97 protein-coding genes (2 of these 97 cut by a window edge) are annotated in these 115343 nt (G+C 65.7%); 43 read left to right on the forward strand and 54 right to left on the reverse strand.

Going from position 1 to position 115343, the window contains the following annotated elements; all coding sequences use genetic code 11:
• The 3 genes from AAHF99_RS15600 to AAHF99_RS15610 form a co-directional block, all read left to right on the forward strand.
• On the forward strand, positions 1-183 hold the end of the coding sequence (locus AAHF99_RS15600) for a ThiF family adenylyltransferase (protein ID WP_342165366.1). Its footprint begins 1608 nt before the window's first position; only the last 183 of its 1791 coding nucleotides appear in the window; its start codon lies off the left edge, out of view; its stop codon occupies positions 181-183.
• 38 nt (positions 184-221) lie between these two features.
• Positions 222-653: a Mov34/MPN/PAD-1 family protein gene (locus AAHF99_RS15605; RefSeq protein ID WP_342165367.1), complete on the forward strand. Its 432-nt coding sequence runs from the start codon at positions 222-224 to the stop codon at positions 651-653.
• 518 nt (positions 654-1171) lie between these two features.
• Positions 1172-1336, forward strand: coding sequence for a hypothetical protein (locus AAHF99_RS15610; RefSeq protein ID WP_342165369.1), 165 nt, complete (start codon positions 1172-1174; stop codon positions 1334-1336).
• Between the two features lie 5 nt (positions 1337-1341).
• On the opposite strand, the gene AAHF99_RS15615 is transcribed toward AAHF99_RS15610, so the two are convergent.
• On the reverse strand, positions 1342-3597 hold the full coding sequence (locus AAHF99_RS15615; RefSeq protein WP_342165371.1) for a DEAD/DEAH box helicase: 2256 nt from the start codon (positions 3595-3597) through the stop codon (positions 1342-1344).
• Positions 3597-5216: a hypothetical protein gene (locus AAHF99_RS15620; RefSeq protein WP_342165372.1), complete on the reverse strand. Its 1620-nt coding sequence runs from the start codon at positions 5214-5216 to the stop codon at positions 3597-3599. Before AAHF99_RS15620 ends, AAHF99_RS15615 begins: the two co-directional genes overlap by 1 nt.
• 1571 nt (positions 5217-6787) lie before the next feature.
• On the opposite strand from AAHF99_RS15620, the gene AAHF99_RS15625 reads away from it, so the two are divergent.
• The 5 genes from AAHF99_RS15625 to AAHF99_RS15645 all read left to right on the forward strand — a co-directional run bounded on the left by AAHF99_RS15625 (position 6788) and on the right by AAHF99_RS15645 (position 15603).
• Positions 6788-10036 carry a MobA/MobL family protein gene (locus AAHF99_RS15625; RefSeq protein WP_342165374.1) on the forward strand — a complete coding sequence of 1083 codons (3249 nt, stop codon included), beginning with the start codon at positions 6788-6790 and terminating at the stop codon, positions 10034-10036.
• Positions 10037-10710: 674 nt separating this feature from the next.
• Positions 10711-11643 (forward strand): hypothetical protein, encoded by a 933-nt coding sequence (locus AAHF99_RS15630; RefSeq protein ID WP_342165376.1) that lies wholly within the window; start codon positions 10711-10713, stop codon positions 11641-11643.
• Between the two features lie 76 nt (positions 11644-11719).
• Positions 11720-13147 (forward strand): exodeoxyribonuclease VII large subunit, encoded by a 1428-nt coding sequence (locus AAHF99_RS15635; protein ID WP_342165377.1) that lies wholly within the window; start codon positions 11720-11722, stop codon positions 13145-13147.
• A 21-nt stretch (positions 13148-13168) separates the two neighbouring features.
• Entirely contained in the window at positions 13169-13360 is a 192-nt protein-coding gene (locus AAHF99_RS15640; protein ID WP_342165378.1) for a hypothetical protein, read from the forward strand.
• Positions 13361-14451: 1091 nt separating this feature from the next.
• Complete coding sequence (locus AAHF99_RS15645) at positions 14452-15603, forward strand: hypothetical protein (RefSeq protein WP_342165380.1); 1152 nt, start codon at positions 14452-14454, stop codon at positions 15601-15603.
• 496 nt (positions 15604-16099) lie between these two features.
• Here AAHF99_RS15645 and AAHF99_RS15650 read toward each other — a convergent pair whose 3' ends face one another.
• Positions 16100-17536 (reverse strand): YncE family protein, encoded by a 1437-nt coding sequence (locus tag AAHF99_RS15650; RefSeq protein WP_007557737.1) that lies wholly within the window; start codon positions 17534-17536, stop codon positions 16100-16102.
• Positions 17533-17985 carry a CopM family metallochaperone gene (gene copM / locus AAHF99_RS15655; protein WP_007557739.1) on the reverse strand — a complete coding sequence of 151 codons (453 nt, stop codon included), beginning with the start codon at positions 17983-17985 and terminating at the stop codon, positions 17533-17535. Before copM ends, AAHF99_RS15650 begins: the two co-directional genes overlap by 4 nt.
• Before the next feature lie 181 nt (positions 17986-18166).
• Between copM and AAHF99_RS15660 the strand changes: the two genes are divergently transcribed.
• From AAHF99_RS15660 to AAHF99_RS15680, 5 genes are read left to right on the forward strand one after another with little or no spacing between them, the layout of a single operon-like run.
• Positions 18167-18550: a COG4315 family predicted lipoprotein gene (locus AAHF99_RS15660; RefSeq protein WP_007557741.1), complete on the forward strand. Its 384-nt coding sequence runs from the start codon at positions 18167-18169 to the stop codon at positions 18548-18550.
• A gap of 43 nt (positions 18551-18593) precedes the next feature.
• Positions 18594-19103: an RNA polymerase sigma factor gene (locus AAHF99_RS15665; RefSeq protein ID WP_007557743.1), complete on the forward strand. Its 510-nt coding sequence runs from the start codon at positions 18594-18596 to the stop codon at positions 19101-19103.
• A complete protein-coding gene (locus AAHF99_RS15670) occupies positions 19100-19909 on the forward strand; it encodes an anti-sigma factor family protein (RefSeq protein WP_007557745.1) in 810 nt (269 codons plus the stop codon). Before AAHF99_RS15665 ends, AAHF99_RS15670 begins: the two co-directional genes overlap by 4 nt.
• Complete coding sequence (locus AAHF99_RS15675; protein WP_007557747.1) at positions 19906-20796, forward strand: LysR family transcriptional regulator; 891 nt, start codon at positions 19906-19908, stop codon at positions 20794-20796. The genes AAHF99_RS15670 and AAHF99_RS15675 overlap by 4 nt, the downstream gene beginning before the upstream one ends.
• Positions 20793-21164, forward strand: a complete 372-nt coding sequence (locus tag AAHF99_RS15680; protein ID WP_007557749.1) for a YidH family protein — start codon at positions 20793-20795, stop codon at positions 21162-21164. Before AAHF99_RS15675 ends, AAHF99_RS15680 begins: the two co-directional genes overlap by 4 nt.
• A 3-nt stretch (positions 21165-21167) precedes the next feature.
• On the opposite strand, the gene AAHF99_RS15685 is transcribed toward AAHF99_RS15680, so the two are convergent.
• The 11 genes from AAHF99_RS15685 to AAHF99_RS15730 all read right to left on the reverse strand — a co-directional run bounded on the left by AAHF99_RS15685 (position 21168) and on the right by AAHF99_RS15730 (position 31341).
• A complete protein-coding gene (locus tag AAHF99_RS15685; protein ID WP_007557751.1) occupies positions 21168-22253 on the reverse strand; it encodes a sulfite oxidase in 1086 nt (361 codons plus the stop codon).
• Between the two features lie 78 nt (positions 22254-22331).
• On the reverse strand, positions 22332-23315 hold the full coding sequence (locus AAHF99_RS15690) for a beta-propeller fold lactonase family protein (RefSeq protein WP_007557753.1): 984 nt from the start codon (positions 23313-23315) through the stop codon (positions 22332-22334).
• Positions 23316-23498: 183 nt separating this feature from the next.
• Positions 23499-23837: a c-type cytochrome gene (locus AAHF99_RS15695; RefSeq protein ID WP_007557755.1), complete on the reverse strand. Its 339-nt coding sequence runs from the start codon at positions 23835-23837 to the stop codon at positions 23499-23501.
• Between the two features lie 11 nt (positions 23838-23848).
• A complete protein-coding gene (locus tag AAHF99_RS15700) occupies positions 23849-25072 on the reverse strand; it encodes a molybdopterin-dependent oxidoreductase (RefSeq protein WP_007557757.1) in 1224 nt (407 codons plus the stop codon).
• Between the two features lie 196 nt (positions 25073-25268).
• Positions 25269-26465 carry an adenylate/guanylate cyclase domain-containing protein gene (locus AAHF99_RS15705; RefSeq protein ID WP_243925885.1) on the reverse strand — a complete coding sequence of 399 codons (1197 nt, stop codon included), beginning with the start codon at positions 26463-26465 and terminating at the stop codon, positions 25269-25271.
• 44 nt (positions 26466-26509) lie between these two features.
• The gene (locus tag AAHF99_RS15710; protein WP_047170696.1) at positions 26510-27571 is read right to left on the reverse strand and encodes a YeiH family protein; all 1062 of its coding nucleotides are present in this window, start codon (positions 27569-27571) and stop codon (positions 26510-26512) included.
• A 183-nt stretch (positions 27572-27754) separates the two neighbouring features.
• Complete coding sequence (locus AAHF99_RS15715) at positions 27755-28369, reverse strand: 2,3-bisphosphoglycerate-dependent phosphoglycerate mutase (protein ID WP_193375331.1); 615 nt, start codon at positions 28367-28369, stop codon at positions 27755-27757.
• Between the two features lie 304 nt (positions 28370-28673).
• The gene (locus AAHF99_RS27205; RefSeq protein ID WP_412759901.1) at positions 28674-28925 is read right to left on the reverse strand and encodes an FAD-linked oxidase C-terminal domain-containing protein; all 252 of its coding nucleotides are present in this window, start codon (positions 28923-28925) and stop codon (positions 28674-28676) included.
• Between the two features lie 76 nt (positions 28926-29001).
• A protein-coding gene (locus AAHF99_RS15720; RefSeq protein WP_342165381.1) for an IS3 family transposase occupies positions 29002-30104 on the reverse strand; the annotation gives its coding sequence in 2 pieces (ribosomal slippage) (positions 29002-29843 and positions 29843-30104; 1104 coding nt in all).
• A 234-nt stretch (positions 30105-30338) separates the two neighbouring features.
• On the reverse strand, positions 30339-30749 hold the full coding sequence (locus tag AAHF99_RS15725; protein ID WP_342165382.1) for a hypothetical protein: 411 nt from the start codon (positions 30747-30749) through the stop codon (positions 30339-30341).
• 319 nt (positions 30750-31068) lie between these two features.
• Entirely contained in the window at positions 31069-31341 is a 273-nt protein-coding gene (locus tag AAHF99_RS15730; protein ID WP_342165383.1) for a hypothetical protein, read from the reverse strand.
• Between the two features lie 425 nt (positions 31342-31766).
• Here AAHF99_RS15730 and AAHF99_RS15735 point away from each other — a divergent pair, with 425 nt between their 5' ends.
• The 4 genes from AAHF99_RS15735 to AAHF99_RS15750 all read left to right on the forward strand — a co-directional run bounded on the left by AAHF99_RS15735 (position 31767) and on the right by AAHF99_RS15750 (position 38578).
• Complete coding sequence (locus AAHF99_RS15735; protein WP_342165385.1) at positions 31767-34964, forward strand: efflux RND transporter permease subunit; 3198 nt, start codon at positions 31767-31769, stop codon at positions 34962-34964.
• Complete coding sequence (locus AAHF99_RS15740; protein ID WP_342165386.1) at positions 34964-36349, forward strand: efflux RND transporter periplasmic adaptor subunit; 1386 nt, start codon at positions 34964-34966, stop codon at positions 36347-36349. The genes AAHF99_RS15735 and AAHF99_RS15740 overlap by 1 nt, the downstream gene beginning before the upstream one ends.
• 176 nt (positions 36350-36525) lie before the next feature.
• Entirely contained in the window at positions 36526-37206 is a 681-nt protein-coding gene (locus AAHF99_RS15745) for a response regulator transcription factor (protein ID WP_342165554.1), read from the forward strand.
• Positions 37193-38578 carry a sensor histidine kinase gene (locus AAHF99_RS15750; RefSeq protein ID WP_342165388.1) on the forward strand — a complete coding sequence of 462 codons (1386 nt, stop codon included), beginning with the start codon at positions 37193-37195 and terminating at the stop codon, positions 38576-38578. Before AAHF99_RS15745 ends, AAHF99_RS15750 begins: the two co-directional genes overlap by 14 nt.
• 24 nt (positions 38579-38602) lie before the next feature.
• Here AAHF99_RS15750 and AAHF99_RS15755 read toward each other — a convergent pair whose 3' ends face one another.
• The 4 genes from AAHF99_RS15755 to AAHF99_RS15770 form a co-directional block, all read right to left on the reverse strand.
• Positions 38603-38902, reverse strand: coding sequence for a hypothetical protein (locus AAHF99_RS15755; protein WP_342165389.1), 300 nt, complete (start codon positions 38900-38902; stop codon positions 38603-38605).
• Positions 38903-39336: 434 nt separating this feature from the next.
• The gene (locus AAHF99_RS15760; protein WP_342165390.1) at positions 39337-40932 is read right to left on the reverse strand and encodes a porin; all 1596 of its coding nucleotides are present in this window, start codon (positions 40930-40932) and stop codon (positions 39337-39339) included.
• Between the two features lie 1123 nt (positions 40933-42055).
• Positions 42056-45982, reverse strand: a complete 3927-nt coding sequence (locus AAHF99_RS15765; RefSeq protein ID WP_342165391.1) for an ATP-binding protein — start codon at positions 45980-45982, stop codon at positions 42056-42058.
• A 178-nt stretch (positions 45983-46160) separates the two neighbouring features.
• Positions 46161-46676, reverse strand: coding sequence for a hypothetical protein (locus tag AAHF99_RS15770; protein ID WP_342165392.1), 516 nt, complete (start codon positions 46674-46676; stop codon positions 46161-46163).
• 182 nt (positions 46677-46858) lie between these two features.
• Between AAHF99_RS15770 and AAHF99_RS15775 the strand changes: the two genes are divergently transcribed.
• The 3 genes from AAHF99_RS15775 to AAHF99_RS15785 are packed head-to-tail and all read left to right on the forward strand — an operon-like array spanning position 46859 to position 49576.
• Entirely contained in the window at positions 46859-47983 is a 1125-nt protein-coding gene (locus AAHF99_RS15775; RefSeq protein ID WP_342165393.1) for a sensor histidine kinase, read from the forward strand.
• Complete coding sequence (locus tag AAHF99_RS15780) at positions 47967-48392, forward strand: response regulator (RefSeq protein WP_043759363.1); 426 nt, start codon at positions 47967-47969, stop codon at positions 48390-48392. Before AAHF99_RS15775 ends, AAHF99_RS15780 begins: the two co-directional genes overlap by 17 nt.
• 8 nt (positions 48393-48400) lie before the next feature.
• Positions 48401-49576: an ATP-binding response regulator gene (locus AAHF99_RS15785; RefSeq protein WP_342165394.1), complete on the forward strand. Its 1176-nt coding sequence runs from the start codon at positions 48401-48403 to the stop codon at positions 49574-49576.
• A 132-nt stretch (positions 49577-49708) separates the two neighbouring features.
• On the opposite strand, the gene AAHF99_RS15790 is transcribed toward AAHF99_RS15785, so the two are convergent.
• The 3 genes from AAHF99_RS15790 to AAHF99_RS15800 form a co-directional block, all read right to left on the reverse strand.
• Positions 49709-49918, reverse strand: a complete 210-nt coding sequence (locus AAHF99_RS15790) for a hypothetical protein (protein ID WP_342165395.1) — start codon at positions 49916-49918, stop codon at positions 49709-49711.
• A gap of 133 nt (positions 49919-50051) precedes the next feature.
• Positions 50052-51080: an HWE histidine kinase domain-containing protein gene (locus AAHF99_RS15795; RefSeq protein WP_342165396.1), complete on the reverse strand. Its 1029-nt coding sequence runs from the start codon at positions 51078-51080 to the stop codon at positions 50052-50054.
• A 332-nt stretch (positions 51081-51412) separates the two neighbouring features.
• Positions 51413-51589 (reverse strand): hypothetical protein, encoded by a 177-nt coding sequence (locus tag AAHF99_RS15800; RefSeq protein WP_342165398.1) that lies wholly within the window; start codon positions 51587-51589, stop codon positions 51413-51415.
• A gap of 633 nt (positions 51590-52222) precedes the next feature.
• Here AAHF99_RS15800 and AAHF99_RS15805 point away from each other — a divergent pair.
• From AAHF99_RS15805 to AAHF99_RS15820, 4 genes are all read left to right on the forward strand, one after another.
• Positions 52223-52534 carry a hypothetical protein gene (locus AAHF99_RS15805; protein WP_342165400.1) on the forward strand — a complete coding sequence of 104 codons (312 nt, stop codon included), beginning with the start codon at positions 52223-52225 and terminating at the stop codon, positions 52532-52534.
• Between the two features lie 367 nt (positions 52535-52901).
• The gene (locus tag AAHF99_RS15810; protein WP_342165401.1) at positions 52902-53135 is read left to right on the forward strand and encodes a hypothetical protein; all 234 of its coding nucleotides are present in this window, start codon (positions 52902-52904) and stop codon (positions 53133-53135) included.
• 61 nt (positions 53136-53196) lie between these two features.
• Positions 53197-54081 (forward strand): cytochrome b/b6 domain-containing protein, encoded by an 885-nt coding sequence (locus AAHF99_RS15815; RefSeq protein WP_412759895.1) that lies wholly within the window; start codon positions 53197-53199, stop codon positions 54079-54081.
• A complete protein-coding gene (locus tag AAHF99_RS15820) occupies positions 54078-54998 on the forward strand; it encodes a molybdopterin-dependent oxidoreductase (RefSeq protein ID WP_342165402.1) in 921 nt (306 codons plus the stop codon). The genes AAHF99_RS15815 and AAHF99_RS15820 overlap by 4 nt, the downstream gene beginning before the upstream one ends.
• 609 nt (positions 54999-55607) lie before the next feature.
• Here the strand turns inward: AAHF99_RS15820 and AAHF99_RS15825 are convergent.
• The 5 genes from AAHF99_RS15825 to AAHF99_RS15845 form a co-directional block, all read right to left on the reverse strand.
• The gene (locus AAHF99_RS15825; protein ID WP_342165403.1) at positions 55608-56354 is read right to left on the reverse strand and encodes a glutaredoxin family protein; all 747 of its coding nucleotides are present in this window, start codon (positions 56352-56354) and stop codon (positions 55608-55610) included.
• Positions 56355-56716: 362 nt separating this feature from the next.
• The gene (locus tag AAHF99_RS15830; RefSeq protein WP_342165404.1) at positions 56717-58015 is read right to left on the reverse strand and encodes a DUF2254 domain-containing protein; all 1299 of its coding nucleotides are present in this window, start codon (positions 58013-58015) and stop codon (positions 56717-56719) included.
• On the reverse strand, positions 58012-58977 hold the full coding sequence (locus AAHF99_RS15835) for a mechanosensitive ion channel family protein (RefSeq protein WP_342165405.1): 966 nt from the start codon (positions 58975-58977) through the stop codon (positions 58012-58014). Before AAHF99_RS15835 ends, AAHF99_RS15830 begins: the two co-directional genes overlap by 4 nt.
• A gap of 106 nt (positions 58978-59083) precedes the next feature.
• Positions 59084-59254 carry a hypothetical protein gene (locus AAHF99_RS15840; RefSeq protein ID WP_342165407.1) on the reverse strand — a complete coding sequence of 57 codons (171 nt, stop codon included), beginning with the start codon at positions 59252-59254 and terminating at the stop codon, positions 59084-59086.
• A gap of 106 nt (positions 59255-59360) precedes the next feature.
• Positions 59361-59819: a PRC-barrel domain-containing protein gene (locus AAHF99_RS15845; RefSeq protein WP_412759896.1), complete on the reverse strand. Its 459-nt coding sequence runs from the start codon at positions 59817-59819 to the stop codon at positions 59361-59363.
• Positions 59820-60186: 367 nt separating this feature from the next.
• Between AAHF99_RS15845 and AAHF99_RS15850 the strand changes: the two genes are divergently transcribed.
• The 5 genes from AAHF99_RS15850 to AAHF99_RS15870 all read left to right on the forward strand — a co-directional run bounded on the left by AAHF99_RS15850 (position 60187) and on the right by AAHF99_RS15870 (position 64467).
• Positions 60187-60741 (forward strand): fasciclin domain-containing protein, encoded by a 555-nt coding sequence (locus tag AAHF99_RS15850; RefSeq protein WP_412759897.1) that lies wholly within the window; start codon positions 60187-60189, stop codon positions 60739-60741.
• Between the two features lie 98 nt (positions 60742-60839).
• On the forward strand, positions 60840-61067 hold the full coding sequence (locus tag AAHF99_RS15855) for a hypothetical protein (protein WP_342165408.1): 228 nt from the start codon (positions 60840-60842) through the stop codon (positions 61065-61067).
• 777 nt (positions 61068-61844) lie between these two features.
• Positions 61845-63995, forward strand: coding sequence for an ATP-binding protein (locus tag AAHF99_RS15860; RefSeq protein WP_412759898.1), 2151 nt, complete (start codon positions 61845-61847; stop codon positions 63993-63995).
• Positions 63992-64246: a VOC family protein gene (locus AAHF99_RS15865; RefSeq protein WP_342165410.1), complete on the forward strand. Its 255-nt coding sequence runs from the start codon at positions 63992-63994 to the stop codon at positions 64244-64246. Before AAHF99_RS15860 ends, AAHF99_RS15865 begins: the two co-directional genes overlap by 4 nt.
• Positions 64246-64467 carry a hypothetical protein gene (locus tag AAHF99_RS15870; RefSeq protein WP_342165411.1) on the forward strand — a complete coding sequence of 74 codons (222 nt, stop codon included), beginning with the start codon at positions 64246-64248 and terminating at the stop codon, positions 64465-64467. Before AAHF99_RS15865 ends, AAHF99_RS15870 begins: the two co-directional genes overlap by 1 nt.
• Positions 64468-64755: 288 nt before the next feature.
• Here the strand turns inward: AAHF99_RS15870 and AAHF99_RS15875 are convergent, their stop codons facing one another.
• From AAHF99_RS15875 to AAHF99_RS15905, 7 genes are all read right to left on the reverse strand, one after another.
• The gene (locus AAHF99_RS15875) at positions 64756-66453 is read right to left on the reverse strand and encodes a GMC family oxidoreductase (protein WP_342165412.1); all 1698 of its coding nucleotides are present in this window, start codon (positions 66451-66453) and stop codon (positions 64756-64758) included.
• A 13-nt stretch (positions 66454-66466) separates the two neighbouring features.
• On the reverse strand, positions 66467-67126 hold the full coding sequence (locus AAHF99_RS15880) for a gluconate 2-dehydrogenase subunit 3 family protein (RefSeq protein WP_342165414.1): 660 nt from the start codon (positions 67124-67126) through the stop codon (positions 66467-66469).
• A gap of 14 nt (positions 67127-67140) precedes the next feature.
• Positions 67141-68175, reverse strand: coding sequence for a hypothetical protein (locus AAHF99_RS15885; RefSeq protein ID WP_342165415.1), 1035 nt, complete (start codon positions 68173-68175; stop codon positions 67141-67143).
• Positions 68165-69259 (reverse strand): enolase C-terminal domain-like protein, encoded by a 1095-nt coding sequence (locus tag AAHF99_RS15890; protein ID WP_342165416.1) that lies wholly within the window; start codon positions 69257-69259, stop codon positions 68165-68167. Before AAHF99_RS15890 ends, AAHF99_RS15885 begins: the two co-directional genes overlap by 11 nt.
• Positions 69260-69274: 15 nt before the next feature.
• Positions 69275-71062: a thiamine pyrophosphate-requiring protein gene (locus AAHF99_RS15895; RefSeq protein WP_342165417.1), complete on the reverse strand. Its 1788-nt coding sequence runs from the start codon at positions 71060-71062 to the stop codon at positions 69275-69277.
• A gap of 180 nt (positions 71063-71242) precedes the next feature.
• Positions 71243-72187 carry an SMP-30/gluconolactonase/LRE family protein gene (locus tag AAHF99_RS15900; RefSeq protein ID WP_342165418.1) on the reverse strand — a complete coding sequence of 315 codons (945 nt, stop codon included), beginning with the start codon at positions 72185-72187 and terminating at the stop codon, positions 71243-71245.
• Positions 72188-72663: 476 nt separating this feature from the next.
• Entirely contained in the window at positions 72664-74979 is a 2316-nt protein-coding gene (locus tag AAHF99_RS15905) for a tyrosine-type recombinase/integrase (RefSeq protein ID WP_342165419.1), read from the reverse strand.
• An 875-nt stretch (positions 74980-75854) separates the two neighbouring features.
• On the opposite strand from AAHF99_RS15905, the gene AAHF99_RS15910 reads away from it, so the two are divergent.
• Together AAHF99_RS15910 and AAHF99_RS15915 are read left to right on the forward strand one after the other, a co-directional pair.
• Positions 75855-76556: a hypothetical protein gene (locus tag AAHF99_RS15910; protein WP_342165420.1), complete on the forward strand. Its 702-nt coding sequence runs from the start codon at positions 75855-75857 to the stop codon at positions 76554-76556.
• Between the two features lie 255 nt (positions 76557-76811).
• The gene (locus AAHF99_RS15915) at positions 76812-78326 is read left to right on the forward strand and encodes a type IV secretory system conjugative DNA transfer family protein (protein WP_342165422.1); all 1515 of its coding nucleotides are present in this window, start codon (positions 76812-76814) and stop codon (positions 78324-78326) included.
• Positions 78327-78329: 3 nt separating this feature from the next.
• Here AAHF99_RS15915 and AAHF99_RS15920 read toward each other — a convergent pair whose 3' ends face one another.
• From AAHF99_RS15920 to AAHF99_RS15930, 3 genes are read right to left on the reverse strand one after another with little or no spacing between them, the layout of a single operon-like run.
• Positions 78330-78923, reverse strand: a complete 594-nt coding sequence (locus tag AAHF99_RS15920) for a hypothetical protein (RefSeq protein ID WP_342165424.1) — start codon at positions 78921-78923, stop codon at positions 78330-78332.
• Complete coding sequence (locus tag AAHF99_RS15925; protein WP_342165425.1) at positions 78920-79639, reverse strand: P-loop NTPase family protein; 720 nt, start codon at positions 79637-79639, stop codon at positions 78920-78922. Before AAHF99_RS15925 ends, AAHF99_RS15920 begins: the two co-directional genes overlap by 4 nt.
• Positions 79640-79643: 4 nt before the next feature.
• Entirely contained in the window at positions 79644-80045 is a 402-nt protein-coding gene (locus AAHF99_RS15930) for a hypothetical protein (protein WP_342165427.1), read from the reverse strand.
• A gap of 389 nt (positions 80046-80434) precedes the next feature.
• Here AAHF99_RS15930 and AAHF99_RS15935 point away from each other — a divergent pair, with 389 nt between their 5' ends.
• The 3 genes from AAHF99_RS15935 to AAHF99_RS15945 all read left to right on the forward strand — a co-directional run bounded on the left by AAHF99_RS15935 (position 80435) and on the right by AAHF99_RS15945 (position 84121).
• Positions 80435-80743 (forward strand): hypothetical protein, encoded by a 309-nt coding sequence (locus AAHF99_RS15935; RefSeq protein WP_342165429.1) that lies wholly within the window; start codon positions 80435-80437, stop codon positions 80741-80743.
• Entirely contained in the window at positions 80740-83676 is a 2937-nt protein-coding gene (mobF, locus tag AAHF99_RS15940) for a MobF family relaxase (RefSeq protein WP_342165430.1), read from the forward strand. The genes AAHF99_RS15935 and mobF overlap by 4 nt, the downstream gene beginning before the upstream one ends.
• A 229-nt stretch (positions 83677-83905) precedes the next feature.
• On the forward strand, positions 83906-84121 hold the full coding sequence (locus tag AAHF99_RS15945; RefSeq protein ID WP_342165431.1) for a hypothetical protein: 216 nt from the start codon (positions 83906-83908) through the stop codon (positions 84119-84121).
• On the opposite strand, the gene AAHF99_RS15950 is transcribed toward AAHF99_RS15945, so the two are convergent.
• The 5 genes from AAHF99_RS15950 to AAHF99_RS15970 form a co-directional block, all read right to left on the reverse strand.
• Positions 84118-85200, reverse strand: a complete 1083-nt coding sequence (locus AAHF99_RS15950; protein WP_342165432.1) for a YeiH family protein — start codon at positions 85198-85200, stop codon at positions 84118-84120. The genes AAHF99_RS15945 and AAHF99_RS15950 overlap by 4 nt on opposite strands.
• 23 nt (positions 85201-85223) lie before the next feature.
• Entirely contained in the window at positions 85224-85547 is a 324-nt protein-coding gene (gene sorB / locus AAHF99_RS15955) for a SorB family sulfite dehydrogenase c-type cytochrome subunit (RefSeq protein WP_342165434.1), read from the reverse strand.
• A gap of 11 nt (positions 85548-85558) precedes the next feature.
• Positions 85559-86740, reverse strand: coding sequence for a SorA family sulfite dehydrogenase catalytic subunit (sorA, locus tag AAHF99_RS15960; RefSeq protein ID WP_412759899.1), 1182 nt, complete (start codon positions 86738-86740; stop codon positions 85559-85561).
• A gap of 138 nt (positions 86741-86878) precedes the next feature.
• Complete coding sequence (locus tag AAHF99_RS15965; protein ID WP_342165437.1) at positions 86879-87742, reverse strand: amidohydrolase family protein; 864 nt, start codon at positions 87740-87742, stop codon at positions 86879-86881.
• Positions 87743-87809: 67 nt separating this feature from the next.
• Entirely contained in the window at positions 87810-89228 is a 1419-nt protein-coding gene (locus tag AAHF99_RS15970) for an MFS transporter (RefSeq protein ID WP_342165439.1), read from the reverse strand.
• A gap of 220 nt (positions 89229-89448) precedes the next feature.
• Here AAHF99_RS15970 and AAHF99_RS15975 point away from each other — a divergent pair, with 220 nt between their 5' ends.
• Positions 89449-90333, forward strand: coding sequence for a LysR substrate-binding domain-containing protein (locus AAHF99_RS15975; protein ID WP_342165440.1), 885 nt, complete (start codon positions 89449-89451; stop codon positions 90331-90333).
• A 50-nt stretch (positions 90334-90383) separates the two neighbouring features.
• On the opposite strand, the gene AAHF99_RS15980 is transcribed toward AAHF99_RS15975, so the two are convergent.
• Positions 90384-91118: a sulfite exporter TauE/SafE family protein gene (locus tag AAHF99_RS15980; protein ID WP_342165441.1), complete on the reverse strand. Its 735-nt coding sequence runs from the start codon at positions 91116-91118 to the stop codon at positions 90384-90386.
• Between the two features lie 275 nt (positions 91119-91393).
• Between AAHF99_RS15980 and AAHF99_RS15985 the strand changes: the two genes are divergently transcribed.
• Positions 91394-92167: a GntR family transcriptional regulator gene (locus tag AAHF99_RS15985; RefSeq protein WP_342165443.1), complete on the forward strand. Its 774-nt coding sequence runs from the start codon at positions 91394-91396 to the stop codon at positions 92165-92167.
• 61 nt (positions 92168-92228) lie between these two features.
• Here the strand turns inward: AAHF99_RS15985 and AAHF99_RS15990 are convergent, their stop codons facing one another.
• Genes AAHF99_RS15990 through AAHF99_RS16000 form a run of 3 tightly spaced genes read right to left on the reverse strand, consistent with a single transcriptional unit; the run spans position 92229 to position 95189 of the window.
• Positions 92229-92648: an aconitase X swivel domain-containing protein gene (locus tag AAHF99_RS15990; RefSeq protein WP_342165445.1), complete on the reverse strand. Its 420-nt coding sequence runs from the start codon at positions 92646-92648 to the stop codon at positions 92229-92231.
• Positions 92645-93883, reverse strand: coding sequence for an aconitase X catalytic domain-containing protein (locus AAHF99_RS15995; RefSeq protein ID WP_342165447.1), 1239 nt, complete (start codon positions 93881-93883; stop codon positions 92645-92647). Before AAHF99_RS15995 ends, AAHF99_RS15990 begins: the two co-directional genes overlap by 4 nt.
• 10 nt (positions 93884-93893) lie before the next feature.
• A complete protein-coding gene (locus AAHF99_RS16000; protein ID WP_342165449.1) occupies positions 93894-95189 on the reverse strand; it encodes an MFS transporter in 1296 nt (431 codons plus the stop codon).
• A gap of 368 nt (positions 95190-95557) precedes the next feature.
• Between AAHF99_RS16000 and AAHF99_RS16005 the strand changes: the two genes are divergently transcribed.
• Positions 95558-97270, forward strand: coding sequence for a chloride channel protein (locus AAHF99_RS16005; protein ID WP_342165451.1), 1713 nt, complete (start codon positions 95558-95560; stop codon positions 97268-97270).
• Between the two features lie 747 nt (positions 97271-98017).
• Here AAHF99_RS16005 and AAHF99_RS16010 read toward each other — a convergent pair.
• Both AAHF99_RS16010 and AAHF99_RS16015 read right to left on the reverse strand, forming a co-directional pair.
• Positions 98018-100471 (reverse strand): hybrid sensor histidine kinase/response regulator, encoded by a 2454-nt coding sequence (locus AAHF99_RS16010; RefSeq protein WP_342165453.1) that lies wholly within the window; start codon positions 100469-100471, stop codon positions 98018-98020.
• Complete coding sequence (locus tag AAHF99_RS16015; RefSeq protein WP_234742485.1) at positions 100468-100668, reverse strand: type II toxin-antitoxin system ParD family antitoxin; 201 nt, start codon at positions 100666-100668, stop codon at positions 100468-100470. Before AAHF99_RS16015 ends, AAHF99_RS16010 begins: the two co-directional genes overlap by 4 nt.
• Before the next feature lie 378 nt (positions 100669-101046).
• Here AAHF99_RS16015 and AAHF99_RS16020 point away from each other — a divergent pair, with 378 nt between their 5' ends.
• The 3 genes from AAHF99_RS16020 to AAHF99_RS16030 all read left to right on the forward strand — a co-directional run bounded on the left by AAHF99_RS16020 (position 101047) and on the right by AAHF99_RS16030 (position 104379).
• On the forward strand, positions 101047-102018 hold the full coding sequence (locus AAHF99_RS16020) for an AraC family transcriptional regulator (protein WP_342165456.1): 972 nt from the start codon (positions 101047-101049) through the stop codon (positions 102016-102018).
• A gap of 183 nt (positions 102019-102201) precedes the next feature.
• Positions 102202-103305 (forward strand): catalase family protein, encoded by a 1104-nt coding sequence (locus AAHF99_RS16025; protein WP_342165457.1) that lies wholly within the window; start codon positions 102202-102204, stop codon positions 103303-103305.
• Positions 103306-103590: 285 nt separating this feature from the next.
• Complete coding sequence (locus AAHF99_RS16030) at positions 103591-104379, forward strand: alpha/beta fold hydrolase (protein WP_342165459.1); 789 nt, start codon at positions 103591-103593, stop codon at positions 104377-104379.
• A 600-nt stretch (positions 104380-104979) separates the two neighbouring features.
• Here the strand turns inward: AAHF99_RS16030 and AAHF99_RS16035 are convergent.
• The 3 genes from AAHF99_RS16035 to AAHF99_RS16045 form a co-directional block, all read right to left on the reverse strand.
• Positions 104980-107145 (reverse strand): putative bifunctional diguanylate cyclase/phosphodiesterase, encoded by a 2166-nt coding sequence (locus AAHF99_RS16035; protein WP_342165460.1) that lies wholly within the window; start codon positions 107143-107145, stop codon positions 104980-104982.
• Between the two features lie 194 nt (positions 107146-107339).
• Positions 107340-107645 carry a hypothetical protein gene (locus tag AAHF99_RS16040; RefSeq protein ID WP_342165461.1) on the reverse strand — a complete coding sequence of 102 codons (306 nt, stop codon included), beginning with the start codon at positions 107643-107645 and terminating at the stop codon, positions 107340-107342.
• 7 nt (positions 107646-107652) lie between these two features.
• A complete protein-coding gene (locus AAHF99_RS16045) occupies positions 107653-109344 on the reverse strand; it encodes a methyl-accepting chemotaxis protein (RefSeq protein ID WP_342165462.1) in 1692 nt (563 codons plus the stop codon).
• Here AAHF99_RS16045 and AAHF99_RS16050 point away from each other — a divergent pair.
• The 3 genes from AAHF99_RS16050 to AAHF99_RS16060 all read left to right on the forward strand — a co-directional run bounded on the left by AAHF99_RS16050 (position 109231) and on the right by AAHF99_RS16060 (position 110552).
• Positions 109231-109512 carry a hypothetical protein gene (locus AAHF99_RS16050; RefSeq protein ID WP_342165567.1) on the forward strand — a complete coding sequence of 94 codons (282 nt, stop codon included), beginning with the start codon at positions 109231-109233 and terminating at the stop codon, positions 109510-109512. The genes AAHF99_RS16045 and AAHF99_RS16050 overlap by 114 nt on opposite strands.
• Positions 109513-109816: 304 nt before the next feature.
• Entirely contained in the window at positions 109817-110266 is a 450-nt protein-coding gene (locus AAHF99_RS16055) for a hypothetical protein (protein ID WP_342165463.1), read from the forward strand.
• 34 nt (positions 110267-110300) lie between these two features.
• The gene (locus AAHF99_RS16060; RefSeq protein WP_342165464.1) at positions 110301-110552 is read left to right on the forward strand and encodes a hypothetical protein; all 252 of its coding nucleotides are present in this window, start codon (positions 110301-110303) and stop codon (positions 110550-110552) included.
• A 210-nt stretch (positions 110553-110762) separates the two neighbouring features.
• Here AAHF99_RS16060 and AAHF99_RS16065 read toward each other — a convergent pair whose 3' ends face one another.
• The 3 genes from AAHF99_RS16065 to AAHF99_RS16075 all read right to left on the reverse strand — a co-directional run.
• The gene (locus AAHF99_RS16065; RefSeq protein WP_342165465.1) at positions 110763-111164 is read right to left on the reverse strand and encodes a response regulator; all 402 of its coding nucleotides are present in this window, start codon (positions 111162-111164) and stop codon (positions 110763-110765) included.
• A gap of 20 nt (positions 111165-111184) precedes the next feature.
• Positions 111185-114676 carry a CheR family methyltransferase gene (locus tag AAHF99_RS16070; protein ID WP_342165466.1) on the reverse strand — a complete coding sequence of 1164 codons (3492 nt, stop codon included), beginning with the start codon at positions 114674-114676 and terminating at the stop codon, positions 111185-111187.
• 121 nt (positions 114677-114797) lie between these two features.
• A protein-coding gene (locus AAHF99_RS16075; protein WP_342165467.1) for a chemotaxis protein CheB crosses the window boundary here: on the reverse strand, positions 114798-115343 show its 3' portion. Its footprint extends 477 nt past the window's final position; 546 of the gene's 1023 nt are visible here — the last part of the coding sequence; its start codon lies off the right edge, out of view; its stop codon occupies positions 114798-114800.

Raw genomic sequence — 115343 nt, forward strand, 5'->3', positions numbered from 1 at the left:
CCTCCGATTCGCCGCGCATGGCTGGCACCCCAGCCCACCCTTGCCCAAGGTGGCGGCTGCTGGCATCTACGTTGGATTGAGCACTATGGCGACCCCTTGCAAGGCGGGAAGCTCACCGCAACCCCTTGGCCGAAAGACGCCGCTTGTTCTTGTGCCCTTCTCCCGGTGACTTCCTTCTCTTAGCCCGCGGGTCAACTCCCCGTATCCTCATCCGCGCCGACGTGATCACGCATACCTCCCGCCATCGTCAGACCGTGTGGTGGAAGTGTGAGGCGGGTGGCCAGCTCTTCGCGCGCATCAACGGCGACGAGTGGCTCATTGAGGAAGCGACGGGTCCGCGGCGGGGCGACGTCCGGAGCCGGTTCGGTTTTCGCCCGAACCGACGCGCCGAGCAGCGTGAGATCGACGAGCGCTTCGCCTCGGGTTTACATTACGTCGGGGACTGGCACACACATCCCGAAGCAGTCCCGAAGCCTTCGCCGACCGACCTCTCGAGCATGCAAGCGATGGTCTCAACCTCAAATCATGAACTTACTGGTTTTCTGATGTTGATCTTCGGGACGGCGATGGAGGCTAACGGCTTGTGGGCCTCGATCCACCACGCCAACGGGCGCTGGCAGCAGCTTAACGTCACGATGACGTTGTCTCGATAAACAAACGTGCAGCGCTCCGAATGCGGGATCGTCACCCGGTCGCATGCTCCGGGTCTTATATTTGGTCACGAATCACGGTGCGGTTCGAATTGAGAGCGTCATGCGCAGCATCAGTAAATCGCAGAAAAGGTGGTTTTAGCAGCGGAATACGCCGAAATTTCTTAATCGTCTGCGGATTTTATTTGTGCTATGCAATACCGTCAGAGTTGTCACTTCCCACATTCTTGCGGACAGTCGACCTGAAAATGTTTGGTTGACCTATTCTGACCCAACCGAAAGCGGACGCGCCCAACTTCCGCTTAGGGTCATAACCGTCGGTCCCAGGGCGTCGCATGACGATAAGGCCTTCCTTCGTCCAGGCGGCATCCACTTCCTCCCGGATTTTGTAGCACAGCGACATCAACCTCCTTCGCGCAGCCCCCCGCCGGAATAGGGGAGGGGCCTATCGGCGCCCGTCATTAAGCAATAATTCCCCCTCAATGATGTGCGTCGTACCTCTGCAGCACTTCGGTGGGTGATTGCCGCTTCAGGTTAGGCTGCATTTCGGCAGCGCCTGCCAGGCGACCGAGCTACGGCGCATCCGCTGCCACGCGCTGGGCCTCGACCTCGTCACCGCCGACGCCGCGGGCAAGCCCGCCCCGCACAAGAGTGCCCCGTCGACCGGCTCGATCTTCGACTTCTGAGCCGCTTACGCGAACATCCTTGGCCGGCAGGCCACCCAGACCTGCTGCGCCAACTCCCCGCGCAGATCGAGATCGGCGACCGAGCGCTCCACGGCCTCGGCCGCCATCTCGATCACCAGCCACCCCGAATTCTCGAACTGGGCAATCTCGGAGCGCTCGATCAGCGGGTGCGTCAGCCCCGTGAGATAGATCGCCGCCACATACCGCTCGGTCCGGGTGTCGATTACCCCAACCGCGTTCCCGAACGCGGCCCCGCGAAAGCTGGAACGCTGCAAGATCGCCTCGAGGGGGCCCTCGTAGCGCATCGCCTCATCCCGATCCGGCCGAGCCAGACATTCAAGGTAGGCCCGTAGATTCTCGTGAGCGAGGCACAACCCGACGTTGATCGACTCACGGGGAAACGACGTCATCACCACGGTCCGCTCCCGCGCCCGGGTCATCATCACGTCGAGCCGCTTCTCACCGCCCGACAGAGATAGCGCCCCGTAGCTCGTCGGCCACGCCCCATCCTCCGCGGATGGGCCGAAGGTCAGCGACACGAACACCACGTCACGCTCCTCGCCCTGGACGCCGTTGTAATCGACCACCAGCAGGCTCTCCCGCTCCGCGATCCGCGCGCAATCGATCCCACGCTCGGCGATCCGCCGCCGGATGAGATCGCGCTGCTGCATGGTCAGCGCGATGATCGCGACCGACGCCTCGCTGCCGCTCTCGACATGCCGCGCCAGGGCATCGACCACCGCCTCGGCCTCGGCCGCGTTGATCATCGTCCCCCACGCAAACGTCCCGTCGACGCGCGCGGCCCGGAGCCCCAGTTCCCGATCCGGATCCGGACCCGGGCTCATCCGCAGACGACCGTCGTAAAAGATCCGGTTCGTGTAATGCATCAGCGTCGGATGCCGCGACCGGTAGTGGAAGTTCAGCCGCATCACCGGCAGGCCCGCCTCCAGCGCGACATCGTGCAGGGACCGCGTCGGACTATGCGGCACCTGCCGATCGAACAGGACGTGCAGCGGCGGATCGCGCTGCATCTGAAGGCTGTCGCCACAGATGACGAGCTGCCGGCAGGCCGCCACCGCCGGCAGCGCCTCGACCAACGGGATCAGCGAAGCCTCGTCGACCACCAGGAGATCGAAGCTCCACCCGCGCGGCATATGCGTCGCCAGGCTCGCCGGCGTCGCCATCACGATCGCCTGCTGCGATCCCGCCTTCGCCAGGGTCTCCTGAATGGTCTCCCCCGGCTGAACCCCGATCCGCTCCGCGAGCAACCGCGGCTCCCAGCCGGTGTCGCACAGATCCAGGATCGCGGTCGCCGTCATCTTCCCGCTCAGGCGTTCCTTGACCGCCCGGAACGCGCTCTGCCGACCGCTGAGAAACAGCACCGTCCGGCGATCGCGAAACGCGTTGCCGATGATGTGGACGATCGCCTGCGTCTTGCCCGAACCCGGTCCGCCTTCGACCACGACGTTCACCCCGCGGCGGCTCGCCAACAGGATCATCATCTGAGACCGATCCAGTAACGAGACCAACCTCTCGGAGCGCTTGCCGCGCCGCATCCGGCGGCGGACTAGCTTCTGCGGCCACGGCTCGCCCGTCGGCTCAGCCAAAAGCCGTCGCACGGCACCGGCCCCCGGCCCGGACCGCTCGACCCCGCTCGTCACCCATTGCCACAGGCGATAGCGCGCCAGATCGAACAGGCCGAGGACGGCCACCGGTGCGATCTCGATCACGCCATAAGCCGCGAGATCGGCTGCCCGCCACATCAGCGGATCCGCCGGTAACGACCCCGTCACGATCCCGAGGCGATCGACCAGCAGAGGATTGAGCACAGGAGCGCCGAACCGGCGCAGTGTCCACGCGCCCGGCTCGCCCTCCAGAATCACGGGGCAGTGCATCAGCGGAGCCGCGCGCACGCGCTCCCCGTCCCGCCACAGCACGATCCCCAGCGCCAGCGACAGGGGGCTCAGCCCCGTCTCCTCGGCGATCGACGCCTCCGTCTCATGAACGCGCGCGAGACGAAGCTGCAAAACCTCCGCCTCGATCAAGACCGGCGTCGGACTCGACCAATCGTCCCGAACCGCCAGGATCGGATCCTCAAAGGTGACAGCCGCTCCAGACGACAGCGCCTCCCACACGGCTCGGACCGGTCCGGAGAAGGTGAGATACCCACTCCGCCGGTCCGAGGGCATGCTGAGGAGCCGGTTCCACCGGCTCAGATCGCGAAGCGAAGCCGCCAGAGCCTTAAGACGAGGCTGTTCCATCAAGTCTCGTCCGCCTCGTCACCATCCGGCTCCGGCGCATTCGGATCATACGGAACCACCGGCATCAAGACGCTATCCCCGTCGAACACATCACCATGCTCGATCTCGACGTCATCGATGGACAGCGTCACGCCGTTCCCCAAGTCGAGCGTGCCATGGTCAATGTCGCGCCACAGCCGCTCCGGGAGAAGCCATTCCGGCGGACGGCCCATCAACGACATGTTCTGGATGTCCGTCGCGCTCATCCCCTGCCCGAACCGCTCCACGAGTTCGATCCGGGACAGACCCGCCGGCCACGGGAGCTTGTCCAGAATCCGAAGGTAATAGATCTCCAGATCCTGCCGCGACGGCAGGCCGACCCAGTCATGGTCCGGACCGCGGAACACCCGGTACCGGACGCTGCGCATCAGATCGGCCTTCGCGTCGGAGACCGGCTCGAACGTCATCTCGCCCACTGCCAACGCGTCCATGTAGTCCTTGATCGCGTCGCGCCGCGAGACCGCCAGCGGCCACATGCGAACCCGCGACCGCTCGATCTCCCGCATCGGATCGATGTAGAGGCGCTTGGCAGCGACAGCCTTCTGGAGCGTGCCACCCCCGCTCGCGATCTCGCGACGCCACACCGCCGGATCGAGCTCCGTCAGCTGCGAATAGATCGGCGGGGCCAGACGGCCCTGGAAATCCTTCGGATCGAAGTTGCGCGGCCGACGGAACACCGCCGAGCCGATCAGAACCCGCGCCTCCTCATCGGTCAGATCCCCCGGAGCCTTGTCGGTCGCCGCGCCGAAGCACGGGAATTCCGCCACCATCTCCGCGAGACGGTGATACGGATCCCGCTCCCAATGATCCGCCCAAGTCGGATCGTAGCCCGTCGGCCACCGCGAAAAGTCGCGACGGGCCGCCCGCTCGGTCAGCACCGCCGGAGAGAACACGTCGATCACCTTGTCGGTGGTCGTCAGCACCTCGATCATCTCATCGTCCTCCGGCGCATCGATGTCGCCCATGGCGAGGAACGCCGCCGCCTGCAGCGCCGGCGCGATCACCGGAGGCAGGACCTCCTGCACCGGCTCAGGCGTCTCGACAACCGCCGCCTCCGGGGCCGGCGTCACCGCCTCCAGGGGAATCAAAATGTCGCTCGGCGGCGCGAGCGGAGAGGGCACATCCGTCGTGCCGCTCTCAACGACCGGCTCCGCTTCAGCCTGCGACCCGTCCAGAACGGGTGCGACAGGGCGCAAACGCGGCTCGCGCCGAGGCTTATCCGTGCCCTTATTGGCAGCCCCGCGCGCCGAACGCACGCGGCGTTCACCACGAGCCGCACGCTCCTCGTCCGTCCAAGTGCGAGGCGGCAGACCGTCCTTGCGCGGCCGACCCCGGGGACGCTTCACGACCCCATCCCGGGACAGCGCTTCCAGGATCTCCGGGCGTTCCGCCATCAGAGCCTGAGCCTTGGCGGAATCATACCGCCCGGTCTCCGCCGTGATCGTCTCCATTGCGTCGAGGAGAATCTCAGCCGTCTTCGCAGACGCCTCCAGGGCGCGGAGAGCCTGATCAGCCGCACGAACGGCCGCGTCACGACGATCCAGGATCTTCTGACGCTCCAGCTCCTTCTGAGCGAGCACACCGCGGCACCGCGCCTTCATCGGGTTCGGCCGCTCGTGCCGCCCCCCGAGATACGTCTGGCGCGGACGGTAGCCCCGCTGTCTCACCGCCGGCATCACAACCCCCAGACCGGAACACACCCTATGGCCAAGATTGTACCGGGGTGCCCGTAGAGGGTCAATTTTTCGAAAAATTTAGCAGCCTAGAGCGACAGGCCCCAGCGGATAAAAAACACCGGGTTATCCCGCACAAATTGGCCGCCCCAGCGAAGCCCGGTTCGCGTCGTGCAGACCCGGTTACGGGAAATGGGTGGCTAAACCAGTCAAGATAGTACGCCACCCTCTCACAGCCTGCGCCCAGGAGGTAGGCTGCTAATTGCGCAGCCACACGTGGGCCACCCATGCTGAAAAACGCCATTTCCAAATCTCATATTGGCAGCCCATGCGTTAGGGCTGAAAGCCAATATAAAATAGCAAATTAGCAGCCACATTCGTATGCGCGTTGCGCTTATATCTCACTGCGCAAATTAGCAGCCGCACAGCCCGCCATAAGAGCAAAAATTTTCTGCGAATTTAGCCACCCTCTATATCATACTGATAACTCACGACTTTCGCGTGATCATAGAGCAGGGTAGCCCCCCTTTTTGAGCGGCCTCCCAAACCCCTAATAGAGGGGTCTCTGACTGATGCCAGAGCTCACCCGGAGAGGGTTGAGCAGGACCGTTCGAAACCGGATCCGTTGCGCCGGCCGAGGCACATCGAATGCGCCACTCGAGGCCGACCCAGATCGTGGTCTAAGAGGACCCCTGCGGAGCCTCATGACCCCGAATATTTGCGCCCTCAGGACCGCCCGAGGTGGCTTTAAGAGCCAGGAGAGGCCCGGATTTCACCGCCACCGCCGGCGATCACGGCCCACCGGGCTGGAATCGGTGCTCGAAGCCCCATCCCAGCCCGAAATGAAGCCCGATCGAGACCGACCGACGGGCATTCTCGGCCCCCAAACCAGGGTCTGGATGGGCCGAGAGCTTCCCAAGATGACGATCCCCAGAAGCCCCAGAAGAGAACCCAGGATCCGACGATCCTGGCTCGTAAACTCGATGGCTCAATTCCCCAGTTTTTGTGCACCCTGTGGGTACAGCAAAAACTGGCGGCTCCTTCGGGCCGATTTCGGTACCCATCCCGGCCTCCCTCGCCGATCAAACGGGCTTCCCCATTTCGGATCGTCCTGCCTCTCACCACGCCTCCGCATGCTGAGTCCGTGAGACCCGGCTCGGGTCTACTGGCATCGGGAGTGCTCGACCTGGCCTCCGCCCAGCCTCCCTGGCTGTGTCGCTGGATCAAACTGCCGTTTCGGATCCCGCTTGGGTACGTTGAAGGTTCATTTCAGGACGATGCCACCACGCATCCACGATGCATGGGGCCGTGCACCGACGCGCCGTCATCGCCCTATGAACTGTTCCTCCTATCACGGCTCAGGCGGATCGTAGCGAGGGCCGACTGATGCGTCCCACATAGGCGACCCCAGCGGATGAATCGCACAGTTCGTCTGCACGAACTGAAGCTGCTAAACTAAGGTCCTCTCGCGAGGACCGATGGCCGCGCTGTTCAACCCGAGCCCGCTCGTCTTAGGCACGCTGCAAAACCTGTCCCTCATTTTGGACCGGTCGGCGGCGATCTCGCGGGGCCCTGGCGTCGCCGGTCTCGCGGTCGGTCGAAGCGAGGCCCGCGCGCTCGGCGGCCTCGATATGGCAATCGACCGGCCCGGCCAGTCGATGCCCGCCAAAGTCCGCTACGGCGCAATCACAATCGCTCCACGCGCACAGGGCTCGGCCTACAGCAAGAGTCCCGGTGTCCATCCTGCGATCGACCGGGCCTACGACAATCCCGGCGTGCGGTTCGGTAACCGCGTGAAGGGTGGCGAGCGCCCTACCTCTTCGGCTGGAGAAACCAGTTGCCACTTCTCGCAGACGTCAGTGTCGAAAACATCGCCGATCCGCGAGATGATCAAGGCGGCCCGTAGTGGTCGCCGCCTGACCGGATCACACGCGGCCGCTCACGTGCTCTACGTGGAGCGTGAGGGCGCACTTGAGCAGATCAAGAAACGCGACGAGGAACGCCTCCGAGGCGAGGACTTCATCGCCGCGATCGAATGGCGCGGCAAAGATCGATCCGCCGTCGCACAGCAGGTATATATCGAGCGCGCCGGCGCGGCCGAAGGCATGGAGCGCAAGCCCGGTGGGCGAGTGACCGACGAGGAACTCGACGCCCTAAACGAAGCCTCGTTCGGGACAATCGGCAACACGGTCGAAGAGCGCACGCAGTTCTGGCTCGCCGTTGAAGAGGCCGAAGCCACGCCGAAGGGCGATCGCATCACGATCAAGCCCACCGAAAACTTAGAGTGGTGGGGCAAGGTCGCGGAGGCGGTGTACACGGCGCCCGCCGGCGCCCAGAAAGCAATCCGCGATGCGCTCGATCGCGGCGACGGCGAGCCGTTCGACCTTAAGCTGCCCACCGACAAGGCCTTCGCTCTGCATCAGTGGGCAGTTGGGCTCGACACCAATGCTCCGCTCGAGATTTCACCCGGGCGCGGCGGGCGCACGCAGACGCGCGTCATCGCCGAGTTGCCGCACGAACTCGATGGCCGCGAGCGGCTCCAGATCGTGCGCGATTTCACACAGAAGCTCGCCGATAAGGGCTTTCCGTACTGGGCCGTGATCCATGCGCCAGACGCGAACAACGATGCCCGCAACTTTCATGTCCACGTGGCCTACTACGACCGGCCTGCGGGGAAAATCGCGTCACCTGGTGGCAAAGGGGACGTGTGGGACTTTGAGATCCAAGAGGAGCGTCGGTACCCAAACCGGACGAAGTACCTTGTTCGGCCTTATCAGCAGAATCGCGATCGAACGACCCATGATCGGGAGTGGGTCCCCGAACTGCGCAAGCACTGGGAGACGGTGTCCAACCGGGTGCTCGAAGAGGCCGGCGTCTCGAAGCGCTACAATCTCGGCACTTATGAGAGCATGGGGATCGAGCTTGAGCCGCTCAAGCACATCAACTCGCGCACCTTCAACAAGGAGCGGAAGGGCGAGCTAACCGAGGAAGGGCCAATCCTGGCCCGGCGGCAGTGGGACAACGTCCACGACCGGCTCGTGAAGGATCACGAGACCAAAGCGCGGAAGCGAGAGAAGTCGATCGCGGGTCTGACCGAACATGCGAGACGTGTGGCGAAAACGGTGCCTGGCGCGGCGAAGAAGACCGACGAGATCGAGCGTCTAAAGGAGTTGGCTGTCAAGGCGAGTTTTCAGCTCGCACTCCTGGAGTTGCACCAAGATCTCACGCGGATGGTAGTCGACCGCATCGCATCGCGGCCGAAGCTGATGATGACGGCGGCTGATAGAGAGGAAGTCAACGCCCGGAAGAAACGGGGAATCGCAGAAGACCTGCCGCCCCGCGACGGGCCCGTCGCCGGTGCGTCGCTGTTCGGCCTGAGCCTGCGCAGCGAGGTCGTCACGTTCCTCACGAAGATCTACGACGGCGGCCTACGCCTCGATCGCGAGAATGGCATGCGCGCCGACATCGCGCGCAACAACGTGCGGATGATCGTGCGGGAACTGCGCGAACGGATCGCACACCCGTCCTATCCGGCTCGGCCCGGGGGAAGCCTCGCCAATGCCATGCTGTATGATCTCGACAGCGACGAGCGGCTGAAGATGCGTGCCGAACGGCAGGCCAGCCTTGGAGAGCAGATCCGTAACGCGTCAGAGCAGAGCGGAGAACAGGTCGTCGCGGCGATGATGTCCGTGCTGAAGACCGCCCCACCGATGCCGGATGAGCCAGAACGCAGATCCGCCCTTGCGCGTGCCTCGGGGACAGGCACCGCCGCGCCGAATGACACGAGTCCCGCCAAGACGCGCTATCGGCCTGGACGCCGTGACACAGACCTGTGCGCCGAGAGGAAGTCTCCGACCCGGACCGCGCCGCCGATCACCCTGCCAGATGGCTACGGGCCCCAGGGGCGGAGTAGCGGAGCGCCTGTCACGGCGGCCCGGCCGGTCGAAGCCTCACCGGTGCTGAGGTCAATCGAGCACACGTCAGACGAACGTTGTCCCGTCATACCCCAGGGCACGCCGGCCGGCGCCAAGCAGGAAGTGCTACGGGAGCGCCAGACCACCAAGGCGGATACGCCGAACCTAACGCCGACCTGTTTCGCGGATACCGTACAGGCAGAGGGCCAAATGCCACGCTCTTCGGCCCAGACCGAAGCCGCAGCAGCCACGCCACAGCCCGCAGCAGTGGCGACGGGCTACCCCGCGGGGGACGCCACGCCGTCCGCTCAAGCCGATCGTGCTGGTGTACCACCCGGCATGCCAACGAACGCGACGCCCGCCCAGCCTACAAAGCCACCTATCGAGGACGCAGCTACCGGGCCCGTTGCAACGCCCAGCACGACGCTAGCGCCTGCGGCGCAACCGCCGCCCCTTACGAAGCCGGGCATCTCTGTCCCGGCCACAGTCGCATACAGCGCCCAAGGGACGCCACTCACTCAAGGAGGAACGGCGAACCCTGCATCCGCGAAGGACGCTAAATCATTGCCGACGCGCTCATCGGCACGGAGCGCATGCCCTGTCGCGATTCCCGACCTTGCCGAGATCATGGACGCGCGGGATCGTGCCGAGCGCGTCCGCCCCTCCGTGACTAGGGTCGAGATCCAGAAGCCTGAGGGCGCGCTGTCGCAAACGGTCAGGCTTCCAGCCCCGAACACGCCCGAACTACGGATCAAGGGCGCCAAGCGACCCGAGAAGAAGCGGAAGGAGCGCGATCGCGGCCGCGAACGTTAGGCATCTCAAATAACTGATCGAGATAGTTCACGCCCTCCACGCGCCAGATCTCCTATGGAGAGAGGATCCGTCAGATTCCAACGCGGATACGCCAAAGAGGTAGCCAATAATCCTCGATCGATTCCGAGCTGAATACGAGATCTTCGATTAGGGTCCCACCGCGCCGGCCCTTCACTCAGCGCGCTGCCAACCTGTCAGCAATGCTACCAAAGTTTACGCGAGAAGAGCGCGATTAATTCTTAAAGCATTCTTCTTAATATTTATGAGTTATTGAAGATATTCAATTGTACCATGCCGCAAAATTTATGTGCGAGCCTGCGTCAGACATTGCGGTATCATTTGATGGCAGAAGCGTCGGCAGTGCCAATATCAACCTAATTCTGATTGATGACTACCAAGGTCACAAGACGATCACCCGCTTCATTACTCAGATCTAAGTGCTCAGAGGATCATTGAGCGGTGATCTCTAAGATTAAAAATTCGAACAGAACGTGCTGCCGGGCCTCTGCGGCCACGGCAGCGGAGGGATGAAGTCGAGCGGAACAGATCAGGCGAAGGCCCTTCGCCCCAAAAGCCCATGGAGGACGGGGACGGCAGAACGCGGCGCTCGGACAGCGCTCGCGGGACGGTCGTTGAGGTGCCTTCGCCCCTTCCCCTGATCATGGACACGAAAAATGACAGATCATGACGCGCCCACCGGCGCGAACGAGCCCGGTCGCCCGCACGAGCCGACAGGCTTGCAGGTTCGCGCACGGGTCGAGCGCCCGCGCAGGCGCACGGACGGCCTCGTCCTCGAACTTCAACCCGTCGATCCCGACCGTACCGGACGGCTTCACGCCTTCCTCTCGGGCGACCTCATCCGCCAGATCCAGGACGCGACTGGCATCCTGCTCGATCCCAGTGCCATCTTCGGCGAACATGAGTTGAATCTGACCGTCACGGTCGAGGCGCTGGGCAACCTCACCGCGGAGGTCGCCGGCTTCGTGCGCGACGCCTTCCTGACGGGATGGGCCGAGCAGGACGCTGCGGTCCGGGATGGCCTGGAAGCCGACTATCTCTGGGTTCGGCAGCACGACCTGCCGATCCCGCGCCGGCTCCGGCGGGTGTTCCTGATCGAGCCGGATGACGGCGCACCGCACCCGCTCGTCGATGCCCTCGCCCATTGGTGGGATCAGGGCGCCATCGAGCTGATCCGACATCCCATTGCTTTCGAGCAGCTGGGCTCCGTCGCCGCGCTCCGGCACGCGTTCGATTCCGCAATCGATCAGTACGAGTGGGGCTCCCTGGACGTGGTGGTCGTGGATCCTGGCTCCGGGTTCGCGTTCCGCGAGCTCTCGGAGGACGGGCTGATGCGTCAGGTCGCCGTCCTGCCGGTGCCCGTGATCACCCGCCGCGCCTCATCGCCGACGCTTCTCGACGGCTTGGCCCACCAGTGTTTCGATCAGCCGGATGAGATCCTGGCCTTCCTCGCCGGCATCCTCCGGCAGGAGCTGCGGCTGGCCGACCGGGCACGGCTCGATGCGATCGCCGAGCTGATCGAGGCGATCCCCAAGCCCAAGCGCAAGGCGAAGACGCCACGCTCCAAAAAGGGGCCGCTGTTCGACTGACCCAACTCCGTCGATCCGGCCGCCGGCACGCTGGTCGCCGGATCATCGCCCCGTCCCGAACCACGCGAATGACACCATGCGACACCACAAATTCTTTAATACCACCCAAGGGGCGCCCGCCCCCTCCGCTCACCCGGGCGATGCCCGTTCTCCCCCCATCCCGCCGGACGACGCAAGTGCGGCCAAGCCCACCGACGAGATCCGCGAGCTCCGCGACCTGCTCGGCTGGCTGCGCCAACGTCTGCGCGGCGAGCATACGGTGCGGGCCAGCGTACTGACCGTCGAACCCATCGGGTCCGACGGCCACCTGCTGCTGCTCGGCGAGGCCGATCCAAGCGGTAACCTCGAGCCGCCCCGGCTCAAGGTTCGGCTCGCCGCCGCCGACCTCGCCGCCTGCCGGGATGCGATCGGCGACGCCCTTGATCCAGCAGACCTGGTGAACAGGCGGATCGTGGTCAGGCTGCAGACGGGCCTGCGCCAGCGCTACGGGCGCGAGGCCGGAGTGCAGGCTCGGGTCACCGCCGTGATCTCAGTCGACGCGGTGTCGATCGACGGCGAGATCGAGCGCGAGCGGACGCTGCAGCGCCTACGGCAAGAGGGGCGCCGCTTCGGCCCCGGGACCTGGGAGGAGCCGGAGGAGCCACGCCATATCGCGCTGATCGCAGCCGAGTTCGGCGATGCCCGCCGCGACGTCGAGCACGTCCTGCGCCCGTTGGAGGAGAACGGCCTGATCCAGCTCCACCGGATCTATGCGTCGTTCGAGGGACTTTCGGCGGAGCGCTCGTTGGGCGAGGCGCTCGCCCGAGCGGGCGAGCTGCACCGCGAGCACGGCTTGTCGGCGACCTTGGTGTGCCGGGGCGGCGGTCCGGTCGAGGGGTTCCAGGCTCTCAACGTCTACGCGACGGTGCGCGCGGCCACCAGGGCTCCGAACGTCATCGCCGGGCTCGGCCATGCCGGGACGCCGCTTACCGCCCTCGATGCGGTCGCGGCGCGATCGGAACCGACCCCGACGGCCGCGGCGATGCTGGTGCGCCGGCTCATCGAGGCCACCGGCTTGCGGGCCGACCGCGCGCTCGCAGCGTTCGACGGCGCCCTCGCGGAGGATCTCGAGGCGGCCGGGCGCATCGCCTTAGCGGGGGCCTTGCAGGGCTTCGCCGCGAGCCTGGGCGATCTCGCGGAACTCGCCGATCGGCGGCTGCGACAGCTGAATCGCGGCGTCGAGCGCAGTCTGCTGACCAACCTCGCCGCAGCGGCGGGCGTAGCGACCGGCGCGACGGCCGAGATCGAACCGTACGCCCCTCCCGTCGAGGTGCTCGGCTTCGGCGACGGAGATGACGACGAGGACCCACCCTGGGAACCGGGGTGGGCGCTGGTGACAGCGGCCGACACCGGCCTCGTCATCGAGCGCTATCGCGAACTCAAGTCTAATATGCCTTTATTCCTACACTTTCACGACGGGACGATCTTCGTCCGGATCGTTCCGACCTTCGTCACCTACAACTGATCTACGACCAGGAGATTGACCATGACCAAGACCCGTTCACCCGAGACCCCGAGCTTCCTGACCGCGGTTCGGCGCATCGAGGCGCTGACCCAGGAGATTCAGAAGGACGGTTTGGCCGCCTTCGAGAAGGCCGAGGCCGCCTATGTCGAGGTGCAGGAGTTGCGCGCCGTTCTGAACGCCCGGATTGCAGACCTGCGCCGCCGGTCGGCATAGCCCGACGATCCGGGTCACCGCCGGTGCCATCGCGCCAGCGGTGACCACCGCGGGAAGGCATCCGCGATGCTCGTCGCGGAAACCGCCTCAGCAGAGGCCTGGGTACTGGTTCAAACCCCGGAAGTGCCAATCACCCACACCGTGGATACGCTTTGCGACGTCTTGGCGAACGTTGCGTCAGTACGGTCGCTCTGACTTTCGATCTGCGCGCACAATCAATCGCGATCGGAGAGGGCCGAAGGCCAGCCCGTAGGGCGCCTACTCTCCGGCCATTCCATCTATTGCTAAAGCGACCTGTGGCGCACCGCTGGATTTCCGGACTACGGTAGCATGCAAAGACGCGGCCTACCGCGCGAGTACGTAAGTTTTGTATGCTTAAGTATTTCCGAATCGCATCGCTATCACGATTCGACTAAATAAAGCGAATCGCATTCGAATCGCTTTTATTTGGTCAAATTTGATCGAATCGAGCGTGCGTGCCTAAGATTGACGATCATCACTCGTCATTGCTTGTAGGCCATCACTTCTCATGCCTGCTCCTATTGATACGCGCAGCTTCGTGCGCGGCACACCCGCGTCGTTGTGTCATGATCGTACGATCGTGAGGGCTCGGTGGCTCAGTGGCCAGCGAGGCGTCCGATTTGCCAACTGCGAAGATGGAAAACGCTGGGTCTCGCTCGACGGGGCGGTCGCTTGTAACTTCGCCTGGACCTCAATCTCCAAGATATCGCCGCTACAGGTTGACGAGGCGGACGGGATCCATTGCGGACGACACGTCGGTTCGCACGTGCGAAGTATCGCGTACCCACGTGCCTCGCACGCGAAAAACGGACACGCGCTGTCAGTCGAACGTGCGACAGCCGTTCAGCGCGAGATCGGCAACCTGTCGTCGCCGGTCTACTGGGACACCAGCTGAGAACGGCCGGGTCTAGATCCAAGGCCTCACGGCGCTTCAACGACAGAGTTCAGCGGCGCGCCGCACGCAGAAGCCGGACGAAGACTGTCCGTTCCCCCATGTCTCCGCACCCGATCCCTCACCGCCACGCCCCACGGGCTGGCCCAACTCCACATTGCCATCAAGGACCATGATCATGGATGAAATATACAACACTCCACACGCCGTCTCCGATCAAGAGCGGTCCTGCGATCCCACGGACCTCGCTTTGCTCTTCAATCACATGAGCTACGACCTTCAGCGCCAGCGATTTCGCCTGTGCCTCATGGGAGAATCTGCCCCAAGACTCCTCGACGGGACGGTGGATCCAGTTGACGCCGAGATTACCGACGCGGATCAGCCGAACCACGATCACACAACGGCAGTACACACCGAAGAGGAGCGCCGCCTCGCAGCTCGAGAGATCCTGAACGCCCGGATGCGCCCGATCCTGATCGCAATCGCGAAGAGTGTCGGCCTCAGCTTGGATGTCTGGATGGCGCGCATCGATGGTCCGATGCCGCTGACCGACCCCGAGCTCGTGCGAGCCTTGCCCGAGGTGTTTGCGTCGGATGTCTTCCGGGACGCGCGCCGAGCGTGCCGCAACCTAACCCTGCTGCCGCCGAAGCAGCGGCCGTTCGCGGAAGAGCCATTCGACTTGGGCTTTCGCGGGCGCCCGCCGGCGAACATCCTCGCCAGTTATCCGTGCTGGGACCTTCCGTTCGTACCGGAAGCGCATGCCCCCGAACGCTGGACCATACAGGATGCCGCCGCCTTCATGCTTGAATGGCCACCCGAACCCGGTGAGCTCAAGGCGCCCATGGATGCTTGGGACGCGCACATCGCCGATCTGTGGCTTCGCCAGCACAAAATCAGCAAATATCGGGCGGCGGAAAGGACGGACCCGGTGGTCGCTTACCGAAAAGGACGAACAAAGAAAGGTCCACTTAAGGTTCTGGCCGGGCTCGATGACGACGCTCTTCTGGTTATAACAGATGCGCTGCTATGCGAGCGCCTGCGCCGCGATGTGATGTCCAGAGTAATGCAGGAACGCGCCGACCTGATCCACGTCGGTCTTGAGATGGTGGCGTGCGGATACCTAAGCCTGAACGACGTACGCGCGACGCTTGCGGTCCATGATGAGGCCCAGGAGGATGCCTTCGCAGAGGCTTTCGCCGAGAATGATGACTGGATGGGTGAGTGGATCGTCGATTGGAGTTTTTGGCTGATCGACAAATATGATTGGCCGCTGGAAAGCGGCCCCCGTTTCCGCGGGCTAAACCGAGGAAAACCGAAGGCGGAACGCTAGCCCATGCCGAGTCCCTGTTGACCTGAGCGCTGCAAATGCGAAACGAGGGGCTACCGGATCGCTGGGATCCGGTAGCCGGAGAATGGGTGCGACGCCAAGCGGAAGGATTGGTTATAACATCGACATGCCAGGCGTCGGACATCAATTTATAACGAGAAACTTATGTAAATCAGACATTTATGCTGAAATTGGACATCACAAGCAGTGGAAGTGAAGGACTTGCCCAGTCACACGCCGCGCGGAAGGCGCCGCCCCTCAGACGGGTGATCAGGTACAACAAAAAGGCTGATCAATTGCCTAAATCGGCCTGATATGGCCGTAAGCGGATCGTCCGCTTCCGAGAAGGGCCGCCGTAAAAGCGGGCAGGCTCATACCGACCCAACTGCGCCGTAGAAGCAGTCCGACGTCGTTCTCGAAAGCAGACATCGAAACTGGGCTCGCGCCGCCAAGGTACTCTTATGAGTGTTCGCCTTCCGAACTAGCGCCCCCCACTCGATCAATCCACAGTCTGCATCTGGACGACACTGCCGAGTTCACCGGGCTTGCCCGAGACCACCACGAGGTAGCGCCGGCTAGCGCCGGCATCCGTGCGGGTGACCTGTCGGATCGGGCCGATCGCGTTGACGATGGCCGCGCCGGCCGGGTTGGTCATGAAGGCGGCGAGCGGCTCCAGGCCGGTCGCTCCCTTCGGATTGGCGGCGAGCGCCAGCACGAAGGGCATTTTCGCGGGCAGTCCTGTGACCGCGGCCTGTAGCGTTTGCAGCACGCCTTGGTCGAACAGGGTGACCTGCGTCGCCGGCTTGTCATCGGAACCGGTGAGCGTCAGCGCGCTGGTCTTGCCGGCAGCACCCAGCGGCTGGAGGTTCTGCTTTCCGTCGCCCTCCGGCACGGCGTTCGGGACGTAGGCGACGCCCTGCGGACCCTGCCCGATCGGCACCTCAGCGATCACCGTGTTCGACGCCGTGTCGATCACCGCCGCCATGTCGGCGTTCTCCAGGCCGACATAGACGCGGCTGCCGTCGCCCGAGGGCCAGAGCCCGTGCGGCAGGGCGCCGGTCGCGATGGTGGCGACCTGAGAGAAGTCGTCGGTGCGGAACACCTTGAGCTGGTTCAGGCCGCCGATCGTCACGTAGGCGAACTGGCCGGCCTTGGTCGAGACGATGTTGACGTGGTTGGTGATCGGCCCGGTCTCGATCGTCTTCAGCGGCGCGAAGGGCGGACGCGCCGAAAACACTTGGGTGCGGCCGACATCCTTAAGGGTGAACCACACCTGCTTGCCGTCCGGCGTCGCGGCGATGTCGGGGCAGAACGGGCTCTCTTGCTTCACGCGGCCGACGATGGTGTGGGTCTTGGTGTCGATGACGACGGTCTCGGGGCTGAAGCTGGAGCAGACGTAGCCGTAGGCGCCGTCCGGCGAGAAGATCGTCATGCCGGGCCCGTTCGGTACGGTGATCCGGCGGGTCTCCTTGGCGGTGGCGGCATCGAGCACCGCGATATGGTCCTCGCCGCGCACGCTCACCCAAACCTCTCGGCCGTCCGGCGTGAAGAAGGCTTCGTGCGGCGAGCGGCCGACATAGGCGGTGTGGCGGACCGCGTTGGTCGCCGTGTCTATGAAGCTCACGGAGTTCGAACCGATCGAGACCGCGAGCAGGGTCCTGTGGTCCGGCGAGAAGCCCATGCCGTGAACCAGAAGCTGCCCGCGATAGAGCGGGCTCAGGTTCATCGGCGTCGGGTCGCCGAGCCGGATCACCCCGAGCAGGGTGTTGGCGGCGGGATCGACCACCGAGACCGTGTTGGAGAACTGGTCGGAGGTGTAGAACCGATCCTTGCCGCTAACCGGCACGTCCGGGGCGGAAGCTGCGCCCGGGGCCTGCCCGGCGAGCGCCGGGCCGGAGAGCAGCGCGAGGGCGAGGATAGTCAGGGCGGTCTTCATCGGCGGGTCTCCGAGGGCATGGCGGCGGGGGCTGCACTGTGGTCGTGGGAATGGGCCGCACCAGTCGATGGCTGCGGCGCTTTAGGAAGACTGGCGAGCGCACGGCGCATCACATCGATCTCCTGGCCCTGCTCGACGACGATTCCCTGCGCGAGGCGACGCAGGACCGGATCCTTGCCGTAGAGCAGCTCCGCCTTGGCCATCGCGATCGCGCCCTCGTGGTGGGGGATCATCATCGCGGCGAAATCGCGGTCGGGATCGCCCGAGGGCGGGACCATCATGTCGGCGTGCATCCGCGTCATCGACTGCGCCATCATCGCGTCGAACGACGTTGACGACGCGGCCGGAGGCTCGCTGGCGGCCAGCGTCGGGCGCATCATCATCCGGCCGCCGACGAGGCCGCTCGCCATCAGCGCCGACGTCACGGCAAATCCCAGTGCTCCGCGCATGCGGCCTCCTCGCGATCCGGTATCAATGGAAGGGATGCCAGCGGACCGCCTTTATTCCGCGGCGGGGCCGAAAAAGCGTTCGCGCCGATGGGATCGCCTTTTTTCGTGTGTCAGCGGAATAAAGGCGCCCGTTTCGCATCCCTCCCGATGCGGTCATGCTCGACCGCGGGAGACTTCACCCATGCGCAATCTGCTGATCCGCACCGCCTTCGCGGCTATCGCCTTCTCCGCCGTGGCCGCCCAGGCCGCCGCGCCCGCCATGACGGCCGAGACCGCCAAGGGGCCGGCGCTCGTGGATGCCAAGAGCATGACCCTCTACACCTTTGACAAGGACATGGGCGGCAAGTCGATGTGCAACGGCCCCTGCGCCGCCAACTGGCCGGCCCTGACGGCTGCCTCCGGATCGGCGGCCTCCGGCGATTGGACGACGGTGACCCGGGACGACGGCACGATGCAGTGGGCCTACAAGGGCAAGCCGCTCTACACCTTCGCCAAGGACACCAAGCCGGGCGACACCACCGGTGACGGCTTCCTCAACGGTGCGTGGCACATCGCAAAGCCCTGATCGGTGAATGCCCGGATCGGCTCCCTCTGATTGGGACACGTCGTTGGACGAGATCGCCCCCCTGATCGAACCGCAGATCCCGGCCCTGCGGCGCTACGCGGTCGCGCTTCTTCGGGATCGCGAAGCGGCGGACGACCTCGTCCAGGACACCCTGGAGCGGGCATTGTCCGCCTGGTCCGGGCGTCGCCGCGACGGCGACCTGCGGGCGTGGTTGTTCACGATCGAGCGCAACCTGTTCCTCGCCGCCGTCCGACGCCGGGGCCGGCGCGGCGCCGATCTCGGCGCGGAAGCGTTGGAGCAGGTGCCCGATCCGAGCGCCGACCCGGGGGCAGCTTTGGGAGCCCGTGACGTACTCGCAGGGCTCGACACCCTGCCCGAGGAGCAGCGCTCGGTGTTGCTCCTCGTGGCGGTGGAGGACCTGTCCTATGCCGAAGCGGCACAGGTGCTCGGGGTGCCGCTCGGCACGGTGATGTCACGATTGAGCCGGGCGCGCACGCGGATGCGCGGATTTGTGGAGACGGGCCGGACAGGCCTGCTGAGGAGGGTTAAATGAGCGGGGATCCGCGCCCGGTCGGCGAGGACGATCTGCACGGCCTGATCGACGGCCGCCTTGAACCGGAGCGGCAGGCGCTGGTCGAGGCGTGGCTCGTGGGGAACCCCGCGCGTGCGGCTGAAGTCTCGACGGACCGAGTTCTGCGCGAGCGCCTGCGCGCCCGCCTCGCGCCGATCGCCGAGGAGGCGATCCCGGCGCGACTGCGGGTGGCCAACATCCGCTCGCGACACCTGTACCCTGGCGCACGCTGGTTCCCCATGGCAGCTGCGGCCGTGCTCTGCCTCGCGCTCGGCAGTGCCGGCGGCTGGGTTGGCCATGCCCTGCACGGTGTGCCCGCGGCGGCGGCGGTGGCGGAGGCACCGGCGACGCAGGACGCGGTCGCAGCCTTCCGCACCTTCGTGGTCGAGGCGGTGCATCCGGTGGAGGTGCGCGCCGACGAGAAGCCCCACCTCGTGACGTGGCTCTCGAAGCGTCTCGGTCACGCGGTCGCGGCCCCCGACCTCTCGGCGCAGGGCTTCCGGCTGATGGGCGGGCGCCTGTTGCCGGCCGGCACCGAGCCCGCGGCGATGTTGATGTACGACGACGACCGCGGCACCCGGCTGACGCTCTACAGCCGCGTCGGTGACGGCGACGGCCGCACGCTCTTCCGCTTCGCCCGCGAGGGCGACATCGCTGCCTTCTCCTGGGTCGATGGTGGCATGTCATACGTCGTCACCGGCCGCACCGACGAGGCCCGGCTGCTCTCCGTCGCGCAGGCGGTCGATGCGCACGTCCGCGGCCTCGCGCCGGATCGTCGGCAGCCATGACCCTCGATCAGCTTCGCATCTTCGTGGCGGTGGCCGAGCGACAGCACGTGACGCGGGCCGCCGAGGCGCTGAACCTCGTCCAGTCGGCGGTCAGCACGGCGATCGCCAACATCGAGGGGCGGCACGCGACGAAGCTGTTTCACCGGGTTGGCCGCGGGATCGAGCTGACCGAAGCAGGGCGCGTGTTCCTCGTCGAGGCCCGCGCCGTGCTCGCCCGGGCCGAGGCCGCCGAACTTGTGCTCGCCGACCTCAGCGGCCTACGACGCGGGACGCTGGCGCTTTTTGCCAGCCAGACCATCGCCAGCGACTGGCTGCCTCGCCACCTCGTCGCCTTCCGCCGGGCCTACCCTGAGATCGCTATCCGGTTGGCGGTGGGCAACACCACCGACGCCGCCGACGCGGTGCGCGCGGGGCAGGCCGAACTCGGCTTCGTCGAGGGGGCGCTGGACGACCCGACGCTCGCAAGCACGACCATCGCCCAGGACAAACTCGTCCTCGTGGTCGCCCCAAACCATCCCTTCGCCGGGGCGGCTGCACTCGCACCCGAAGACCTCGCCGGGGCCGACTGGGTGCTGCGCGAAGCGGGATCGGGAACCCGCTCGGCCTTCGAGGCGACCCTGGGTGCGGCCGGCCTTGCCGCGGCCCAGCTCCGGGTCATGCTCGAACTGCCCTCGAACGAGGCAGTGCGCGCCGCCGTCGAGGCCGGGGGCGGGGCCGCCGTCCTGTCCGAGACCGTGGTCGCCGCAGCGCTTCGAACCGGGACCCTGGTGCGGGCGGCGTTCGACTTACCGAGCCGGCCGTTCCGGGTGCTGCGCCACAAGGAGCGCTACCGCAGCCGGGCCGCCGACGCGCTTCTCGACCTGATCGCGACGGCGAACATCAAATGAGCGAGCCCGCGAAACCAGTGCCCCCCGACGACCCGCGGGTGAGGCTCGCCGAGGACCGGACGGTGCTGGCAGCCGAGCGTACGTTCGTGGCGTGGCTTCGAACCGGGCTCGCCTTTCTGGGCGTCGGCTTGGCCGCGCAGCGCTTCCTGCGGGAGGTGCTGGCGGTCTGGCCGCTGAAGGTGCTGTCGCTCACGTTGATCGGCTGCGCGCTTGCCTCGTTCGCCGGCGCCGCATGGCGGGACCGGGCGATCCGGGCGCGTCTCGCCCATGCCGAGATCCCGATGATGCCGCGCATCCTCACCATCGGGATCGCGGCCTTGCTGATCGCGATCTCGGGCCTCGCGGCCACCGCCTTGCTCTGGGCGTGATGATCAGGCCACGGTGACCCGCACCCGGTGCCATGCGGCGCTAAGGTAGCCCTTGTAGTTCCAGGTGTCGTCGGGGGCGGCCGGCTGGGTCTGGCCGGCGGAGTCCCAGGCCCGCACCGCAAGTTCGTGCTCGCCGGCCGTCAGCTCGCGCTCGATCTCCCAGAATGTCCACGCGTAGGGCGCGTCGGCATCGCGGTCGATCCGGGCCTGCGCCCAGCTGCGGCCGCCATCCGTCGAGACGTCGACGCGGGCGACCGCGCGGTCGCTGGCGATGGCATAGCCGCGGATCGCGTGCCGGCCGGCCTTCAACGCCGCGCCGCGGGCGGGCTCGCAGATCGCGCTGTTGAGCGGCATCGCCTCGATGGTGATGCCGTGGGCGGGGTCCGCGGTCTCGGCCGTCACGTCGGGCGGAAACAGCTTGTAGTCGTCGGCCTGCATCGGGTTGTCGGAGGGCCGGTCCTGCACCGTGATCCGGGCGAGCCATTTCGGGCTGCGGATGCCGGCAAATCCCGGCACCACCACGCGCAACGGATGGCCGTGCTCGGGGGCGAGAGGCTCGCCGTTCATCGCGAAGGCAAGCAGCGTCTCGGGCGCCAGCGCCTTGGCGAGAGGGATCGAGGCGCCGAAGCGCGTGTCCGTGTCCGCGATCCGGTCGTGGCTCTCGAAGGCGACGTAGCGCTCTTCATCTGCATCGATGCCGGCCGCGCGCAGCACCTCGGCGAGCCGCACGCCGGTCCATTCCGCGTTGCCGATGGCACCGGGCGCCCACGGGTCACCGGAGACCGGCGCCACCGCCAGCATGTCGGCCCGTCTGTTGCCGGCGCATTGCATCACCGCCGTGACGGTGGCGTGCGCAAAGCGCGCCTTGAGTTCCGCGAGGGAGAGTTCGAGCGGCATGGTGACCATGCCATCTACCGTCAGGCGGTAGCTGTCGGCGTCGAGGTCCGGGATGTCGCCGTGGCTGCGGACGTAGAAGTCGGCCTGTTCGGTGAGGAACGCCGCCCGCAGGCGATCGAGCGGCGGCTCGGCGTTGTAGGGCGCCTTTCCGTGGACGATGAGGCGGTCCTTGCGCTGGAACAGGCGGAGCATGGGGTCTTTGTCCTGCGTACTTGACATGTCGACGACGAGAACGCGCCGGGGGCGATAAGGCCCCCGGCGCGCGTCGCCTCAGGGCTTCATTGTCGAGACCACCGCATTCTTCGCGCGATCGACCACGGCGACGCTGAGATCGCGGTTGAGGACGTAGGCGCGGGCGTTGTCGGCCGAGAACGCGATCGCCTGGCGCGGCTCGTTCAGGCCGGTCACCGTGGCGACAACCTTGAGGGTGCCGGTGTCGATCACTGAGAGTGAGTTGTCCTTGAGGTTGCCGGAATAGACGAAGCGACCGTCCGGTGTCAGTGCGGCTCCGTAGGGGTCCTTGCCCACCTCCACCTCGGAGGTGACTTTGCGGGCGGCGATATCGACCACGCCGATGGTATTGCGGCCGCTGTTGGCGGCAAACAGCGTCTTGCCGTCCTTGGTGATCGAGATGGCGCGCAGCTTGTCGAACCCAGCGATCTCGCCGGTGATCTTGTTGGTGGCGGTATCGACCAACGTGATTTTGTCGCCGAGGAAGTTCGTCACGAACACGGTCTTGCCGTCGGGCGACAGCTTCACGCCCTGGCGCGGCTGCGCGAAGCCGGGAATCACGGCATCTGCCAGCATAGTCTTGGTGTCGAACACGGTCAGCGTGCTCGCGGCCTCGTTGTTGACGTAGAGCTTGCCCCCGTCGGCCGAGAGCACGGTGCCGAAGACCCCGGGCCCGGCGGCGAGAACGCCGGCTTCCTTGCCGGTGGCGGTCTCGTAGACCGTGATCCGGCCGGTGCCGCTGTCGGAGACGTAGAAGCGGGCGCCGTCCGGCGCGAACACGATGTTGCGCGGCGTGACGAAGCCGTCGAGGCGGCGCAGCACCGTGCCCTTGGCGACGTCGTAGACGACGACGGCGCTCTCCTCGCTGTTCGATACAGCGGCGACGGTCCCGGCAGCGTTCAGCGCCAAGGCGTTGTTCTTGATCGCGCCGTCGAAACCAGCGGCGGACCCGGGCTGGCCCTGGGCGAGAAGCAAGGCAGCTCCGGCGAGGAAGGCGCGGAGACTGGTGCGGATATGGGTCATGAAGCGGGTCTCTTGGGCATGCGCGCTCGTTCGGCGGCCGGGGCCAGCCGTGCGGGCGGGTTCGAAATCGGATTGCGTCGTGCGGGACCGGTCCGGCCATGCATCGCCTTAAGGAGATGCCAGCGAGGGCGGTCTATTCCCCGAGGCCGGCGAAAAAACGCGGCGGCCTCGGGATTCGGGAGTTCAGGGGGTCGGCTTCAACGCCGTGAGGTAGTCGACGATGGTCTGCACGTCGGCCTGATCGACCGGAGCCTTGTAGATGTGGACCATCTTGTTCACGGTCTCGGTCCACTGCGCCTTCGTGAGCTTGGGCTGGGTCAACACCATCCCGGCCGAATGGCAGGCGAGGCAGTTGTTGTTGACCGCCTCGGCCCCGGGCCCGTCGGGGAAGATCCGGTCGGAGGTCGGCATCTCGATCGATTGCGAGGTGAAGCGCATCGGCTCGGGAGCCGGGGCGGCGAGCGCCACCAGGGGAGACAGTATGAGCGCGACGCTGAGGGCTGCAGAGCGGATCGGGGTCATGGCTGTTCTCCTCAAGCGGCCTGGAAGGACACGGTTTCTATACCGTTCTGCATGAAGCCGGCCCCGTTCCAGACCCGGTCCGTGGGCTGCGCGACGCCGTTGGTGTTGGTGCAGCGGACCTTCACCGTGTGGGTGCCGGCGGCCAACGCCGGCAGGCTGCCCTCGAAGCGGCGGAAGCTGTAGGGGCCCTCGTCCGCGCCGAGCTGTGCTGGAAACCACGTCGCGCCGCCGTCGCCGGAGAAGTCGACCGCCTTCACCCCGCAATCGCCGCCGAAAGCGATGCCGCGCAACGCCACCGGCGCGCCGGCCGTCACCTTGGCGCCATCCTGCAGGTTGGTGACGAACGAGCGCGGTACCATCTTGTTGATCGGCACCGTCTTGAAGCCGGTCTGGCCGGGCTTGATGTTGGCGCCCGGCACGTCCGGGATGCGGTAGGCGGTCTTCATCCAGTACTGGTCGTCGGGCTTGTCCAGCACCTCGATCTCCGACAACATCTTGACCCAGTAGGTCGAGTACCAGCCCGGCACCACGAGGCGAAGCGGGAAGCCGTTGAGAAGCGGCAATTGCTCGCCGTTCATCGCGTAGGCGATCATCACCTCACCGTCGTTGGCGTGGTCGAGATCGAGCGACTTCTTGAAGTCCGGCGCGTCGTCCACGACCGGCTCATCGAGGCCGCTGAAGCGCACCTGCACGGCACCGGCCTTCACCCCGGCCTTTTCGAGCACGTCCTTGAGGCGCACCCCGGTCCAGCGGGCGTTTCCCATCGAGCCGTTGGCCCATTGCGCGCCGGGAACCCGCGGCTCGAACAGCCCGCGGGAGTTGCCCGAGCACTGGTTGACCGCGGCGATCTCGAAGCGCGGCAGGCCGGCGATGGCATCGAGGGAGAGCGAGAGCTCCTTCTCGACATGACCGTGGACCTTGAGACGGAAGGTGCCGGCATCAACCTCGGTTGGGATCGAGGCCCAGTGCCAGCGCACGTAGAAGCGGTCGTTGGGGGTGAACACGCCCTCATCGAACACCGCAAACGGCGTCTCCAGCAGCGGCGGATGGGTACGCTGGAGGATCATCTCGCCCTTGCCGGGAAAGGCCGTCGTGAGATCCCGCACATCCGGGCCGCCGGGTAGCGGCAGCTTCACCGAGCCCGCGGCCCAGGCCGGCATCGCGGCGGCAAGGCTGCCGAGCCCGAGCCCGCCCAACAGGAGGCGGCGGTTCGTCGGTCTTTCCAATCCGTGCATCGTCTCTCCCTTCAAAGTTCGTCGGCGTCGATGCGTTCGAGGGCACCGGACCCGTGGCGATTCCTTGCGACTAGGGAGATGCTACGGGATGCGTTTAATTCCCACCAACGGTCTTTCGCGATGCGAACGATCTCCCAATGCGATGATTTGAGAATTTTGGATCTCCGCGCCGGTGGTGCCAGATATCGTCTCGACGTCAGACCGCCGGTGCTTCGACAGGCGCGGTCCTGCGACACCCGAACAAGGCGTGACGCTCGGCGAAACCGCGAAGGGCGACAATGCCGAGCGGTTCGAGGGCATGCGCCAGGCCGTGGAGGAAGGTGTCGGTGGCGATCAGCGGCGTGTCGTAGGTCTTGCACAGGCGCTCGACGCGAGCGAGCACGTTGAGATCGCGGCCGATCGCCGTGAAGTCGACCCGGTCGCCGCCGCCGATATTGCCGTAGGCGACCTCCCCAACATGAAGTGCGACGCCGACCTCAAAGGCAGCCCTGTCACCGTCGCGCAGGGTCGCAAGCGCATCGAGTGCGGCCTCGGCGGCACGCAAGGCGGCACGGCGCGCCTCGGCCTCGTCGCGATCGGCATCGAACACGGCCAGCAGCCCGTCACCAATATACTTTAGCACCTCGCCGCCTTCCGCCTCGACGGCCGGCACGATGGCATCGAACATCCGGTTGAGGGCGGCCACGACATGGTCGGGGCTTTGCCGGTCGGACAGTTCACCGAACCCACGCAGATCGGTCAGCATCATCGCGGCCCGCATGAGGCGTACGTCGCCGCGCCGCACTGTGCCGGCCAGGATTTGCCGCGCCGGGTCGCGCCCGACATAGGCGCTCAGGACCGCGCCAAGCATGTCGTCGAGCGCCTTGATTTCGAACAGCAGCGAGAACGGCTCGACCAGCGCTAGCAACGTCTCGATCTCGATCGGCGTGAAGCCGCCCGGTCTCGCCGTGGCCCAGGAGGCGGCACCCATGCGTCCACGCGCGGCATGCAGCGGCGCGATGAGGTAGTCGGTCAGACCCTCGTTGCGAAGCTCGCCAAGCACGGGAAACGGCAGCGGCCCATCCCCGTCGAGACGGCATTGGAGTGGGGTCCGCGTCTCGACCACGTGCTCGACGGTGTTGCCGTGGAAGGTCGGCGTGCCCTCGATGCCGTGGCGGCGACGCAGGGCTAGGCTCGACGTTCCTGGATGCCAGACGCGCATCACCCACCGGAACGACGGATGCAGGGTCGGCGCGTGGGTGGTGGCGCGGGCCAGCGGCAGGCCAAGCCCCGAGAGGCACGCACTGAACCCATCGAGAAGGGCTGCCGCGTCCACCGCTTCGCGACCCGGCCCCATCAACCATCCCGTCGCCTGCGCGACTGCCTCGGATGAAGATTGGGACGAACGTGTCACGGCAATTCTTCCATCAAGGGGTCGGATCGATGCCATAGCGTGGATCAGACGAGGCCGAGCACATGGATCAGGCCGAGGCTGACGGCGCCGAGGGCAAGGAGCGAGGCGACCACAGCGAGGGTCACCCGCGCCCCGGCCTTGGCGACGCTGCGCACGTCGACCCCGAGGCCGAGTGCCGCCATCGAGACTACGGTCAGCACGTTGGCGGTCTCCGACATCGGCGCGAGCGCGACTTGCGGGATCAGCCCGGCCGAGCGGAGTCCCGCGAGCGCCAGGAAGGCGAGGATGAACCACGGCACCAGGCGGTGGATCGCGAGGCCGCCGGGGGCCGGGCGGTCGCCGGTTGTGACGCCGGGGGCGGCCTCGTCGGTCTCCTCGCGCAGCCGGCTCGCGCCGAGGGAGAGCATCAGAACGACCGGCCCGAGCATCAGCACCCGGACGAGCTTCACCAGGGTTCCGACCTGGACGCTGAGCGCCGCGACCGGCGCGGTGGCGGCGAGGACCTGCGGCACGGCGTAGACGGTGAGGCCGGCGAGCACGCCGTACTGCATCGGCGACAGGCCGAGCAGCGGCACCAGCAGCGGCAGGCCGAGCACCACCAGCACGCCCAGCACCGCGGTGAAGGCGATGGAGGCGGCGACGTCCTCGCCGTCGGCGCCGATCACCGGGGCGGTGGCGGCGATCGCCGAGTTGCCGCAGATCGAGTTGCCGCAGGCGACGAGGATCGCCATGCGCGAATGCAGTCCGAGCGCCCGGCCGATGCCGTAGCTCGACAGGATCGCGACCACGACGACGCCCGCGATGCCGAAGAGCAGGCCCGGGCCGGCGGCGAGGATCGTCGCGAGGCTGAGCGACGCGCCTAGCATTACGACCGCGATCTCCAGCACGGTCTTGGCCCCGAAGGCGATGCCGGGAAAGAAACGCTGCGACGGGGTCCAGGCGGTGCGGATCGCGCTCCCGAGGAGGATCGCCAGCACCAGGGCTTCGAGCCAAGCGCGACCGAACAGGTGCGTCTCGACGGCTTCGAAGCCGACCGCTGCGGCGGTAACTGCCACGCAGAGGCCCAGTCCTGGAAGGATGGCTCTCGTGCCGGCCAGGGCACGCATCGATCGAGGGTGGGAGACAAGTCTGGGGGCGGACATGGGTGGCTCCGATGTGATGCCGGAGAATCCCACTTCCCTTTCATTCGCTCCAACGGAATGATTAGATAATTCCAATCACTTAATTAGATCAAATGGGGATCCCTTCGAAGCGTGAGGCGACCCATTCTTGGGGGCCTACAGGCGGATTCAACCGTCGATCCAGCGGGCCTCGATCGTCGTGTCCGCAGCAAACTCATAGATCCTGACGGAGCCCGTCGCGAGTTCGAGTTGCTCGACCTCCGCCGGGCTGAGGTCGTCGAGCGCCATAACGAGCGCCCGCAGGCAATTACCGTGGGCGACGACGAGCACGTCCCCGCCCATGACCGCCGGTAGGATGGATCGGAGGTAGCATGGCACGATGCGGGCGACGGTATCGCGCAGGCTCTCACCGTTCGGCGGCGCCTCGGCGTAGGAGCGCCGCCAGGTCTCGATCCGCTCCGCCCCCCAGCGCGCATCGGCGGCGGTCTTGTCGAGCCCGCTGAGGTCGCCGTAGTCTCGCTCGTCGAGCGCGGCGAAGCGTTGAGGGATTAATCCGGGTTGCCCGAGCGTATCGAGGATAAGCCGGCCGCTCACGACGGCCCGCGTCAGCGTCGAGGTGAAGGCATCGGAAAAGCGCCAGCTGCGCTCGGCCAAACGCCGCCCGGCTGCCACGGCTTCTATCCGACCCTGCTCGGTCAAGGGCGAGTCCAGCAATCCCGTGAACAGACCGGATCGGTTGGCTACGCTCTGGCCATGCCGGACCAGCACGAGACGTCGCGTGATTGGGGCTTTGCGATCGTGAATCACTCTGTCTCCCAAGGCAACGCACTTTCGCGTCGGTCGCATCGCCTCTGATGAAAACGGCATCCGGCTTTAACGAACTTCGACCCTGAGATGGGTTGGACCGTCCATCCGGAGACGGCGATTCATCCTAGGTCCGCTTTAGAACGTCTTGCGACCGAAAGCAGCCAAGCTGCTTCCCACCCAACCCAGTCATTCGAAGGCGTGAGCCATCACGGCGGGATCTGGCCGAAAGCGGAACGGCCGCTTCCAGTGCGTGAGGCCTTCAAGCAGACAGATAACGGCCTCAATCAACAGGGGCTGATATCCGTCCGATAGTCGTGATGTCTGACGCTCCCGAGCGCTGCTCGCTGGCTGACGCTGGAATGAGCTTGCCGGGGTTCATCAGACCATCCGGGTCGAGGACCCGGCGCAGGGCCCGCATGAGATCGAGCTCCACCGGATCTTTGAAACGGGCCATCTCAAGAAGCTTGGCGGCACCGATGCCGTACTCGGCTGAGAACGTGCCGCCGCATGCAACTGCCAGGGCATCGATGATCTGCCCTCACGAGGTGGTCCAAGATCAAAGTTAGTGCGCGGTAGGCCTTGAGTTGACCCCGTTTGTGGTCCACGGTCTACGCAAGTTCTCGGGCTGTGAGAGCTTGGTTGGCGAAGGCTCGGGGCGTCAAGCCGCCCAGGGCCGTATGAGGTCGGTCTTCGTTGTAGTGGCACCTCCAGTCCTCGATGCGCTCACGGGCATCGGTTAGCGACAGGAACCATGAGGCGTTCAGACATTCCGCCCGGAGACGGCCGTTAAACGACTCGATGTAGGCGTTGTCGGTCGGCCTGCCCGGTCGGGAGAAGTCGATCTCGACCCCGTTCAGGTAGGCCCACTGGTCGAGCATGCGACCGGCGAACTCCGGCCCATTATCGACCCGCAAGCTCTCGGGCCGTCCTCTGAGCTTGACCAAGGCGTCGAGCGCTTCGGTCACTTGGTAGGCGCGGAAGTTGGCTCTCGGCGTGAGTGAGAGCGCCTCTCGCGTGTGGCAATCGACGACGGTCAGGATCCGGAATGGACGCCCGTCGAAGATGCGGTCGGACATGAAGTCCATCGCCCAGACCTCGTTGGGTCCACCGATCGCAGGCCGTCCCTGGCGATATCGCCAAGCCCGCTTGCGCTTTGGTAGCTTGACCCGGATCGACAGCCCTTCGTCTCGGTAGATCCGGTAGGTGCGCCTGTGGTTCACCTTCCAGCCCTCCCGTCGCAGCAGGATATGTAGCCGTCGATAGCCGTAACGGACCCGTGCGGCGGCCAGCTCCTTCAACCTCATCCGCAGAGCGACTTGCGGGTCAGCTCGCTTCCTGTAACGCTGGGACGAACGGCCGAAGCCGGTGGCCTGACAGGCCCGACGCTCGCTGATGTCGTAGGCCACCTGCAAATGACCGGCGACTTCACGGCGAACGACGGGCCTCACCACTTTCGTTTGAGCACGTCCTGCAGCATTGAGCGGTCGAGCGTCAGGTCAGCGACCAGCCGCTTGAGCTTGCTGTTCTCGTCCTCCAGCTGCTTCAGCCGACGGATCTCCGGCACGCCCATACCGACGAACTGCTTCTTCCAGCGGTAATACGTCGGCTCGGACACGCCCATCTTCCGGCAGACCTCGTCCACCGTCGCGCCGTTCTCCGCCTGCCGTAGGGCAAAGGCGATCTGCTCGTTCGTGAAGCGTTTGCGAGGCATGGCATCCGCCCTCCTTCGGGGTTCAGGATGCCCGAAAAACTTGCGCTCGGCGTGGACCAGTTTGTTGGGTCAGGGTCACAGGCTCAAAAGCCATACTAAAGGGCGGACCACTTCAGTGGGGGGCGGATCAACCGCGCGAACCAACTCTCGAACAACGTTACAGCACTGAAAACATGGATGAAGTACCGTTGGATGCCAATTCCCAGGTTAGTGAATGGCCTGTTCGGCTTAGATTCAATTCAAGTTCGTGGTGGAGTGGCTCATGAGTAGCTTGCACCGCTCCCCATGCTCGCTGATAAGAATTTCCAGCTTTTGGCAATCTGTATTGATTTTTTCTGCCATCCCATTAAATTCAAATCTATATGACTCGATAGTATCTTTCAAATTAATGCCGACTTTATCAGCATATTCGGCAGCTCTGCGCATTGCCAAGACGGCCGCTCTCTGCATGTGTTCGCGGTCACTTGGGTCCTTGTCTCCAGCAAAGCATCTAGCACCTACGGCGTAAAATGCAGCGCATGTTACATACTCTTGCGCCATATTCTTGGATGCTTCCTGAGTGAGCAATTTTGTGTCTATATCCTGTGCATTCGCATTCGTGAATTGACTGCAAGCAACTACGGCAAGGACAATGCGACCGATCATACAAGTAACCTAGGGTCCGACGTTAGGCATCATTATAGTGCCATGCTGCATCAAAATCAGCTGCTCGACTAACATTTGAATTTGAAATTAATCAATTTCAGCCGGCCCCAGGCGCTGACTCTAAATTAAATTCATGCCCAAAAACGCTAAAACGCTTTGACTGCACCTTATCTGCTCCGGTGATCTCGTTGCAGCGAACTGTATGTCTGGGGCAAGCACGGGCGGGTGCTACGGGCCACCACTTGCTGCTTTGTACTGAAGCAGTAAGTAAGAAAGCAGACAAGGATTGAAAGGTGCGTCTCGCCCCATGATCCAAACCTTAAGGATAGGCGTGCCGCCGGTTCCGCTCGAACGCATGCTCGCAGGCCTGATCGAACAGGGGACAGGGGGGCTTTTCGTCGTAGGGCTCCGTTAGCATCGGCTGGCCGCCGATGTCGCCGAGGGAGTGGGCCTGCGAGTAGCGGGAGCGCGGATCGAAATACGGATTGCTCGTGTAGCTGCTCATGAAGGCTCCGCCCGCCGGCTGCTCGTTACGCGCCAGGGCGGGGGCGGTCGATGGCAACAGGATCGCCAAAATTGCGAAGGCGCGCATTCGCTTTCTCGACATCGGAAACTCCGAATACGCGAGCCGACCAAACGGCGGCGACGGAGAATGCTTGCCAAAGACCCGCCCACATGCAATCTAATAAATATTCACTCGCTAAACTCTAATTAATATTATTAAATATAATTTGAAAATCTAAGCTGCGGAATTCGCACTTCCGACCTGTCTCATGGTCTCAGGCGGGGTGTTCGACTGCCATATTTTAGAGACTACAACTCAATTTATCGTTCCAAAATATCTTTAAAAAATCAACCGCGAATTCATTCGCAAGACTTCTTGGGCGGTACTATCTAGCAGTCGACCTGCCTCGCTTCGTTCGAAAGAATTCTCCAATAGTGCCTCCCCTCTGTTCGACCGAGCGCGGATCAAGCGCCGGCCGCAGGGCGGGTTGTGCCGGGAAGCCCGATTGTTCGATGAATCTCGTTCGGTTCGCCTTGAAATTCCGCAAGAGCTTTTACGTTCTGGCGATCCTGATGGCCCTAGCCGGAATCGGTGCGATCACTGTGGCGCCGAAGGACGTGCTGCCCTCGGTCGACATCCCCGTCGTCGTCGTGGTGTGGACCTATAGCGGTCTCGATGCGACCGACATGGTCCAGCGCATCACGAATTACAGCGAGTTCTCGCTGTCGAGCAACGTGAACAACATCAAGCGGATCGAGTCGACGTCCATCCAGGGGACCGTGACGGAGCGGATCTACTTCGATTCCGCCGTGAGCATCGATCTCGCGATGACGCAGGTCGATTCGGCCATGAACGCGATTCGGTCGCGGATGCCGCCGGGGGTACAGCCGCCGGTCATCATGCGCTTCTCGGCCTCCTCGGTGCCGGTGATCCAACTTGCGCTGTCCTCGGGCACCCAGCCGCTGACCAAGGTGTTCGATTACGCCCAGTACCGCACTCGCCAGCGCCTCGCTCAGGTGCCGGGCTCGACCCTACCGTCGCCCTACGGCGGCGCCCCGCGCCAGGTGATGGTCGATCTCGACCTCGCCAAGCTCCGCGCCGTGGGCATGACGCCTCTGGATGTTACCGATGCCGTCCTCAAGCAAAACCTCGTCGTGCCCTCGGGTCTCGCGAAGATCGGTCGCCAGCAATACACGGTGCGGCTCAATTCGAGCCCCCTCCTCGTCGATCAGCTCAACCGCATCCCGGTCAAGGTCGTGAACGACCAGCCAGTGCTGCTGCGCGACGTCGCCCATGTCCGAGACGGTTCGCCGCCGCAGACCAACATCGTCCGCGCAGATGCCAAGCATTCCGTGCTGTTGCAGGTGCTCAAGAATGGCTCGGCATCGACGCTCGACGTGGTCAACGCTGTGAAGGCCGCCCTGCCGGACATCCGCGCGGCCTCCCCCAAGGGCATGACGATCACGCCGCTCTTCGACCAGTCGGTCTTTGTCTCTGACGCCATCGGTGACGTGGTGCGCGAGGCGGTGATCGCCGCGGGGCTCACGGGACTCGCCATCCTGTTGTTCCTGGGCTCGTGGCGGTCGACACTGGTCGTCCTCGTCTCGATTCCCCTCTGTATCCTCACCTCACTGTCGGTGCTGGTGGCCCTCGGCCAGACCATCAACGTGATGACGCTGGGCGGCCTCGCCCTGGCGGTGGGCATCCTCGTGGACGACGCCACGGTCGCCATCGAGAATACCTACCGGATGTTCGAGGAGGGCCACCCCTTCCGCCGCTCGGTGCTGGAGGGGGTGGCGGGCATCGCAAAGCCGGCGCTGATCTCGACGCTGGCAATCTGCTCGGCCTTCTCGGCGGTGTTCTTCCTCTCCGGCGCCCCCCGCTACCTGTTCGTGCCCCAGGCCGAGGCGGTCGTGTTCGCGATGCTCGCCTCGTATCTGCTGTCGCGCACCCTGGTGGCGATCCTCATCGACGTCCTCGTCGCGCCGGAATACGCCAAGCATTACGGGGGGGCGGCGCATGTGCCGGGGCGGCGCCCCCTCCTGCTGCGCCTGCCACTGGCCTTCCGCGATGCGTTCGAGCGCGGCTTCACCCGCTTTCATGCCGGCTATGTCGGGCTGCTTGGCGCGGTGATCCGGCATCCCGGCCGCGCCCTGGCCGGGGTGACCTGCGTCTTCGCCGTGACGGCGGGTCTCTTCCCCTTCGTCGGGCAGGATTACTTCCCACAGATCGAGGCGAGCCAGATGACCCTGCACATCCGCACCCGCCCCGGGATGCGGATCGAGGAGGCGGAGAAGACCTTCGCGCAGGTGGAGGACACCGTCCGGCAGGTCGTGCCGAAGGACGAGCTCGGGCTGATCCTCGACAATATCGGCCTGCCAGCATCGAACTACAATTATGCGTTCATGGATGCGTCCTTCGTCGCCTATAACGACGGACAGATGCTCATCAACCTCAAAGGCGAGCACAAGCCGATCTCGTTCTACGAGCGGAAACTACGAAAAATGCTGCGGCAAGCGTTTCCTGCGGACGTCTTCTACTTCCAGCCTGCTGACATCATCACGCAGATCTTGAACTTCGGCACCATGGCGCAGATCGACGTGCAGGTCTCCGGCCGTCATGACGCCAAGGACCTCGCAGTCGCCCGCGACCTCGTGCGCCGGATCTCCGCCGTGCGCGGCGCGGTGGATGTCCACCTCCATCAGATCGTCGATGCGCCGCAGATGTACGTGAACGTCGATCGCCGCCTCGCTTCCGAGATGGGGGTGAGCGAACAATCCATCGCCCAGAACCTCAACGTCTCGCTGTCGGGCTCCTTCCAGGTCAGCCCGAACTTCTGGGCCGATCCCAAATCCGGCACGCCCTACCAGCTCTGGGTGCAGACACCTGAATGGCGCAACGACGACATCGCCCGGTTGATGAACACGCCGGTCTCCGTCCACGGCACGCGTGACGGCGAACCGGGCATCCCGATTCTGCTGTCCAACATCGCCACGATGCAGCGGCAGCCGGAGCAGACGGTCATCAACCACGTCAACACGCAGCCGACCTTCGACATCCTCGCCAACGTGCAGGATGCCGACCTCGGCAGCGTGCGGAACGCGGTCGAACGGATCGTCGGCGAGGAGCAGGCGCGATTGCCTGCCCCCGACAAGATTCACGTGCGCGGCCAGATCGAGAGCATGGAGGGCGCCTTCGCCCGCATCGAGATCGGCCTCGGGATCGCGCTCGTGGCGGTCTACTTGCTGCTCGTCCTCAACTATCAGACCTGGGTCGATCCCTTCGTGGTCATCGCCGCCCTGCCGCTCGCCTTCTGCGGCATCGTGATGAGCCTGTTCCTCACCGGCACGGCCTTCTCCATCCCTGCCCTGTTCGGGGCGATCATGTCGGTAGGCGTGGCGAGCGCGAACTCGATCCTGCTCGTCACCTTCGCCAAGGAGCACCGGGAAGCTACGGGCTGCTCGGCCGTCGAGGCCGCCCTGATGGCCGGCAACACCCGTCTGCGGCCGGTGCTGATGACCGCCTCGGCCATGTTCCTCGGCCTGATGCCCATGGCGATCGGCTCGGGGGAGGGCTCCGAGCAGAACGCGGCCCTGGCCCGCGCCGTCATGGGCGGCATCGGCATGGGCACGCTCTCGACGCTGCTCGTCGTGCCGCTCCTCTACACCCTCCTGCGTCGCAAACCGATCAAGCCCCTCGAGGATTACTGATGAGCCCGTTCAACGATCCGAACGACATCGGGATCGACGCCGCCGCACGGGCCCATGCCCATGCGGTCGAGATCGATCCTTTGCGGCAGGACGTGGAGGGCGAGGCCCTCGCCCACGCCGCGCTGCCGCCGCCGCGCAAGCGCCCGTTCCTCATCGCCCTCCTGGCCCTGAGCAGCGCCCTCGGCCTCGGCGGCTGGCACCATTGGCAGACCTACCAGATCTCCCTGGAGACGCAGGAGGACGCGGTTAGCTTCGTGCCCACCGTCCGCACCGTCCCGGCGGAAGAGGACGACAAGCCGATGATCCTGACCCTGCCTGGCCAGACGGAGGCCTTCGACCACGCCGACATCTTCGCCCGCGCCACCGGCTACATCGCCGAGCGCCGGGTCGATATCGGCTCGCGGGTGAAGAAGGGCGATCTGCTGGTCCGCATCGCTGCCCCGGATCTCGATCAGCAGAAGCGCCAGGCCGAGGCCCAACTCGGCCAGCTCCGGGCGCAACTCGCCGTTGCCAAAGCGGATGTGGAACAGGCCAAGGCCAACGTGACGCTCGCCAACGCCACCGATGCCCGCACCTCGACGCTCGCGGGCCAGGGCTGGGCCTCGAAGCAGAACGCCGACCAGAGCCGGGCGCAGATGCTCACCGCCACCGCCTCCCTCACCGCCGCCACGGCGAAGGTGAAGGTGGCCGAGGCCAACATCACCGCCCAGCAGGCCACCGTCGACCGGCTGCGCACCCTCACCACCTTCGAGGACGTCACCGCCCCCTTCGACGGCATCGTGACCGCCCGCATGGTCGATGTCGGCGACCTCGTCCACGCCGATTCCGGCAGCGGCACGCCGCTCTTCTCCCTCGACAGCAGTGATGTGCTGCGTACCACCGTCCAAGTGCCGCAATCGGCGGCGGTGAACATCCATGACGGCGTGCGGGCCAAGGTGCAGGTGGCGCAGATGCCCGATCGCACCTTCGACGGCACGGTCTCGCGCAGTTCCGTGGCTCTGCGCTCGTCGGTGCGGACCCTCGACACGGAAGTCGATGTGGCGAACCCAGATGGGGCGCTGCGGTCGGGCCTTTACGTGAACGTGACCTTCGAAGTGCCCCGCGCTCATCCCGGCCTGCGGATCCCCTCCGAGGCACTGATCTTCGATGCGGCCGGAACTCAGGTCGCCGTGGTTCAGCCTGACGATACGGTGAAGCTTCAACCGATCACGATCGCGCGTGATCTTGGCACGGTTCTGGAACTTCGCTCTGGCCTGAAGGGTGGCGACACGGTCGTCCTCAACCCGCCCGCCGACCTGCGCGACGGCAGCCGCATCGTCCCGAAAAATAGTGCTTCGTCAGGGGAGCCTGTGGCCGAGCTTGCCGTGCAGGCCAGCGCGGAATGACGGAAATGGCCGACGACAGCCCCTATGCGATAAGCTTCGCCGCCGACATGACGCACGCCTCACGCCCTGATGGGGCACCATTTGACAACGGCCGCGAGGAGCATAACTCCGGCGGTCTAGCCGAAGCGCCAAGCCAGAAGCAGGATCAGCGTATCCATAATAAAAAGGATAAAAGGATGGCCAACGTTCTTGTGGTTGAGGATGATCGGCGTGTAGCGGCCGAAATTGGATCGGCACTGACGGAGTACGGATTTCAGGTCGATGAGGCCGCAAACGGATCGATCGGATTACGCAAGGCGTTGAATGGTGACTTCGATGTCATCGTCCTCGATCGGATGCTGCCAGAGATCGACGGCCTCGCCCTGCTCACCAAGCTGCGCGCCGCCAAGGTCTCGACCCCGGTCCTGATCCTCAGCGCCCTCTCGGCCGTGAACGAGCGGGTGGACGGGCTGCGCGCCGGGGGCGACGACTACCTCGCCAAGCCCTTCGAGTTCATCGAGCTGACCGCCCGCGTCGATGCCCTCGCGCGGCGCAAGATGGCAGCAGAGGCGGTGAACGAACTCGTCGTAGGCGACCTGCGCCTCGACCTGATCGAGCGGGTGCTCCATTGCGCCGGCCGTGAAATCGAGCTTCTGCCGAAGGAATTCGCGATCGTCGAGTTCCTCATGCAGAACGCCGGCGTGCTGGTGAGCCGCAAGATGATCTTCGAGTCGGTGTGGGGCTACAGTTTCAATCACCAATCGAGCGTCATCGACGTCCACATCGGCAAGATCCGGAAGAAGCTCGATCCCGACGGGCTGAACCCGCGCATCCACACTGTGCGCAACACGGGCTTCATCCTCCGTGCGTCTGCTTGAGGTCCGCCGGACCAGCGGGTTCCGGGTCGCGTGCCTGTTCTTCGCGACCTTCGGAACGGCCTCCCTCGCACTCTCGGGCTTCCTGTATCTCGATACCCGCAGCTACGGCCGCCGGGCGGCCTTCGAGTGGGTCGGGTGGGAGTCGAAGCATCTCCTGAGCCTTGCCCCACGCGCCTTACGCGAGCGCATCGACGCCTCGGAGGATTTCGCCGAAGGCGGGCGCCCACTGGTGCTGTTCGGCCCCGACCACGCCCACCGAGCCGGCGCGCCGATCCCGTTCCCCGACCAGGCCCCCGTCGGCCATCCCTTCATCTTGACGCAACAGACCGACCAGGGTCCGCGCACCCTATTCAGCGAGCTGACGCGACTGCCCGGCGGCGAGTACGTCCTCGTAAGCCGCTCGGCCAAGGATCTGGAGGCGCTGGAGAAGGCCCTAGTCGAGACTTTCGTTTGGGGCATGGCCGCGACTGTCGTGATCGGCCTCATCGGCGCGGTGATCTTCGGCGCCGGGTCGCTGCGTCAGAACGATGCCATCACCCGGGCGGTCGAACGCATCATGCGCGGCGACCTGAGCGAGCGCTTGCCGACGCGGGGCGTCTCAGCCGATCTCGCGCACCTCACCGGCGTCGTGAACGACATGCTCGGTCAGCTCGAGCGCCTGATGCTGGAGATCAAGGGCGTCAACGAGAATATCGCCCACGACCTGCGCACGCCCCTGACGCGGGTGGTGGGCACGCTGGAGCGCTCCCTGCGCAAGGCCAACAGCGTGGAGGCGTTCCGCGCCTGCAATGAAGACGCCTTGGCAGAGGTGAAGTCCATCGTCGTCCGTTTCTCCGCCCTGCTGCGCATCTCCGAGATGGAGGACCGCCTGCGCCGCTCCGGCTTCACGCAGGTCGATCTTGCCCGCCTGTTGGAGGATGCGGTGGAGTATTACGAGCCCCTGGCCCTGGAGCGGCAGATCCGTCTTCGGTGGGAGCGGCCTGAAGAGCCCTGCACCGTGGAGGGGGACCGCAGCCTGATCTTCGAAGCGGTGAGCAACCTGATCGACAACGCGCTGAAGTTCACCCCCGCCGGCGGCGAGGTGGAGGTGGCGCTGAGGCGCGACCCTCCAGGAATTCGCGTCACCGATACGGGCTGCGGCATCCCGGCCAACGAGCTGGGTGAGGTGCGCGAGCGGTATAGGCGGGGGGCACTGAAGACCGGTAAGAGCGGCTTCGGCATCGGTCTCAGCCTCGTCGATTCCATCGCCCGGCTGCACAGTGCCGCCTTCGACATCGCGAGCGACGCGGGCGGCACCCAAGTGACCCTCGTATGGAGGCCGGCCGCGACGTCGGCCGGACACCTTGCTTCCATCCCGGCCCCCACCGCCTGACAAGCGGGGGCCGGGTTTCCTCTCTCAGTACGAGTCGCCGTAGGCCCGGCGCTCGCGCGACCGTAGGCGGGTCCACTGACGGTTCACCGGTATCGAGCCTACCGCGGCCGGGCGCTGCGCCGCGAGCGAGCCGCTTGCCCCTTCCGCGTTCTCCCACATGCCGCCAGTATGGTCGTTGCCCTGGGCGTAGGCGTCGGCATCGAGCCCATCACCGCCGGTACGGACGATTAGGTTCGGGTCGATGCGCTGCTGTGCGCCCTCGGCATAGGCCGCGCCGGACATCAGGATGGCGCCGAGGGAGCAAGCCAGAACGAGAGTTTTCATAGTGGAGTTCCGTATTGGTGGCGTCGCCCGCTTGCGACATGCCATCATATTGTCTCTAGTAGTGTATAAATTCAACGTTTTATCAAGTAATAAAGTTTTCGACTTCAACCAAAGTTTCGAATTTGAAAACGGATTTCAGACCAAGGTCTAGTCCAAAGAAAAAGCCGACCGGTTTCCCGGTCGGCTGAGTCTAAGGGTCTGAAGCTTTGGTTCAGAGCCAACAGGCCCCGGTACCTGAGTCGGTCGCCACTGAAACCTAAGCATTCGCTCGGTCGGCGGCGAAATATGCCGCCGAAGAGCTGTCGTATTTGTAGCATATATTCGACATGTGGCAATAAAAATAATTTTTATTCGTTGAAATATGAATTGCAATCACTACAACGATGAAAGCCCGGCCTTGCGGCCGGGCTCTCCCAATGTGGAACGCAGCTATCTCAGAAGTCGCGCTGGACCCGGAAGCGGAATTGTGCCGCATCCTGCGAGCTGATGTATCGCAGGGAGTTCTTGGAGATGTCGGGGGTAACGCCGCTGTTGAGCGCGGTGCGAATGTATTCGCCCTCCACGCCGATATCGAGATCCTTCACCGGGGTCCAGATCAGGTTGGCGCCCGTCACGATCTGGTTGTTGCCGCGCAGGATCGGGCTCGTGGCGAAGGCGAAGGCATTGGCCGCGCTAGCCCCACTTGGCGCGAAGCCGAAGCCAAGGGCGCCCAGTGCGTTGCGGCCGTGCGAGTTGTAGTCGATCTCTGCGTAGCTCCCAAACACCGCCGAACGCCATGTCGGCGACCAGTAGTGCAGTAGCGAGGCGACGGCCGAGAACGAGGTCGAAAGTTCGAGCTTGCCGGTGGATGGGTTCAGCACCGCATCGGAATAGTATTGCAGGAACGATCCGCCGCTCACGGGGGCGGCGGCGAGGGCATCGTACGGCGCCGTGTAGTTGGAGATGCCGGTGTAGCTCATGGCGCCCTGGCCATAGGCGCCCTGAAGGTAGAGGGCGTCGCCCTGGGCGAGGAATGGCAGGTTGACCTTTACCGCCCCCTGGACCGCGAAGCCGTAGGCGCTCGAGGCGCGGCCGGTCGGCGAGATGCCGAGCCCCGCCGTGCTGGTGATGCCCGCGACCGTGCTCGACGCATCGCCCGCGTTGATCTCGTGGACCGCCGCCGACATTTGCGCCGAGCCCCAGGGCTGGTCGATGCGCGCAACGCCGACGAAATCCGGCAGGCGGCTTTTCTGCGTCACGTCCGCGAAGGCGACATTGCCCGGGCCTACGATGATCGGGGCGAGGAAAGTGGACGGCGTGAACGGGTTGAAGGCGTTGCTGTAGCCAGCGAACCCGCCCGCTGCCGTGAAGGTGCCGGCGGCGGCGCCGGTGCCGAAGATCGGGAATCGCCGGAAGGTCGGGTCTTCCATCGAGCCCGTCAGGGTAATGCCGTTGCCGAGGACCGCCGAGTAAGCCAGCAAGTTTGTGCTGTAATTGTCCGAACCGGCCGTACCGCCGATCAGCTCGAAATCGTGGGCGTAGAAGTCGAAGAAGGACGAGGCGCGACCCGCCGTAAGGCCGGCGAACTGCACGAAGGCCTTGTCTGCGTTCACGAAGTCTTGCGTCCGCCCAAACGCGTCCGCGCCGAGGCCTGGGAATGCTTGACCTTCGCGCTGGCGGGAAGCCGAGGTGACGAAGGGGCCACTGCGTGAAGCTACGTCGAGGCGCAGGAAGGCCCGCAGGGTACCGTAATCGGTCTGTGTGCGCGCATCGAGGTTGATCCGTAGCAAGCCGACGTAGCCCGACACGTCGCCACCGCTCCCCGTGCGGACCTTGCTCACTTGGTACAGGTAATCGTACCGCGCGCGGCCCGAGACGCGCAGGCAGGTATCACTGCCCGGAATGTAGAAGAAGCCTGCACCGTAGGCGGTGCAGACGCGGACATAGTCGACCGGGACTGCTTTCCTCGCGGGGAGATCCGCGGCGCGTGCGCCCGCTCCAGTGGCCATGAGGGCCGAAGAGCAGAGCAGAATCGTCTTGAGATGTCGCATTGTGTCCACACATCCGACGCCATCGCGCCCAGCGCCGGCATCGACCCGAATCCGCAAGCAATCGCAGTCCTCATCGGTAACGATGGTTTGCGTTGCAGCTTCTTAGTGCTTTGGCCGCTGTTCGGTCGGCAGCTTGACCATAAATATGATTGCGACTTTCGACAAATAAAATGAGTTTTGTTTAATTAAAGCCCGTTCCGTTTCTAAAATCGCATTTCAATTTTCGAATTGCATCGATTTGCCGAGCCTGAACTGGCCGCCGTCGTCCCAAACAGCGGAATGCCGATGGCGGTCTGTTGAAAACGTATAGGTAGCTGATAGGTGCTGCTACCTGTGAGGTGCTTTGGCCATCACTTGAGCCTGCCTGTGGTAAAGCTAAGCGCGGGTCTTATTAGTAATTACTAATTTTATAATATGCAGAGGTGTGCACTACTTTGCTGTCCCTGTTCAATACGGATCGATTTGGATAAGGGCTGCTGCTCAGGCTTTTTGCTCCTCACCTGATGGCGATATCCCGTTATCGCTCTAGTTTTAAATAATTTTCGGTCTAAGAAAGTGTGCGAGGTCTCAAACACTAAGTCCGAAAGCAGATCGACGGGAAGCTATTCGACATAGCTGGTTAGTGGCGCCAGCTAGCGAGGCCGGAACTGGCCGTAAGCGGCCTTTCTGCTTTGAGGCTCGGATTGCCGGAAGCGGACGTTCAGCGCCGCTCACCTAACGGGCTCAGAGTAAGCCGTCAGGACCTTCGACACCATACTACTGAAGGTTTGCATCAAGTTGCGAAACAAGCGTGACGCTGCTGATGCCGGCGCAAGCTAAGCCAGGCTTTGATCTCAGTCGCAATGTTGCGTTTTGAGTTCAAAGTCCCGCACTGAGACAGTTGCCTCAAATGAGATAGCTTCCGACGTAAGCGGGGCTGCCTTCAACCGAAGGCAGCCCCGCTTACGTTGAGCACGCCAAGGAGTGGTCTGATCGCTTCGGCCTCGGCGTTCGCGCCCGTCGTGGTCGTGCATCCTCACCCGGTGTTCACGGCGTACCGGACATGGCCCAACATAGCGTGCACCTCCCGGCCGGCACACCTTTCTCCGCCGTTCGCGGTCGACCTGGCCGCCGCCCCGGGGGTTCATCGCCTCGCGATCATCTCCCGGATGCGCACCGCGAGCGTCTCGACCGCGAACGGCTTGGTCAGCAACGCCATGCCGGGTTCGAGGTGTCCGTTCCCGAGGACCGCGTTCTCGGCGTAGCCCGTGATGAACAGCACCTTCAGGTCCGGACGGGTGATGCGCGCCGCGTCGGCGACCTGCCGGCCGTTCATGCCGCCGGGCAGGCCGACGTCGGTGACCAGCAGGTCGATGCGGGTATCCGACTGGAGCACCCTGAGGCCGGCTGCGCCGTCGGCCACCTCGATGGCGGTGTAGCCGAGCTCCTCCAGCACCTCGGTCACCAACATCCGCACCGTGGGCTCGTCGTCGACCACGAGGACCGTCTCGCCCTGCTCGGCACGGGGCGCGTCCGACAGCTCGGGCAAGGCGTCCACGTTCTCGGCGTTGCCGTAGTGGCGCGGCAGGTACAGGCACATCGTGGTGCCCTGGCCGACTTCCGAGTAGACCCGGACCTGACCGCCCGACTGCCGGACGAAGCCGTGAATCATCGACAGGCCGAGGCCGGTACCCTGCCCGATGGGCTTGGTGGTGAAGAACGGGTCGAACACCTTGGCCACCACCTCCGGCGTCATGCCGGTCCCGGTGTCGGTCACGCAGATCGAGACGTACTGGCCGGGGTCGAGGTCGCGCTCCTTGCCGCCGCGCTCGTCGAGCCACCTGTTTGCGGTCTCGACCGTGATGCGGCCGCCCTCCGGCATGGCGTCGCGGGCGTTGATGCAGAGGTTCAGCAGCGCGTTCTCCAATTGCGGGGGGTCGACCAGCGTCGTCCACAGGCCGCCGGCCGCCACGACCTCCAAGTGGACGGCAGGCCCGATGGTCCGGCGCACCAAGTCCTCCATGTCGGCGACGAGGCGGTTGGCGTCCGTCGGTCTCGGGTCGAGGGTCTGCCGACGGGAGAAGGCGAGCAGCCGGTGGGTCAGCGCCGCCGCCCGTTTCGACGCGCCCTGCGCGGCCGCGACGTAACGAGGCACGTCGGTGTAGCGGCCCTGGTTGATCCGGTTCTCCAGGAACTCCAGGCTCCCGGAGATGCCGGTCAGCAGGTTGTTGAAGTCGTGAGCGATGCCCCCGGTCAATTGCCCGACGGCCTCCATCTTCTGCGACTGCCGCAGATGCTCCTCGACGCGGTGCTGGTCGGTGAGGTCCCGCCCGACGATGTGGAACAGGCCCGTCCCGGGATCGGGAACCGCGGTCCACATCACCGTTCGCCAATCGCCGGAGGCGGTCCGGACGTGGTCGACGAAGCCGGTCACCGTCTCGCCGTGCGCAAGCCGGGCCACCACCTCGGCGGTCGCGGCATGGTCCGCCGGGTCGATGATGTCGAGGAAGGGCCGGGCAAGCAGTTCGTCCTCCGACCAGCCAAGCATCTTCGCCCAGGCCGGGTTGACGACCTTCATGAAGCCATCGAGGCCGGCGGTGCCCATCAGGTCGTTCGTGGTCTCCCAGATCCGGTTGCGCTCCGCGGTCCGCCTGGCGACCTCGGCCTCCAGACCCTCGTTGGCGCGCCGAAGGGCCTGCGCCGCCTCGCGGCGGACGCGCGCGAGCTGCATGTTCGTCCCGACGCGGGCGAGGAGCTCGCGGGCCGAGAACGGCTTGGTTAGGTAGTCGTCCGCACCCGCGCCGAGACCCTCCACCTTGGCCTCGTCGCCGGCCCGGGCCGAGAGCATGATCACCGGCAGGTCGCGCAGGCCGGCGTCGCCGCGCACGGCGGCGATCAGGCCGAAGCCGTCGAGGCGCGGCATCATCACGTCGGTGAGGAGCAGGTCGGGGGCCCGCGACCGCGCGGCCGAAAGCGCAGCCTCGCCGTCGGCGACAGCCTCGACCTGGTAGCCGCGGTTGGCCAAGAGCCGGCGCACGTGCTCGCGCATGTCCGCGTTGTCGTCCGCGAGCAGGATGCGACCCACGCCGAGGTGCGACGGCACCTCGTCCGGCACCTCGTCGGGTTCCGGCGCCAAGCCGCTCCCGGCCTCGCCCGCCATCCAGCGCCGCGCCTCGGCGACGAACGCCTCAGCCCGGACGGCGGTCGATACCTGGGGCTCGGGGACGGCCTCGGCGGCCGGGGCTTCGTCCTGGTGGAACGGCAGGGTGACCGTGAAGGCGCTCCCGCGACCCGGCTCGCTCTCGACCCGGATCTCGCCGTGGTGGAGCTTGACCAGTTCCTGCACCAGGGCGAGGCCGATGCCGCTGCCCTCGAAGGTGCGGCCGCGCGCACCCTCCACCCGATGGAAGCGCTCGAACAGCCGCGGAAGCTCCTCCGCGGGGATTCCGGTTCCGGTGTCGGCGATCCGCAACCTTGCGCGGTCTCCGACCCGCCTCACGGCGACCGTGATCGTGCCCTCGAACGTGAACTTGAAGGCGTTGGAGAGGAGGTTCAGCACCACCTTCTCCCACATGTCGGGATCGAGTGGCACCGGCGCGTCGAGCGGCGGGCAGTCGACGACGAGGCGGAGCCCGGCCTGCTCGCAGAGCGAGCGGAAGTTGCCGGCGAGCTCGGACGTGGCGCGCGCCAGGTCGGTCGGGCGGAACGCCGCCCGGGCGCGACCGGCCTCGACGCGCGAGAAGTCGAGCAGCCCGTTAACGAGGCGCAGCAGCCGAAGGCCGTTGCGGTGGGCGACCGCCGTGAGGTCTTGCGCGTCCTTCGGCAGGCTCTCCGCCGGCAGGGCGAGGATTTCCTCCAGCGGGCTGAGCATCAGCGTCAGCGGGGTCCTGAACTCGTGGCTGACGTTCGAGAAGAACAAGGTCTTGGCGCGGTCGATCTCCGCCAGCCGCTCCGCGCGGGCGCGCTCCTCCTGGTAGGCGAGAGCGTTCGAGACGGCGGCGCTAAGGTTGGAGGCGACCTGCTCGCAGAAAGCCCTGTACCGCTCGTCGAACCGCCGCCTGGGGCTGATGCCGATGACGGCGATGCCGCTCGTGCGCCCGCCCTCGCCGGCGGTGACGGGGAGGACGAGCGCCTGCGTCGCCGCTTCGGGCCAGGGCCCGCCCGGCAGGCCCGGCATCACGAGGTCGAGCCCTTTGAGAAGGACCGGGACCCCGGTCGCCGCGACCTTCCGGATCGACCAGTGGTCATCGCCGTCCGCGCCCGACATGGCGAGCCTGCTCTCCGCCGACGGTATGCCGACCCGGCCCGCCAGCGTCATGCCCCCGCCGCCCGCGTCGTGCGTGTACAGGAGCGCGAATGGCACGTCGTGCGGATCGCCCGCCAGGACGTCGGCGGCGATGGCGTAGGCCTCCTCGGTCGACTTGGCACTAATGGACCGGGCTGCCAGGTCGCGCAGGAGCCGCGTACGCCGGTCGGCCAGCACGCGCAGGGTCGTCTCGGTCACCGCGGTGAAGATGCCCTCGACCCGGCCCCGCTCCCCTCGGATCGGGCTGTACGAGTAGTAGAAGTAGCATTCCTCGACGTAGCCGAAGCGGTTCAGCGGCAGGAGCTGGTCGTCGGACCACGTCGCCTCGCCCGTCTCGAAGACGGTGTCGAACATCGGGCCGATGATGTCCCAGATCTCGGCCCAGACCTCGGTGCCCGCGCGCCCGAACGACCCCGGATGCTTGTCGCCGACGACCGGGCGCCACGCGTCGTTATAGATCAAGGCCCGGTCCGGCCCGTAATACAGCACGACGGGGAAGCGGGTGGTCAGGCAGATGCTGACGGCCGAGCGCAGGGCCTGGGTCCATGTCTCGACCGGGCCGAACGTCGTCTGCGACCAGTCCATGGACCGCATGAGCGCGCCCATCTCGCCGCCGCCGGCCATGAAGCCCGTGTCGGGGACCGGCGCCGGCGCGTCGGACGGGATGCCGGCCCGATGCAGGAGCGCCCGCAAGCGGGCGTTCTCTGCCGCGAGGTCGTCAGAGCCCGCGGTGGCGCGCGCAAAGGGAAGGACGTTGTCGGACACGGCTCTGGATCGAGATCATTGAATCGGCGTGACTTCGGAATGCTTGCCGAACCCAGCGAAACCAAGGCGCCCGCAAGCCGATTTCGGCCGGGTCCCCGTGGTCCCCCGCAGCCGGTCGGACGTGTACCTGATCTATGGGGAACCCCCGTGCCGTCCCGCCAGACCGGACTTGCCGATCCTATGGCTTGCCCTTCGGCGCGACGAACGGGTTCGTCTCGGTGGCCGAACCGTTCTTGGCGTAGCACGCCTCCAGCCGCTCCAGGCCCGCTGCGCTCTTGTCCAGCGCGACCTTGATGGTCGCACCCTCGCCTTTCACGTCCAGGCCGTCCGCGAGCTTGAGCGAACGCAGGAACTTCTCGTCCTTGATCGGCAACGACACCGAGTTGCCCGCAGCGGCGACGTCCGCCTGGAGGGTCGAGGACCCTGCCGCCAGTTCGACCGGGTAGCTCTTGCCGCGCCCGAGCTTCCACTTGGGCGAACTCATGGCCAGGTCGAGCCCGTCCGCGTCACGGGTGAAGCGGACGTCGACCCCGTCATCGGTCGTCCGGCTCATCGTACACCGCTCGAACTTCTGGCCCTTCGAGACGGCCTCGATCTTCCACGGCCCGATGGCGACGACTTCCTCGTTCGGTTGCTCGGCCGCGGCGGCCGCCACGGTGGCGAAAGAAAGGGCGAGCGCGGTGATGATGCGCATGGTCGTCTCCAGGATGGTGGACCGGGTTAGCTCGCGAGCGGGCACAAGGTTGCCTCTTCGGCGCGTGCCGGCTGCATCCGACGCAACGGGGACCGCATGACGCGGCCGCGGACCCTGTGTATGGCGTGTGTCGGGTCCCTCGCCCAGACCCACCGACGAACCTCGACAAAGGAGCCCCTCGCGTGGAGCGAGCCGCGAACCTGACCACGGACGATTTCCGCGCCCTCGCCGACGCGCTGCCGCAGATGGCCTGGGTCGCCGAACCCAACGGCGACATCATTTGGTACAACCGGCGCTGGTACGACTACACCGGCACCACCATCGAGCAGATGCGGGGCTGGGGGTGGCGCGACGTCCACCATCCCGACCATGTCGAGCGCGTCGTGGAGCGCATCGGAGAGGCCTTCCGGACCGGCGAGCCGTGGAAGGACACCTTCCCGCTCCGCGGCGTAGACGGAGAGTACCGCTGGTTCCTCTCGCTGGCCGCGCCCTACCGCGGTCCGGACGGCGCCATCCTGCGTTGGTTCGGGACCAACACCGACATCACCGAGCGCAAGGGCCTGGAACGGCGGCTCGCCCGGCACGCCATCGACCTGCGCCGGTCGAACGAGGAATTGGAGCAGTTCGCCTACGTGGCCTCGCACGATCTCAAGGCGCCGCTGCGCGGCATCGAGAACCTCGTCGGGTGGATCGAGGAGGACCTGGAAGGCTCGCTGACCGGCGACGTCCAGACCAACATGGAGTTGCTCAAGAGCCGGGTGCGGCGGCTGGACAGCCTGCTCGACGACCTCCTGGCCTATTCGCGGGCCGGACGGGCCGACGCGACGATGGACACGGTCGACACGAAGTCCCTCGTCGATGAGCTCGCCGTGCTGGTGAGCCCCCCAAAGGGCTTCGCCATCACGGCCGATCCGTCCCTCCCGACGTTACAGGCGGCGCGCGCACCGCTGACCCAGGCCTTGCAGAACCTCGTCGGCAACGCCATCAAGCACCACGACCGACCGGCCGAGGGGCACATCCGGGTCGAGGCGAAGCCTGCGGGGGACGTGGTCGAGTTCGTCGTGACCGACGACGGCCCCGGCATCCCCGAACAGTTCCGCGAGCGCGTGTTCGGCATGTTCCAGACGCTTAAGCCCCGCGACGAGGTCGAGGGCAGCGGCATGGGGCTCGCCATCGTGCGCAAGCTGGTCGACCGCCAGGGCGGCAAGGTCTGGCTCGCCGACGGGCCGGACGGGCGCGGACTGGCGGTGCATTTCACATGGCCGCGCGACGGTCGGAAGGGACAGGCGGATGGGCTCGACGGTTAACATCCTGCTGGTCGACGACGACGAGGTCGACGTCCAGGGGCTCAAGCGCGCCTTCAAGAAAAGCAAGATCGGCAACCCGATCACGGTCGCCCGCGACGGCATCGAGGCGCTGGAGATCCTGCGCGGCGAGAACGGGCGCGAGCGGCTGCCGAAGCCGCACCTGATCCTGCTCGACCTGAACATGCCGCGCATGAACGGCATCGAGTTCCTGGAGGCGGTGCGCGCCGACGAGGACCTGCGCTCGGCGGTGGTGTTCATGATCACCACCTCGAAGGCGGACGAGGACCGGATGCGCGCCTACGGGCACAACGTCGCCGGCTACATCGTCAAGCGCGATCCGGCGAATACCTTCATGGAAGCGGTGGCGTTGCTGGAGCACTACTGGAAGGTGGTCGAGTTTCCTGCATAATCCTCCCCGTGACGAACCCGACCCGCATCCTGCTGATCGACGACGACGCAGTCGACCGGGCGGCCGTCCGGCGGGCGCTCGCCAAGTCCGGCCTCGCCCATACCCTGACCGAGGCCGCAGGCGGCGAAGAGGGCCAGCGCCTCGCCGCCGAGGCGGCCTTCGACTGCGTCCTGCTCGACTATCGTCTCCCGGGTATCGATACCTTCGCGCTCCTCAGGACCCTGCTGGCGTCCGAGGGCGAGGCGCGGGCGGTCTTGATGCTGACCGGCGAGGCCGACCCGGACCTCGCGACGCGGCTGATGCGGGCCGGCGCGCTGGACTACCTCGACAAGGCCGAGGTGACCCCATCCGGGCTGGCGCGGGCGATCCGCTTCGCCGAGGCCCGGCAGGCCTTCCAGGCGGAACTCGCCGCCGCGCGGCGGGAGGCTGAGGCGAAATCGCTCGAACTCGACACGCTGAACCGGCAGAAGTCCCTCCTATTCTCGATCATCGCCCACGACCTGCGCAACCCGTTCCAGGCGCTGCTGGGCCTGTCCGAGGTGCTGGGCAAGGCCGTCGCGGCGCGCGAGTCCGCCTCTATCGAGCGTCGGGCGAAGGGCATCCACGAGGCGGCGACGCAGGCCTACGCCCTGCTGGAGAGCCTGTTCTCCTGGGCGAGCCTGCAGATGGACACGCTGGCGGTCACCCTGACCGACGTCGACCTCGACGCCGTGACCACGGAAGTGATGCAGGGCGCCGCCGAGGCCGCCGCCGACAAGGGGCTGACCCTAGACGCCTCGTGCGCGGGCATCGCCGTCCGGGCGCAACGGGACATGCTCACCACCGTGTTGCGCAACCTCGTCGGCAACGCCGTCAAGTTCACGCTGCCCGGCGGGACCGTCACGGTTTCCGGCCTCAGCCACGGAGACGAGGTCGAGATCACCGTCTCGGACACCGGGGTAGGCATGCCGCCGGGCAAGGTCGACGACCTTTTCAGGCTGGACCGGCGCACGACGACGAAAGGGACGGCGGGGGAGCGGGGCAGCGGCCTCGGGCTCCTGCTGTGCCGTGACTTGGTCGAGCGCCAAGGCGGCGTGCTCGCCGTCAGCAGTGCGGTCGACCGTGGAACGACGTTCCGTTTCTGCCTGCCTGCGGGCGCGCCTTCCGGGCTCTCGCGGACCGCCGCGATGCTATCGCCGACCTGATCGCGACCGGTTTGCGGGTGACGCTTCCAGGCAGGTCGGCAAGACCCGAGCCAAGCGATTGCCATGTTGTTGCCCACGACCGGCGTGGTGCCCGCGGCCAGCCCTTGGACGGCCGGCCGCGGGGTTCCCGAACTACCGCAAGGTGGAGGGCTCGCCGGGCCGCAGGTGACGCTCCCCGCCATCGGGACCCCCCTGGGAAACGTGGTCGTTCAGGCGTCCGAGGTGCTCGAAGACGTGTTCGAAGGCGGCGGTCACCGCCTGCTCGAAGGATCCGTCGCCCTTGCCTTGCGCGTCCTTGAGCGCGGTCAGCAACGAACGGTGCTTCTCGGTATCGCTCGACATGTCGGTCTCCACGCCGGCCGTGATGCCGGCTCGGGAGGCCAAGAGCTTCCGAAGACGTCGGGTTCCTGCGCGAGGCGACGAGGTCGACGATGCCCGTTGCCCCCGGGGCAGGCCCTCGCCGCCCCGGCGTGCGCTAAGCCGGGGGCCGCACGAGCGGCAACCGGATAGAAACCCGCATCCCGTCGGCGCCTTGGGTGACATTCACGTCGGCGGCGGCCTGTGCGGCCAGGACCTTGTTCAGCAGGCGGGATCCGAAGCCCTGGCGGCCTGGACCGGCCGCGAGCGGCCCGCTGCGTTCCTCCCAGTCCCAATTGAGGATACGGCCGGCCTCGCGTTCCTCGATCCACCACCGGACGCTCAGGCGTCCGGTGGGGACGGCGAGCGCGCCGTGCCGCACAGCGTTGGTCGTCAGCTCGTGCAGGGCCATGCCGACCGGCACCGCGAGTTCGGAGGGCAGAACGACCATGGGGCCTTCCAGGATGACACGCCCGTTTTCGTCGTAGGCGTCGAGCTCCCCCCGCAAGAGCCCGGCGAACGAGGCCGCCTGGGAGGCGTCCTCGGTGATGAGGGCGTGGGTCCGGGCGAGGGACTCGATCCGACCGCAGAAGGCCCGCGTGAAGTCGGGTAGGGTCGCGTACGAGCGCAGCGTCGCGTTCAGCACGGCCTGGACCGTCGCGAGGGTGTTCTTCACGCGATGGTGCAGCTCACGCACCATCATCGCCTGCAGGTCCTCGGAGGCGCGTCGCTCGCTCACGTCGCGTTGCGTCGACACCCAATGGGTGATGGTGCCGTCGCCCCCCCGAACCGGCGTGATCAGCCACTCGACCACGTAGGTGGTGCCATCCTTGCGGTAGTTGACCGCCTCGCCCCGGGTCGCTTCGCCGGCCTGGAGGGCCCGGCGCAGCCTGTCCAAGGCCGTGCGCTCCGTCCGGGGACCCTGGAGGAGGCGTGGCGACCGCCCGCTCACCTCGTGGGCCTCGTATCCGGTCATCTGGGTGAAGGCGGGATTGACGTACTCGATGCACGGCCCGGGCTCGTCGAGCCCGGCGGTGGTCACGATGATGGCCTCGCCCGACGACTCGACCACGGCGCGCAGCAGCCGGAGATCGACTGCGCCTGAACCCCTGTCGTTACCCCACACCGCGCAAACGTCTCCAGGCACCCGGGTCTCAACGCGGCCAGGCCCGTGCGAGGCCACGCGGAAATGTGCGACCTTCAACAGGCCCGGTCGTGGAAGGTTGCTCACTGGGTCGGGGCGCCACAGGTCGGGACCGTCCTGATGGGCCGCGCGTTCATCCGGGACCGGCGCGCCACGACGGGTCGGCAGGAGGAGACAAACGCATGTCCGACACGCCACGTCCCGGCGACGATCCCGCCCCGCCCATCGGCGACCCGCCGCCTGGTCCCACGACCCCGGAGGGCGACCCGCCCGCGGACCCGCCGGCGCCCCAGCCACCCGGGCCCATCGACGCCCGTTGACCCCGACCGCCGCGCCTACCCGCGCGGCGGCTTGGGCTCGGCGCCGAGGCGGCGCATGCAGGCGTGGTAGATCTCCGCCCCCAGCGCGAACGGGGTCAGGCCCTGCGGGTTCGACGCGGTGAACACCTTGTCCCGGGCCTCGTCGCGGCACTGCGCGTCCTGCGGGCTTGTGATCGGCTGGTTCTGCGCCATGGCAACCGAACAGCTTAAGGCGAGCACGACCACGACGACCAGGGAGCACCCGACGCTTGTCGGCTGCCCTTCGCCCTGTCGGCATCGACGGACCAGCGGAAATTCTCCGACAGATCTTGGCGGTGCTTCCCGAAGGCGGCGGCCACGATGTTCCTGGCGGGGTCGACGTCCCCGCAGCAGGTCATCGCGTCCCATGTATAGAAACGATTGAGGTCCTCCGCGCTCCACCGTTCGGCTAGCGCAGGACGTCGTGCATGCCAGGGCACGGAGGATCGCGAGGTCGAGGCTCGTTGTCATGGGCTATTTTCCTGCGGGGGCGTCGGGCGCGGGACGGTCGCCGTCGACGGCATGTCGAGGTTCGGAAGGGCGAACCCGCCCCGCGCGGCGCAGGGGACAAGACCTTTCCCGGGCAGGGTGGTTCCGTCGCCGGCACCGGGCTGGCCGCTCCCGGGGCGGACCGGTTCCCGTCGACCGAAGCCGACGTCCGAGGGGCGGCCGCTGCGTCGTCCGCACGGTCGCGACCGTCATCGTGAGGGAACCCGGCGACCGGACCGGGCATCCCTCCGGGATCTGGCGGTGGTCGATGAAGCTATCGGATACGCCCCGTCCCCATGACAGAGAGGCCACCGAGCCATGACCGTAGCGCGTCAACTGATCCACGCCTCGTCCAACGGCGACCGCTGGTTCATCTGCCTTGGCGAGGGGCCTGCGGATGTATTCGTCCTCCACGAGCCGAACGGTCCCTCGGGCGGCAGGCCATCGCGGATCGAACTCCCGGACTTCCTCGCCTCCACCCCGGCAAGCCCCGAGCGGCTTGCCCTTCTCGGCATGATTGGATCGCTCGTCGCCGTTTCCGACACCGCCATCCCCGCACCCACGAGCGGCCCGGAACCCGGCGCGGCCGGCGCCGAGCCGTCGCCGGGCGAGGAAACCTCGACGACCTAAACCGGTCCCGACTTCCACCGGGCGGCGGGCTCCTGGCCGCGGCGCTGGCTGGCCTGGCCTTCGCGGTATCGCCGGACGTGGGCTTCGTCTGTTCAAGGTGCCGGCTTGGACCCCCGATGGGTACCGCCACGTCGACGGAATCTCGCAACTCGTCCAGGCGGGCCTGAAACTATCCGGTGCATCCCTCCGTACGGACGACAGAAGCCCTATCGGGGCCCGGCGCGGACGACCCGGTTCAGCGTGCGATGATGCTTGTCCGAAAGCAGATCATCGAAATTTTATTCCGACAAATTCAGGAACTTAGAGAATATCCATCGCTTGACCTGATGTGAGACGAACGAAGTCTTATGGAAAAGGGTATATGATTATGAAGAAGACGACCCTCGCGCTTGCCGCTACCTTGCTGGGCGGCCTGGCCCTCGGAACGGGTACCGCTTCCGCCGCCCCCATGGGCCCGAACGGCCTTCAGGCCGCCCCGGCGGGCGTCACTCAGGTTCGGATGAGCAGCAGCGAGCGCATGATGATGAAGAAGCGCATGATGCATAAGAAGATGATGAAGCGCCGGATGATGAAGCGGAAGATGATGATGAACCGCATGTGAGCGGTCGCTGAGGGATGGGCTGGCTTCCGGCCTATCCCTTACCTCTTTCGGAAGGTGACGCTTGCCCCGTACCTACCTCACGCGCACCGCTCCCGACACGGCGGAGGTCGAGCGCCGCCGCTGGATGTTCCGGCACCCCGCCGTCATCCGGATCACGCATTGGGTCAATGCCCTGTGCCTGCTCGTCCTGCTGATGAGCGGCCTGCAGATCTTCAACGCCCACCCGGCCCTGTACTGGGGCAAGGTCTCGACCTTCGAAAAGCCGCTTATGTCGATGACCTCGACCGAGGACGACCCGCCGAAGGGCGTCACCGAGGTCCTGGGCCGCACCTTCGACACGACGGGTTGGCTCGGCTCCTCGGCGGGCGCCGACGGCGAGCCGGCCGACCGCGGCTTTCCGGCCTGGTTGACGCTGCCGAGCGATCAGGACCTCACCGGCGGGCGTTCCTGGCACTTCTTCTTCGCCTGGGCCTTCGTCCTGAACGGCGCGCTGTACCTGGTGTATGGCCTGCTCACCGGCCAACTCAGGTTCAGGGTCGTGCCCCAGCGCGACCAGCTCCGGCATTTCGGAGTCTCCGTGCGGGAGCACCTGACCCTTCGGTTCCCGGAAGGCGACGAGGCCAAGCGCTACAACGTCATCCAGAAGCTGACCTACGCGGTCGTCCTCTTCGTGCTGCTGCCCGTGCAGGTGCTGGCCGGCCTGGCGATGTCGCCGGCGATGGATGCCGCTTTCCCGTTCCTGCTGACGCTGTTCGACGGGCGGCAATCGGCGCGGACCGTCCACTTCGTGGTGGCCGCCCTCCTCGTCCTGTTCGTGGTCGTCCACGTCGTCCTGGTCGTGGTCTCCGGGTTCTGGAACAACATGCGCGGGATGCTCACCGGTTGGTTCGTGATCGAGCGCAAGGTCGAGCCGGCGCCGGCGGCAGCCCCGGGAGACCGCATATGATCCGGCGGCCAAGTCGACGTTCCCTCCTGCTCGGCGCCACCGCCACGGCCGGCACCGCGATGCTCGGCGGCTGCGACCGCCTTGGCGAGGCCGAATGGTTCCGGCGCACGCTCATTACCGGCGAGGACGCCAACATGTTCGTCCAGCGGCTCCTCCTGACGGAGCGGACGCTCGCGCCCGAGTACGCCGAGGCGGACATCTCGCCGTGGTTCAAGCCGAACGGCACCGAGGACCCGCCCGACAAGGCGTACAAGGCTCTCGCGCGGGGCAGGTTCGCGGCCTATCGGCTGGAGGTCGGCGGCCTCGTCCAGAGCCCGCTGAAGCTCTCCTTGGCCGAGTTGCGCGGGATGCCGTCCCGCACCCAGGTCACGCGGCACGATTGCGTCGAGGGCTGGAGCGCCATCGGCAAGTGGACCGGGGTGCCGTTGGCCAACCTCCTCGGCCGGGCCCGGCTCAAGCCCAAGGCACGCTACGTCGTCTTCCACTGCGCCGATACCATGGACCAGGGTGACGACGACGCGGATGCGGCGGACGCTGGCGGCTCGGACGGGGAGGAGGCCGGCGGTAACGCCAACCCGGCCATGACGAAGCAGGCCGGCGGCGGGGAGGACAAGCGGGACTCCGGGGGCCAGCAGGCGGAGGGTGCCAAATCCGTAGGCGAGCCCGTGCGCTACTACGAGAGCATCGACCTCGTTGACGCCTTCCACCCCCAAACGATCCTCGCCTACGACCTGAACGGGGCGGCGCTGCCGGTGGCCAACGGCGCGCCGCTGCGCCTGCGGGTCGAACGCAACCTCGGCTACAAGCAGGCCAAGTACGTGATGCGGGTCGAGGTGGTGGAGAGCCTCTCCGACATCGGGGAAGGCAAGGGCGGTTACTGGGAGGACCAAGGCTACGCTTGGTACGCCGGTATATGAGGGTACCTACAGGGGGACGGTGCTAGCCGATACCGCCCGATCTTGAACGGACGTCGGCGTCGACGGATGCCCAAGATGGCGACCGGACACGGTCCGGTGGCGGCCACGTCGAGCCCTCGCACGCGCCTGCACCGGTCGCCCGCCGGCGCGCAGCCTTGCAAGCCGAAGGCATCTGCCTTCCGACGTTGCGGATGGCGCTTCGCCGCCGGACCGGTGAACGGCGATGGCGTTCTCGGTCCGGGTCGCCATCGACGACGCGCGGGAGCAGGTGAAGGGTCGCCTCGCCGACGAGACCAGCGGGCGGAAGACTTCCAGACCGTGTGGGATCGACTCGGCGAGTATCGCGTACGGGTAGCGTCATCCGTTACGCGAACGTCGCGCCGGATGCCCCGGCCTACCTTGTCACGGCCTTCCGACGGCGACCGAACGAGTCTCGCCAATTCCTCCCCGCTCGTCGGGCGGCTGTCTCAAGGCTTGCCGGCGCGGTGTGGGTCGTGCTCGTGCCCCTCCACGCGCCGAAGGCGATCCTCCCAGAGAACCGTAACCTGATCGACAAACGGAACGCTCGTCACGGCGATGGTCCGGCCCGGTGGGGTTCGTTCCTCCCGCTCAGTGATGGGCGACCAGCATCCAGACGGCCATCGCGACCATCATCAGGTTCTCAGTGAGCGAGACGAAGCCGAGCGGTACGCTGCCCGAGCCGCCGACGCAGGCGCACTTGATCTCGCGCTTGTCGACGTAGACCGCCTTGAACACCGAGGCCGCGCCGACCGTACCGATGAACAGGGCGACGGGAATGGACAGCCAGTTCAGGGCGCCCGCCACCATCAGCACGCCCGCGAGCGCCTCGCAGAACGGGTTGGCATAGGCGTAGCGAACCCAGCGCCGGGCGAGCAGGTCGTAGCCCAGGAACATCGACGAGAAGGTCTCGACGTCCTGCAGCTTGAGGATGGCCAGGACGCACATGCTGAAGGCGATGAACCACTCGCCGGCCCGTACCGTCAGGGGCGTGCCATAGACGGCGTAGCTCGCGGCCAGCGCCATCAGGGCGGTCATCGCGAACACGGCGACCACGGGCGCGTAGCTGGTGGCCTTCGGGTCCTTGACCGCCTTGCCGAGGTGGCGGCGCAGGTCGTCGTAGCCACCGACCCGCTCGCCGTTGATGAAGGTCTGGGGCGTGGTCTTCACGCCGTACTCAGCCTTGAAGGCGTCGGTCTCCTCGCGGGTCGTCAGCCAGTGGTCGTCGACGGTGAACCCCTCGCGTTCGAGCAGGTCCTTGGTCTTCAGGCCGAACGGGCAGACGTGCTTCTCCATCACCATCCGGTAGACGGTGGCCCTGCGGGTGGTATCGAGCATCGCGGTTTCCTTTCGACCGAGGAGCGGGGGCTGTGCTGACAGTCCAACGCGGGATGACGGCCATCGCCTCCCGATCATGCATCGCGAATGCCCGCCGGTTGGCGTGGGCCGGTTGCGCCACGCCATCTGCCCCGTAGATCTTCAAGTGGGGCTTCCAACTGTTGGAAGGTCAACCACCGCGTTCCCGAATTCGACGGAAGGGGGGCGAGGACTACCAGGGCTGCATTCCGCCCGGGACGAGGGTCGGCGTCCATGGCCAGACCGGACGATGACCGGGCGAGACCGCCGAACGAGTTTCCGGCACCGTCGCGCGGCCGCTTGGAGACGAGACGCGGGTTCAGGGCGGCGAGGAAGATCAGGGCTCAGGCGACCTCACCCTCCTCGTGTATGGCGACGAACTTGGCGTGGCGCTGACGGAGGTCGTCGAGGTCGTGGGGATCGGCCACGTCCCGCTCGGCCGCCGCCTGGACGAGGTCGGCGTGCCGGCGCAACTCCCGCAGGCGCGTCGTAAGTCGCTCAACCTCGGCGACGCGTGCCAGCACGTCGAGCATCCGACCGAGGACGAGCACGGACCCCGCGGAGTTCTGCCGGATCATGTGGAACATCGCGTCACAAAGGCCGTCGTAATCGGTCACGGGATGGACCAACACGACAGACCCCTCCCGGACGACAGCGCGGGTCGGCAGGTGGCGCGGCGCGATGCGGCACAGGGCGTCGCCGAGATGGTCCACGACGCTGCCGGCCGTGAACGGGTCGTTGATGCCCGGCGACAGGGCGCGGACCGCGATCTCGACCAATTGCCGGATCGAGTATTCGAGGTCCTGGAGCGAGGCGGGTCGGCGCCCGAGCGTGAGCGCGCCCCTGACGGCGTCGTCGGCGCCCTCGACGCCCGCGGACAGGAACGCGACGGGGAAGCCACTAGGCACGTAGTCGCCGGGGCGGACCCGCATGGCGACGGTGACGCCGCTCTCCTCGGCCCAATCGGCCAGGGCGTCCGTGTCGACGGCCTGGAGGTAGCCGCCCCCGGTGGTGGCGACGGCGGCGCCGGTCGACTCGGTGTGGGGCCGCGCCGCATCGGCCGCATCGAGGGTGCGGGCCTCGATGGCCTTGAAGAGATCCTGCTGGACGGCATCGACCACGGTCTCGATGTTGATGCTCGTGGCGATGTGATGGACGAACCAGACCAGCGTAGCGACCGCCACCAGCGCCAGGACGAGCGCGCCGGTGATGGCGAGGTGCGGGACGAACGGGTCTTCCTCCACGGTCCGCACCGTGCGCAGGACCATCAGGGCATACGCGAAGGTCCCGAGGAAGATGCCGAGCACCGTCTGGTTGCGGGCATCGCGGATGAAGTTGCGCAGGAGTCGGGTACCCATCTGGCCCGAGGCCAGGGTGAGCGCGGCGATGGTGATCGAGAAGGTCGTGCCAGCGACCCCGATGTTGGATGAGGCGATGGCGCTGAGAAGACCACGGGCACCCTCGGCGCCGCCGGAATAGCCCCAGTTCGCATCCGGCGACGAGGCGTCGTATCCGGCGATGTGGGCCGTCTCCAGCCAGACCCCGAACTGGGCGAGCAGGATGCAGCCGAGCACGATCAGGGCCGGACGCAGCCAGAACAAATCGCCGAGGATCTCGACCCAAGCTTGCAGCCGCGCCTTCACGCCCGCTCCTCCGTCCGGCGGTCGGTGGCGTCGTCCTCCCGCAGCACACGCCAGCGGGCACGCGGGGGGGCCTTACCGGCCGGCCAGCCCTCCCGCTGCCGGGAGCGGTCGCCGTCGGTCTCCTCGGTCTGGTCGTGGAACAGCACCTGGCTCGTCGGGTACGGCAGGTCGATGCCGGCCGCGGTCAGGGCTTCCTTGACGTTCGAGATGGCGTGGTCGAGGGCGTCGACCGCGTCCCGGCGCCGGGGCGGGTCGATCCACAGCCGGGCCGTCATGTCGACGCCGGCCGCGCCGAGCCCCGTCACCAGCGCCTCCGGCGGCGGGTCGGAAAGGACACCTTCCGTCCCTTGCAAGGCCTCGACGATGACCCGGCGCGCCTCGCGGATGTCGTCACCGTTGCCGATGGTCAGCGGGAAGGCGAGCCGTCTCTTGTCGTGGGCGGTGATCACCGTGATCTTGTCGACGAACAGCGTGGCGTTGGGGATCAGCACGCGCTGGTTGTCGTAGGTCCTCAAGACCGTCGCCCGCACCCAGACGTCCTCGACGGTGCCCTCATGCGAGCCGGCGCGGATCTGGTCGCCGATGACGAAGGGGCGGGTCAACAGGATCAGGATGCCGGCGAGCAGGTTCTGGAGGACATCGCGGAAGGCGAAGCCGATGGCCACGCCGCCGATGCCGAGGAGATTGAACAGGTCGGCGGCGGAAACCGATGGGAACGCCACGGATGCGGCCACGAGGAACGAGACCAGGACCGTCACGCCGCCCGCGATGCGGCCGAGGACCGAGGCAGAGCCCGGGGAGGCGTCGCGCAGTTCCGCCGCGCGCCGGACGGCGGCGCGCACGCCCTTGGCGATCAGCAGGCCGATGCCGAACAGGACGAGCGCGATGGCCAGCCCGGGCAGGAGTGCCACGGCCGAGCGACCGAGTTCTTCGAGCCGGCCGAGCGCTTCGGAGAAGATCATGGGGTACCGGGGGTCATGGGAAAGCCGCCGGAGGCTGTCGTGCCATCCGGCGGCCATGGTCACCCGCGGCAGCTTGGGGCCGCCGCGGCTCGGTCGGGTCCCAGGTTCAGCGACGCGGACCGCCGGTGGTCCCGCCGTACTGCTGCCCGCGGGCGCCGCGCGACGGCATGGCGGCGTTGCCGCGGCTGGCCGAGCCCTGGCGCATCCGGTGGCGCCGGTGCATGCGCACCTGCACGAGGTCTGCGTTGGCCGGGGCGGTGACGCCGGCCGCGTTCATCGCAGTGCCGCCGACGGCAGGGTGGAGGCGGCGAGGCCGAGACCGGCCAGGAGGATCGAAGCGAGGATCGTGTGCTTCATGGTCGTAGCTCCTACGATGTGTGGGCTCAGCTCTTCTTCTTCGAGTATTCGAACTTCGGCGCGTTCTTGAGGGTGTCCTTGTCGGTGTCGGCGTGGACCGCCCACTTGCCGTCCTTGTTGCTGACGGCCAGCGTGGAGGGGTCGAGCACCACGTAGCTCTCGCCTAGCCCGAGGAAGCCGCCGACGCTGACGACGACGCCGGTCACGGTCTTGCCGTTCTCGATCACCAGGTCCTCGACCTCGCCGACGTTCTCGTTCTTGTTGTTGTAGACGGTGGTGCCGACCAGCTTCGACGACATCACGTCGGCGGGCTTCACCGTCACGTACTTGAGCTTCACCGTCGCGGTGTCGGCCATCTTCATGCCGGTGTCGGCGGTGGCGGGCATCGCCGTGCCGGGGGCCGGGGCCGTCGGCGTCGTCTGGGCCAGGGCCGGTGCGGCCAGGCAGGCGAGAGTGGTGGCGGCGATGATCGTGCGATAGGACAAGAGCGTCTCCAGATTGGGTGCCGAAGGTGCGGAGGGTGCCCATCGAAGGACCCAGGCTCATGCCGTCCCATGCCGCGCGGTTCGGGGTCACAACACGCTCGTTCAGGAAACGTTCAGAAAAATCGGCGAGGTGCCCGTTACAAATTCGCTGATTATGGTCTCGTATTAGAATGAAAAGTCAGTGCCAGTCTGCAAGAACGGGGAGAGCCAAGGCGGCCATGGGATAGTGCGGCCCACGTCGAGCCCGCTACAGTGGTTCAACGATGAACTATTTGTAATGTTGATTTTGAAACTTCCGCTTCCGTCGTCCCGTAGCGGCGTCACGGGCCTCGATGAACGAGCCTCGACAACGCAAGCGAGACTGTTGATGACACGCATCACCCTCACCGCCGTCCTCCTCGCAGCCGGCATGGCTGCCGCGGCGCCTGCCTTCGCGGAGAATTCCCCGATGGTGGGCGGCGCGCCGATGATGGCCAGCAAGACCATCGTCGAGAACGCGTCCAAGGCGAGCAACCTCACGACCCTGGTCGCCGCCGTGAAGGAGGCCGGCCTGGTCGACACCCTCAACGGCAAGGGGCCCTTCACCGTCTTCGCGCCGACCAACGACGCCTTCAAGAAGCTGCCGGCCGGCACGGTCGAGAAGCTGATGAAGCCGGACATGAAGGCCGACCTCAAGAAGGTGCTGACCTACCACGTCGTGCCGGGCAAGCTCGACGCCAAGGAGTTGATGGCCAAGGCGAAGATGGGGGGAGCGGATGCCAACCTGAAGACGGTCGAGGGCGAGGTGCTGACCGTGAAGATGGATGGCGACCGGCTGGCGCTGATCGACCAGAAGGGCGGCGGGGCCATCGTCGAGCAGGCTGACGTCAACCAGTCGAACGGCGTCGTGCACGTCATCGACAGCGTCCTGATGCCGAAGTAGCCCTCGTCACCGGGGCGGGCCGTCCTCGACTGCGGATGGCCCGTCCTGGCCCGAAGCCCCCCTCGGAACATTCGAGCTTGACCTTACCTGAGGACGTCATGAAGTTTCTGACGACCCTCCTGTACGCGCTGGCCGCCTGCACCGCCCTGCTGGTCGGCACCGGCCTTTGGATCGATGCCCCGCGGAATGAGATGCAATCCACCGGGCTGACCGCGGCCACCGTCCTCGGCACCGATGTCACTGCACCGCTGGTCGGCGCGCCCGCCCCGGGTTCGGTCGCCTCGGACGTGGCCGGTAACGGCGTCATGACCGACGTACAAGGCTAGGCTCAACTGCGAGCGCGGCTCGTGGCTTCCGACGCCTCAGCGTCGGGGATCGGATGACGTCTTTCCATTTCCATCAGGCACGTTCACGGCGCCAGGCGCGCGCTCGGACGGCGGTACGGCCATCGGATCGGTGACCGCTTGCGTCGCGGCCTTCCCCGGGGCTGCCGCACCAGCGAGCGGTGGTCGGCCACCGGCGACCGGCGGGGGTGACGGTTTCGCCTCCTCGGACGCGCTGGGCGCCACGCTTCCCGCCAGCATGAGCGCCGGGACTACGAGCAGCGAAGGCATTTTCGAAAGTCGCATGGGCTAGGTCCGGTCCGTTTTGGTCCTGCGACCCAACGGACCCCAACCTTCCGTCGTTCCGGATCGCGGCCGCTACCCTGATGGACGGACGTGCATGTAGTTCCCTCGGGAGGATGGTCATTCTCGCCCCGTGGTGGGTGAATGGCCCTGGAGGTGACGATGGACAAGCCCGGCGAACCCGCCGGGAGATGTGCGATCTACTCGCTCGCTGGTCTCTGCGCCCCGCCCACGCCCGGTGATCCGACGTGCGGCACAGGCGATGCCCGGCCGTAAACCCGGGGCCCCTCCCGCAGGGACTTCCCGGGCACGACGCCCGCGGCACCCTGCGTTTGCCTCCCCGATGACGGTGGGAGAATCATCTCCCCTGACGCATTGGTTGAGACCTAGCAGTGCCCGGCGCCGGAATCGCACAACGGAGAACGCCGCGCCGGTCGGCGCGTTCACCCTCGGCCAGGCATCAGGACGAGATCATAGTTGGCTCAGGTGGCTCGACAGGCAGCGGATACGGTTGCGGCGGGGCCCGCCGCGAAGGCGCGGACCATATCCCGGGCGCTTGCCTGCATCGGCATCGCGGTCTCGCTGACCGTGGCCGCCGGCTGGGCGTTTCGACTGCCTCTCCTGACGACCATCCTCCCGGGCGAGGCGCCGATGGTGGTGCTGACTGCCCTTGTGGTGCTGGTTCTGTCGGTCTCGTTGCTGCTCTCGGCCCAGCCCGAGGGGCGAGAGGTCGACAGGCGTGTGGGCCGCTGGCTCGCCGTCGTCGCGGTTGCGTTGTCTGCCGGCGGAGGCATCCAGTACGCCGTTCCCCACGGTTTCCGGCTCGACGACTGGCTGCAGCGGTTCGTCTCAGGGCCGCTCGGGCCGGACAACGGGATGTCGCTCGCGACCGTGGCCTGCATCCTGGGTGCCGCGGCCGGCATCATCCTCGGCGATGCCCGACGTCGGGCTTTCGCCCGCATCGGCGTGGCGGCGGCGCTCGTGTCCTTTGCGGCGGCCGCCGTCGGAGCCCTGGGCTACGTGTATGGGGTCGGCGCCTTCCATGAAGGCGGCCCCTACTCGCGCATGTCGCTGCTCACCGCCCTGACCTTGGGCCTGCTGTCGGCCGGGGTGCTGCTCTCCAGGCCGCACGGGCCTTGGGTCGCGACCGTGCTCCGCGGCGGGGAGGTCGCGCGCCTCCTCCTGCCGGCTGTCGTGATCGCGCCACTTCTGCTCGGCGCGCTCCAGATCTACGCGGTCCGCTCGAACCTGCTGGAGGCCGAGACCGGGACCGCGCTCCTCGTCACCGTGCTCGCGATCTGCCTTGCCGCGCTCGCCGTCCGCCTGGCCCGTGACGTCGAGCGGCGCGCCGTCGGCGAGCGTCGGTTGCGGGACGCCCTCCAGGACATGAACGAGGCTCTGGAACGGCGGGTCGAGGAGCGGACCCGCGACCTCGCGCAGACGCAGGATGCCCTCATCCAGGCCCAGAAGATGGAGGCCATCGGGCAGCTCACCGGCGGCGTGGCGGACGACTTCAACAATCTCCTGACCATCATCCGGTCGTCGGTCGACTTCCTGCGCAGGCCGGACCTGCCGGAGGAACGGCGTGTTCGCTACATGGACGCCGTGTCCGACACCGTGGACCGGGCGGCGAAGCTCACCGGGCAGCTCCTCGCCTTCGCCCGGCGGCAGCCGCTGATGCCTGAGACCTTCGACGTCGGCTCCCGGCTCGCCGGCCTCGCCACCATGCTGGACACCCTGACGGGTGCCCGCATCCGCGTCGTGAGCACCAAGCCCGAATGTGCCTGCTTCGTGCGGGCCGACGCCAGCCAGTTCGACACCGCTATCGTCAACCTCGCCGTGAACGCCCGCGACGCGATGGACGGCGAGGGCACGCTGACCCTGGCCCTGTCCTGCGGCAGGGAGAAGCCGGCGATCCGCGGCCACGCGGGCCTGTCGAAGCCGTTCGTGACGCTCGGCGTGAGCGATACTGGCTCGGGGATCGCGTCGGAGAACGTGGCCCGCATCTTCGAGCCGTTCTTCACGACGAAGCAGGTCGGCAAGGGCACGGGCCTGGGCCTCTCGCAGGTGATCGGCTTCGCCAAGCAGTCCGGCGGCGACGTCGATGTCGCGAGCGTCGTCGGCCGCGGGACCACGTTCACGCTCTACCTGCCACAGGCCGATGAGGCGGTCATGGACGTCGTCGAGGACGCCGTGCCCGACGACGCGCATGCCGACGAAAGGGACCGGTGCATCCTGGTGGTCGAGGACAACGTGGAGATCGGGCGCTTCTGCACGCAGATCCTGGACGATCTGGGCTACGGCACGACCCTGGCGCAGACCGCGGAGGCAGCGCTCGCGGAGATCGAGACTGCACCGTCCCGCTTCGACGCGGTCTTCTCGGACGTCGTCATGCCGGGCATGGGCGGCCTGGAGCTCGCCAAGCGCCTCAGGGTGACCCATCCGGGGCTGCCGGTGGTCCTGTCGTCCGGCTACAGCCACGTGCTGGCGCAGGACGACAGCCACGGCTTCGACCTGGTTCGGAAGCCCTATTCCGCCGCCCAGGTCGACGGCGCCTTGCGTTCGGCGACGCGCCGTCGACGACGCGCGGGCGTGCATCCGGCATTCATCCGGGAGATGAGTTCATGACCGCCTCGAAGCCCCGTCTCGTCGGCCTGAACCACGTCGCCTTGGAGGTCGGCGACATCGAGGATGCGCTCCGGTTCTACCGGGCCGTGTTCTCGTTCGAGCTCCGGGGCACCCATGAGGACGAGGCGGGGCGCACTGTCATGGCCTTCCTCGACATGGGCGACCAGTTCCTCGCCCTGACCGCCGGGCGGGAACAGCCGGCCGACACGGACCGGCATTCGGGCTTGTCGTCGACGACCGCGGGAATGTGATGGAGCTCGCCGAAAGTGCGGGTGCGACGGTCCTGGACCGCCCATTCAACTTCCTCGACCCCTGGGGCAACCACCTGGAGATCGTCGCCTACCGGGACGTACAGTTCACGAAAGTGGGGGAGGTCCTCAGGGACATGGGCCTGGACCTCGGGAAGGGCGATGAGGCGTTGGAGGAGTTGCGGCGCAAGCTGACTTCGCCTCCGGTACGCGCCGACGATTGAAGGCGTGTTTTTCGGGAAAGGCGGGCATCGGATCACCCGCGTTAGCGATGGACGGTCGCAGGTCTCCTGGCGCAAACTATCAGAACGATGGCCCCATCTACATACGAAGGAGGCGACCGAGGGGCTGTCGGTCGCTTCTTTCCTTTCTAGACTGACGGTTTGGCTCCGAACCTCTGTTGACTTCGCAATGCCTCAGTAACCGTAGCCCTAGGCCCGGCAACCGTAACTATAGTTCGGCGCGTAGCCATCACCGGCGTATGAATTTGCGTCACCGACACGCGAAGCCTGTCACCGCCTCCTCGCGAGTATCTGGTCCGCCGTACGTAACGCGACCGCTTGGATCGTGAGCGAGGGATTGACCCCCCCAACCGTCGGGAAGACCGAACCGTCGCAGACGTACAAGTTCGGGATGTCCCAGGAGCGGCAATCGGCATCGACCACGGAGGTCCGCGGGTCGGACCCCATCCGGGCGGTGCCGTTCAGGTGACAGGTATCGTCGCCCTGGTCCCAGACCTCGCGGCCGCCCGCGGCCACCAAGGCCTGGCGCATGAACTTGAGCGCGTGCCGGTTCAACGCCTTGTCGTTTTCGCACCAGGAGTAGGTGATGCGCGCCACAGGCAGCCCGTACTGATCCTTCACGTCCGCGAGCGTCACCCGGTTGCGCTCCTGCGGCATGTACTCGGAGACGACCTTCAGCCCGGCGACGTGGTTGTATCGCTGCATCTCGGCCACCAGCGCCTCGCCCCAAAGTCCGTGCGCGGAGGCCTGAGTGTTGGCCCAGAGCTGCGGCAGTGGCCCCTGGCTCATGTACGAATAGCCGCCGAAGAAGTCTTTGGCGAAGGGGCCGTAACCCTTGTCATCGTAGTTCCAATGCTCGCTGATGGCGAGCGAGGGTGGACCTTTGTAGCTTCGGATCTCCTCGTCGAAGACGCCCCAGACCGCTTGGTTGCCCTGGACCATGAGGTTCTTGCCGACGAGGCCCGAGGAGTTGGCGAGTCCGTCCGGGAACTCCTGGTTCGCCGAATTCAGGAGGAGCCGCGGCGTCTCGATGGCGTAGCCCGCCACTACGACGTTCTTGGCCCGCTGGAAGCGCCAGCGCCCCTCGCGGAAGTAATGGACGCCGGTGGCGCGCCCGTTTCTCGTCTCGATCCGCCCGACCATGGCAAGGTCGCGGATCTCGGCACCCGCCTTCAGGGCGCGCGGCAGGTAGCTCACCAGCACGCTCTGCTTGGCGTTGGTGGAGCAGCCGAGGGTGCAGAAGCCACGGTAGACACAAGGAGGCGCGTCGCCGTGGGGAGCGGAGACGGTGGCGAGCGGCGTCGGCGTCCATTCGATGCCCATCGCCTCGGCGCCCCGGGCTAGAACCTTGGCGGCCGCATTGATCTCATGCGCGCGGCGGTGATAGCGCCGCCGGTGCGGCCCCCAGGGATAGGAGACCGGGCCGGAGATCTTCAGGTCGTCCTCGACCTGATCGTAGTAGTGCCACATCTCCCGCCAATCGAGCGGCCAATCGGCGCCGTAGCCCATCAGGGTACGGGTCTTGAACCACTCCGGTCGAAAGCGCAGGGCCACCATGGCGTAGTGCACGGTCGAGCCGCCCACCGCCTTGCCGGAATTGTTCGAGCCCATCTGCAGCGGGTTCTCGCCGTCGACGATGCGTTCGTCCGTCCAGTAGAGCTTGGACTGATGGCTCTCGTCCGAGGCGAAATCTTCCAGCGGCCGGAAATATGGGCCGGCATCGAAGGCCACCACCGAGAGGCCGCCCTCCGCGAGCCGACAGGCCAAGGTTCCGCCGCCCGCCCCGGTGCCGACGATGGCGAAGTCGACCTCCTCCTCGTCCCGGTGCTGGCGCATCGGCACCCATTCGCCGATCCGCATGACGTTGGGGGCGCGACCGTCGCGGGCGCGGGGATGGTGCTCCGGGTCGTCGCCGGGCGTGGCGTGCTTGGGGTTGTCGGCGGCGTTGCCGAGGCCGGGGATGCGCATCGTAGGGGAATCCTTACCGGCCGACCCGGAGGTTCTCTTGGTAGGCCTCGTCCTCGCGGCCGGGCTTGGCCTCGGCGGCCTCCCAGGGGTCGCGGCGGTCGAAATCCATGCGGACGTAGCCGCGCGGGCTTGCCGGGCCGCCCCAGCCGATCTCGTTCCAGGAGGTGGGGTGGGCGTAGTACGCCTTGACCACGTCGGCGAGGATGCGCTGGTGGAAGAACAGCTTCGAGGGCATGCCCTCCCAAACCGCGCCGGTCAGGTCGCCCTTCTCGGCGAGCTTCAGAAGCTCGTCCTGCGCCCAGGCGCCGAGTTCGTGGAAGCGTGTCCCGAACCGTGCCTGTGCCTCGGCATCAAGGGCCTTCAGCCCCAGGCGCCACGCATCACGCTCCCCGGGCAGTTCGGCGTTGCGGTAGCCGTCGCGGGTATCGGTCGCAAGTTTATGGTCCACGAGGGCTGCTACAGGAACTCGATCCGTCCGGTCGGCAGGTTGCGGCACGATCCGCTCGGCCAGCGCTGTCATCGTCGACCATTCGATATCGTTGAAGAAGCGGCGCGTCTCGGGTCCGATGGCGAGCCGTTCCTCTAGGACCTCGCGGGTCTTGGCGTTCCAGGACGGGCCGTCGCGCTTCGCGAGCACGTCGTAGCCCGGATAAAGGTCCAGTCTCGAACGCATAATGATCTCTCGGCTCAAAAGCGGAAGCGGCTGCGCTCGATGAGTTCGAGGGCCGCGAGCCCCCCGAGCGCCACCCCCGAAAAGGACGGCGGGGCTGGCAGCGGCGGCCCGTCGATGAGGTTCTGGCGCCAGTTGGCCCAGCCGCCCATCATCCGGGCGACGCCGTAAGCGTGGAACGCGACGCCGCCGACGCCCATCGCCGAGACGGCCCACATCCCCCACTTGGCACCGACCTGGCTCGCTCCCTCCGGCTTGGTCGCGGCCCGAACGAGAAGGGCGGCGGCGAGCGGCGGCAGGGTGACGGGAACGAACATCGCCGGGTTTTGGAAGGCGCCGCGGAAGTGCAGCAGCCCGGCTTCCAAGGTCGTGCCGGCGAGCATACCCGCCGTGGCGACTGCAAGGGAACGCCCCGCCGGCAGACCGGCGAGGCGGGGCTCGGCGGGGTCGGCGTCGCGGACGCGCTCGGCGACGACCCCGAGCAGACCGGCCAGCGTCAGCGCCATCGGCGCGCCGATGGGTGCGGAGTAGAACAGGTTCTGGAAGGAGTACCCACCCTCGCGTTTGCCGACGTTGTAGGCGTGGAAGCCAAAGCCGATCAGCCCTGTCAGGCCAGCGAGCGCCTGCACCCCGTGCCGGACGCGGGAGCTGCCGGTATCGGTGTCGCCAGCCCCGTGCAGGGACGCCGCCAGGGTGACGCTGGACACGACGATGGGCATGTACATCGCCCGGTTGAAGAACTGGCCGCGGTAGTGCTCCAGGCCGGAATCGAACAACACTGAGGCGGCGAGCATCGTCGAGGCGTGGTTCAGGCGCTGCGCCGCGCTCGCGGTGACTTCGCGCGCCCGAGGGCTGTAGCTGCGACCGCCGGCAGCGGGCCCTAGGGGCTTGGAACGCCCGGCCGCGAACCAAGTCAGCAAACCGGCCCCCGCCGCCACTGCGGCCAGGACCACCACCGGGTGGACGGCCGCCTCGACACGGACAGGTGCGACACGACGCTTGAGGCCGGCGGCACGTCGTCCCGGCGATTGGGAGGCGCGGTCAGACGGCATAGGCATCGGCATCCCGGGTCTTGAGGGTAAGGCCGTGGCCCGGCCGGGTCAGGTCGGGGGTGATCACCCCATCGCGCGGGACGGGTGCCCCGTCGAACAGCATCCGCTCAATGCGGACGTGGTCGTGGAACCATTCGAGGTGTCGGAAGCGGGGAGCTGCAACGGCCACCGGGAGGTGTAGGGCGGGGGCGCAATGGCCGGACAGGTCCAAATGCGTCGCCTCGCACAGGGCCGCTACTTTCAGGAACCTGCTGTAACCGCCGCAGCGGGTCACGTCCGCCTGGGCCACATCGACCGCCCCCGCATCGAGCAGCCCACGCAAATCGTCCAAAGTATAGACGTACTCGCCCGCGGCTATTTCCATGCCGGCGGGCGCCGAGGCACGGACGGAAGCCATGCCCGTGGGATCGTCGCTGGACACGGGCTCCTCGAACCACGTGACGCCGAACCGCTCCGCGACCTGCGCGACGCCGATGGCGTGCTTCGGGGTGAAAGCGCCGTTGGCATCGATGAACAGCATTGCATCACCGATGGCCGCCTTCGCGACCGCCATGCGTGCCGGGTCGCACTCGGGAGCGCTGCCGACCTTCATCTTCACCGCCCGGCAGCCATCCCGCTCGACCCACCCGGCGAGCTGCTCGCGCAAATGCCGGTCGTCGTAGTTCGTGAAGCCGCCGCTTCCGTAGATTTCCGCGTATTCTCGCGCCTGCCCGAACAGGCTCGCTAGGGATACGTCGAGGAGGCGTGCCTTGAGGTCCCACAAGGCGGTGTCCAATGCCGAGATCGCCGTGGCCGCGAGCCCGGAGCGCCCGAGGTTCCGCACGGCACCCCACAGCACGGCATTGGCCCGCGCGATGTCGAAAGCGGACAACCCGGTAAGACGCGATGCGAGCGTCCCTACAATCAAGTGCGCGACACTGGCGTCGGTGTAGCTGTAGCCGAGGCCGGTCTCACCACCCGCCTCGACATGGACGACGATGATGGTCGTCTTGTCCCAGGCGAAGGTACCGTCCGCCTCCGGCGCGTCGGTGGGAACGGTGTAGGCTTGCACCCGCACCGTTCCGATCTTCGGATCGTCACGCATGCCGCGGAACCCGTCCTACTTGCTGCCGGGTAGGACGGAACTCAGCACCTGACGCGCGGTGTCGACGAGGAGGTGGCGCTCCTTGGGGTCGCCCTTGCCCAGCATCGACATGAAGTTCTGCACCTGCTGGAGCGTGAAGAACGGTGGCAGCGGCGGCACCTCGGGGTCGGTCTTCACCTCCAGCACTACTGGCACCGGGCTCGCCAGCGCCTCGTCCCAGGCTGCCGCCATGCGCTCCGGATCGTCGACGTAGATGCCCTTCAGGCCGATCAGCTCTGCAAACTTGTGGTAGGGCACGTTCGGGATGGTCTGGCTCGCCTCGAACTTCGGGTTGCCCTCCATCACCCGCTGCTCCCAGGTCACCTGGTTCAGGTCCTCGTTGTTGAACACGCAGCAGATCCAGGTCTTGTTCGACCAGCGGTGCCGGTACTTCGCCACCGTGATCAGCTCGGCCATGTTGTTCATCTGCATGGCACCATCGCCGACGAGGGCGATGACCGGCCGGTCGGGATGGGCCACCTTTGCGGCGATGGCGTAGGGGACCGCCGCGCCCATAGAGGCGAGGCCTCCAGACAGCGAGCACATCTGGCCGCGGCGCATCTTCAAGTCGCGGGCGAACCAGTTGGCACAGGAGCCGGAATCCGAGGTGATGATCGCCCGCTCGGGCATCCGCGGCGACAGTTCCCAGGTGACGCGCTGCGGGTTGACCGGGTTGGCCTTGGCCATGGCCCGATCCTCCGCCTCCTTCCACCAGGAAACCATCCCCTTCTCGATACCGGTACGCCAGGAGCCGCCCTCCTTCTTCTGGTCGAGCAGCGGCAGCAGGGCGCGCAAGGTCTCGGCGGACTCGCCGCACAGCGGCACCTCCATTGGATAGCGCAGCGACAGCATCTCCGGAGAGATGTCGATCTGCACACCGCGGGCCTGCCCCTCCTTCGGCAGGAACTCGGCCCAGGGAAAGCCGGAACCGATCATCAGGAGGGTGTCGCAATCCTCCATCATGTCCGACGAGGGCTTGGACCCGAGCAGGCCGATGGTGCCGGTCACGAAAGGCAGGTCGTCGGGGAGAGCTGCCTTGCCGAGGAGGGCCTTGGCGACGCCGGCCTGAAGCTTATTGGCGACGGCGATCACCTCGTCGGTGGCGTGCAAGGCGCCTGCCCCGACCAGGATCGCGACCTTCTTGCCGGCGTTCAGCACATCGGCGGCGCGGCGCAGATCGGCATCGAATGGTACGACCTTCGGGGCGGTGTAGCCGACACCGGAGAAGGTGTTGCCGTGCTTGTGGACGGGGGCCTCGTAGGGAACATCCTGTAGGTCGTTCGGCAGGATGATGGCCGAGACCTTCCGCTCGGCCTTGGCGATCCGCATGGCGCGGTCGACGATGTGGCGGACCTGCGCGGGCGAGGACGCCTGCTGCACGTAGGCCGAGACGTCCTTGAAGACGCTCGTCAGGTCGAATTCCTGCTGGTAGTGGGCGCCGTTGACGTTGCGCGCCTGCTGCCCGCAGATGGCGAGAAGCGGCACGTGGTCGAGATGGGCGTCGTACATCCCGGTGAGCAGGTGCGTCGCGCCGGGACCGGAAGTCGCCATGCAGACGCCGACCTCGCCGGTGAACTTGGCGTAGGCCGCGGCCATGAACGCGGCCATCTCCTCATGGCGGACTTGGATGAACTCGAATGGCAGGTCGTTGCGCTGGAGGGCGCCGAGCAGGCCGTTGATGCCGTCGCCGGGATAGCCGAAGATCTTCTTCACCCCCCACTCGGCCAGGCGTTTCCAGAAAAAGTCGGCGACGGCTTCGGCCATGGCGGGTCCTCGGCGATGGACATCGGCGCCGCCCGCTACGCGAACGTGGTCGGGGCGGCGTGAAACGGAACCTGCGTGCACCGGCACACAGCTTCCTTCGTGCGGTGCCAACTTTGCGTGGGAAGCCAGGTTCCTAGGAGTTTCCGAAGCGTTCTGACGATGCCGTGATCCAATCCCGATCTACCGAACGGCGAGGTCCAGGGCGTAAAGGTGCTGTTTAGACGTGATGAACAGCCGTTCCTGCTCCGGGGGAAAGCAGAGGTTGGAGCATACCTGGGGCGTAGGGATCAGTCCGAGACGATGCCCCTCCGCGGAGAGGACCTGGACCCCTGCTTCCGAACTCGTCCAGATCCAGCCGCGATGGTCCACGCGAAAGCCATCTGGGATACCGGGCTCGATCTCGGCGAAGACCCGCTGTTCGCCTAGGGTTTGGTCGTCCATGACAGGGTAGGCGTGGATCGTATGTCCGTCGCCGCCCTCGGTCCGGGAGGTGTCGCTGACGTACAGGGTGCGCCCGTCCGGCGAGAAGGCCAGCCCGTTCGGTTGGCCGAGATCGGCTACGCGCCTGACGGAACCGTCCGCCGGGTCAAATCTGTAGACGCTGTGATGGCCCAGGTCGGACGCCGCCAACACCCCCTGCCTGGGTAGGCGCAGGCCGTAGGCTGGATCGGTGAACCAGAGGGCGCCGTCGGCGGCGCAGACCACGTCGTTCGGCGCGTTGAAGCGGCGGCCCTCGTAGGTCTCGACCAGGGCCTCGTAGCGTCCGTCCGGGGTCGTACGTGACAGGCGGCGGTTGCCGTGCTCGCAATGGACGAGGTTGCCGTCCCGGTCGACCGTGTTGCCGTTGATGAACGGGGTGGCGTCGATAACGACCCGCACGCAGCCGTCGGCGTGCCAACCGAGAACTCGACGCCCCTCGACGTCCGACCAGACCAATATGTCCCGGGCGGGCCACCAGGTCGGCCCCTCGCTGAAGACGGCCTGATCGTAGAGCGAGACGAGGCGGGCGTGGTGGGGCACCACGTCGGTGAAGCGCGGGTCGGACGCCCGGGGTGGATCGACGTGGGGGACGGGCTCAGGGGGACCGGGGCGCCGCAGCAGGTCCGACGCGGGTTTGGCGTTCATAATCCCTCACTGATCGAAGTTTTAGGGCACCTTAGTGGGTGCATATCTCGAACGGCTTATCCCGTTAAATCGATGACGTTCTCCCGCTACTCTGAGCTTACACGTCGGGTACGACCGGCTAACACCGGATCGTCGAAGGCCATGAGCCTTGAGGGACGCCGACCCGTTCGCTGTCTTTCTTCAACCGGCACGCTAGGTCGCTGTTGCGTCGGCGTCGTACCCGATGACCGAACGCAATCGTGAACCTTGTCTTCGGGGCGGCATAGATAACCGTTTTGGGGACGGGTGCCCAGATGAACGCAAGCCCGACCGCGGCATACCGTTCCGTAGCCTGCCCTTATGCGAATGACCAACCGAGGCCGGTAGCGTCCGCTTATGGGACGTCGTCGAAGCCATCTAAATGACTGGGATGGGCGCTTTGCAGAATGTCCGCTTCGGACGAAGGACACACTTAAGCGGACCCGATCCATAGTCGGTTAGGTCGTGTTTTTCAGTTTGCGGCGTGGTTCTGAGCGGGGTTCGACAGAACGTGGCGAACGTCCAGGCACGATGATGCGATCCTTGCGTGAAGCATGCCGGGGTGATCCGCCGGATGTCGGACGTCGCGCCTCACAAGGTCGTGCTGCTCTTGATTTCGGCGGGTCTTCCATGAGCGCCTTCTCCATCAGCGACCAGTCGTACGCGATCAAGCTCCGCGTGACCTCCGGTATGGCAGCGATAGCAGTTTGAAGCTTCTCGGGCTTGAGTGTCTTTTTGTAGTGGCGCGAATTCACTGTGGCGCCCTCGTGACCCATCATCGACTCGCGTATCGGATCGAGGACAAGGGCTAAGATCATTTCCATGTTGCCGAAGTGCCGGAAAGAATGAAACGTTTTTCCTTCTTCCCGTGCCGACGGCACGGCTTCGTCCAGGACGACGCTCCAGCGCTTGTCAAACAAGTTCGACAGTGGGGTGTTTTCACCAAGCTGTTCAATCTCCGAAAAAATCAGGTCCGTTCGTTTTCCCGACCGTCTCTGCACAAAATCGAGGAAGCCGAGCCGAATAAGTTCGGGATGGATCGGCAGAGTTCGCTGTGACACCGCATTCTTGAGACGCCGTCTGCGGGTTGGCCTGATCCTAAGCGTGCCCCGCGTCACATCAACGTCGTCGATCTCGAGATAGGTCAGCTCCGACAAGCGTGCGCAGGTGTAGTAGCCGAGAAGCGGCAGCCAATAGACGGCCGCGAAAATCTGCTGTCGGCTTGCGATCTGCCGCATATCCACCTCGGACGTCGTCGACGTCCAGACGGGATGCGCGAAGAGCCGCTCGACATCTTCAACCTCGAAGGCAGGTCGCTTGTCGCCATCCCGTTGGGGGTCGATCAGGCGAAAGTCGCGTAAGAGTTCCACTTCTCCGATCGGACGCTGATTGGCGCGGCAGTACTTCAAAATAGTCGAAAGCTGTGTGATATGCCGGTTGACCGTCGCAGGACTGAGCCCGACTTTCTCGGCCTGTCCAGAAGCCCGTAACCTCTGCCCACGTTCGAGAAGATCCACGATCGAGAGTTCCGCATCCCGTTGGCTTTTGCCGTAGGACTTCGGCAAGTTCGAGAGATTCTGGATATAGGCGACGCAATGGGCGTGTTTGATCTCTCCCAGATCGTCAGTCCCCGCGATAGCGCCCAGCATCTTGGAGACGGCCCGATGCTGACGCTGGGTCTTCTCGTCCCACGTCTTACCTTTGTGGCCGATGAGCTCTTCGACGATTTCCATGAGAGAATTTGTCTTTTCGGCAGAGGTCGTCTCAGTTTGATTGTCGTTACAATTTGAGCTTTCTTGGTCGAGAACCTCGGTGCCGATGGTCGCGTTCTCAACCGGGTTCCGACCTTCATTCACTGACGTAGTGCCAAGGGTTTCTGAGGCCTGCTCAGGCGAAGCGCTGTCCGTTTGATGAGGAGGCGTCGGCGCGGCGGAGGTCTGGTCTCGCCTGCTGGGCATAGCATCTTGTTCGAGTGTCCGAGAGGATGCAGGCTCGGTTTGGCGAGCGTTAGATCTCTCGTCATCGTCCATCGCCTGCTGCGACGGGGTAGGGACGTCAACTTCGAAGTCGCCCCATTCGAAGCTGTCAGCGCCGTCGAAGTCCGACTTGGCCCAGCCCAATGTGTCGCGGGGTACTTCGCCCTTTGCACGCATCGCTGACAGATTGGCCCAGGCCTCCCGTGGATCCGCCCGCGCCTCGGCATAGGTCGAGGCGAATTCGCGTGAGACATGGCCGGAGAGCGCCGCGAGGCCACGCAGGCAGCGATTGAGGCCGGCCTCCGTCACAGGCTCGTTCATGCTGGTCAGCATGGTCTGAAGATAAGCCCGCGGTGGCGTGAGCCGACCGGTCTCGTCTGGGCGACCGAGATCGCGCAGGTAACCGTTCTCGATGCGCCGTCGGATAGCCCCGCGCTCCGTCAGGCTGAAGCCTTCCCGCTTCAGGCGGGCATCGAGTTCGCTGTCGTACCCTGCTTCGAAGCCTTCCTCTGCCGCCAGCGTCTGCAGGCGTCCAAAGATCCGATACTCCCGTTCCCGTTTCTCCATGAGCGTGGACCAGTCGCCGATGAGAGGCGCGCGCGGTGGATTGAGGTCGCGCTGCAAGCGCGCGATCCGCGCACTTCGCTCCCGATCGACGTAAGCCCGGAGATGGTCGCGAATTTGCGTGATCGTTTGCATGGCGGGATCATCCCGGACGCGGAGGCTTTCCGCGTTGAGCCCCCAGCCGAGTGTGCGAGCACCCGCTGGGTCGGTAATGCCCAGGCTCAGAGCGACCATGGTGGACTTCCCCCTAACCGGGGCACCAGAGGGTCGTGTCCGCTCATCGCAACGGAATCGCCTGCGCCACCAGTATACCGCCCCACGCCGGTACACGTTAGAACAAATCGTCAACGGCCTGCCCCTGTGGACAAGCGCGTGCAACAGCTCTGCGTACAATCGGCCTGGCCGCCGAAGCGGCTGGGAGCCGAATGCAATCAAATCAATGGCTTAGCGAAGGCTTGGCTGGGGCGCCAGGATTCTCACCTAAGCGACAGCCTGCGTAAGTTGCTGATACGGCAGTACAAAACAGCGTCGCAGCTGCGTTGTCGTACAGGGATGTGCTACGGACTGCAAGCTGGGATTGGGCTGATGTTTCGCTGTTCCCCAGACCGAATGATGTCAGGGTGAATGACCCAATCTGGCCGAAACCGGTCGGTCCGGTTGCCGGCGCATGAGACGGGAAAGCTGACCCTGGGTCCATCAATTCGCCCCACCCAGAGTGACGACGGCTAACCTGTGGCGTCCTGCCCGCCATTTGGCTTCATTTTTCAGGTCTGACCGAGAGCTGTTTCTGAACGGCTTGAGAGCCGGTGCGAACAATTTCCTTCGGACTAATCCGCAGTCCTGTCGAATAAGACTAAAGGGTCTTCGACAGACCATTGCAGCTTCTGACCTGACCTTAAGGCGACATGCCCGAATGGCGGAGTTTGTCCTCGCAACGTGTTAGCCATGTGCCGAAGTTTCTATTTAATTCAGTGCTAGTTGCTTGATAGGTCTAGCTCGATGTGTACAAAATCACAGATTGTAAATCACTGTAGAATACCTGTTTCGTCTGACTTTCCCATCGATTCGATAAATTGGCATTTCGTAATCCGAAAACAGGATGTTAAATAATGCTTAATTATATAGCAGAAAAGCTCAATGATTGGGTAAAAAATGATAGGAAAAATATCGAAAAAATGAGTGTTAGCGATCTTTTGCTAGCTTATCGAGAAAATCCCGCGGTATCGCGTCCATATGTCTATGATAACATAAAAAATTGCTTGCCATTTCATGTCTGCTTACATGAAGCTGGACATTATATGATGGCACTAAAATATAAAATGTCAGTCAATAGCGTAACCCTGATGCGCGTTGTGCTAAATGACGCTAGCTCAGTGCGCGGCTCTGTCGTCAGGTTGGACAATGAAGAGTTCGAAACTGAAACCAAGCCCTACGTTTCATTCGCTCTGGGGGGATGCATGGGGGAAATTTCAAGCTTTATCACTGAAAATGACTTCAAAGAAACTGGAAACGCGATATTTAATCCCGTGTCATCCGTCGGAGACGCAAAAAGGGCGATTAGTAAACAGTTCAAACTGAATGATAGAGATAAACAAACCCGTCTAAACGAATTCGATCACGGAGAAGATAGAGCGAGAAGTGAAATATTGACACTTGTCCGTAACTTTTGTCTAGACGATCTTGATTACATGTTCAAAAACATTGATGGCCACGATTTATACGCTAAAAAGATGTATGATGCTTGGAGATCAAACAATTTTCAAAAGACAAAGCTCGATAAAAATCTAGAAATAGATAATCGGATAGCTTAGTATTAAGCTAGTCTTAATAATTTGTCTAACGACTGTAGATTTAGTCTGAGGATATGTAGAGGAAATATGTTGGGGCGCCCATTATCTATGTGGAAATTGCTTAGCATATGCCTCATTTTCTTAGTTGCTTTAGTTTCTGGGTACCCGGCTGCCTTCATTGCAACGCATGGACTTGACCCGGCGGCGTGGCCGGCTGTGGCGGGGACGCCGGGTGCCTGGTTTTCGCCTAAGGGCGCGACTGTTGCCGAGCAGGTTATGGTCTTCGTCCAGCGGGTCGGCAGAACTTACACGCACATGGCGCTTGGCCGATCGGACAGCCTACCTGGGGGCGGCCGCGTTGCGCTTGACCTGATCGTCGCCGCTACGGGTTTGGCAATCGTAATCGTGCTGATCAGCGGCAAACTCGTTCCGATCCGGCATCACTCGAAGCGCTATGGCAACGCGGATTGGGCAGGCCCCAAGGATCTTGCCCGCATGCGCAGGGGTCTGGAACTCGGCATTGATCCCAACACAGGCGGGACAGTTCGCATCCAGGTCGAGGGCAACCTCGTCACCATCGCGCCACCGAGATCGGGAAAGACCTCCGGGCTGATTTTGCCCAATGTGATCCTCCCGGAGCGCGGCGCATGGGCCGGCCCGGTGGTCGTGGTCGATCCGAAGGGTGATGTCGTGCGCGCCGTTCGCCGTCGCCGTGAGGCGCTTGGGCGCCGGGTCCGTTGTATCGATCCGGTAGGGATCGCGCAGGGCCGGGATCGTTGGAACCCGTTGCTCGCCCGCGATGCCAACGATGTGCTCTACCTGCAAAGTATGGCGCGCGCATTGTTGCCGGACCGGGTGCAATCCTCGGACGGTGCTGAGTTCTTCAAGGACCGCGCCGTCTCAGTCGTCGTCGCAGCGCTCAGCGTGTCGATCCGCAACGGCCGCAACGACGTCATCGAAGCGGCCGAATTGCTTCGCGAGCCCGCTCGTCTGAGGGCTGCCCTAGAAGGCAGAATCGACGCCGCATCACGCGACGCGATTGGTATTCTCGATTCCCCCGATGATCGTACCCGCGGGTCGATCCTTTCGACGGCCGCACAGGTGTTCAGTTGGGCTCTCGACGAGCGCATGCAGCTGGTAGTCACCGAGCACACCTTTGAGCTGAGCGATCTCTGCCGAGGCGACACCGATCTCTACGTTGTGCTGCCGGCCGACAACCGCCGCCTGATCCTCGCCCCCTTCGTCAGATGGCTGTTGGCCGATTTGTTTGCCGCTATTCGTGAAACTCGCGTCTCCGAGCGGATCGTGGCGATCATCGACGAGGCGGCCGTGCTGGGCTCCTTCGACGCGATCGTCCGGGGGGTCGGCGAGTTGCCGGGCTATGGGATGTCGTTGTGGACGTTCTGGCAGACGGGCTCGCAGATCGAAGAACTCTATGACCGCACCGGGGCGGACACGATTATCGGCACAGCCGAGGCGCTGATGCTGTTCAATCTGTCACAGGCTCAGGGTGAGGAGCGACAGAAATGGTCCAAGGCGCTCGGCACCTGGACGGGGGCCGATCCGCGTCCGGGCCGCAACGGCGGACCCGACATCTACGACGTTCCGGTCTCTGTGGACCTGGTCGCGCCGACCGCGCTCGCCGCCCTGACACAAGACAACGCGCTCGTGTTCCTCAACTCCGGTCGCTACACCACCGACCCGCTCAAGCTGCGCAAGACAAAGTACGACGATACCCGGTTCACGGGGCTGCTCGATGGCGCTCAGCCCGTCGGACCGACCCAATCATGAGCGTCAGCGCCAGAACTGGAGCGATGTTCGCGGCACCGCCGCGGTTGCGTAGCCGAGACGTGGGTACCACACCCCGATCACCGGTTCGGCGGCCGATCGGTCGAACACGGTCGCCGTCATGCCGTTCGGCAGATCGAGGTACTCCTTCCGTCCGTCAGGCAGCCTGAAGGATACGAGCCCCCGTTGGGTCATCGTGGCGAGGGGTCGCGTGTTCTGCCACGACACGTAGAGCCAGGGACCGACGACGACGACGAGGCCGATCATCAGCGGCGAGAGGGTGACCCGGATCAGGAAGGAGCGCGTATGACGGCTCCACTGCCCCCGCCTAAGGAGACGGGGAACCGGGATGCGGCGGCGCTCTGGCACCAGGCTGGCCTCCAGTGAGCGACGCAGCGTGACCCGGTCGGCTTGGACGAGATCAGGATCGTCGAGGTGACGGATACGCTCAGTTGCCTTGAGCGCCAGGCATTCTTTCAAGCGCTGGGCACTCGCGGCCGCAACGGCCTTCTCGGCCGCGGCGGCCTCCGCTCGCGCCTTCCGCAGCGCTAGATCGGGACCGGCCCGTGCCGGGCGGGGCGTCGGCTCCGGCGGCCTCATCCGACCAGCCACTCGGCGGCGGGCTTGACCGCCGCCATCGCCTCGGCGCGGAAGCGGGTCAGGTCGCGACGGATGCGGGAGCCGAGCGCTAGACCATGACGGTCGTTCAACTTGGCCGCATCGAGCTGCGGGATGCTGGCGAGGCCCCCAGCCTGAAGGATCTCGACCGCCTTCTCTTCCATGACCTGTTCGGCCAATGCGGTCACCGTCGCGCCGTCGGCGATCTTGGCCAAGGTCTTCGCGTCGACCTCGCCGCGCAACCGATTCTCGACCACGAAGCGCACCGACGCAAACGGCTCAGCGAGTTTGAGCAGGCGCGGCGCTTCGGCTAGCGCACCCGGCTCGGCGGTCACCAGGACGAGTACGCCGAGTTCGACGCTGGCCTCCTTCAGGTCCGGAGCAAGGTCGGTCAACAGGGCGAGCAGGCTGGCGGACGTGTTGGCGCCAATATCGGCGATGGTGGGCAGGGTCGCCGCGGTCATCGCGGTGATGACGGGATCGAACTCGGATCTGGCCGCCCGCCCGCCGGTGCGCTCGATGGCGGCACGGTCGGCGCGCATGGGAAAGAACCGGACGCGGTCCTTGAGCTCGACGAGCCGCTGCGCGGCATCGACCTCGATCAGAGGTGACTCAGGCACCGCTTCGGCGAGCGCACGGGCAATGATCGACTTGCCGACGCCGCCCTTGTCTTGGACCACGAGGAGGATGCGGGACATCGGGTCAGCCCTTCTTCAAAATAGCTGGCTTCAGGAGGTCCTGGAGCTTGTCGAGGCTTTCGCGCCGGATGGCCTCCTCAGTGCGGGCTGCATCCGAGGCGGAGAGATCTGGCGACGGGGTCTGTGAGACGAGATCGGCGGAGAGACCGAGACGTCGCTCGGGTCCGCGTTCCTGCATCGGCGTAAGGAGATCGGGACGGCCTTGCCGGGTCGCCGCCTTGGCCGCGCGGCGCTTCGCCTGTCGGCGCACACTCGACACGATACCGGTGATCTGGGCACCGGTCAGGTCGCGGCCATCACCAGTTGCATAGCCTTGCTTGGTCAGGGCGGCCGCGATGGCGTTCCAGGTCACGCCGCTGGCCTGCATCGCCACGAGCGCGTCCAGGTTGTCGCGCACCACAGCCATGAGCCCGGTGGCCGGCCGACCGCCAGGGGCGAGCCCATCGGACCGCGGCGCGGTGTCGGCGACGTCCCGTTCAAGGCGGCGAAGATCGAGGCGTGGAGGCTTCGGCATGGGGTGGAGGTAGCATGCACCGCGTTGCCGTCCGGTCTCGACAAAAACACCAATGCCCCCAAACGCGGTAAAAACGCATTAAGGTACGGGAGGACGCAGCAACCGCGGTAGCGATACAGCATCTTACGGTAGCGGTACGGTAAGGAGCGCAGCAAAGACAGAAGTATCACACCACACGCACTGAAGTGACACCCTGTTAACCAAGGTGGCTCGCCCGCCTCGCCGATCGGCCGGGAAAGTGTCAGGCGTCTGACTTCGCTCCGCGCGCAGCAGGTACGCCGATGGCTGACCAAATCAAGCTCACCCTCACCTTGGATGCCGCCCTCGCCGCCCGTCTAAGCACTATGGCAGCCGATCAGGGATGTTCTGCCGAAGAATTGGCGGCCGAGTGCGTAGCACAGCACCTTGAGGTTGCCATCCGCCACCGGGTGCTGATCGAGCGTGCCGAACGGATCGATGCCGCCATCCTCGACATGGCTCAGACCGTAGACGAACTCGGCGCGCCTTCAGGGGCTATCGATCTGACCAAGGTCTGTCGCTACCGACAGAACGGCGGGGATCGCGATGCGACGGCGGATCTGGTGGGATGACCGCCTCGCTGCACCGGCTCGGGGCCGGCCCCGAGGCCGGGCTGTACTACACCAACGATAACCAGCGTGAGGCGCGCCCGGACCGGCGCGACGAGTATTATGCCAAGGATGGCGATGGCGTGTGGTGGAGCAGCGGGGAGACGGTCGTGCGCCACGGCGCGGCGATCGACGCCGCCTCGTTCCGCGATCTCTGCGCCGGATATCATCCCGGCACCGGCAAGCCGCTGGTGCGCGGCGCCGGCGCGGGTCACTGGGCCGGTCAGGACTGCACCCTGACCCCGGGCAAATCCGTCTCCGTGCTGTGGATGGCGGGAACGCCCGAGCAACGTGCGGCGATCGAGGCGGCCCACCGCGCCGCGGTCGAGCGCGCGCTCGCCTTCGTAGCGGCGGAGGGGCTGGTCACGGTTCGGACCGGTGCGGGCGGTGTCGATCGGCACCGCCCGAGCGATGTGATCGTCGGTCGCTTCGACCATTATACGACCCGGGAAGGTGATCCAAATATTCATACCCATTGTGTGTTTATTAACGTCGCAGGAGCACCAAAGAATGCAGGCGCTGGGCGGTACAAATCTCAGACGCATTTGACCATCGAGGTCGAACAACTCTACGCCTATCAGCTCGCGGTCGGTGCCGCGTATCGCGCAGCCCTGGCGGAGGACCTGCGGGAACGGTTCGGACTGCGCTACCGCGAGGCCGGGCGCGGGCAGTGGGAGATTGCCGGACCGCCCGAGGCGCTGCTGGCGGCCTTCTCTAAGCGCTCGGAGCAGATCCTCGCCTATGCCGGCGCCGGTGCCACCTCCGCCCAGCGCGAGGTCGCCGCGCTCGCCACCCGCCGGGGCAAGGACGAGCTGCCGACCGGCCCCGAGCTGGAGGCGCATTGGCACGACGAACTCGCCGCCTGCGCGGTCGATCCGTGGGTGGCTGCGCGCCATCCCGAACTCGATCCCATCCTCGCGATCGCGGCCGCACTCGCGGCGGAACACGAACCCCCGTTCGACCCGCCCGAGATCCCCGGCGACGGCCCGGTGGCGTGCGCCGCCTCGGCCCTGTTCCGGCATGAGAGCGTCGTGACGCGCAAGGATCTGCTCCAGCGTGCCCTGGAGATCGCGGGCGTGCAGGGCCTCGGCGTCGGGGTGGTCGAGGCGGAGCTCGCCGGCATGGAGCGGGACGGAACGCTGCTGCCGCTGGCGGCCGCCGAGATGGTGCCGGGGGCGAGCGCGTGCTGGACCAGCCCGAGCATCGCCGTCTGCGAGGCGGCGATGCTGCGCGCCGCCGATCGCCCGTTGGAAAGGAGCTGGATTGCCCCCGAAGCGGTGGCGACGGCCTTGGCCCGGGACGGTCGCCTCAGCGCGGAACAGGCCGAAGCCGTGCGCCACGCAGCTGGCCCGGATGGGGTGTCGCTGCTCCAGGCCGGAGCCGGCACCGGCAAGACCACGACGGCCGCGGTCCTGGTCACCGCCGCGCACGCCTCCGGGATGCGCGTGATCGGTCTGGCGCCATCCTGGGTCGCGGCCGATGAACTCGGACGCTCGACCGGGATCCCGGCGCAGGCGATCGCGCGCTGGCGCCACGACCGCGCCAGGACGGAGAGGTCGGATGCCGTGCCCCAGGCCGACTCCGCAGCGCTCGATCGTGACACCCTGATGCTAGTCGACGAGGCCGGGATGGTGTCGACCCGCGACCTGGAGGCTGTGTTGAGCGCGGCGCAGGCGTCCGGGGCGAAGGTCGTGCTGATCGGCGATCGACGGCAACTCGCCTCGGTCGCGGGCGCCAGTGCCTTGCGGGCAGTGGCCGAGGTGGTCGGGCGTTCGGCGGTGCTCGGTGAGGTGCGCCGTCAGACGGTGGACTGGCAGCGCGCCGCCTCGGTGGTGATGGCGCGCGGCGATAGTGAGGCGGGCCTGCGCGCCTACGCGGCCGAGCATAGGATCGAGCTGGTCGCGAGCGCCGAGGCGGCACAGACGCGCGTGATCGCGGCGTGGACCGAGCAGCGCGCGCGCTACGGTGACGACGTGCTCATCGTCACCCGGCGCAACGCCGACGCAGCGGCACTGAACGCCCGGGCGCGGGCGACGCTACGGGCGGAGGGCCGGCTCGGCCCCGACTTGATCATGCCACCGGCGCGCGACCGCGAGGATCGGCTGGTACCGCTCGCACTCGCGCTCGGAGATCATCTCCGGTTCGGCGAGAGCCTGCCGCACCTCGGCCTGCGCAACGGTACCCGCGCCCGGGTCGAGGCGATCGCGGCAGAGCCGGATGGGAGTGCGCATCTACGCCTAGCGTTGGAGGACGGACGGGTGATCGAGGTGGCGTGGGACGAGCTGCGTCGTGTCCCCCGGTTCGGCCAACGTCCGGCACACCCCAAGGTCGTACACGCTCACGCTGGTACAGCTTATGCGGCGCAGGGCCGGACTTGTTCCGCGGCGGTGGTGTACCTTGGGGCCGGCACCGACGCGCGTGAAGTCTATGTCGGTCTGACCCGGCACCGGCATGAAGCGCGGGTGGTGGTCGAGCGCGACCGGCTCGACGCCCTGTGCCGACAACGCCAGGCGGATCCGCGGATGCCGGCCACCGACACGATGATCCTTGAGCGGCTGTTCCGGGAAGCGCGGGGCTATCGCGAGAAGGCCAACGTAGTCGACTACGCCGCCGACCGGGTCGCGTTCATGCGCGACGGGGAGCTTGGGCTGCCCGAACGTGTCGCCCCAGGGATCGACGTCGGCCGGGCGGTGCGCGCGGCACGGGCGCTACGAGAGGCGGCGGCGTGGCTCGGGGTCGAACACTTGATGGTGCCGGCCTGGCGCCTGATCGACGCTTACGGGCGTCGGCTAAGCCGCGCTCCGGTCCCGGCGGTCCGCCGCCTGGTGACGCGGCTCGCGCGCCATCTCAGCCGCACCGATCCGGAACGTAATCGCGAGCACGGGATCGAGCGGTGAACGTCGGTTTGGGGCATGACCAAACGCGCCTTAAGTGTAGTGATCCCGACTGACCAGCATCACCCGTAGGCCCTGCGGAATAGGTCACCCCGCTTACGTTGGAACAGAGTCGTCCAGTAGCGGCGCTTGACCTGACCGGCTGGCTTTGGACCGGGCTGATTGAGAGGATCAGCTTGGGCCAGAGGAGTTGGGGATAAAGCGACGACAGAGGCCGAGCACGGAACAGATCGTGCTGATGTTGCACCAGATTGGGGTGCAGACGGCGCAAGGCAAGAGTTTGACGCTGGTCTGCACCGAACAGCGGACATTCGGCTTTGCGCCCATCCCGGTCGTTCAGCCGAATGCGACACGTCCCCGAAAGCAGAAGTCGCAGCAAGGCGAATCAACTTGCGGCATTGGTGGATTTTACGACGGCAACAGTGACCTCGATCTCGGCCGCGCTTAGCCGATCCCGAGGCCGCGGATGAGCAGGACCGCGATCGCCAGGAGCACGAGGAGCGAGGCCGTGACCGCCAGCGTCACCCGGCCGCCGACCTGCGCCAGCACGCGCACATCGACGCCGAGGCCCAGCGCGGCCATCGACACGATCGTGAGGAAACCCGCGATCCGGGCCAGCGGCGCCACCGCGCCATCCGGGATCAGGCCCAGCGAGCGCAGGGTCGCGAGTGCCAGGAAGCCCAGGATGAACCAGGGCACCAACTTGAAGAAGCCGAGCCGGCCCGGGGCGGCCTTGCCTGTCGCCCCCGCCGCCGGCAGGCGCGGCGCGATCAGCGATAGAGCCACCACCACGGGGCCGAGCATCAGCACCCGCACGAGCTTGACCAGCGTGCCCACCTGCGTGGCGAGCGGGCCGACCGGGACGGTCGCGGCCAGCACCTGCGGCACCGCGTAGACGGTGAGCCCCGCCAGCACCCCGTACTGGTGCTCGCCGAAGCCGGCCAGCGGCACGAACAGCGGCAGGCCCAGCACCATCAGCACGCCCAGCACCGCCGTGAACGCGATGGCGGCCGCCACGTCCCGGCTGTCGGCCCCGATCACCGGCGCCACAGCCGCGATCGCCGAGTTGCCGCAGATCGCGTTGCCGCAGGCGATCAGCAGCGCCATGCGCACCGGCAGGCCCAGCGCGCGGCAGAGGGCGCAGCTCGCCAGGATGGTCATCGCCACCGCGCCGACGATGCCTGCCAGCAGCGCCGGCCCCGAGGCGACGATCGCCCCGAGGCTCACCGAAGCGCCGAGCAGGGTGACGGCCACTTCCAGCACCTGCTTGGCCGAGAAGGCGATCCCGGCCTTGAACCGCGTCCCCGGCACCCAAGCGGTGCGCACCGCCGTCCCCAGGAGGATGGCCAGCACCAACGCCTCCACGTAGGGGTGGCCGGTCAGGCGCTCCTCGCCGGCCTGCAGACATTGCGACGCCCCCGTGAGGACGAGGCACAGGACGAGCCCCGGCAGCAGGCTACCGGTCGTGCGAGCCAGCGAAGTGGGCCGGGCCCCCTCGTCGAGGCGACCGGCGGTCCTGGCAGTCATCGCTTTCCTCCCTACCAAGTCGTTCAGTAGGTCGCGCTGAGATAGGCGGCGATGGCTTTGGCATCCGCGTCCTCGATCGATGCGCGGTAAACCTTAACCATCTTCGTCACTTCGGCCTCCCAGAAGGCCTGTCCCTTCTTCGGGGGCTGCATGGCGAGGTAGTCGGGGGCGTGGCAGGTCGTGCAGTTGCCCTGCGCCGCCGCGAACCCTGTCGCGTAGGAGGGATCCGGCGGAGCCTTCAGCTGCGCCGTGGGCTCGGGCAGGGCGTAGGTCTCCGCCGCCGCGAAGGCCGCCGTGGCACTGAGGGTAAGACCGAGTGCCGTCGCGAGGGGGGTGGTCCTGAGCATGTCGATGGTCCTCAGGTCGCCCGCACGCGGGTGGTCTCGATGACGTTGCGCATGTACCCCGCCGGGTTCCAGCGGGGCTCCATCGGCTGGGTGGCACCGTCGTTGCCCGTCGCCCGGACGCGCAGGGCGTGCGACCCCGGTGGCAGGGCGATCTCCGCCGTCCAGGCCCGGAACGCGTAGCGGCCAAGGTCCTGACCGAGGGCGGCCGTGCTCCAGCTTCGGCCGTCGTCTGCCGAGACATCAACGGCCTTGATGCCCGAACCGCCATCGAAGGCGATGCCGCGCAAGCTCACCGAGCTGGCCGTCACCTGCGCGCCGTCGGTCAGGTTGGTGATGAAGGAGCGGACGTTGAGCCGGCCGATCGGCACGGTCTTGTCCGGCGCCTTGCCGGGCTCGGTGCAGGCGCATCCGTTGTCCGGGATGCGATAGGCCGTCTTCATCCAGAAGCCCTCGAAGGGCTTGTCGAGGACCGTGATGGCGTTGAGGTGCTTGACCCAGTAGGTGCCGTAGAAGCCCGGCACCACGAGGCGCAGCGGAAAGCCGTTGAGCCAGGGCATGTCCTGCCCATTCATGGCCCAGGCGAGCATGACCTCGCCATCGCGAGCGTGGTCGAGCATGAGCGCCTTGGCGAAGTCCGGCGTCTCGGGCAAGACCGGCCCATCGAGTCCCTCGAAGGAGACCTGAACCGCCCCCGCCTTCACCCCGGCCTGCTCAAGGACTGCCTTCAACGGCACGCCGGTGAAGCGAGCGCAGCCCATGGCGCCATTGGCGAGTTGGCCGCCGGCCATGCGTGGCTCGAAGAAGCCGCGGGAGTTGCCGGAGCACTGGTTGACCGCCACGATCTCTCTCCCGCCGATCCGCTTCAGCGCGTCGAGGGACAGCGAGAGCGGCGTGTCGACATGGCCCTTGATTTCGACGCGGAACGCCTGCGGGTCGATCTGGGTCGGGATGTCAGCGAGGTGGTATCGAACGAAGAACGCGTCGTTGGGAGTGATCGCCCCCGCGTCGAACACCGCGAACGGCGTCTCGAGCTGCGGTGGGCGGGCGGTCATCTGCAGCATGGGGCGCTTGCCTGGATAAGCCACCAGCGGCCGCTCGCCATTGCCGAAGGGGAGCGTGACTTCACCGGCCATGGCGGAGCGACCGGCGACGGCCATGGCGCCTGCACCGAACAGAACATCCCGTCTCAGCATTGTTTTCGCTTTCCACGTTCTTGTTGACGTCATGGCAGGAACCGCCGGTCGAGCCTCCGTTCCACTCCTCCATCTCGGAGTGCGGCCGTGCTGCCCAGGACGATGACGTCGAATCAGGCCAGGACCATCGATTCCGCCTTATCCGTCGAGCCCGAGCCCGAGGAGCCGATCGGCGTTGCGCCAAAGCGCAGCGTCGAGTGCCGCCTCCGACAGGCCGAGCATGCGGAAATCCTCCACGCCCTGGCGCATCGGCCGGAACGGAAAGGACGAGCCGAACAGGAACTGGTCCTTCATCGGGCCATTGGCCGCCTCGATGTAGAGCTTCCCGCCCGCCGCAAACGTGTACATATCCGGCGAGACGTAGACGTTCTCATTTCGGAACGCGACGGTGACCATGTCGGCGACGTTCGGATAGAATCCGTGGCAGCAGACCAGCGGCAGCTTTGGGAATGTCCTGGCGACGCGGTCGACGGCGAGCGGATCGTTGAGTCGCAGATCCGGCGTGGTCGGGCCCGACATCACGAAGGCCGGGACCTTGAGCTCCTGGCACAGCTCGTAGAGGGGCATAAGACGTTCGTCGTCGGCGCGCATGCCTTCTGCGTAGAATCCGGCATCGAGGTTGATCGCTTTGAAGCCGAGCTCCGTCACCGCGCGCCGGGCCTCGGCCAAACTTGCGTCGCGGCCGAGCTCGATCGGATCGACCGAGGCGATGCCGATCAAACGCCTCGGATCGTGCCGGGCGACCTCGGCCAGCGCATCATTGGAAACCCGCACCCCCGGCACCGAGCGGGCGACCATGATCGCTACGTCGATCCCGGCGTCGTCCATCTCTGCCTTGAAACCCTCGACGCTCATGCCGCGGGTGAAGTGGTCGATCTCATGGTCATGGGTGCCGACCCGCTTGTTCAACCAGCGCACCACCCCATAGGACGGCGCCTGCGGATCGGCGCCGAAGAAGGCATGCAGGAAGGTCGGGCGGCTACGCATGTCGACGACGGGCATTGTGCGTGACTCCATGACAGGGAGGCGGGGTCCGCGCTGCATTCGAGCGCGCGGGATGGATCGGGCGTCAGTGGGAGACGGCTTCGAGCACTTTACCGCGGGTCTCGACGCCGAGGGTGAGGACCAAGATGGCGGCGATCAGGAAACCACCCGCGCCGACCTGAAAGGCGGTGGCCGGACCGTAATCACGCACCAGCACCGGCACGATCATCGGCCCAAGGATGGCGCCGATCCGCCCGAACGCCGAGGCGAAGCCCGCACCGGTCGCCCGTGCACGGGTCGGATACAGCTCCGGCGTGTAGGCATAGAGACAGCTCCACATGCCGAACATGAAGAATTGCATCACGAAGCCGGTGACGAACAGCCAGGTCTGGTCGACGGCGTTTCCGTAGACGTACGCTGCCACCGCCGCGCAGATCAGGAACGCCGCCGTCGTGGCCTTGCGACCGACCCTCTCAAGCATCAGCGCTGCGGTGAAGAAGCCGGGGATTCCCCCGATCGTGATCAGGGTCACGAAGCCCACCGAGCCGACGATCGAGAAGCCGCGTTCCTTGAGCAGCACCGCGATCCAAGAATTCAGACCAAAGAAGCCGATCAGCGCGAAGAACCACATCCCGAAGGCCATGATTGTCCGCAGCCGGTACTCGGGCGAGAACAGCGTCGCGATCGGGTTCTGGTGCGGCACAGGCGCGGAAGCGACGGCAACCACGGACGGAGCGACCGGCGGGAGGGGGCGACCCGTCGAGCGCTCGACCTCGCGCTCCATCATGGACATCACCGCATCCGCTTCGGCATGGCGTCCGTTGTCGGCGAGCCAGCGCGGCGACTCCGGCATCGAGCGACGAACCAAGAGCACGACCATCGAGAGCAGACCCACGATGGCGAAAGCCCAGCGCCACCCGAGATAGGGCAGCACGAAGAAGCTGATCGCCCCCGACAGCACGTAGCCGATCGCCCAGAAGCCTTCCATGAAGGCGATGTACTTGCCACGCACATTGGCGGGCACGATCTCCGAGACCATCGCCTGGGCCACTGGCGCCTCGCCGCCGACGCCGACACCGATCAGAAACCGGCAGACCATCAAGGCCGTGAGGCTCCAGGCCGCCGCCGCGGCGAGGCTGGCGAAGCCCCAGACCAGCATCGTTACTTGGAACACCGTCTTGCGCCCGAAGCGATCGGAGGCGGTTCCGGCGATGACGTTGCCGACGAGTTGCCCCGCGAAGGTCATGGCGGCGAGCTGGCCGGCCTCGGTCGGTGTCAGCCCGAAGGCGACGACGATCGAACCGAGGAGGAAGGTGAGAAGCGCGACGTCGACTTGGTCGACGAGCCAGGCTGAGGCGATGATCCCGAAGATCTTGCGCTGGTAGCCCGACATCGGCAGCCGTTCGAGACGACCGGCGATGTCGGAGGTGACCGCTGCGGCGGCCCGGTCGGAGGTGGTCAGTCCGATCCCCAATCCGATGGGTGAGTCAGTGGCAAGATGCATGGCGGTCACTCCCTGAAACGCGGCTCCATGGACGCTCGAAGCCGAGGCTTGCAACGACCACCGAACTCGTTCGATCTGCACGCTCTCTCACCCCACCCGCCCGGATGGTTGACGGCGGTGCATTATTTTTCTTTTTGTCACGTCTTTTACAGCGAGAACCTTCCCCGTTTTGGCGGATCGGCGCAAATATAATTCTCTTTTAGGGGTATAGCGTCGTGTTATGGCTCTCAATCTACACCTGCTCCGCTTTTTCTCCGCAGTCGCTCAAACAGGTAGTTTTTCGCGGGCGGCCGATGAGCTGAACGTCAGTCAACCCGCCATCTCGAGGGGTGTCCGCGACTTCGAGCTTCAGGTGGGATGTCGGCTGCTCGACCGGGGTCCGCGCGGCGTCCGGCTCACCCGCGAGGGTGACGCGCTGTTCAGGCATGCCAAGACGCTGTTCGCGATGGAACGAGCCGCAGAAGACGAATTGCGGGCGTTGCGCGGACTAGGAAGCGGGGCTCTCCGCATCGGCGCCAGTACGACGATTGCAACATACATGCTTCCAACATATCTCGGCGCCTTCAATCGCGCGTATCCCGGCATAGAGCTTAGTATCACGAGCGAAAATACGCGGTCTATTGCCGGGTTATTGATTGAGCATAAAATTGATGTCGCGTTAGTCGAGGGACCCGTCGATGTACCGTGCATCGTCAGCGAGGCATGGATCGCCGATGAGATGGTGTTGATCACCTCCGCAGGACACGCTTTCGTGCACGATGATGTGCCGATCGATCCCGTCCGGCTTGACGGTGAGACCTTCATATTCAGAGAGCCGGGATCGGGCTCGCGCGAGGTGGTCGCTGAGGCCCTGAAGGCGAACGGGGTGAACCCCATCCGCCGACTTGACGTCGGAAGCACCGAAGCGATCAAACAACTCGTCGCAAGTGGCGTCGGAGTGGCCATCACGTCTGTCGCCACCATTCGGGATCAAGTTGCGTTAGGTACTTTAGTCGCTGTTCCGATCCGTCAGATGCGGGTTGAGCGGACCCTCTGGCGTCTCTCTGTTCCAGGACGGTTGGCCAATCCTGCCACGATCGCTTTCGAGCGCCTGATAAAAATCTAGTTCATTCTTATCTGCCGATCTTGTACCTAAATTAACCGAAAGATCTTGAGTTACAGCCCCTCCCAGATGAGGGTGAGGCCCGAAACGCCGAGGAGGGCAAGCACGAGGGTATTGAACCGCTGGTCGTTGAGTCGTCGATAGAGCCAAGCCCCGATCCACGCCCCGATCACGGTGCCGGGCAGTGCCAACACCGACAGCCTCACCACCTCGGCCGTCAGCAGGCCGGAGGCCTCGTGCCATACGAACGCGCCGCTGAGCACCGTGAGGTTGTAGGCTTGGAACACGCCGCGGCGTTCGTCCTTGGTCCAGCCGCGCAACGTTGCCCAGACGGTGGGTAAGGCGCCGGACAGGCCCGCAAGCCCGCCGAGTACACCTCCGGCCAATCCGACTGCGGCATCGGCGACCCAGCCTCCCCATGCCATGCGGGGTTGGAAGCGCCCGAGTTGCATGAAGACGGAGTAGACCAGAAGCAGGACGCCCATCCCCAGACGGAAGGCGTGCGGATCGCAGTAGGCCAGGGCGCTCACGCCGGCCGGCACGCCCAGAAGGCCGGTGACGAGCATCGGCCCAACACGCCTGATGTTGATCGCGTGCCAGACCGTCGAGATGGTCTGAAGCTGGGACGCGATCGAGCAGATCAGGACGAGCGTGGAGGCTGGCGCCGGCGTGAGCACGGTGAGCCAAAGCCCGAGGGCCGTGAGGCCGGTGCCGAAGCCCGCGAGGCCTGACACGAAGCCGCCCGCGAAGGCTCCGCTCACGATCACGAAAGCGGCGCTGGTCAGCATCTCTTACCCCTGCCCGGGACACGGTCGTCCCTCGCTGAACCGGCGTCCGTTCAACAGCCACCTCCACAACCGACACGTATTGCTCTGTCGGCAGTCGTCATTCGACCGTGCCCTCATCGCACCCGGCCGCCACCTGTAGCGGTCGACCGCTTCAGGGTATCGCTGCGCGGCATTCGGCATGTCGCGCTCACTTCGCTCTGCCGCGCCTGGTTCACAAGTGCAGCCGGACCGTTAGAACGCGAGACTGGATCGGCAATGGCGGCGGGTGGAAGTGGATGACGGAGAGCGGCGCCGGCAGATTGCTGCGGACTTCATCCGTGCCGTTATGGCGGCAATTGTCGGATCACCTGCGCCAGCAGATCCAGGCCGGCGTGCTGCGCCCCGGCGCTCGCATGCCGACGGAAATCGAGATGGGCGCGAGTTTCGGAGTCAGCCGGATCACCGTGCGCGCAGCCATCGAAAGACTGCTCTCGGAGCAACTCGTGATCCGCGCGCAGGGCAAGGGCACCTTCGTCGCGGGCGCGGTCGTTCGCCAGGAGCTATCGGACCTTGCGGGGATCATTCCTAACCTCGAGGCACAGGGCATCGCCTTCGAGACGCAGCTGGTTGTGTGCGAGCAGGCAGCCCCCCCACCCGCGGTCGCCGCGAGCCTCGGAATCGAACACGATCCCGTGCTCCACTTCCGTCGGCTCTACGAGCGGGCGGGCAAGCCGCTCGGTTTGTGCGAAACCTGGATCCCCGATGCCGACGGGATCACACGCGAGCAGGTCGCAGGCACGCCCTGCTACATGATCCTGTCCCACTATCTCGACCGGCCGGTGGGGCGTGCCAAGCTGACGATCAAGGTCCGACGGCCGGAGCGGTCACTGGCGAGCCTCCTGGGCGTTGGCCGGAACGAGGCGCTGCTGTGCCTGGAGCGCGCCTCGTTCAACGCAGCGGAACGGGTCTGCGAGCATACACACTTCTGGGTTCGGCCCGATCAGTATGAGTTCGGGATCGACCTCGACAGACCGATGCCGATCGCGACAGGCATCAAGCAATCCCGATGACGCCCGCCACGTCCCGCGCCGGAGGGTTAGGCTGGGAAGCGGTCAGCGCCCTGGCGCCCCCTCAATCGGTGGCATCCAGGATGGTTACGATCCCCTTGGTCGGCTCCAGGAGGAGTTCCTCACCATCCCGGATCAGCTGTGTGACGTCACCGTCGGCGAAACGGTCCATGAGGGTGACCTGCCCGAAGGCGGCCCCCTGCGCGAGGATCGGGTTGACCCGGTTGAACAGCAGGGCGGCGGGCACGATGCCGCGATGGGCCATCTCGTGCAGCATCCACGCCGTCGCCACGCCACCCTTGGCGGTATTCAGGACGAGGATGCGACCCGTATAGGCCTGGCCAACCAGCTTGTGCGCGGGCCGCGAGAACACCCCCTTGATCCGGTCGAGGTCGTAGCGGGCGCTGAAATCGTCGGCGGCGACGAGGGCCAGGCCCCGCACGCTTGGCCCGATGCCCGGGTGACACACAAGGGTGCGGCTCATCCGACGATCCTCCCGGCGATGGCAGATTCGATGCAGGCCTCGGTCGTGCCGAGGGTCGGCAGGTATCCGTAACCGCCGATGATGTTGATCAGCTTGGCGGAGTTCGACATCAGGCGCTTCCAGCCGTTGGCCTCACCGAGTTCACGGGCATAGCTCTGATAGAAGCAGACGCCGTTCATCACCGTGGCGCCCGACGCTTCGAGCGTCGCGGTCAGCCCCATCCGGTCCGCCGCCGCCTTGTTCTCCGGCGAGGTCGCCACGAGGAGCGCCGTCGCCTCGTGGACGCGGCGCCCCTTGAGCAGGGCCGCGACGTCGCGCATTTCGAACAGCGACAGCTGCGGCGCCGAGAAGACGACTACATCGACCTTCTCGCCCGGGGCACCGTAGCTTTCGAACAGGCCGGCCAGGGTCTCGGCCGTGATCCGATGGGGTTCCGGAAGCGGCCCGTCGAAGACGTCGCGGACCTCGCGGCACTCTGCAGTCACGCCGGGCATATGAAACATGGCGACGGAGCCGAAACTCGCCGCGGCCGCCCCGAAATGCTTCAAGGCGTCGGAGCCCGGCACGGCCTCAACGCCCTCGATCACCGGCACGCCCCAGTAGCTCTTCGTCTGGCGCCCCACCAAGCCTCCGAGGGCACCCCATTCCGCCAAGTTCTGCGGCTGGGTTTCCAGGACGATCCGCAACGTCCCACGCCGGCCGCTGTCGAGGTGATAACCGTAGCGAGGCGTGCGCCCCGTGAGCGCCGCCGCCAATGCGGAAGGACCACCTTCGAAGTTCGTGCGGGCTCCGAACACGCTGTTGCAGTAGATGGTGACGCCGGTATCCCCCATGGCGATGTGCTCGCCCCGGACAGGCGGCATGATCGTCTGATAGTTGATGCAGGTATCAGTCATGAGGATGTCGAGCGCCCGCATCGCCGCGATGGCGCGCCGCTCGAGATCCTTCATGGTCGCGGTCTGACCCAGACGATCAGCCGTGGCGAAGTCGACGCCGCGCGGGTCGGTGATGGTCGGAATGCGGACGCGCTCGCTCCTCCCGGCCAGACCTTCGAGGAAGGCGACGCCGGCCTCGCCGAGCGATTCGGGGTCGGCCATGATGTGGGCTTGGCTCACCGGCACCGTATCGGGTGCATCGAAGAACGTGCCGACCTGGAGCTGGTGTTCCACGGCCCAGCGAAGGGTTTCGCCCCGTTGGCCGTCGAGCATCGCCTGCTCGTCTGGCGTCAATCTCATTCGGAACTCCTCACGTCGACGCGGGGGAAAGGTCAGTTGCCTCGACCGCTGGTTCGAACGGCTTGTCCGGGCGCATCCAGAAGGCGGTCACCGCGCCGCAGGCCATCAGAGCCGCCGAGCAGGCGAAGGGGAGGGTCCAGCTTCCGGTCAGATCGACCAAGTGGCCAAACACCCAGGGCGAAACAATCCCGGCGGTCGCCGCGCCGAAGTTCATGAAGCCGCTGGCCGTCCCCGAAAAGCGGGGCGCGATGTCCATCGGGACAGCCCAGAGCGGCGCGATGACGAGCTCCATGCAGAAGAAGGCCAGCAGCAACGCCAGCGCGACGAGAATCAGGCTGTTGAGGAACAGGACGGACACGAAGAACAGCATCGACGCGGCCATGCCGCCGGCGATCAGGTTGCGCCTCGCCTTCAGAAGACAACCCGTGCGCACGTAGATGCGGTCGCTGAGCACCCCGCCGAGGATGTCGGCCACGATGCCGGCGACGAAGATGCCGGACGTGAAGGCTGCTGAGGAATTCAGGTTGAGGCCGAACTTGCCGGCGAAAAAGGACGGCAACCAGTTGAGGAAGACGAAGAGCGACCAGCCGTAGCAAAAATCGGTCGCGATCACCGGGAGCATGCGTCGGAAGAGGGCGATCACCGGCACGCGGGGCCGCCCTTCGCGCGCGATCTTCGGAAGCCTCGCGAGCTCCGCCGGCGTGACGCCAGAGTGCGTGGCCGGGTCGTCGCGGAAGTACCAGAGCCAGGTGGCCACCCAGGCGACCGAAACGACGCCGAGTGCCACGAAGGAGAATTGCCAAGAGACGGCGGTGATCAGCACGGCGACGATCGGGGGCGTCGTGGCGTTGGCGACCCGGGACAAGGCATGGGCGAGTCCCTGCGCAAAGCTCCACTGCGCGGGTGGCGTCCACGCGGCGAGGGCACGGGTCGCGGAAGCGAGCGCGGGCCCCTCTCCAAGTCCAAGCAGGGCCCGCAGGCCAATCAGCGTACCGATGCTGCCGGCGAACCCCGTCAGCAGCGTCGCCACGGAAAAGATCGCACCGAAGATCCCCAGCGTCAGCCGTGGCCCCAGCACGTCCGTCAGCCACCCGCCGAGCAGCTGCATCACCGCATAAGGATAGGCGTAGGCCGAGAAAACGACGCCGAGTTCAGTATTACTCAAGCCCAGATGCGCTTTGATAGCTCCGGCCGCCGTCGCGATGTTCACGCGGTCGGTGTAGACAATGAAGTAGATGCTGCACACGAGGGCCAGCACATACGTCGTGGCCTTGATGCCGACACGGGCATCCCCGTCGCGGTGCATCCCGCCTCCTCCCATCAAAAGGCTTGAGCCTTTTATATAACGTTATATGACGTATGGCCGATCGAGGGCGAGAGGGCAAGCGTGAGATCGTCGGGAGGTTCGTCTTGAAACGGCACATCAGTCTCCGCCGGAGGCGAAGCTCATCGCTTCGGTATTCGCCCCGCAATCAGATCGAATCTCCCATGACGTTGGAAGATTCCGTGCGTCAGTGCATGCACGCAGCGTCTGAAGTAAAAGCTCCCTGATCGATGGACACTTCGCACCACGATGACGATCTCCCTGCGGAATCGAGGCGCAGGCGTCGCTTCGTTCCGCGCCGGCTGATCGCAGTCCCGCGGCGCCCGTCCGGCTCGTTTAGGATTACGGGATTGTCCCTCGTTGTCGGGCTTGTGACCGGCCTTGCGGTGGTGCTCATCAAGCACGCCGTCGCTGACGTGCAGATCGCGACCCTGTCCTACGCCGCCGACGAAGGACCTTTGTTCGCGAGCGCGGCGTCGTTCCCCCGGACGGTCTTCGCGCTCTGCCTCGGCGCGATGATCGTCGCCGCGCTGACGCATTGGCTGGAGAGCCCGGGGCGGCGGCATTCGCCAGGATCGCCGATCGACGCGGTGGAGGCCAATGCCTTGCGCGGCGGCCTCATGCATGCGCGGGACGGCGTCTCGGTGGTCGCACCAATCCTCGGTTCGGTCGGGTTCGGCGCCTCGGTCGGGATCGAGGCGGCCGTCACGCAACTCGGTGCGGTCTTCGCAAGCCTGCTTGGTCAATACCGATCGCTCCCCCGGTCCGACCTTCGCCTCCTCGTCGGGGCCGGCGCCGCCGCCGCGATCTCCACGGCCTACGATGCCCCGCTCGCGGGGATGCTCTACGCCTTCGAACTCGTCCTCGGTTCGTACGCAACCCGCATGCTCGGCCCCGTGGGGCTCGCGGCGATTACAGGGTCCCTCCTGGCGCGCGCTGTCGGGGGCGGAGCCGAACCGTTCCGGCTCGCGGCCATCGAGGGGGTCAATTGGCCGGATTACCCGCTTGCGATTCTCATCGGTTGCGCCGCCGCCGGAACCGGCATCCTGACGATGCTGCTGGTGTCCTCTGTCGAGCGGTTGCTGAAGCGGTTGTTCCGCCGAATGGTGCTGCGTCTCCTTGCAGGAGCCCTTGCCCTCTCCGCCTTCGCCGCGGTCTTCCCCCTTGTCCTCGGCAGCGGACATGTCGGCATCTTGGAGACGCTGAACGGGCGCATCGTCGGCATCACTGCTCTGGTCCTGCTGGTCGCGAAACTGCTGGCCTCGGCCATAAGCCTCGGGAGCGGCTTCCGTGGCGGCCTGTTCAGCGCGTCTCTGTTCATCGGTGCGCTGCTCGGGCAGGTGATTGCCGCCGTGGCAGCCGCCGCTGCACCGCTCCTCCCCGGCCATGCCGTGGCGCAACCCGGCCTGTGCACCGCGATCGGCATGGCGGCCGTCGGAGCGAGCATCGTCGGGAGTCCGCTGGCGATGATCTTCCTCGTCAACGGCTTGAGCGGTGAGCCCGATGTCGGGGTGATCGTAGCGGTCGGCGCAGTCACCGCATCGTTCCTGACAAACCGGCTGTTCGGCTACTCCTTCGCGACCTGGCGCTTCCAGCAGCGCGGCCTCGCGCTCGACGGTGGCGCGGACGTGTCCCAACTCTCGGCGATCACGATCGAAGGGTTGGTCCGGCCGCCCAAGCGCTCGGTGACGAGCGATGCCGATCTGCTTGCCGTGATGCAGGCCGTGTCGGCGGCAGGAGGAAAAGGAACGGCGGTCTATGCCCTGGATGGCACGTTCCTGGGGCTGATCGAGCCCGCCCTTGTTGAAGTCGCTGAGGGCAACAAGCCTCTGCCGATCGTCGCGGCGGATCTGATCGATGGGACGAGTCCGGTTGTCACCGTCGGCACCACGCTGGCCGCCATGCTCAGCCTCCTCCGCAACGACGACCGCGCGACCTTTGCGGTTGTCGATGAAGAGGACAACCGGGAGCTCGTAGGATGTGTGCGTGCCCGCGACGTCTATGCCGCGGTCTCGGGTCAGGTCAACGCCGGACGCGAAAGCGACCTGGGCGCCGCCGCGTGAAGGCCAGCTCTTTCGGCCGACGTGATTGTCCAGGCGTCGACGAGCGTCACTTCATACTTGGCTTGGTTCAAATCTCACTTGGCTTGGTTCAAAATGCCGGTCAGGTCAGGCTCACCGTTGCATGAGCCCGTCGAGGCGTCTCCGCTCTCGTTCCTGGCACCGCACCTCCTGCCGCGAATGTCTGCATCTGAGACGTTTGATGCCGAGAGCGGACCCGCCGCTTCCGGCCAGACCCCGCCACGCTGGATCGTCGATAACCGCAAAAGCGGTCTTTCGGCTTCGCGCCCATCCCGGTCATTCAGATGGCTCTGACAACGTTCTGTAAGCGGACGCTACTGGCAGCGATCGGCCATTCGCATGAGGGGAGGCTATGGAACTGGGCGTTGCCTAGGAACGTCCGCTTGCAGGCTGCAGACAGGGGAGATGTCTACGACCGAACTGGGTGGATTGCAGCTGGTCTGCTTCCAGGCGACATTCCGTGAGAGCGGACATAGTCGCCGCGCCCGTTCACGACCCCCTTGCCGACCCTTGGAACGTCCGCTTCCAGGCTGATGGGGCAGACGTCAATGACCAGTGCAAACAAAAGGATCCGGTAGAACGCCTAGTTGCCGGCGTCGTGTACTAGTCGGTGTCGAGTACCAGCAGGCTAACGCGGATAGTCTCTAGGATGTTCTCCGGTTGGATTTGTTGGATGTCTGACTAATTTTGTTCGTATCGTCATCGATAAACCGGCGTTGCCGGAGAAACTTAATTCCTCTTGGTCCTTTTGCGACGTTGCGAGGTGGCGGCCTTGCGCAGGATCTGCGAGAGCTGTTCAATCGAGTAGGGCTTGTGCAGCAACTCGAACCCGTAGGTGCCGTTCTGTGCCAGGATGTGGCTGTAGCCCGAGGTCAGCACCACCGGCAGGTCATGGTAGAGCCGGCGGATCTCCTGGCCCAACTCGACGCCACTCATCCCCGGCATCAGCACATCCGAGAACACCACGTCGAACTTGTTGGCACCCTTGGCCAGTTCGGCCAGCGCCGCCGGGCCATCTACGGCGAGGACCGTCACATAGCCGAGGTCGCTCAGGGTTTGCACCGCGAAGGTGCCGACCTCGGTGTTGTCCTCGACCACCAGCACACGGGTGCCGTGCCCGTCCACCAGGGCATCAGGTTCCTCGTGCACCACCGCCTGCATAGGCGCAGCAACGCGGGGCAAATAGAGGGTGAACATGGTCCCCTCGCCCAGCATGCTGTCCACGGTGATGTCGCCGCCGGACTGTTTAGCGAAGCCGAATACCTGGCTGAGGCCAAGTCCGGTGCCCTTGCCGGTCTCCTTGGTCGTGAAGAACGGCTCGAAGATGCGTTCCAGCTGCTCCGGAGCAATCCCCGAGCCGTTGTCCGCTAGGGACACCGCCACGTAAGGCGCATCCTGCTCGGGATGGGTACGGATCGGCGGGATCTGTTCGACCGCTGCGACCGTGATCGTGATCCGCCCTTCCCCGTCCATCGCATCGCGGGCGTTGACCGCCATGTTGACGAGGGCCGTATCGAACTGGCTCGGGTCGGCGTTCACCCAGCAGGGTTCGGCAGGCAGGTGCGCGGTGATCTGGATGCGCGAGCCGGTCAGCGTGCCCATCATGTCTGCCAGCGCTCGCACGCTCATACTGGCGTCAAACGTCTCCGGTTTGAGCGCCTGGCGTCGGGCGAACGCGAGCAACTGCCCGGTCAGCTTGGCGGCCCGGTCCACCGTGTCGGAGATGGCGCCGATGTAGCGGGTCCGGCGCTCCTCCGTGAGGTTGGGCCGTTTGAGCAGGTCGGTGGACGACTTGATTACAGTGAGCAGATTGTTGAAGTCGTGGGCGACGCCGCCGGTGAGCTGGCCAACCGCTTCAAGCTTCTGGGACTGGCGCAACGCCTCCTGGGTGACCGCAAGCTCGCTCTGTGCTCGCGCCCGCTCGGAGACATCCCGCGCGTGATGGAAGGCCCCGGTGACCTGTCCGGCCGCGTTGCGCAATGGGGTGTAAGTGATCTCCCAGGTTGGCACCTCCCGGCCGGGATCGCCGAACGCCTGAACGATCAGGAACCGTTCACCGGCCAGCGCCCGGTCCATCAGGCTCCGAAGGCCCGCAGCCTGCTCCGGCGGGAACAGGTCCGGCAACACATCGCCGACCCGCTGCTGAAGGCCCATGACCCGCCGGAAGTCCTCCTCGTGGGCCTGATTGAACGCGATGACGCGGTGGCTGTGGTCGAATGCCAGGATCGGTGATCTGTCAGACTGTACGATGTCGCGGAACAGCCGCAACGCCTCGGTGCGCTCATTGAGGATCGCCGTCTGCGCACGGTCCTGCGTGATGTCGCGGGCGCTGCCGTAGACCTTACCGCTATCGGGCACGCCGACCCAGGACAGCCAGCGCCAGGTGCCGTCCTTGTGCCGATAGCGGTTCTCGAAGCGCACGGCGGGTATCCCCCGTTCGATCGCATCGAGCCAGACCACTTGCGTGGCGGCTTGGTCGTCGGGATGCACGAAGTCGGCGAACGGGGTGCCGTGCAGCTCGTCGTCGTTCCAACCGAGCACGGTGGTCCATGCCGGGTTGAAGGCCTCGAAATAGCCCTCGCCGTTGATCACCACGAGCAGGTCGGGAGAGATCCGCCATATGCTGTCGCGCTCGCGCGTACGCGCGGCCACCTGCTCTTCCAGGGCGGTATTGAAGTCACGCAAGCTGACCTCGGCCGCGTCGCGGCGCTGTCCGGCCAGCACGCCCGCCGTCGTCTCGAAGGCGATGTCGAGGAAGCCGACGACCTCGGGGCCATCGCGGAGGGGGCTATAGGCAAACGTCCAGTAGGTGTCCTCGGGATGGCCCTTGCGGGTCATGACCAGACGCATGTCGGTGCGGTGGACCGGCTCGCCGGCCATCGCCCGCGCGATCAGCGGGTGGATGTCGTCCCAGACGTCGTGCCACACCTGACTGATCGGCTGGCCGAGGGCGGACGGATGACGGGCCGCGAGGAAATCGACGTAGGCTTCGTTGTAGAGCAGCGTCAGATCCGGTCCCCAACCCGCGCACATCGCGAACGGAGAGGCCATCATCGTTTCATAGATGGTGTTCAGCGCCACCGGCCACTCCTCGCGTGGGCCGAGCGGCGTCGTAGACCAGTCGAAGGCTTGGATTGCCGCAGTGGCCATGCCGCGCGAAGAAAGGCTGGCGTCGGCACTCACGCGTTCACGACCCCTTGGACAGGGTTGGCCGGCTGGGTGCCGTGCTCTGCAAACTGTTGCTCGCGTTCATCGAGGAGCCGTAGCGCAGCCCGTACGACCTCGCTGAAATTGCCGTAGCGGCCGGAGGCCAGCATGCGCTCTACCACAGCGTGGAGTTCCGGGCTGAGGGAGATCGAGACAGATTTGCGTACGGACATAAGGCACTCATGCCCGGTGACATTAGTTGTGACAATCCGACTGGTTATCACAGCGGCAGCAAATCGGCGTGATAGTCAAACGATGATGAGCGTACGTCGCCGTTGCCGCATGAACGGACGACCGCATTCTGGGTGTGGCAGAAAACTCGCGAACCGCGGTAGGGTCGAAAGCGGCGCGTCAGCTTCAGGGGGAACGGTCAGGGTCCGCTTCCCACCTCAAGCCGAACTCGCGTGGCGGCCGACGAACGACCGCTTCGGAGAACCACAAATGGCATACCCGGCGGCTGGGTTGGGTCGAAAGCAGCGTATCAGCTTCGCCGCCCCCGTCTGCTCGAAATCATTGGGGCTTTCGCCAGTGGTGACGCATAATCCACCACCATGGGAGCCGACCTTCTCGATCGCCTTCTCGTCACGCTCGCGGTGCGGCTGCGCTCGTTCTCCGTTTGCACCATACAGCGCGGATGGCGCCTGGGTTTTAGCCCGTTCGAGGCGATCACTGTCCACTACGTGCTGCGCGGAACCGGAAGCCTTAGGGTCGGGCAAGGCCCGTGGCGATCCTTCGCGCCGCATACCATCATCGTCGTGCCGGCTCGCAACTCGCACAGCCTCGGCGCCGCCGACGATTGCGTCGGTGAGGTCCGCGCCGAGGATCACTGCGTCCTCCACGGTGACGGCCTGATCTCCTTCACGGCCGGTGACGGGAGCCCCGATGCGCTGTTCGTGTGCGGTCAGATCGCCGACACCCACACCGGTGCGATGGGTCTATTCGAGCTGTTCCAGACCCCTCTGGTAGAGACCTTCTCCTCGAATGCCGCGATGCAGTACGCTTTCGAGCTCATGCTCGCCGAGGTCCTAAGCCCTAATCTCGCGACACAAGCGATGACGGAGGTGTTGATGAAGCAGTGCCTTATCATCCTCCTGCGCCAGCAGCTGGCCGCGAGCGACTTCACCTCCCCGATCCTGCTGGCCCTACAGAACCCGAAGCTCGCCCGCGCAGTCCTGGCTGTCCTCGAACAGCCGGGTGCGCGTTACTCCGTCGACAGCTTGGCGGCCCTCGCGGGCATGGGCCGGACCAGCTTCGCGGAAGGCTTCGCCGCGGCTTTCGGGCAAGGTCCGATGGAGTTCGTCCAGCGGGTCCGCCTCCGGATCGCCTCCCGTCTCCTCAGCGGCACCGACCTGCCGGTGAAGGTCATCGCCGCAACCGTTGGCTACGCGAGCCGGAGCGCGTTTAGCAAGGCGTTCGAGGTCGAGTTCGGGACCGCGCCGAGCCAGTTCCGTTTGGTCGGTGGAATGGATGAAGGCGAGCCGGAGCGCATCGAGGGTGTGCCTCCGGACACCAAGCCGACCTGATCCCGTCACGACGCCGATTTGCCCCGCCTCGGTGCTTCATCGTTCGGATCACGTGCGCGAGCGTTCAACCGGACCGAGCCTTCGGAACCGTCGAAGTCGGGTGGCCTTGGCCCTGTTCAGTAGGCGAGGATGGAAGTTGACCGCTCCCCGGTCGTGCCATCGCTTCCGCCCCGAGGAACGATCATGGTCGATGCGAGCGCCTTCTACCTTCGATACAGCCCCGACGTCGAAACCGTCGCCGACGACGAGGCGGAGACGGCGCAGGGCCTGATGGAGACGATGCGCTCGGTCAGCGAGAAGACCTTGGCGGACGGAGGCCACGCGATCCGCAGCGTCCACGCCAAGAGCCACGGGTTTCTCGAGGGTGAGCTTGAGGTCGCCTCGGGGCTTCCGCCCATACTGGCCCAAGGCTTGTTTTCAAAGGTGGCGACCTATCCCGTGGTGATGCGCCTCTCGACCCTCCCAGGCGACCTCCTCGACGACAGCGTCTCGACCCCCCGTGGCCTTGCCGTGAAGATCATCGGCGTCGAGGGCGAGCGGCTGGAGGGTTCCGAGGGGGACGTCACCCAGGACCTCGTGCTGGTCAACGGACCCGCCTTCGGCGCGCCGACGCCGAAGGCATTCCTCGCGACCCTTAAGCTGCTCGCAGCATCGACCGACAAGGCACAGGGCTTCAAGAAGGTCGTCTCGGGCGCTATGCGGGGCGTTCAGGAGATTATCGTCGCGACCACCGGCGGGCCAAACGCCACCGTCGCAACGATGGGCGGCCAGCCCGAAACCCACATCCTCGGCGAAACCTTCTACAGTCAGGTGCCTGTGCGCTTCGGTGATTACGTCGCCAAGCTGTCCGTAGTGCCGGTTGCGCCCAAACTGACGGCCTTGACCGACAAGCCCCTGGCGGAAAACGGAGGCTCGAATGCCATCCGAGAGGCCGTCATCGAGTTCTTCCGGGCGAATGGCGGGCTCTGGGAGGTCAGGGCGCAGCTCTGCACCGGCCTTGACGATATGCCGGTCGAGAACGCCGCCACGATCTGGCCCGAGAGTAAGAGCCTGTACCAGACCGTGGCGCAGATCCGGGTGAAGCCGCAGACGGCTTGGAGCGAAGCTCGGTCGAGCGCGGTCGACGACGGCTTGTCGTTCAGCCCATGGCACGGGCTCGCCGCGCACCGGCCCCTCGGCGGCATCATGCGCTCGCGCAAACAAGCCTACGAAATGGGCAAACGCTTCCGCGCCGAGCGGAACGGTCATGCCATCGCGGAGCCGCGTGAGGCGATCAGCCTTCCGTAGAGTGCGTTAGGGCGCAACGGTCTCGGTACGAAGCGAGGAGCGGCGGGAGCTGGACGATGCTGGGTGAAAGATGATCGTCAGGCGGAGGCTGGCTCGACAGGCGCCAGCCCAGCCATGGGTTCATGTTCCGATAGCTTCCGGGTTCACTGAATTCTGCTGAAGCTCACTCGGGTTCGGAGCGTCCGATAGCAGTGGCCCGCGGAGCTGACTGGCACTCCCGGCCTGACCAAATCTGCGACAAAGCAATGTTCGGACTGCAGCGCGACCATTGAGGACGATGCTACCATGTCCCTTCATTTTGAACGCCTCGGCACTGGCCGGCCGCTTTTGATGGTTCATGGGCTGGGGGCCAATCTGCGCACCTGGGATCCGCTCTTGACCGCCTTGCGCGGCTCGCGCGAGCTCATCTTGGTCGACCTGCCGGGACATGGCAGATCGACCTCGCTCGCGGGCCGGCAGACGATGGAGGCCTATGCGGACGCCCTCGCCGGCTTCGTGCAGTCGCAAGGCCTGACGACAGCGGACCTTGTCGGCAGTTCGGTGGGGGGCCGGCTTGTGCTGGAGCTGGCGCGGCGGGGTATCGGTCGGCACTGCGTGGCGCTTGATCCCGGCGGTTTCTGGCGCGGGTGGGAGACACGCTGGTTTCACTGGACGCTCGCGGCATCGATCCGCCTGGTGCGGTTGTTACGCCCCTTCCATCCCGGCCTGTCGCGCCACGCCGTCACCCGCACACTGCTGCTAGCCCAGCTGTCGGCCCGTCCGTGGGTATTGCCACCGCAGCTTGTTGCGGAGGAGTTGCAAAGCCTGGCAGCCACACCGGTGTTCGATGCAATGCTGCGTGAGCTGGCACGCGGGTCGTTGCAGCAGGGCTCGGCAGTGACCCCTGGCCGGGTCACCATAGGCTGGGGCCGCCAAGACCACCTGCTTTTGCCACGCCAGGCTGCACGCGCCCGGGTAGCCTTCCCGTCGGCCCAGCTGCACTGGTTCGAGCGCTGCGGCCACTTCCCGCATTGGGATCAGCCTGTCGAAACGGCGCGCGTGATCCTTGAAACGGTTGGGAAGGATGCGCCTTGAAATAACTTATCGCACACCCGAGCCCGCGGTCTTCCACGGGACGGTTACGGAACGCCTGCTTCAGGGCGATGGGTCAGGGTCCGCTCTTCACCCCCAGCCGAAGTTGCGCGACGGCTGACAAGCGACCGCTTTGGAGAAGCGCAATCAGCGGTCCCAGCGTCTTAATTGGGTCGCATGCGGGAGTTCCGCTTCTGGATGAAGAGCTGAGGTCCGATCGGCATCCCGACCGGCAATTGGCGTAACGTGCGCCTACGGAACGACTCAATAGCACGGCAAGCTATGTCTTCCGAACCCGGCAGAGGCCCTCTCGTCATCCGCTACGCGGCCGTCCTACCGAGTTCCAGACAGGTCTTAGACGTTCCCCTTTCCGCGTTCCAAAAGTCGATTACAACCTGACGGAACGGCTGCGCTTCGCGCTTTCGGTCATTCCGCTAGAGCACGCCCTATTGGAACGAATAGTCGGTAGGGATCGCCCTTGATCAGCATCTTTTAGATGCTGAGGTAGATACGTGGCATCAGCTCAACGGATCGAGCTGGAAAAGGGCTACCCTGTGATACCGGCGGGGGTGCTGCAGGCGCTATCGACCAATCCTCCCTTACCTATGCTGCACCGCTCGTAGGACGACGCGCACGTAGCGTTCGTGATCGTGCTCGCAATCCGTAGCGGTCGGCAAACTCCACGACAGGCATAGGCCGACCGAATAGGTAGCCCTGACCCTCACCGCATCCTTTCCGTTGCAGTCGGAGGCACTGCTCTTCGGTCTCGATCCCCTCGGCGATCACCGACAGGCCAAAGCTCTGGCCCAGCGCGATGACCGCTCGCACGATCGCCGCATCCCGATGGTCGTCACACAGGGCGGTGACGAAGCTCCGGTCGATCTTTAGCCGGGTCAGAGGGAAGCGCTTGAGCAGGCTGAGCGACGCGTAGCCCGTGCCGTAATCGTCAAACGCGATGCCGACGCCCATACTACGTAGGTCGGCAAGGGCAGTATCCACCGCCGGATCAGGATCCAAGATGACCGTCTCAGTGATCTCCAGCTCAAGCGCGTCAGGCGGCAGTTCACTCGCAGCGAGCGCGGCGGCGACACGCTCCACCAAGTCGCCGGACCGGAACTGTGCGGCAAACAGGTTCACACTGATGCGGAACTCGGACAGACCGGCCTCGCGCCATGCTTGAGCCTGTGCACAGGCGGTTCCCAGAACCCAGTCGCCGACCTCGGCAGCGCTCGGACTGTCGTCAAGAAGGTCTATGAATGCAGCCGGCGGCAGGAGGCCGCGTTCGGGATGCTGCCAGCGGATCAGGGCTTCAGCGCCTGTCAGCGTGCCGTCCGCGAGGCGCACCTGCGGTTGATAGTGCAGCACGAACTCCCCGCGCTCCGCCGCGAGCCGCAGACCCTCTCGGCACAGACGCTCACGCTCGGCGACGTCGCGCAGATCCGGCGTGAACAGGCGGTATCGGCCGCGCCCGTCCGCCTTGGCGCGATACAGCGCGGCGTCCGCACAGGTCAGCAGTGCCTCTGTGTCATCGCCGTGCGCCGGGCCCACGGCGATGCCGACGCTGGCGCCGAGCCGCAGCGCGCGATCTCCGATCAGGAACGGCTCTGCCATGGCGCAGACGATCGCCTCGGCAGTCGCGACCGCGACAAGGGGATCACCTACGTCCGGGAGAACGACGGCAAACTCGTCGCCGCCCAAGCGCGCCGCTATGGCGTCCGTTCCGATCCGAGCCTGGATCCGCAGGGCCGTCAAGCATAACACGCGATCGCCGACGGCATGCCCGTGGCCGTCGTTGACGTCCTTGAACCCGTCGAGATCGAGCATCAGGACGGACGTCGGTCGCACAGCAGCCATCAGCGAGTCGAGTCGACAATGCAGGGCAGCGCGATTGAGTAAGCCCGTCAGCGCGTCGTGATGGGCGAGGCGGAACAGACGTCGCTCCACCGCGTGCCGGTCGCTGACATCCCGCACGATCGCCCCGAACGCCGCCGTCTCGCCTTCGCGCCACGTCGACAGAGACAGCTCGATCGGGAACTCCCCGCCGTCCCTGTGGCGGCCGAACAGTTCCACCGTGCGACCGACCAGCGACCCGGGTACCCCTTGGGTCAGTCGGCGCAGACTCCCCTCGTGGCCGCCGCGCATCCGATCCGGCACGATCAGATCGATGAACTTCCCGACCGCCTCATTGGCGGCGTAACCGAAGATGCGCTCAGCCGCCGCGTTCCAGAAGGTGATGTGACCGCAGGCGTCGGCGCAGACGATCCCGTCGGGAGAGGTCCCGGCGATGTGTTCGAAGCGACTCTGTGTGGCACGTTGAGCGATCGCACTGCGGCGCAACTCCAACCGATCGCGGACGAGGCAACCGAGGCTCGTTAGAATGGCGCGGTCATGCTCGGTAAAGGCCTCACGCGGTTCCGGCCCGGCCAGACACAGCGTGCCGATGGCGTGGCCATCGTCCGTGCGCAGGGGCGTGCCTGCGTAGAAGCGGATGAACGGTGCGCCGGTGACGAGACAGTTGTCGCAGAACCGAGGATCGTGGGCCGCGTCGAGCACGACCAGCACGTCATCCTGCAGGATGGTCCGCGAGCAGAAGGCGAGGTCGCGCGCGGTCTCGTCGAGATCGAGCCCGAGCTTGGCGTGGAACACCTGACGGTCGCGATCGACGAACGAGACGAAGGCCACGGGCGCGTCGAGCAACTGGGCGGCGAGTTCGACGATATGGACGAGCGCGGGATCGGGATCGGCCTCGACGATGTCGTGCTCGGCCAAAGCCCGCAGCCGGGCATCTTCAAGGGGCGGTATCCGAGGAGAGGGCATACGAGACCTCTGAGATCACTTACCATTTGGAGGGATCGGTTGCCACACGTGCGGCAACATCGTTTGGCTACCGTCGGCGAACTGGGCATCCATGGTGATGCCCCCCCCCCAAACGGAGGGGGATGGCGTTCCTCGACGGCTGCGTGTCAGGACGCGCTGGCTCGCAAGACCTGCATCAGGTGGGCGACCTGGGCAGACAGGCGCTCCAGCGTCTGACACAGCAAGCCCTGTCCCGGCTGAGGAGCCTCGCCCGTCATGGAGAGCGCGGCGATCTCCCGGCGTAGATCCTGGAACAGATGCTCGAGCGAGGGGCCAAGGCTTTGCAGCTGAGTCCCCCGCGGATTAAGCGGATCGATGCCCTCGCCGATCGCGAAAGCCCTCATCAAGACGGCGGTGAGGCGATCCGTGCCGTCGAGGTCGAGGCGATGAACGGGCGAAGAGTTCGCTATCATCCCGGCCTCACGCTGCGCGCACGGTGGCGAGGAAGCGGGCGACCTCGGCCGTCAAGTGCTCGGACTGGCGTGACAGTTCGGAGGCTGCCCCGAGCACTTGACCGGCCGCCGCACCGGTCTGCTCGGCCGCCTCGGCTACGCCGGCGATGTTGCCAGTCACCTCGCCCGTGCCCGCCGACGCCTGGGCGACGTTGCGCACGATCTCCTGGGTCGCCGCACCCTGCTCCTCGACCGCCGCGGCGATGCTTGTCGCCACCGTGCTGATCTCGCGGATGCGCCCGGTGATGCCGCCGATGGAGGCTACCGCCTGTCCGGTCGAGGCCTGGATCCGCGTGATCTGCCCCGAGATCTCGCCCGTCGCCCGGGCGGTCTGCTCGGCCAGGGCCTTCACCTCGGCGGCCACGACGGCGAAACCACGACCCGCCTCGCCGGCCCGGGCCGCCTCGATCGTCGCGTTGAGGGCGAGCAGGTTGGTCTGGCTGGCGATCGAGGCGATCAGCCCGACCACGTCGTCGATCCGAGAAACCGTCGTGCTTAACTCGTTGACGAGGGCCCCCGTCTGATCGGCTTCGACGACGGCGAGCCGTGCCAGCTCGGCCGAGCCGTCGACCTGCCGACCGATTTCCTGCACCGATGAGCCGAGTTCCTCGGCGGCTGCGGCGACGGTGTTGACGTTCGACGCCGCCTCCTCGGCTGCAGCTGCCACGGCGGTGGATTGCCTGGCCGTTTCACCGGCCGTGGACGTCATCTGCTGCGCCGTCGCCTGCAACTCGGTCGCCGCGGACGAGACCATGCCGATGACGCCGCCGACCGCCGCTTCGAACCCATCCGCCATCTGACGCATGCCGGTCTTGCGCTGCTCCTCGGCGGCCAAGCGCGCCTGCGCCGTCTCCTCCTCCAGTTGGCGAGTGCGGATCAGGTTATCCTTGAACACCTGCACCGCCGAGGCCATGGCACCGATCTCGTCGCGACGGCCACGGAACGGCACTTCGGACACCGCATCCCCGTCGGCCAGGATCCGCATCGCCCCCGTCATCCGTGCGATCGGCCGCGACACGCGCAGCAAGCCGAAGACAGCGGCGACGAGCGCGGTGATCAACGCCATCGCCGAGGCGAGGATAGCCGTGGTCATCGCGGTGGCGGTGTCGGCCATCGCCGCATCCGCGTCGCGCCGTGCGCCGCCCTCGTTCAGCGTGACGCTCCGCTGCAGCGTGGCCCGGGCTTCATCGTAGAGACGCACGGCTTCGTGGCCGCTGAGCAGGGCGACCGCCTCTGACCTCCGGCCGGCTTCCATCAGACGACGGGTCTCCGCATCGGCTCGGGCGAAACCATCCCAGGCGCCGACGAAGGCGTCGTACAGCGCCCGCTCTTCGGGCGACGAGATCAGCGGCTCGTAGGCCCGGCGCGCGGCGGCGAGCGCCTCGTGGGTCGTAGCCAGCGCCGCCTCGTTCTCCGTGAGATGGGTGGCGGTGTCGGACAGCGCGAGCAGGCGCAGTTGCTTGATGCGGACCTCTGAGCTGGCGGCGCGGATCTCGTTCACCGCGACGACGGAGGGCAGCCAATTGGTCGCGACCTCGGTGACGCCGTGCTGAACGCTACCGAGCTTGAGGATCGAGAGCCCCCCTTGGCCGGCGCAAATCAGGGCGAGCAGGCCGAAGGCGCCACTGAGCGCGGCTTTGATGGACAAGTCGAGGCGCATGGATCGCAGTTGGCGCGGGAGAGGCTGAATGGTCCACCCCGCGCCGGACCGCCCAGGATTGATCCAGATCAGTCTTTGATCGGCTCAACCTCATGGAAGTTCAAGCACATCGATTATCACACCGTTAAAAATCATCAAATTGATCTAAAATTGCACAAACTAATCTAAGTCATAAAACATCTAAATCATCGTGCGAGCTGAACAAGCGCCAATCGTGGATCAGCTGGCCTTGCCGACGGGCGTGCTGAAGAGCCGATTGTAGTCAGTCTCGGCTGGCCCATAGGTATCGCCGGCCACATCCTTCGGCCTCTCACGGTCAAGCACGGTGATAAGCCCGCGCTTCGTTCGGACTATACCTGGTCCCTCCAACAGTTTGCATGTACTGGATATCTTTTTTCAAAGATGATCCATCCCGGTGAGCAGGTTTGACAATCCTTCTCACGGGTGCATATTAGAGCCTGAGGACTGCGCTATGATCGAAACAAGGACCTCTTTCACTCAACTTCAGGCATCGGTTGAAGCAAGTATGGCTCGTGCTCGCGAGTTACGGGCAGCTAGTCTCGCGATACAGCAGCGTGTCATTGAGACACAGCGCGAAATTACTGAAGTATTCTTTAATACTCAAGCGACGTTCAAGGAAGTACGGCAGCACCTTGCTTTGCTTGGCTCCCGACCGGTTGAGCGGAGCGTACCCGAAATCGAACCGGAACCGGCCAATGCTCCGCTTCAGGTGTTGGTTGCCCTCGAGCGTGACGAAAGCGATCTCGAAGAGATGATCGACGACCTCATCGCGGCCTATAAGGCTGCGAGCGCCTGCGGCGACGATAGCGAGAGGACGTTGTTCGCCAACGCTCTCATGCAGATCGGCCGACATCTCGCCACGCAAGTCGGTCCCAGGGCTGCGGGCGTTATCATGAATTAGGGCCAGCGCGGCGCGGCGAGGGCAGAGGTATGTGATGGAACGCGAGATATCTACCACCCGTATCATCCAGCGGATCGCCACCGAACTCGGCGTGCCTGTTGTCTCCTTTTACCGTCAGGGTGGACTTTCATCGTCCGACAGCGAGGCGATGCAGAGGGCTGTTGCAGCGCTCCTGAGCGCATTCACTGCGGTCCGCGACCCGAAAGAGCGTCAGCACTCCGTCGCGGTCCTGATCGCCGAGGCGGAGCGTCTGCGCGGTTTGCCGGGTTGCAACGAGAGGGATTGAAGTTTAGCAGCCTCCAATCTTGAGCCCAATTTATCAAAACGCGATGATGATCTAAATCGGTAATTCTTCGGCATGACAGCGCCAATTATCAACGCAAACTGGTATTTGAAGTATCTATTTGGCTGTATGACCTTAAATTTTTTACTGTAATTATCGAAATACATAATTGTTTTGCTGAATTGTTTCGTATTATATTTTCATAGTATGTGCTTATATTGATCGGTGGTGACTGTCCTCTGCCGATAACGCCTGCGCGAGCGCGTCCGCCTCTACCGGTTTCTCATAGCGCTGAACGTGCGCGTAGCGCGACGGGATCGCCATGTCCTCGTAGCCGGTGGCGAAGATGAATGGCACGCCGCGCGAGGTCAGAGCGTCCGCCACCGGAAAGACCATGACATCACGCAAATTAATGTCGAGCACGGCTGCGTCGATCTCGGAACTGGCCGCTATCAGCGCCAAGGCTTTGTCGACGCTCGCCACAGGACCGAGAACCTCTGCACCGCTCCTCGACAACGTCCGTCGCATCTCATCGGCGATGAAGTAGTCATCCTCGACCACGAGCACCTTCCGCCCCAGCAGCGCATCCTGTCCATGGCTCGATGTACCTATCATCCGTCCCTCCGAACAAGGCCCTACATCAAGGGCAGCTCGATCAGACAACGGACCTCAGCCTCGCCGAGTTCGTAGCGCGTCGTGGCGTCGAGCGCGTAGGGCAACGCGTTCTCGATCAACTCGCGTCCGTAGCCGTTCCTCAGGGCCGCGCCTGCCGCCGCGTGTTGTCGGTCGATGCCGGTCTCGACCCATTCGAGTGTGAGCCGCGGGCCCTGCCCGTCGCTGTCGTGCGTCCACCAGGTCACACTCAGCTGCCCATGTGCGTTGGACAGCGCTCCGTACTTACGGGCATTGGTGGCCAGCTCGTGCAGGGCCAGCGCGAACGTCTGCACCGCCGCTTTGCGGATGCGGACGTCGGGACCGACCAGCACGATGCGCTCCTGCAGATCTGCGGCAGCGAGCGCGTCGAGTTCGCTCCGGATCAGCGTTCCCAGCATGATCGGCTCATCGCCGGCGCGCGAGAGCAGGCCCTGCACGCGCGAGAGAGCCCCCAACCGTTCGTTGAACGTCGACCTGAACGCTTCCAGCGTGTCGCTTGCCGCCACGGTCTGCTGCGCGATCGAGTGAACCACGCCGAGCAGGTTCCGCGTGCGGTGCTGCAGCTCGGCGACTAAGACGCGTTGCTGCTCCTGCATCCGGCGCAGGTCGTCGATGTCGGTCGAGGTGCCGAGCCACTCGATTACCTCCCCGTGCTCGCCGCGCACCGGCATCGCGCGCGTTTGGAACCAGCGGTAGCTGCCGCCCGCCGAACCGCGCAGGCGTCCTTCCATCTGTAGCAGGCCGGTCCGCTTGGCCTCGCGCCAAGCCACGACGGCCGGCTCGCGGTCGTCGGGGTGAAGGGTATCGAGCCAGCCATGGTCGCGGCTCTGCGCCTCGGTCTGACCGGTGTAGGCGGACCATTGCGGGCTCGCCCAGGTCCATCGCCCATCCTCGGCCGCCCGCCAGACCAGTTGGGGGATGCCCTCGACCAGGGCGAGCAGCCGGCGCTCGCTTGCAAGCTGCCGCTCCTCGGCCCGCTTGCGCTCCGTGATGTCGACGAACGTAATCACGACGCCGGCGATGAAATTGTCCACGCTGCGGTAGGGCAGCACCCGGACCAGATACTGCGCGTTCGTCGTCGAGTTGGTGATCTCGCGCTCGACCACGCCCAAGGTGCGCAGCACGCGCCGCGCATCGCTCTGCAGCTCCTCGTAGGCGATCCGCGATTTGATGTGTCCGATCGGCCGGCCCGCATCGGTGTCAATCAGGTGGAAGATCTCGGTGACGGCGGGCGTGTAGTTGGTGATCCGTAGCTCGTTGTCCAGGAAGACCGTCGCGATCTGCGTGCTCTCCAGGAAGTTCTTTAGGTCGCTATTGGCCCGGCCGAGTTCCCGCACACGATGGCCGAGCTCGCCGTTGACCGTGGTCAGCTCCTCGTTGATGGATTGCTGCTCCTCCTTCGAAGTCTGCAGCTCCTCGTTGGTCGATTGCAGCTCCTCGTTGAGCGACTGGTACTCCTCATTCGAGGATTTCAGCTCCTCGTTGGTGCTCTCCAACTCCTCGATGGTGGCTTGCAGGCGCTCGCGCGTGATCCCAAGCTCTGCCTCGAGACGGCGGATATGCTCGAGCCCACCCGCGACGTCTGCAGCGCTGTCGCGGCCTGCGGCCGTCACCAGGCCGCCGTCCTTGAACAGGACAAAGTAACCCCGCGCGTTCGGATTGTCCTGCATCGGCTCGACGACGAGATCGACCGAGCGGCTCTCCCCGTTCTGGCCGACCTGCAGGCCGTCGACCTGCACCGTTTGGGCGGTCTCGCCAGCCTTGGTCAACGCCGCCCGCAGATCGAGCCGCAAGTCCGGATGCGCAAGCTGCAAAAGGTTCAGGGTGGCGACGCCGCCGGCCGGATCGATGTAGCGACCGGTCCGACCGGAGAAGTGCAGGACGTTGTAGGCGGCGTCGGTGATGACGTAGGCCGGCGCGTAGCGCTCCGCCAACCGCTCGGCACGCTGGTGCAGCGTTGCCGTGATCGGTCGCGTTCGCTCCTCGACGATGACGGCTGGTCCGATCCGACGGTCCGGCGCCGAGAACGGGAAATCCGGCAGCATACGGGTGCCTGTCTCCCGGCGCCGGAAGATGCGCGAGCGGCCATCGATCGCCGCGAACAGATCGGTGTGGCGCGAGACGTTCTCGGAATTACCGAGAAACAGGGTCCCGTCGGGCTTCAGCGAGAAGTGGAACAGCGGGATGACCCGACTCTGCAGATCGGCATCGAGATAGATCAACAGATTGCGGCACGAGATCAGGTCGAGCCGAGAGAACGGCGCATCTTTGATGATCGAGTGCTGCGAGAAGATGCACATCTCGCGCAATTCCTTCGCGAGGCAGTAGGTGGTGCCCTCCTTGACGAACCAGCGGGCCAAGCGCTCGGGTGAGATGGTGTCGCTGATCGTGTTCGCGAAGCGCGCGGCCCGCGCCGAGGCCAGTGCCCGGCCGTCGAGGTCGGTGGCGAAGATTTGGACCTGGGGCACGATGTCGAGGGTAGCCATGTGCTCGCGCAGTAGGATCGCGAGCGAGTACGCCTCCTCGCCGGTCGAGCAGCCGATCACCCACACCCGGATCTGATCGTCCCGCCCTTTATCGGCGAACAGCTTCGGGATCACCTCGCGTTCGAGGATCTCGAATTCCTTTGGGTCGCGGAAGAACTGCGTCACGCCGATCAGGAGGTCGTTGAACAGCTCCTGCGCCTCCCCCGGCTGGGTGCGGAGCAGCTCGACGTAGTCGTCGATCTGCGCCATCGAGAGGACCTGCATCCGGCGCTGGACCCTCCGCAGGAAGGTTCCGGATTTGTAGCCGTGGAAGTCGTGGCCGGTCCTGTTGCGCAGCACCCCTGCGATCGCCGTAAGTGTGGCCTTGGATGCGGCCGGGGAGGTGATGCCTTCGGCGATGAGCTGCTGGGCTGCCGATGTGACTCGCTCGATGAGCCCGTCGAGAGGTAGGACGGCGTCGGCCAACGCCGCCGGGGTGTTGCTGGAGGCGAGCTCACCAGCCACGGCCTCCTCGGTCACTTCGGCGAGCGTGAGGCCGCCGGCCTCTTTGATGGCCCGAAACCCGAGAGTGCCGTCCCCGTCCGTGCCCGCCAGTGCGACCGCGATGTTGCGTCCGTCCTCGTCTCGGGCGACCGAGACCAGGAAGCTGTCGATGATCCCTCGGCCCCCGAACTCATCCGCGGGACGGGTGCGGAAGCGTCCGTTCTCGACGCCCACGACCAGATCGGCGCCGATCAGGTAGGTGCGTCCGCCTTCGACGGCTTCGCCGTCCCGAACTTCCGCCAGCTCACGGCCAGCCGTCGCAAGGATCGGCTGAAACCCGTCGTCGTCGAGAGCGTCCCGATGCTGCAGCACGACGACGGTTGCGACGGCGTCCAGGTGCGGCAGCTGGGTGAGGAGGTACTGCAACGATCGGGTGTCCGCGGCCGACGCACTTACGGCCAAGAAGACTTTTGCCCGCGACTGGCTCACATCGGCTTCGGACATGCTGGTTCGCCGTAAGAAGGAGGTGCGAGAAGGACGCGCGTCGCCGCTCCGCACACCTCATCGAAAGGGTGTCGAGCCTCCGTACCACAGCGGGGTTCCGGCGCGACTGAAAGGCCGTACCCTACGTCTCCTGTTCCCCTCCGCCCCCGGACGGTTCGGACTTCTTTAGAGATAGCAAGACCGCACGACGGATCGTCTCCGCATACTCCCGGTACTCGATCGCACGCTCGTCGTACATCTCCGCCACTGCAGGACGCCCGGAGCTTCGGCCATCCTGCGCCATGCGGGTGACGAGCTCGGCCCGCTCCTCGATGATGCGCAGGGCGACGCGCAGGGCCTCGTCGACGGCGTTCTCCTGCTGCTTGGCGACTACACCCGCCGTGAAGGCGTGGCCCACTTGGCAGCGGAAGCGGAGCGGCTTGGCTTCGCGGATCGTGGAAAGGACGCCGCTGCAGTGCGGGCAGGTCAGCGGCGCGGGATCGGCGAGGCGCCGCAGCACGTCGCTGTCGACGCGCTCGCCCGCTGCGATATCGACCTCTAAGCGGATCTCGGGCGGTACAGGCAGACGCGGGCCTGCCGGCTCCTGGACGAGCTCGGACAGGATATCGCCGAGGCGCGCGCTCGGCACGACCAGATCGGCCGCGACCGCCGCCATCCCGCTGAGCGG

Origin of the sequence: Methylobacterium litchii (assembly GCF_038442315.1) — a bacterium.
In the GTDB taxonomy this organism is placed as follows: domain Bacteria; phylum Pseudomonadota; class Alphaproteobacteria; order Rhizobiales; family Beijerinckiaceae; genus Methylobacterium; species Methylobacterium litchii.

Coding starts and splice junctions, on each gene's coding strand:
- AAHF99_RS15615 (WP_342165371.1), bottom strand. CDS start 3,597: ATGGAACAGCCTCGTCTTAAGGCTCTGGCGGCTTCGCTTCGCGATCTG.
- AAHF99_RS15625 (WP_342165374.1), top strand. CDS start 6,788: ATGGCCGCGCTGTTCAACCCGAGCCCGCTCGTCTTAGGCACGCTGCAA.
- AAHF99_RS15630 (WP_342165376.1), top strand. CDS start 10,711: ATGACAGATCATGACGCGCCCACCGGCGCGAACGAGCCCGGTCGCCCG.
- AAHF99_RS15635 (WP_342165377.1), top strand. CDS start 11,720: ATGCGACACCACAAATTCTTTAATACCACCCAAGGGGCGCCCGCCCCC.
- AAHF99_RS15640 (WP_342165378.1), top strand. CDS start 13,169: ATGACCAAGACCCGTTCACCCGAGACCCCGAGCTTCCTGACCGCGGTT.
- AAHF99_RS15645 (WP_342165380.1), top strand. CDS start 14,452: ATGGATGAAATATACAACACTCCACACGCCGTCTCCGATCAAGAGCGG.
- AAHF99_RS15650 (WP_007557737.1), bottom strand. CDS start 17,536: ATGAAGACCGCCCTGACTATCCTCGCCCTCGCGCTGCTCTCCGGCCCG.
- copM (WP_007557739.1), bottom strand. CDS start 17,985: ATGCGCGGAGCACTGGGATTTGCCGTGACGTCGGCGCTGATGGCGAGC.
- AAHF99_RS15660 (WP_007557741.1), top strand. CDS start 18,167: ATGCGCAATCTGCTGATCCGCACCGCCTTCGCGGCTATCGCCTTCTCC.
- AAHF99_RS15670 (WP_007557745.1), top strand. CDS start 19,100: ATGAGCGGGGATCCGCGCCCGGTCGGCGAGGACGATCTGCACGGCCTG.
- AAHF99_RS15675 (WP_007557747.1), top strand. CDS start 19,906: ATGACCCTCGATCAGCTTCGCATCTTCGTGGCGGTGGCCGAGCGACAG.
- AAHF99_RS15680 (WP_007557749.1), top strand. CDS start 20,793: ATGAGCGAGCCCGCGAAACCAGTGCCCCCCGACGACCCGCGGGTGAGG.
- AAHF99_RS15685 (WP_007557751.1), bottom strand. CDS start 22,253: ATGCTCCGCCTGTTCCAGCGCAAGGACCGCCTCATCGTCCACGGAAAG.
- AAHF99_RS15690 (WP_007557753.1), bottom strand. CDS start 23,315: ATGACCCATATCCGCACCAGTCTCCGCGCCTTCCTCGCCGGAGCTGCC.
- AAHF99_RS15695 (WP_007557755.1), bottom strand. CDS start 23,837: ATGACCCCGATCCGCTCTGCAGCCCTCAGCGTCGCGCTCATACTGTCT.
- AAHF99_RS15700 (WP_007557757.1), bottom strand. CDS start 25,072: ATGCACGGATTGGAAAGACCGACGAACCGCCGCCTCCTGTTGGGCGGG.
- AAHF99_RS15710 (WP_047170696.1), bottom strand. CDS start 27,571: ATGCGTGCCCTGGCCGGCACGAGAGCCATCCTTCCAGGACTGGGCCTC.
- AAHF99_RS15725 (WP_342165382.1), bottom strand. CDS start 30,749: ATGATCGGTCGCATTGTCCTTGCCGTAGTTGCTTGCAGTCAATTCACG.
- AAHF99_RS15730 (WP_342165383.1), bottom strand. CDS start 31,341: ATGCGCGCCTTCGCAATTTTGGCGATCCTGTTGCCATCGACCGCCCCC.
- AAHF99_RS15735 (WP_342165385.1), top strand. CDS start 31,767: ATGAATCTCGTTCGGTTCGCCTTGAAATTCCGCAAGAGCTTTTACGTT.
- AAHF99_RS15740 (WP_342165386.1), top strand. CDS start 34,964: ATGAGCCCGTTCAACGATCCGAACGACATCGGGATCGACGCCGCCGCA.
- AAHF99_RS15745 (WP_342165554.1), top strand. CDS start 36,526: ATGGCCAACGTTCTTGTGGTTGAGGATGATCGGCGTGTAGCGGCCGAA.
- AAHF99_RS15755 (WP_342165389.1), bottom strand. CDS start 38,902: ATGAAAACTCTCGTTCTGGCTTGCTCCCTCGGCGCCATCCTGATGTCC.
- AAHF99_RS15760 (WP_342165390.1), bottom strand. CDS start 40,932: ATGCGACATCTCAAGACGATTCTGCTCTGCTCTTCGGCCCTCATGGCC.
- AAHF99_RS15770 (WP_342165392.1), bottom strand. CDS start 46,676: ATGCGCATCATCACCGCGCTCGCCCTTTCTTTCGCCACCGTGGCGGCC.
- AAHF99_RS15780 (WP_043759363.1), top strand. CDS start 47,967: ATGGGCTCGACGGTTAACATCCTGCTGGTCGACGACGACGAGGTCGAC.
- AAHF99_RS15790 (WP_342165395.1), bottom strand. CDS start 49,918: ATGTCGAGCGATACCGAGAAGCACCGTTCGTTGCTGACCGCGCTCAAG.
- AAHF99_RS15800 (WP_342165398.1), bottom strand. CDS start 51,589: ATGGCGCAGAACCAGCCGATCACAAGCCCGCAGGACGCGCAGTGCCGC.
- AAHF99_RS15805 (WP_342165400.1), top strand. CDS start 52,223: ATGACCGTAGCGCGTCAACTGATCCACGCCTCGTCCAACGGCGACCGC.
- AAHF99_RS15810 (WP_342165401.1), top strand. CDS start 52,902: ATGAAGAAGACGACCCTCGCGCTTGCCGCTACCTTGCTGGGCGGCCTG.
- AAHF99_RS15820 (WP_342165402.1), top strand. CDS start 54,078: ATGATCCGGCGGCCAAGTCGACGTTCCCTCCTGCTCGGCGCCACCGCC.
- AAHF99_RS15825 (WP_342165403.1), bottom strand. CDS start 56,354: ATGCTCGATACCACCCGCAGGGCCACCGTCTACCGGATGGTGATGGAG.
- AAHF99_RS15835 (WP_342165405.1), bottom strand. CDS start 58,977: ATGATCTTCTCCGAAGCGCTCGGCCGGCTCGAAGAACTCGGTCGCTCG.
- AAHF99_RS15840 (WP_342165407.1), bottom strand. CDS start 59,254: ATGAACGCGGCCGGCGTCACCGCCCCGGCCAACGCAGACCTCGTGCAG.
- AAHF99_RS15850 (WP_412759897.1), top strand. CDS start 60,187: ATGACACGCATCACCCTCACCGCCGTCCTCCTCGCAGCCGGCATGGCT.
- AAHF99_RS15855 (WP_342165408.1), top strand. CDS start 60,840: ATGAAGTTTCTGACGACCCTCCTGTACGCGCTGGCCGCCTGCACCGCC.
- AAHF99_RS15865 (WP_342165410.1), top strand. CDS start 63,992: ATGACCGCCTCGAAGCCCCGTCTCGTCGGCCTGAACCACGTCGCCTTG.
- AAHF99_RS15870 (WP_342165411.1), top strand. CDS start 64,246: ATGGAGCTCGCCGAAAGTGCGGGTGCGACGGTCCTGGACCGCCCATTC.
- AAHF99_RS15875 (WP_342165412.1), bottom strand. CDS start 66,453: ATGCGCATCCCCGGCCTCGGCAACGCCGCCGACAACCCCAAGCACGCC.
- AAHF99_RS15880 (WP_342165414.1), bottom strand. CDS start 67,126: ATGCGTTCGAGACTGGACCTTTATCCGGGCTACGACGTGCTCGCGAAG.
- AAHF99_RS15885 (WP_342165415.1), bottom strand. CDS start 68,175: ATGCCGTCTGACCGCGCCTCCCAATCGCCGGGACGACGTGCCGCCGGC.
- AAHF99_RS15890 (WP_342165416.1), bottom strand. CDS start 69,259: ATGCGTGACGATCCGAAGATCGGAACGGTGCGGGTGCAAGCCTACACC.
- AAHF99_RS15895 (WP_342165417.1), bottom strand. CDS start 71,062: ATGGCCGAAGCCGTCGCCGACTTTTTCTGGAAACGCCTGGCCGAGTGG.
- AAHF99_RS15900 (WP_342165418.1), bottom strand. CDS start 72,187: ATGAACGCCAAACCCGCGTCGGACCTGCTGCGGCGCCCCGGTCCCCCT.
- AAHF99_RS15905 (WP_342165419.1), bottom strand. CDS start 74,979: ATGGTCGCTCTGAGCCTGGGCATTACCGACCCAGCGGGTGCTCGCACA.
- AAHF99_RS15910 (WP_342165420.1), top strand. CDS start 75,855: ATGCTTAATTATATAGCAGAAAAGCTCAATGATTGGGTAAAAAATGAT.
- AAHF99_RS15915 (WP_342165422.1), top strand. CDS start 76,812: ATGGTCTTCGTCCAGCGGGTCGGCAGAACTTACACGCACATGGCGCTT.
- AAHF99_RS15920 (WP_342165424.1), bottom strand. CDS start 78,923: ATGAGGCCGCCGGAGCCGACGCCCCGCCCGGCACGGGCCGGTCCCGAT.
- AAHF99_RS15925 (WP_342165425.1), bottom strand. CDS start 79,639: ATGTCCCGCATCCTCCTCGTGGTCCAAGACAAGGGCGGCGTCGGCAAG.
- AAHF99_RS15930 (WP_342165427.1), bottom strand. CDS start 80,045: ATGGCTGTGGTGCGCGACAACCTGGACGCGCTCGTGGCGATGCAGGCC.
- AAHF99_RS15935 (WP_342165429.1), top strand. CDS start 80,435: ATGGCTGACCAAATCAAGCTCACCCTCACCTTGGATGCCGCCCTCGCC.
- mobF (WP_342165430.1), top strand. CDS start 80,740: ATGACCGCCTCGCTGCACCGGCTCGGGGCCGGCCCCGAGGCCGGGCTG.
- AAHF99_RS15950 (WP_342165432.1), bottom strand. CDS start 85,200: ATGACTGCCAGGACCGCCGGTCGCCTCGACGAGGGGGCCCGGCCCACT.
- sorB (WP_342165434.1), bottom strand. CDS start 85,547: ATGCTCAGGACCACCCCCCTCGCGACGGCACTCGGTCTTACCCTCAGT.
- sorA (WP_412759899.1), bottom strand. CDS start 86,740: ATGCTGAGACGGGATGTTCTGTTCGGTGCAGGCGCCATGGCCGTCGCC.
- AAHF99_RS15965 (WP_342165437.1), bottom strand. CDS start 87,742: ATGCCCGTCGTCGACATGCGTAGCCGCCCGACCTTCCTGCATGCCTTC.
- AAHF99_RS15970 (WP_342165439.1), bottom strand. CDS start 89,228: ATGCATCTTGCCACTGACTCACCCATCGGATTGGGGATCGGACTGACC.
- AAHF99_RS15975 (WP_342165440.1), top strand. CDS start 89,449: ATGGCTCTCAATCTACACCTGCTCCGCTTTTTCTCCGCAGTCGCTCAA.
- AAHF99_RS15980 (WP_342165441.1), bottom strand. CDS start 91,118: ATGCTGACCAGCGCCGCTTTCGTGATCGTGAGCGGAGCCTTCGCGGGC.
- AAHF99_RS15985 (WP_342165443.1), top strand. CDS start 91,394: ATGACGGAGAGCGGCGCCGGCAGATTGCTGCGGACTTCATCCGTGCCG.
- AAHF99_RS15990 (WP_342165445.1), bottom strand. CDS start 92,648: ATGAGCCGCACCCTTGTGTGTCACCCGGGCATCGGGCCAAGCGTGCGG.
- AAHF99_RS15995 (WP_342165447.1), bottom strand. CDS start 93,883: ATGAGATTGACGCCAGACGAGCAGGCGATGCTCGACGGCCAACGGGGC.
- AAHF99_RS16000 (WP_342165449.1), bottom strand. CDS start 95,189: ATGCACCGCGACGGGGATGCCCGTGTCGGCATCAAGGCCACGACGTAT.
- AAHF99_RS16015 (WP_234742485.1), bottom strand. CDS start 100,668: ATGTCCGTACGCAAATCTGTCTCGATCTCCCTCAGCCCGGAACTCCAC.
- AAHF99_RS16020 (WP_342165456.1), top strand. CDS start 101,047: ATGGGAGCCGACCTTCTCGATCGCCTTCTCGTCACGCTCGCGGTGCGG.
- AAHF99_RS16025 (WP_342165457.1), top strand. CDS start 102,202: ATGGTCGATGCGAGCGCCTTCTACCTTCGATACAGCCCCGACGTCGAA.
- AAHF99_RS16030 (WP_342165459.1), top strand. CDS start 103,591: ATGTCCCTTCATTTTGAACGCCTCGGCACTGGCCGGCCGCTTTTGATG.
- AAHF99_RS16040 (WP_342165461.1), bottom strand. CDS start 107,645: ATGATAGCGAACTCTTCGCCCGTTCATCGCCTCGACCTCGACGGCACG.
- AAHF99_RS16045 (WP_342165462.1), bottom strand. CDS start 109,344: ATGCGCCTCGACTTGTCCATCAAAGCCGCGCTCAGTGGCGCCTTCGGC.
- AAHF99_RS16055 (WP_342165463.1), top strand. CDS start 109,817: ATGATCGAAACAAGGACCTCTTTCACTCAACTTCAGGCATCGGTTGAA.
- AAHF99_RS16060 (WP_342165464.1), top strand. CDS start 110,301: ATGGAACGCGAGATATCTACCACCCGTATCATCCAGCGGATCGCCACC.
- AAHF99_RS16065 (WP_342165465.1), bottom strand. CDS start 111,164: ATGATAGGTACATCGAGCCATGGACAGGATGCGCTGCTGGGGCGGAAG.
- AAHF99_RS16070 (WP_342165466.1), bottom strand. CDS start 114,676: ATGTCCGAAGCCGATGTGAGCCAGTCGCGGGCAAAAGTCTTCTTGGCC.